The sequence below is a fragment of the Anabaena sp. CCY 9613 genome, from assembly GCF_963920895.1.
Lineage (GTDB): Bacteria > Cyanobacteriota > Cyanobacteriia > Cyanobacteriales > Nostocaceae > Cyanocohniella.
The window spans coordinates 1-115,343 of sequence record NZ_CAWUDE010000004.1 but is presented as its reverse complement, the minus strand read 5'-3'; the positions used below and the strand labels follow the sequence as shown (position 1 = coordinate 115,343).

The following is a 115,343-nucleotide window of genomic DNA, read 5'->3' as shown; positions in this document are numbered from 1 at the left end:
TAGGGATTTTGGATTAATCCAAAATTTAAAATTCAAAATCGTGTTAACTAGTTTACAAAATTCCCTAGTCAAACAAATTCGTAAACTGCACTCTACCAAGGAGCGCCATAAGCAGCAATTATGTTTACTGGAAGGAACGCATTTGTTGCAGGAAGCTTGCGCGGTAAATTACCCACTGGTAACAGTGTGTTGTACACCCCAGTGGCAAACTACACATACTTCTCTTTGGGATGAGGCTTGTAGCTGTTGCGATCGCGCGGAAATTGTTAGCGAAGATGTTTTGGCGGCCATGGCTACGACAATACAGCCAGATGGTGTAATTGCCACAGCTAAACGAGTTAATCAGCAAATTAAATTACCTACTACTGGTTTAGTCCTCGCCTTAGAAACTATCCAAGACCCTGGTAATTTAGGCACAATGATTCGTACGGCGGCGGCGGCTGGCGCTACGGGTTTATGGTTGAGTGGTGATAGTGTAGATTTAGATAGCCCAAAGGTGTTGCGGGCTTCTGCTGGACAGTGGTTTCGCTTGCCAATGGCGGTGACTGAAGATTTAACAGCCACAGTAAAACAAAGTCAACAAGCCGGAATGCAGGTAATAGCCACCTTACCGACGGCAGATTTAACTTATTGGGATGTGGACTGGCGAAAACCTAGTTTAATTTTATTGGGCAATGAAGGAGCTGGTTTGTCGGCAAATTTAGCCGCAATAGCAGACAAACAAGTGAAAATTCCTCTGAGTCCAGGAGTAGAATCATTGAATGTGGCGATCGCAGCTGCTTTAATGTTGTACGAAGCTCAACGACAATATAATTTGTAATTACTATCAACAGCGAGAAGTTAAATTGTTATTTTGTCTTTTTGTCAAGATATTCTTCAATATCAGCAACTGCATCCTCTAAAGCCGCTAAATCAATAACTGTCAAATCTTCCACAAGTTCGACTTCATTTTTACTCTCATTGCGAACTGGGGGAGTCCCTTGATCTCCTTGTGAATTTTCTTGCAAGATATCCTCTAATTGCTCAAGGGATTTCTGGAACTCTTGATCTGCGGCTTGGCGGGGTTGGTGCTGATTTTGCTCCATAATGCTAAATATTGATGTAAAAATTCTGATTTACTAGCGTAATCTTGACAGCTATTCTACAGACGCAAATTTTGTATTATGTATAACATTAAATTTGTGTTTAGCTGCAAATAGCCAATCACACTGTATCAACTCTACACATTAAACAGCTGGACGGCAAAGTCAGGCAATATTCGGTAGTAGGTTGGTATGAACACTACTGATAAAACTAGCTGTTATCGCTCTTTGACAACGAGGAAATTCATCAAAAATGTTACTACATTTAAGCACTTGGCAGGAAATAGAAACTTATCTCCAGCAGTCTCAGGGCATGATTTTTCCCATTGGTTCCACAGAGCAACATGGCCCCACAGGATTAATTGGTACTGATGCCATTTGTGCCGAAGCGATCGCTCGTGGTGTGGGTGAAGCAACTCAAGCCCTAATTGGCCCGACAATCAATGTCGGCATGGCATTACACCATACTGCCTTTCCTGGTAGCATCAGTCTGCGTCCCAGCACTATGATTCAGGTAGTGCGAGACTATATTACTTGTCTTGCCAAAGCTGGTTTTACCAAGTTCTATTTTATCAATGGACATGGTGGTAACATTGCTACCCTCAAAGCTGCCTTTTCAGAAACTTATGCTCACCTAGAAGATTTACAGATTGCTAATGCCCCAAAGGTACAATGTCAAGTTGCTAATTGGTTTATGTGCAGTTCTGTATATAAACTTGCTAAAGAATTATACGGTGATCAAGAAGGCTCCCATGCCACACCCAGTGAAGTAGCACTTACCCAGTATGTGTATCCAGAATCCATTAAGCAAGCACCCCTCTCACCAGAAGTGGCTAGTGGACACAAGATTTATAGTGCAACTAACTTCCGCATCCGTTATCCAGATGGACGGATGGGATCAAATCCTGGTTTAGCAACCCCAGAACATGGTAAGCAGTTCTATGACTTGGCAGTGAAAGAACTCAGCGATGGATATCGGGAATTTTTAACCGCAGAATAAATATTCTCCAAATACAGAGACGTAAAAATTGCGTCTCTACTTCTATTTTTTTTACCCAAAATATTCTGTAGTGAGATTCTCTAGGAATTACTTTTTGACAAAGTAGCAACAACAGTTAAAAAAGAAATTTCATCAGTATAATACTGTTGTGATATCTGCTATGTTGGCAGGATAACTATACCAGTGACTCACTTAGATAACTTGGTTTTAGATTAAGAAAAGGTTAACAATATCACTTTCTCAAGCCTATTAATTAGGGTGACAACTTAAACAATATGGCTACAAAAAGCAAGAATCGAGAAACACTCATACTGGTGCTAGCTCTATTGATCACTAGTGGAGTTCTAGGATTAGCTTTGTGGTACTTCCAACTGTTTCCGAAAGTAATCCAAAATACTGGATCTCCTAATCAAATCAATAACGAGCAATCTTCTGATTCTCAACCTCAGCCAATTCAAAGTTTTGACCTAGCAAGTTTAGACACAAGTTTGCCCAACCCCAATGTTCTCACCATAGATGGCAGTGTCACCATCGTTACTTTAGTCAAGCAACTTCAGATTGCCCATAACGTGGCGAATCCTTACTTACCCACAACCTACGGCTTACCAGATGGTAGACCTAACGGTACTAATGCCGGACTAAAAAATCTTATTGATGGCAAAGTATTAATGGCAGCTAGTTCACGTCCTCTCAATTCCAGTGAATTACAAGCCGGACTTGTGGGTGTACCCATCGCTCGTGATGCTTTAGCTGTAGCTGTAGGTATTAACAATCCCTATCAAGGGGAATTAACGATAGAACAATTGCGGGGAATTTTTCAAGGACAAATAACTGACTGGTCAGAGGTAGGGGGCCCGAAATTACCCATAAAAGTTATTAACCGTTCTCGTGACAGTGGTACACGGACATTCTTTCAAGAGGCTGTACTTTCAGGCCAACCTTTCGCACCCGATGGCGGCAACTTTAGCACGGTGGAGCAAGATGAAACCACACCCATATTACGTGCTTTAGGAAATGATGGTATCAGTTATAGCACTGTTACCCAAATCGAAAACCAAAAAACAGTGCGGATCATTCCTATTAATGGCATATCCCCCACAGATAAAATTGCCGTTGAGAATGGGACTTATCCCATTAGCCGAGTTGTTTATCTTGCAGTACCTAGAAAAACTAGTCCTGCCGTCAAGCAATTTGCTGATTTGGCTAAATCTTCTCCAGGACAACAAGCTATTCAACGAGCTGGCTTTATTCCCTTGCAATAGAAAACTTTATTTTCCAGCTTTCGATTTTATAGAGAAACATTCATCAGACATTCAACTAACACCGGAAAAAGTCAGGGAAAAATCTCCAAAATCATTCATATAGTCGATGACAATATCATAAATCAGGGAAATAATGCATCTATATTTTAATTCCATCTGCCTAGAGAGAGTTTCGCTAACTTAGCGACTATCTGTAGACTGGTTATATCGATCCAATTGAAGTAGAATCATGACTGACAATAACACACTGGCATCACGTCTTTATCCCACACGTATTGATATTCCGGCTGAAGCACGAGTACAAATCGTGGTAACTCTCAATAAAACATTGGCAGCTACCGCAGATTTGAAAACCCAGACAAAGCAAGCCCATTGGAACGTTAAGGGAACTGATTTCTTTCAGTTACACGAATTATTTGATGAAATGGCTGGTGAATTAGAAGCGTATATTGATATGGTTGCTGAACGCGTCACCGCTTTGGGTGGATATGCTTTAGGAACAGCGCGCGCTGCGGCTAGCAATTCTATCTTGCCAGAATATCCCTTTGATATTTTAGAGGGTATAGAGCATGTGACAGCTTTGGCCGATCGCTTTGCACTCTACGCTAAACATCTTAGAGAAGCCATCGACAAAACAGATAATTTAGGTGATGCTGATACCGCAGACCTTTACACCGAAATTTCCCGCACCATTGATAAGCGACTTTGGTTCCTAGAGGCCCATCTGCAAGTATCAGAAATCAAGAGTGAGAATGGTAAAACAAGTACTACAGCATCAAAATCAGCTGTTCTCAGATAAATATTTGAGTGATCCAACTGAATAGTATCTTTTTGGTAAGTACGTCACTTTTAAGTGCGTACTTTTCATTTTATGTGTATATACTTTACTATTAAAACAGTTCATAAATAAGTCTCAAAGAAATAAATTAAAAACTATGTAACCAAACCAAACGAATAAATTTTACATTGGTATCTTGCTCTGTAACGTGAGTGATTACAAACATCATGTAAGTACTAAATCCGCTTTTCATGAAAATTCAGTTAGTTGATATTTAAGTCAGCAAAAATTATAAAAATAGTATTTTTCAACTTGCAAACTTAATACTAACGAGGTAACTTTATGTCTCAAAATACAATTAACTATCTAATTCACGATCGCAATGCTCGTGGTCATGCTCAATTTGGCTGGCTCGATAGTTATCATACATTTTCCTTTGGTAGTTTTTACGATCCCAATCGCATGGGATTTCGCTCTCTGCGAGTAATCAACGATGATCGCATCGCCCCTGGAGCCGGATTTCCAACCCACAGTCATCGTGATATGGAAATTCTCACTTATGTCCTATCTGGTGCAGTAGAGCATAAAGACAGTTTGGGTACAGGGTCAGTAATTCGTCCTGGGGATGCTCAAATTATGAGTGCGGGTACGGGAATCGCTCACAGTGAATTTAATCCCTCACCAACTGAACCTTTACACTTATTGCAAATCTGGATTTTGCCAAACAAACAAGGGTTAGCGCCTAGATATGAACAAAAATCATTTTCTCCAGAAGAAAAGCGCGGTCAACTACGCTTAATTGCTGCTAAAGATGGGCGTGATGGTGCCGTGACAATTTATCAAGATGTTGATTTGTATGCATCTATTTTGGCACAGGGTGATGTTGTCAATTATCATGTCAAGCCTACTCGTTATGCGTGGTTACAAATAGCTGAAGGTGTCGCCACCTTAAATGGCGAGGAACTCAGAGCCGGTGATGGTGTGCAAATTAGTGGTGAGGAACAACTACAAATCAGCACCGACATTGGTACAGAATTTTTACTGTTTGATTTGGGTTGATCGAAATTAGGGATTAGGGATTAGAGACAAGACTAAATATCTCCCCAGTCCCTAGCCTCCCTTTAGCTAAGTAGAACGACTTGAAAAAACCAAACTATGTAAACTAATGTAAATTTACCTAAAATCAGTTCGTAGTCAGGACTTTAGTCCTGATTTGAGAACTAAAGTTCTCACTACAAACCTTTAATTATTTACCCTGTTCTACTTACACTAGAACTTGACAACAAGTAATCTAGAAGCAGCAAATATAGAATGTCTAAAAAGCGTAATTCACCAGACCCTATCGAGCTTTTTCCGTCGCACGCTTCCTATAGTTCAGAAAACTGGCAAGAAAGAGTTGCACAGGTGGGGTATCGCTTTAACCGACAGTATCAACAGCAAGACTTGGAATTACCAGCAGAATTACAAGAAATGCCCATATATCAAGAATGGGTTTCTGGTCTTTTGTCTGGGAGAATTGTTTCTCCTTTTTGGGAAATTGCTCAACCTAAAAAGAACCAGCACTGTTTGGATATTGGCTGTGGTGTTAGCTTGTTAATCTATCCTTGGCGGGATTGGCAAGCATATTTTTATGGGCAAGAAATTAGTACTGTAGCTAGAGATACCCTCAATTCCCGTGGGCCGCAGTTAAATTCTAAGCTATTTAAAGGTGTAGAGTTGGGGCCTGCTCATCAATTAAACTACTCGGCTGACCAATTTGACTTAGCGATCGCCACAGGTTTTAGTTGCTACTTTCCCCTAAAATATTGGAGTGCTGTCTTGGTAGAAGTCAAACGGGTATTGAAACCAGATGGACATTTTGTGTTTGACATCCTTAATCCCCAACAGCCTTTAGCAGAAGATTGGGCCGTGCTAGAAACATATTTGGGTGCTGAGGTGTTTCTAGAACCTTTAGCTGAGTGGGAAAAAATCATCAAAGCTAGTGGTGCCAAAATAGTAGGGCGGCAATCAGGAGAATTATTTGATTTATATAAGGTAAGGTTTTGATTGGGCGTGTTTTCCAACTTGTTGTATCCTCAAAAAATCAGCGATTGCATGGTATCGATGAACTGAGGATACTTAAGCACTTTTACATCAACCTGTATTTCTCATGCCGGCAGCAATACCGTTAATTGTTAACAGTGCGCCTCGTAATAACTCACCTTTGCTATAACGAGAGTGAATTACACCAGAGGTGGCAGTAATATTGCGGGATTGGCGCAGACGTTTAAGGAGAGAAACTTGGATAAATCCTAAAGGTACAATTGTGCCATTACGTAACTGTACAGAACGTTGTAACACAGGATCACCATCCAACAGCCGCTGATGTCCAGTGATTTTTAAGACTAAATCTCTGGTGAGATAAAATTCATTAGCAATTTGCTCAAAAACTTTTTCTAGCCGGTCTTTATCTTCAGGATTCCCTAGTTCTTCCACATAGTGATGTGCCATTTGCATGTCTACTTTGGCCAAGGTCATTTCTGCCTTGGAAATCACCATTTTGAAGAAGGGCCATTTCAAATAAAAATAGCGTAGCAATGTTAGGTGTTCTTCTGGTTCTTCATTCAAGAATCCTTGTAATGCTGTGCCGATACCATACCAAGAAGGGAGCAAAACCCGAGTTTGTGTCCAGCTAAATACCCAAGGAATGGCCCGCAGGCTGCTTAAATCTTTTTTCCCAGAAGGACGGCGTGCGGGACGGGAACTAATTTGTAGCTGGCTAATTTCTTCAATGGGGGTGACTTGGTGGAAAAAGTCGATAAAATCTGGTTGCTCATAAATCAAATTACGATAATGTTGCCGCGATCGCACGGCTAATTCTTCCATAATCTCATTCCAAGGTTCGATATCATCAAACCCTGTTCGCAGCAAACTAGCTTGAATTACAGCCGTGGTGATGGTTTCTAGATTATACAGAGCCAAATCCAGCAACGAATATTTGGAGGCTAACACTTCCCCTTGTTCAGTAATCTTGATGCGTCCATTAATACTGTGTCCTGGTTGGGCTAAGATAGCCTCGTAAGCTGGGCCGCCTCCACGTCCTACTGAACCACCGCGTCCGTGAAAAATGCGTAAACTCAAACCGTAGCTTTCGGCAATTGTCTGGAGTGATTTTTGGGCTTTATGAATTTCCCAGTTACTACTTAAAAAACCAGAGTCTTTGTTACTGTCAGAATACCCCAGCATTACTTCCTGTAAATTAGGGATGAGAGGGGAAGCTGTGGTGGGTATCAGTGGTAAGGAATTATCTTGGCTAGCGTGAATTGCTGCGTAGCCACCTGCTAACAAAGCCCGATATAAGGGTAGTTCAAACAACTGCCGCATGACGCTACGGGAGCGTTGCAAGTCTTCTACTGTCTCAAATAACGGTACAACTTGAATTGTGCCTACAGCAATAGCGGGGTCAAAAAGTCTGGCTTCTTTGGCTAATAGCAAAACTTCCAGGACATCGCTAACTTCGCGGCACATACTAATAATGTAAGTTTGGCAGATGTTAACACCAAACTCTTGCTGTAGCGATCGCAAGACGCGGAAAGTTTGCACGACATCGTTGGTTTTTTCCGAAAATGGTAATTCTGCCGGAATTAATGGTCTACGGGTTTGTAATTCCCCGGTTAACCAAGCAACTCGCTGTGCTTCGGATAGTTCGTTGTACGGTTGGGGTAATACTTGCAGATATTCGAGAATTTCATTCAATGCATCGGAATGTCTGGTTGATTCTTGGCGGATATCCAACTGAGTCAAGTTAAAGTCAAAAATTTCTACTTGACAAATTAGCGTTTCTAACTCCCGACAGCTTAAACCCGTTTCGGTCAAGTTATGTTGAATTAACCGCAGTTCTGCCAAAAACTCTGACCCCGAACGATACAGGGGCTGGTCTTCGTTTTTGGGCGTTTCTCGATTATATAAAGCGATGTTGCGATCGCGGCTATTTTCCAGTCGTCTGAGTACATATGCTAGTTTCAAACGATAGGGTTCCTGGCGATAACGCAACGCTAGGGCATCATACACATCACTCAACTGGGATTGATCGAGTTCTAAGGATTCTAGCAAGTCTGGTAAGACATCGCTCCAGTGCATCGATACACTCAATAATTCAATCAGCTGTTTCACTGAGCGAATATATCTTTCCAACACCATTTTGCGCTGATAGCAGGCTGTTTGCCAGGTGGTTTCTGGTGTGACTGAGGGGTTCCCATCTCGATCTGAACCTACCCATGAACCAAACGAGCAAAAGTTTTTTCTGGGCGGTTCTAACCAAGGAAATGTCTTACCTAAAGCGTATTTGAGACGTTTATATAGTTGGGGAATGCCATCAAATAACACTTCTTGGAAGTAATGTAAGGCATAATCTACTTCATCCAAGACCGTAGGCTTAAACTGGTGTAGTTCATCTGTCCGCCACCACAGGCGAATTTCTTCTAGCAATTGTTCGCGCAAGTCTGCTGCTTCCCAAGGATATCCGCCTAAGCTGCCATCGGCGCGATTTTCCACTTCATCCAGCTTTTGGAGGAGGCTAACTACCTGCCGTTGTTTATCGCGGATGGTATGACGGACAATTTCTGTGGGGTGTGCTGTAAATACCAACCGTACATCTAGTTGGGCAACTAAGCGTTGAATTTGCTGGGGTGGTACATTCAGCTTGAATAAATGGGGAAATAAGGTAGCAAAAGTACCTTTTTGTTTACCGATGGATTTGGTAACCCAACTTTGGGAAAACAGTTCTACTTCTATATTTTTATGAACAATGGGATCATCTTCTTTTTGGTTGGAGGAATAGGTAACATTGGAGCGAGTTTCCTCCTGAATAATCGTTTCGGCTTCTCCCTCGGAATAGCGGGTTAATTGCTGCTGTTGTTCATATTCTTGCTCTATGATGTTAATCAACTGAAAATACAGGGCAAAGGCACGAGCCGCGCGAATTGCCTCGTTAATGTTCAATTGTTCAATTAACTTCACCGCAGATGAGGCTTGGTCGTTAGTCGTTTGTCCTTCTGGTGAACATAAATCGCGTAATTGTCGCAATAAATCCACCATTTGTTGACCGCATTCTTGTCGGAGTACTAATTCCCACAATTCCTCCACCACCTGGAGCCGATGACGCAAAAATAATTCCGACGCGGGGTAAAAATTTGCCGCATGAGACACAGAGTATAAAGCAGAACCCATAATTTTTGCTCTGGTAAAGCCGATTAATGTTGACATCACATAACTTGGCATTAGCGATTGGGATTAATCATCTCAAATTCGCTAAAATTCCTGAAGTCTTTTAGGTTTTAAATATATTTGTTAAGTTAGATTGCTAAAATCGCTGTCTTCTGGAAAGGGGAGAATTGGCAGGCGATCGCCGCGAAACAATTCTTCACTAGCTTGTCCCATAGATTCTAGGGCTTTTACTGTGGCCTTTTCTGTGGTGAGCAGCAGTAGTATAGACGCTGTACCTATTTGTAAGAGGAAAGATTGGGGAATGCTAAACAAAACCAGATTTAATCCGGGGTTATGTGACGATTGTTGGGTAGTAGAAGTCATTGCTAATTTTTTGTGGTTGGCCAATGAGTAAAACGAAACGCGAAATTCAACATCTGTGAGAGTTTCCAGGGCACAAATCTATCTTGGCCGATCTTGCCAGCCCAGAAGGTAACGAAATTGTTAACAGAAAACGGCAAAGTGTGATAAACCTATGTTTCTAGTTTACAAGCCCTGAGTGCCTTTCTGAGTGCTGAAGCGTTTAGTACGGCGTGAGCCAGTTCTGATTGTTGAGTTCACATTTAAATGACCAATGACTAATGACTAATGAAAACAGTATTACTAGATAGTCAGCAATCTTTAGTGCAGTGGGTAAGCCAAGCAACAGGGATCAACTCTTTCGGGGTGAAAGTCCGGTTGCGGGGAAATGACCTACACATTTTGTGTGAAGGTTCAGAGTGTCCTCAACGCTGGCGCACTCTGTCTGACTTGCTTCATGCACTACAGCAAACAGATCTGGATCGGATTACAAGTAACGAACAACCCTCAATATACCAAGTATTTGTCTATGGGCGGAAGAAGGGGGAATATCGCCCCAAGTGGTGTCACCGGGTTTATTTAAACCAGCTAGAACGGCATCTAGAACAGGTAGAACAAGCTCTAGAAGATGCCGAAAAATCCGCTACCGTAGGTGGGGCGCTGATTGTTTCTAACGAAAGTTTGGCGCGTCGGGGGGACCCCAATGCCATCGCGCGTTATCTGAGCGAAACTCTCAGCCCTTTGGGTGTGTCTGTGCAGGTACAAACTCAGCCGCAAAGCCCCAAAGAACCTAGTCAAGCTGTAGTCAACCGCCTGTGGATATTTTGTCAGTCTAGCTATAGCCCAGATTCATCGTTATTAGCCGAACCCATAGCCCAACAGTTGCGACATTTGAAGTTGTCTGGCTATCAAGATGCAGTAATTGTTTCCCAAGTCAGTGGTGAAACCGCATCAGATTGGCGGCTGAGAATAGACTTGCGTCCCCCAGAAGTGATGCTCAAGGACTGGGCTAGGTGGGGAGATGTCCAGGCGATCGCTCGGCTATTAACTGAGTTATTGTCAGAGTTTAAGGTGGCTGTCCAAGCTTCTTTGAAAGAATCAACTTTACATATCTTTTGCACCCCAGCTTTTGATCCTTTAGAAACTGCACCAGCGCCAGATAAAGCCCAGTGTTTAAAAATAATTAGCCACCAATTAGAAAAAATCGCTCCCCAAGGCATTCTGGCTGCGACTATTTACGGACAAAAAACCGCCGATAATCAACCAGCGTGGATTGACTGGCTGACTTTACCTGCCACAGAGCATCCAGCCTTAGCACCTTTACCCTTAGAATTAGCCAGTGATGGTGATGAACCAGCCATTATTTTCTTACTAGAGCGCTTACTTAATTCTGACTTGGATTGGCGGTTAAAAACTGGTGGTCTACGGGTGCTGTTACTACGTAAAGGTGACTTGTTACACATCATGTGTGATGCACCTATTTGCCCAGCCCGTTCCCAAATAGCCAATAAAGTTACTCAGTTTTTGCGTCTGTTAAAACTTCCTGGCATTACGGGGGTACGTGTATACGGTCGTCGTGCTGGTAACAAGGAACCCTTTTGGCATCACGGTGTAGATTTGACACAACGCCAACGTTTAGTTCCCGAAGCTACCCCAGAATTTGCAGCTACTTCGGAATACGTAAGTGAGCTTTTAAGCACCGAAACCAACGATCCGGTGTTACGCCCCGATTTAACTTCCGAGGAAGTACAAAATTTTGTTACCGAAGTAGCACGCGACTGGGCGACAACTGCAACTACTACAGCTAAAAAGTGGCTCATAGGAACGCAGATATTTACAGATAGTAGTCAAGCAATACCCCAAAACCCTGATTATCAAGGGCTGAAGATAGCTTTAGTCTGGGGTACCTTGGGCTTATTACTGACCCTGCAAACCGATTGGATTTTGGGTTACATTACTAATCTTCCTGTACCGAGTGCGCCCCAGACAGCTAGTGTTGCACCTGCATCTTTGGAGGAAGAAGCTTCATTAAATGCTGAAGTAGAACAGAGTCAAACAGCAGCATTTTTTACCAGCAGGTTGCAAAAACAATCGTCTTCCAGTCAAGGTAATGCATTTAATGCTTCTGGATTTACCCAAGGCGATGATGGACAACAGACAATTTTAAGGGCTGGGCCACTCAAAGAAAAAGCCAACGCCGCAGCTATTTTATTAGCCGCGCGATCGCAAATGCCCAGTTTCAATTCCCGGCAATTAGACGAGCAACTAGCATTGTATAAACAGCGAGTTGCCAAAAACGGTAAACCCGCAGATATCTTAATTATTGGTTCCTCTCGTGCTTTGAGGGGCATTGATCCGGCTGCACTGGCTAAAGCTGTAGCCCAGCAAGGTTATCCCCATCTTGATGTATTTAACTTTGGGGTGAACGGTGCGACAGCACAAGTTGTAGACTTGATTATTCGTCAAGTGCTAGAGCCATCAGAACTACCAAAACTGATTATTTGGGCCGACGGGGCCCGGGCTTTCAATAGTAATCGTGAAGATGTCACCTTTAAGGCGATCGCAGCATCAGCAGGTTACAGACAAGCATTAACTACTGCTAGTCAAGATGAATTGCTGCCAAATTCTGACAATGCGGAGATTCAACCACAAGCAGTACCAAAAACACAAACTAATAGTTATCAAGCCGTAAATAAGTGGTTAAATCAGGCAGTAGCTAGTGTTTCTATGAGCTACAAAAACCGCGAGCAAGTGCAATCTTTGTTACATAAACAACTGCGATCGCTACCCTTATTTAACGAATCTCAGACTATGGCATCACAGCCCCAGTTAACCATAAATAATCCTGAACTAGAAACCCCCCAGCAGGCAGTTGATTTTGATGGTTTCCTGGCTTTATCTGTGCGTTTTAATCCTATACAACACTATCGAAAACACCCTAGAGTTGCCGGGAATTACGACAACGACTATAGATATTTTCAAGTAGAAGGTGAACAAAATGTTGCTTTTCAAGAAGTTTTGCAATTTACCCAATCTCGCAATATTTCTTTAGTCTTTGTCAACATGCCTCTAACTGCCGATTATTTAGATTCAGTACGTACAAACTATGAACAAGAATTTCAGCAACACATGTTATATCAAGCGACAAATCCCAACTTTATCTATAGAGACTTAAGCCAACTTTGGCCAAAAACCAATGATTATTTTTCTGACCCCAGTCACCTTAACCGTTTTGGTGCCTATGAAGTCTCGAAAAAGTTAGCTAATGACCCCATGATTGCTTGGCCGACGAAGTAAGCAATGGAGAATTTGGATTAGCGAAACTTACGCAGGTTTCTAATCCAAAAACCAAAATCTAAAATTACATGACCAATGACTAAAATATGAACTTTATTTCCATCTTCTATGGGCTGTTTTTATTGAGTGTGCTGGGAATTTACTGGTCTGTAAATCACCAGAAATTGCGGTTGTGGACTTTGCTGATTGCTAGCCTGGTTTTTTATGCATCTTTAAATGTCCAGTACATCCCATTATTGTTAGCACTGACTTTTATTAACTTTCGTGTGGGGCGAGAGATTGGCAAAAACACTTCACCAGGACAACATGCTGTTGACTGGCAAATTTCTAATGAAGAGTGGCAGTTTGCTAATGCTGACTGGAATCGTCGCCGATTGAAGGTATTGTGGTTGGGTATATTTTTAAATGTTGTATTGTTACTCGGCTTTAAATATTTACCCGCTGTTCTCAAACATGTTTTTAATTGGCAAATTAATTCGCCAGATGCAAGTTTTAATTTAATTGCGCCTTTGGGAATTTCATTTTTTACCTTTGAATGCATTGCCTATTTAGTAGATATCTATCGTGGGGCGCCGGCTACTGATGATTTTCTCAAGTTTGCTACGTATAAATTATTCTTTGCTAAACTAATTTCTGGTCCCATTACTCGATACCATAGCCTAGCAACTCAATTCAATTCACAACAATTTCCCACTGCTGACAGAGTGACACACGCCTCCTGGTTAATTGCTAAGGGCGCAGTCAAAAAAGGTATTTTGGCCGATAATTTGGGAATTTTCGTTGATTTATGCTTTGGTAACTTACAACGGGCGGGTAGTGGTGATTTATGGTTGGCGACATTTGCCTACGGTTTGCAGTTGTATTTAGATTTTAGTGGTTACGTCGATATTGCCCGTGGTAGTGCTTTACTCTTTGGCTTGGTTCTACCGGAAAATTTTGACTTTCCTTACTTCAGCACTAGCATTGCCGAATTTTGGCGGCGCTGGCACATGACTTTGGGAGATTGGTTACGCAACTATATTTATTTTCCTTTGGGTGGTTCGCGTCAAGGCTTGACTCGTACTTGCGGGAATTTGTTGATTGTCATGCTGATTGCGGGTATCTGGCACGGCTCGTCTTGGGGTTTTATTGTTTGGGGTGTGTTCCACGGTTTAGCTTTAGGGGTGCATCGCCTGACAGATGTGACGAGCGATCGCTATGAAAGTCTGGAACATTTCTGGCAAAATCCTCTAGGGATAGTTGTTGCTTGGTTCTTAACTCAACTGATGGTTTTTACCTCTTGGATTTGGTTCCGCCTTCCCAACCTCCAAGACTCTTCTTGGGTAATTCGGCATCTTTGGGGGCATACTGCTGATGCTCAGTTTGCTCAAAAGGTTTATGTAGAAGCTCTGAATATGAGCCAATATCAACTTACTTGGATTCTAGGGACTTTAGCCGCTTTTATGGGTATAGTTTATGCCTTGAATGGCAGGCTGAAGTTAGAGTTCAACTGGCCCGTCAAGCTTGTATTCGTACCCTTATGCTTTTACGCTGTGTGGTTACTCGCTCCCGAAGGCAGTTTACCTTATATCTATTTTGATTTTTAAAATCGCCACATGGTTATATAAGTAAATATAATGTTTTTGCCAAAAAGAATAAAAAAATAATACTTTGAATAACGTAAATACATGTTAAGTTTATTAGAACGGGCGTACAAAAAATGCGTCTAATTCATTACATTCATTAGCAATCATAGAAATATGACCACTACCTTACAACAGCGTCAAAGCGCTAACGTATGGGATCGCTTCTGCGAGTGGATCACCAGCACCGACAACCGGATTTACATCGGTTGGTTCGGCGTCCTCATGATCCCAACCCTACTAGCAGCTACCACCTGCTTCATCATCGCCTTCGTTGCCGCACCTCCAGTAGACATCGATGGTATCCGTGAACCAGTAGCAGGTTCATTGATCTACGGAAACAACATCATCTCTGGTGCAGTTGTTCCTTCTTCCAACGCTATTGGCTTGCACTTCTACCCCATCTGGGAAGCAGCTTCCTTAGATGAGTGGTTGTACAACGGCGGCCCTTACCAATTGGTAATTTTCCACTTCTTGATCGGTTGCGCCTGCTACCTAGGTCGTCAGTGGGAACTATCTTACCGTTTAGGTATGCGTCCTTGGATCTGTGTAGCTTACTCTGCGCCTTTGGCATCAGCTACAGCAGTATTCTTGATCTACCCCATCGGTCAAGGTTCATTCTCTGATGGTATGCCTTTGGGTATCTCCGGAACCTTCAACTTCATGATCGTGTTCCAAGCAGAACACAACATCTTGATGCACCCCTTCCACATGTTAGGTGTGGCAGGTGTCTTCGGCGGTTCTTTGTTCTCCGCGATGCACGGTTCCTTGGTAACCTCATCCTTGGTACGTGAAACCACCGAAACCGAATCACAAAACTACGGTTACAAGTTCGGACAAGAAGAAGAAACCTACAACATCGTTGCAGCCCACGGCTACTTCGGTCGGTTGATCTTCCAATACGCATCATTCAACAACAGCCGTTCCTTGCACTTCTTCTTGGCTGCATGGCCAGTAATCGGTATTTGGTTTACCGCACTGGGTATCAGCACAATGGCGTTCAACTTGAACGGTTTCAACTTCAACCAATCAGTAATTGATTCTCAAGGTCGCGTCATCGCTACTTGGGCAGACGTAATCAACCGCGCTAACTTAGGTATGGAAGTAATGCACGAGCGTAACGCTCACAACTTCCCCCTAGACTTGGCTGCTGGTGACGTTGCACCTGTTGCATTGACTGCACCTGCAATCAACGGCTAATCTTCAAAGCTTAGTTGAATAAGAAACGCCTCCTGGAAACGGGGGCGTTTTTTTATGTATGTATATTTGTGAAGATTATTTAATTCGTCGAACTCAGGAGTCTCCCAGTAACTTTTCTTAATATAAATTTTGAAACAATAAATTGAAAAATACTCATAATTTATGTACACCTGATATTAAGAGCCGGAATTAAGTTCCCTTTGTTCACACCATCTCCCTGGGGAAATTAATGAGTAGCATTTTGAGTGTGAGGCAATTCACAAAGGTTCCGGTGATTAGGGAGAAGGTATTTGGCGAAAGTATGTGAAAACAGGAATTTTCTCAATTTTTAGAACTTGAGAAACTTTGTCGTCAGCATTTATTAAACAATACAGCCATGTCCACAACTCTAAGAAGAACCGAAGGCGGTAACCTGTGGGAACGGTTTTGTCAATGGATTACTAGCACCGAAAATCGCATTTATATCGGCTGGTTCGGCGTAATCATGATTCCCGTCCTGTTGACCGCTACCATCTGTTTCATTATTGCCTTTATTGCTGCACCTCCCGTCGATATTGACGGCATTAGGGAACCAGTTTCAGGTTCTCTGTTATATGGCAACAACATCATTACTGGTGCTGTTGTACCGACATCCAACGCTATTGGTTTGCACTTCTACCCCATGTGGGAAGCTGCTTCTATAGATGAATGGCTTTACAATGGCGGCCCTTATCAGCTAATTATTTTACATTTTCTCATTGGTATTTTTTGCTGGTTGGGTCGGCAATGGGAGTTAAGCTATCGTCTGGGAATGCGTCCCTGGATTTGTGTGGCGTATTCTGCACCTGTAGCGGCTGCAACTTCTGTGTTTTTAATTTATCCCATTGGTCAAGGTAGCTTTTCTGATGGAATGCCTTTAGGCATTAGTGGTACCTTTAATTTCATGTTCGTGTTCCAAGCCGAGCATAATATTCTCATGCACCCCTTCCACATGCTGGGTGTAATTGGGGTGTTTGGTGGCGCGCTGTTTTGTGCGATGCACGGTTCTTTGGTAACTTCTTCTCTAGTCAGAGAGACTACTGAAATTGAATCACAAAACTACGGTTACAAGTTCGGGCAAGAACAAGAAACCTATAGTATCGTAGCCGCTCACGGTTATTTTGGTCGCTTAATTTGGCAATATGCCAGCTTTAATAATTCACGTTCTTTGCATTTTTTCTTAGCTGCTTGGCCTGTAGTAGGTATTTGGTTTACGGCTTTAGGTATCAGCACAATGGCGTTTAACTTGAATGGATTTAATTTCAACCATTCAGTTCTTGATTCTCACGGTCGTGTAATTAATACATGGGCCGATGTGCTAAACCGTTCCAACCTGGGTATAGAAGTTATGCATGAGCGTAATGCTCATAATTTTCCCCTAGATTTGGCTAGTGGTGAGGCTATTCCCGTGGCGTTGATTGCACCTGCAATTCATGGTTAATCAACAATTTTAGTTACATATAGCGTGTTGCAACTGAGTGAGGTACATTGATAGCTTGCGTAGCGTAGTTATAGACATTAAAAAATACGGTTAAATATCTGTACCTCATGAATATGAAAACGCTATCAAAAGGGCCTCCTGTTTTCAGGAGGCTTTGTTTATGTGGTTGAATTATGAGCAACATTTTGTAACCACAAACAATATAAACAGGTGGCTACAAAATTAATAAATATTGATTACAACTATTTGCTGCATACTTGTTTAAGTTAAGGTTGCAAATCAAAAGTTAAGGTAGTAAATTCTAAAGTTAAGGTGCTAAAGTCATTAACTTTTCTATATCGACATTTGCAGATTTAAAACTTATAAAGAAATTATCAACTCTAGGAAATACCAAACAAGGATCAAATGATGTAATTTGTATAGTTTCCAGCAAATGAAAAAAATCTAATTCATGCAACGAATTAGTAGCTGGTATTCACATTAGCTAATTACTACGATATGGCAATACACACAGATAATTTATTGACTTCGACTCTAATTTAACAATTTGTTCACTAATCAAAAATCAAAAGGACATGAAACTATGGCACGTTGTACTATCGATGCAGTAAACGATCCAATGGGAGTACCCTTATATCCTTCTATTAATTCAATGCATCCTTTTACATATTTAAAACAAGGAACTGAAGTTGGTACTCTCGGTCAACCCCAAAATAATAGACAAGAAATTTATGCAGTTCTTAAACCAGAAAATAAAGGATGGGTTAATACAGCAAATTTAATTTGTCCGGTCATGAATCAAACCCTTATTTCTGCCGTAAAAAGTGGATTAACAAATTCATCATCATTCAGTCAAACTTCACCAACTTCAGGGAATTTAACTGCTATTGACTCAAGTCTTTCATACAACAAAAGTAGTATTCCCACCGACTTAGTATTGGCACATTCCAATACCACTTTATTTGCTCAAGCTGCTACTAAAGGTGTACTCAAACAAAGGGGAGTGAATATAGATGATCCTAATTTCTACAAGACAGAAACATACTACAAAGAGTTTGTTACTCAACTTACAGAACTCGGATTTATTGTTGAGAATGTAGCTGATGATAAAGTTAACAGAAATACCTATTCTGGCGAAGTGAAGATATCGGAAATCCTCACGGATATTGTTGGTCTTTATCTGGGAGCAGAAGCCTTTGCTGAATTTAAAGATTTGATGTCAATCCTTCCGAGTGCGAATGATGACAAAGTTTCCAATTTCTTGAACTTTTGGTGGTCTAATGCCAAGTTTACTGATTCAGAAAGTCGGTTTGCTATAGGGCCATTAGAAGATGTGAATGGCATGCCAACATCAACAATAGTTCACTACTCATTCGACATATATATGCATGATTGGCGTTCTTTGTTTGTTTCGTATCATCATGAAAAGTTCGATGTGTACAGCACAGCGATTAAGCTAACACTTGATATGGATATTTATCATAGTGTGCAAGATATGATTACAAATGCACTCAAAGGGCAAATTGCCAATCATATCAAGCATATTCCTTTAGATTTTGGTAACTAGAATCCCCAAATTTACTAGTTCTCAATAGAAGGGTGCGTGAGACTAAAAATCTCACGCATTAGGCACAGAAAGTAAACATTTTTGTAGTATTGTTTTACGGGTTGTGCGAATTATCTAATGCTTTAAGTAATGCCTGGAGTTTAAGTTGTACTTCGGCAAATTCTTTATCAGGATTAGAACCGGCAACTATACCTGCACCAGCATATAGTCTAGCGCGATCGCCATCTATTAATGCCGAACGAATGCCAACTATAAACTCACAGTTACCGTTAGCATCTATCCAACCTAGAGGCGCAGCATATAAACCCCTCTCGAAGCTTTCATAACGACGAATTTCTGCACAGGCAAAATCTCTCGCTGCGCCAGCAACGGCTGGTGTGGGATGCAATTGGGAAACAATCTTTAATGGGTGTACATTCACCGGAACTATGGCGCTGATTGGTGTCCATAAATGCTGGATGTTCGATAATTGTCTCAGGCGCGGTGCTAATACCTGGGGTAACAAACCTAGCTGGGATAGGCGTTGTGTAATGAAATCAATTACTAATGCATGTTCGTGTCTTTCTTTGACACTATTTAATAAGCGATTAGCATTAGCAGCATCTTCAACCGGTGTTTTACCTCTGGGTGCGGAACCAGCTAACGCATCTGTGATTAACTTTTGGTTATTAATACTAATTAATCTTTCTGGACTAGCTCCAATAAAATTTTGTCCTTTACCATTGCTAGTAGAAAAAATATAACAATTAGGATGCATTTTGCGGAGATTATCTAATGATTTAAATAAATTAAATTGACTAGATGAATTTACATCTAAAGCATTTGCTAGGACAATTTTATTTAAATGACTAGACTGAATTTTTTCTAAAATTGATACAACAGAACGTTTAAAATCTGTAGCATTAGTTACAGATTTTTTATTGAATTTTGACTGCAAAGAATCCAGATTAGTTGAGTAATATTCTAAAGATTGAATTAGTTCAATTTTGCTATGCAAATTTTGCAATATTTTTTCTATATTCACACTGGCGTTGATCAAGATATTCTGGATTAATATGCAGCGCTGATTTTTGACAGTGATTTGCCAACGAGGTAGAAAAATGGTGGCACAGGGAAATGGGTAATCAGCTTGAGTATTTTGATCAAAAAAGCTGAAGTAACAAAAAAAGTGAGGTTTAGCAAAAGATTGATTAGTGCTACCAAAATTAATTATATTTTTTAAACAAGATTTGATAAAATATTCAGCTTGAGTAAAACGCTCTTTTCCATCAATTTCTAATTTTGCTACAGTATCAATGGCCGCGATCGCTTCCCCTTTGCCCTGGTTCTCAAAGTAAAAATTTATTTCATTTGCTTGCGTAAGTTTATCTAATACAACTAGGGGATCTACCCAGTCAATATCCAGCGAAATACTCACAATTTGCCGACAATTATTTTTGAGGCAATTTTCCTGAACGGTTAAGAGAAATTGGTATAAATCTTTGTATTTGACAAAGAAGTTGCTGCGACATGGTGAAACTGTCATGGATCTAGCAATAGTAAACTTTTTTTAAGTTAACTTCCTAAGGTGTATTTAAACGTGGTCGTATTTCTACAGGTAACATATTCAGTTACCACTTCACCAGAGTATGGTTTGCTTTGTTTATGGTGTTCCCAGACGCTGATCAGACATACTTAGTTTTGGGTTATATCCCGGTTACTGATGGGAGTTTCACCAGCCCGCACAAAAGCACTGGTTCTCTATCAGCTGTAACTTTTCACCTATGAGTAAGGTTTTGGTAATCTAATTAATTAAGACTGATGACTACAAAGCAGGTTTCACGTCCTCAGATTAAATTATGGATGGCGGCAATTAAACCGCCGATGTACAGTGTGGCAATAATGCCTATTTGGGTAGGAACAGCAGTGGCGTTTGCGGAAACCAAAATTTTTAATGTAGGAGTATTTTCTACTTTTTTTGGGGCGGCAATTTTAATTCTGGCTTGGGAAAATATCAGTAATGATGTTTTTGATTCCGAAACAGGAATTGATGCAAATAAACGCCATTCCTTAGTGAATTTAACTGGCAATAAGCTCTTAATATTTTGGTTAGGAAACTTGTGTTTGGTTTCCGGTTTGTTAGGGATACTAATGATTGCTGTTTGGCAAAAAGACCCGACTGTCATCGGTATAATTTTGCTGTGCTGTGCTTTGGGTTACACCTACCAAGGGCCTCCTTTTCGCTTGGGATATCAGGGTTTGGGCGAGATTATTTGTTTTTTTGCCTTCGGGCCTTTGGCAGTGGCAGCAGCATATTATAGTCAAACTCAAGCTTGGTCAATGACCAGTTTAGCCGCTTCAGTAATTGTGGGTATTTCCACCAGTTTAATTTTGTTTTGTTCACACTTTCACCAAGTTAAAGATGACATAACCGCAGGCAAGCGATCGCCTGTGGTGCGTCTGGGTACAACAAAAGCTGCCCAACTCTTATATTGGTTTACAGGTAGTATTTATCCCCTGACTTTACTCTTTGTGGTGTGGGGAATATTCCCAAGTTGGACTTTGCTGAGTTGGCTGAGTTTACCTTATGCTTTTCAGTTATGCCTCCACGTCCAACAAAATCATCATTTACCAGAAAAAGTTAGTAATTGTAAATTTATTGCTGTCAACATGCATTTCTGGTGTTGCTTGCTGTTGGGTGTAGGATTCATCCTGGCAGGACGTTGATGGGGTATCTGTTTGATTTTCGTCCTTATCGGCGGCAATTTTTACAACCACTGGCTACCAGTCACGGGATGTGGCATACCCGCGAAGGTATAATTATTCGTCTTGGTGATGCGACGGGTAACTACAGTTGGGGAGAAATTGCCCCCATCAGCTGGTTTGGTTCAGAAACCCTAGAACAAGCTTTAGATTTTTGCCGCCAATTACCAGGAGAAATTACACAAGAAATTATTTTCGCCATCCCAGATGATTTACCCGCCTGTCAATTTGGTTTTGAATCAGCATCCTCCCCCCCACTCCCAACTCCCAACTCCCCACTCCCCACTTCTGGTTTATTACCCACTGGAGAAGCAGCATTACATCAATGGGAAGGCTTATGGCAGCAGGGATATCACACCTTTAAATGGAAGATTGGCGTGGATGCGATCGCCAGCGAATTGGCAATTTTTGACATCCTGATTCACAGCTTACCTGCTACTAGCAAATTGCGATTAGATGCCAATGGTGGACTTAGCTATGAGGAGGCTAAACAATGGCTAGGAACTTGTGATAATTTCCCCGCAAAGATTGAATTTATGGAACAACCATTGCCCGTTGAACAATTTCATCAGATGTGGGAATTGAGTCAGTGTTTTCAGACGGCGATCGCTCTAGATGAATCTGTAGCTACACTCAAGCAATTGCAGGATTGTTGGCAACAAGGCTGGCGAGGTATTTTTGTCATCAAACCAGGGATAGTGGGTTCACCGTCTCGTCTGCGGCAGTTTTGTCAACAGCATAAAATTGATGCTGTATTTTCATCGGTATTGGAAACGGCAATTGGCAGACAGGCCGCACTGCAACTAGCAGCAGAACTATCTCTACAAAATAGGGCTGTGGGTTTTGGCATTAACCATTTATTTGCAAACGAAGAAGCAACCTGGCTGCAATGTTTATGGAAAGACCTATAGTTTATCTACAAAATCTAAATAAACATGATTTTTTGCTTGGTGACAACAATCATGAATTGCAGCACATAGCCACAGAACTATATTTAGAACTCAAACAGATATTAGCTACTGGTAAAACTCCCAAAATTATTTTATCTCAACCTGAGCCAGTACAGTTTATAGCAAGTTTCATCGCCGCTTGTGCAGCTAATTGTCATATTTTTCTCTGTAACCCCAACTGGGGAAAACAAGAATGGCAACAAGTTATAGATTTAGTCCAACCAGACATTATTTGGGGAAAAGTTGAACATTCCCCATCCCTCCTACTCCCGACTCCGGACTCCCGACTCCCTTCTCCTTACACCCTGATCATGATTCCCACTGGAGGATCATCAGGACAAATTAAGTTTGCTATCCACACATGGGAAACTCTGACGGCATCTGTTCAAGGATTTACCGAATATTTTCAAATCCAGCAAGTAAATTCTTGTTGTGTGTTACCTCTATATCATGTCAGCGGTTTAATGCAATTTATGCGTTCGTTTACCACTGGCGGCAAACTAGCGATCGCACCCTTCAAAGAATTAATATCTGGTCAAATATTCCCGATTAATCCGGCAGATTTTTTTATATCTTTAGTCCCCACTCAACTACAAATATTCCTCCAAAATCCCCAATTAACAGCATGGCTAGCCCAATTTACCACTGTACTTTTAGGAGGTGGCCCAGCTTGGCCAGAATTATTAGAAAAAGCGAAATTTCACCGCATCCGGTTAGCACCAACTTATGGCATGACAGAAACAGCCTCACAAATTGCTACCCTCAAACCTGATGATTTTTTCAGTGGTATCACAAGCAGTGGTCAAATTCTCCCCCATGCCCAGGTAACAATTCGCAATCAAAATGGTGAAATTTTACAGCCCAACCAAATAGGAAATATTACCATTCAGGCTCAATCACTAACCCTTGGCTACTATCCCCACACCTGGGAAAATCAAAATTATTTACAAATTGATGATTTAGGTTTTTTAGACACCCAAGGTTATTTAAATATTATTGGACGTAGCAGCGATAAAATTATTACAGGCGGAGAAAATATTTACCCAGCCGAAATTGAATCAGCAATCCGCGCCACTCAAATGGTTAACGATGTGTCTATCATTGGTTTACCAGATCAACACTGGGGACAAGTAGTAACAGCAATTTATATTCCCAAAAACTCAAATATTTCCAGCTGCAAAATTCAAACTCACCTCACTCATCAACTCAGCAAATTCAAAATTCCTAAATACTGGATTCCGCTACCCACCTTACCACGTAACGCCCAAGGGAAAATCAACCGCCAACAACTACAACAAATAGCCCTAAAATTTCTACAAAACCTCTCGTGATCTTCTCCTCTCCGCACCCTCTGCGTCTCTGCGGTTAGTTTCCAACCACTGCATAATCTCACCAGATAAATCTTGCTTATTTCTACTATTTACATCAATACAAACATGACGAGTAATCGTCTTAGCAACTACCACTTCAGATACCATGATTTCGTAATTAATTTCAAATTTATTAACACTTATTTCTTGAGGAATTAAATTAATTTCTAACTTGTCCCCACAGAACACAGGACGAAAAAAATCCACATTAGCGTGAACAATAGGAAAAGCTACAGATGGATTAGTAAAAAAATCTTTGAGATTAATATCCGATGCTGCTAAAGAGGCTTCATAAGCTTCATGACAAATACTCAAAACATTAGCAAAATAAACTACTCCCGCAGCATCCGTATCTTGGAAGTAAACAGTCCGGTGATAAGTAAAAGACATGTTGTTACATTTAAACCACAAATAGCAGACCTCAGCCCACTTTACCAACCAAATTTTACTTCAAAGGTTGATAGATATCTTCCGAACTAGGGTTGAGATAGGGACGCTGCAAATCAATGAAATGGTGAGCAAAATGTTGATCAATAGTTCTCATGCGCTCCTCCATTGCATTTTTACCTTTTTGCCAAGCCTCCAACAAAGCATTGGCGAGAATTTGGCAACGGTTCATCCCAAAACTTTCCTGGGCGGCGAATTTTTGGGTGGGTTCTTCAGCTAAACCTAATCCTGGGGCTAAAAACTTGGTGAACAAAGGGATTTCGGCTTGAAAATAAGACTGATTCTCTGTATAAACAGCCTGAAGAATTTTGTGAATTGCTGGATAGTCTTGGCGTTCAAAGTATAGTAACCCGGAGTCATAGCGTCCATAGGCCACAGGATTGTAGAGAACTTGAAAAGTAAACGGAATACTAGCTGCATTTAATTGCTGCGTTAGTCCATCCATACAGGCGATCGCACCAGATGAGGTGAAATTAAAATAGATTCTTCCTGTACCTAAATCCGCGTCGGGGTTATCCTGCTTTTCTTGTCCAATATTACTCACTGCTAAGTAACAGCTATTTTGCAGACGATTTTTGGGCATCCAAATCGCCACGAAATCACCAGCTTTGGCAGATTTTTGGCTGGGCTGGAGATGACAATTTGGCTCAATATATAATGTCAAGCCGCCTTTATTCACTGCCATACTACCATCTGGTTCCAGACGCAATATCTGCCAACTAGGGTCAAAATAACCTTTACCGTGATTGCTAACTTGTAGTTGTTCGTAAAATTCCCAATCCACATCCAAAATAGAATTATTTTCTAAATTTTGGGGTGACGAACAATTAGCCTTTTCGGTATTGACTGCCAAAATGCTTTGCAGGGAACCATTGTAATAGATACCGTAGAGGAAATTCCGCAGTAGCAAGGTGAGATATTTATGCTGTAAAGCCGCCGAATTGTGCCGAAATCTGTCGGCTACTTTAGTGGGCAAAGCAAAAGGTTGATAATTGGGATGGTAAATACAAAAGTTGGCCTCGATTTGAATATTACTAGCAATATCGAGCAAAGAGGTTAGCAGTGGATTGGTAGAATAATCTAGCATTAATCGATTCAACAGTATAATTAAAATTTAGAAACCTATGACCAACTTCTGATAATCAACAACCCCGCAAACGAGTTTTTTCGTAATAGAGACGAATTAATTGCGGTTCTTTTTGCGGCTGCGGCAGTTTATGATCCTTTCCCAAAGGGTTGAGAATTTCTGACTCAGAAACACCGAAGATACTCAGTACAGATTGTTCGGGTATAGTCAGGAGATTTTTAGCAACCTGTAGCTTACATATTTCCCCATTGCCAAAGAATTTACGATGATTAATTGTTGCTTGAATTTGATGAATTAATGCCAGCCCGGTAAACTGAATCACTCGCACTAAAAAATCACTGCGGTACTCCAAAATCATGGGGAAGGCATTCACATAAGCCCGAATCAAAGCCAGTAAGGAAGGTTGCAGCACCTCTAATGGTGTCATTGCCAGATGCAGCGATTCTTCTAACTCAATGGAAGGATCTACTACCAGACTCGCAAACCAAATTTCTAAATAACTGGCTAGGAGAGTTCCCAAATCAAACGCCGGATCTCCCCAAGCACAAGCTTCCCAATCAATTAGTCGCACCAGGCAATTATCTAATTGCTGCCAACGAGAATGAATTAAGATGTTATCTAATTTCAAGTCGTTGTGAGTTAAGCAGCAAGGTTGCCATTCATGGGCCAAATCTGCGATCGCAGATTCCAAACTCTCATAACGTTGATATAGAACGTAGAATTTCAGCGCCTCGGTGGGAACTGTACCAAAAATCTCCGGGCTAATTGAGTCTACCCCTTGGGCTGGATTGTAAAAGCTATAGCGAAACTGTCCTTGGGGCGCAGTCGCCATAAAGTTACGATATTCTCGGTGTTGGAAAGTGGCGCGATGTAGCCCCGCCAATGTGCTGCCAATAACAGTGGCAATCTCTGCCGGAAATTCATCGTTGTGGCGATAAACTCTGCTTAAATCCAAATATTCACTTAAGTAGTTACGGACAAGGATGGAATTTTCCTCATCAAAATGTAGTATTAATGGTGCAATCTCCGAAATGTTACCTAGTACTGGAAACTGTTGCAGCAATTGTTCAAATAGCCACTCATTAAAAAATTCATGGGGAGTGCCATCATTGTCAATATTCAGTTTTTGTTTAACTAGCAGTTGGCGATTATCTGCCAACTTCACTAGTAAATTAATATTATTCTGGCTACTTTCTAGTAACTCATATTCGTTATCAGCTCCATCGGTTGAGCCACACACACCCACCTCTTGCAGATACTGGATAACGTTGTGAGAAGACAGTGGTAATAACATGTATTATGTCCTACTTCGTAAAATTGCTGAGAAAATCACCTGAAGTTTAAGATTGATTTAGCTTTAGCAGTTTCGGTAGACAGCAACAAGGGTGTGAATATCAATCGTGATTGCTCTAATATATTAAATCTCATTTGTTAACTAAAAACCTGCCAAAATGGCAAGATAAATTTGTTTTTTAATTAGGGCTTTAATACTCAATATTAATAAATCTTTAATAACTTTGTTGAATTATATCCAGAAATTTACGATTTTATATTTCAAAAATGTCATACATTTATCTCCATGTTAGGTGATGATTGAAGAAAAATACTAATTATTTTATATCAAAATTTACAACTTTGTTTTTACTGATAGGATGCTGCCAAATACAGCAATAAGTAATAATTGATTTCATTTTTGAGAGTGATTTTCCCTTCACCAAATGTATTGACAAACCATAGACTAAACTTTCTCAGTTCACTAACACCGTAAAAATTACATACCACCCTATTTTTATTTATCATCGCCAACCGAATAAAACCGGATCTTTTAGGCAGTAAATTAATGATGTTTTTATCAATACCATCGCCAAAATCACACACCATACAAGGGTGCGGCTATCCAAACAAAGGCTATCTCCGCCGCTTGTCAGTATTTCAACCACCCAGGTGAGCTGAGTAAGGATAGCCCCAGGCTCCAAAACTGTGGGCGTTTCAGACTATTAGCGCAGGTATTGTTTTAGAGAAGAAAATAACTAATAACTAACACAGCCAGTAATTTATCATACACTGACTTCGTTCATACTTTGTAACGTGACAAAACTAACTCTGTGGTAATATAAATGTACTATAAAGACTGAAACAAAACTGGATAAAGATAATTATTAACTACCAGTAACTAGTTGCTTTACCATAAATGTTAGTGCCAGTACACCGAGAATGGTCATCAATCCCGCAGGCATAAACTTGCGTGTTTTAGCCAACCTTAGAGCAAAGAAAAACACTAAACTTGCTGTAACTAAAACTGCTAAAATCAAAGCCCATGCTTGACCTTGGATTTGCAAATAACCAGCCAAAACTAGCAGTAAACCACTAATCACACCACTGAGGAGGGAAACTTGACTATTAGCCTGCATGTAGCCAACAATGCCACCAACAATCGCTAATATACCGTAGGCAAGAGCAGCAACTATACTTGAATTCATTGTTAAAACCTATGTAGATTTTGATTTTGCTGCCAGGGTCAGCAGACAATTTACCATAGCTGTTTAGCTACATCACCCAGTTGATTGATGGATAATCAAGCGATGCCCAGAGCCAGTATTTCATCCTATAGTCAAGGACAGATTCAATTTCTCCAACGTCAAGCAGCATCACTCTTACTGTACCAATCCGTCCTGCAAAACGAAGTAGGGATAGCATTTATTGACCTGTTGCAAGCTATACGTTACACTGATGCCGATGCACGGGGCTGCCTCCAAGCTTATGGCAGTTATTTTTATGCCTTAGCTGCTAAAAATCAAACTTGGGAGGACTACCTAATTACTCAAATTCTCATATCCGAGAATCCTTTTAGCAGGTTAGCTCAACAGCAAGAGTTTGAGAATTTACCCCCGGCATTAGTAGCAGCCGCCGAGCATGATTTACAGGCGTTGCAGAGTCTTTATGAATGTAGCAGCGCTTATTTGAGTGAATGGGTGCAAACTGTCGCCCATTTACCCGTTTCTCCTGTCGTGTGGTACAAAAAACAAGACAGACTAGAGATGGAGAAACAATTAATAGAGTCTTTACCAAAGTTGGAAAATTGGGCGGATGCTGTAGAAGATTTGGCAGATCATTATCGGCAATTTGGTACGGGTTTATTCGCAGAATATCATGCCTTGCGCTGGCAAGATGGCCAGTTTATAGGTATCAAGCATTCTGATCCAGTAAAGTTGAGTACTTTGGTGGGTTACGAGTCTCAGCAAGATATCTTGATTAAGAATACAGAGTTTTTATTATCAGGAGAGTTCGCACTGCACACATTACTTTATGGTAGTCGGGGGTCAGGAAAATCTTCTTTGGTAAAAGCTTTGTTAAACGAGTATGGCCATCGCCAGCTGCGGTTGCTGGAAGTAGCCAAGTCTGACTTGCAAGATTTACCAAAAATTGTGGAACATCTGCGAGGTTTGCCACAAAAATTTATTATCTTTGTCGATGACTTGTCCTTTGAAGAAGATGATGATGCGTTTAAAGCGCTTAAAGTAGTTTTAGAAGGCAATTTAACTGCTAGACCACAAAACGTAGTTGTCTATGCTACTTCCAATCGCCGCCATCTGATTCGAGAGTTTTTTGCAGATAGACCAACTCCCAAAGATAACGAAGAAATCCATGCCTGGGATACCATGCAAGAGAAACTATCGTTTAGCGATCGCTTTGGCCTTACCTTAACTTTTGAGGCAGCCGATCAGCAAACTTATTTAACCATTGTCCGACATTTAGCAGCACAAGCCGAAATTAATATCACCCAGGAAGATTTAGAATATCAAGCATTACAGTGGGCAACTCGCCACAATGGGCGTTCTGGACGCACAGCTCAACAGTTCGTGAATTTTTTCAAAGCAAATTTATCACTATCAACCCCAAATAAACAAGCGTCCCCCACTTAGCCACCAAATTCAATGGCTAGTGATGATAATTTTTTATACTTACAGCACAAATTTTATGCACAAATAGTTACAACTAAATATTTTAGCACCAGAGCTACTTACTGCCCCTAAATCAAATATGCTCAAAATAACCAATATGCAATCAGCAATGGTAAGCAATCGATATATCCTAGGTATAGTCGCCTTTAGTGTGAGTTTTGGCATTAGTCTTGTCCCCAGCTGGGATATTAATCAAGCTTTGATTACAGGTATAATTACGGTACTAGCTACCTATGCCGCAGCATTATTTATAGATAAGCGCCGCAGAAACTATGAAATGCTAGTTCTCACTTCACTCCATCAGCGAATTAAAGAAACAGAAGGACTAAAATCGCGCATTTTTAGAGAAATTAACGAAATAGAAGAACATCGTAATTTACTATATGCAGAGTCGCAAAAATTAGAAAATCAAATATTAGATTGTCGCAACCAAAGAGATAGTCTCCATCGAGATTTAGGAGTATTTGCGGGGCAAAAAAAGCAGTTAGAATCTGAAACTAATCTTCTAAGTACCGAACTAGAAACTCTAGAAAAAAATAAGATAGAACTGAATAAGACCTGTTCTCACCTCACCGCTGAAAAACGTCGTCTGGAGTTAAATTGTCATGTACATCAATCGGAAATTGCTCAGATACAAAATCAGATTTGTCAACTTCAGCAAGAAAAACAAGAATTTGAAAGTAATTTAAGCTTGTTAGGTAGACTCAAGCCGCAGCTAGAGGAAAAAATGTATGAACTGCGGATTCAAATTCAAGAAATAGAAATAGAGGTTAACCAGCAGAATCAATTACTAATAACTACAAGAAATGAGACAGAAAAATTATCAGAAAATCTCCATGAATTGCAAAACAAAATCACAGAAAAGCAATCAGAATTAAAGCAGGTTGAAGGACAAGTTTCTTTATTACAACAAGAACGAGACTTGTTACAAAATCAAGTTTGGGAACTCCTGCAACAAACAGAAAATTTTAATCAGGATATTTCACCTGACAATCTCCCAGAAAATGAAAATGAGTTATTTCCATTTTCCGAATTGGTTGAACCTTTAGAGTCACACCATGCTCAATCTCACATTTCTGAGCTTCTACCTGAAGAATGGCAGAATTTTTTAGAACAATTGCCCAATCATGAAATTGAAGTATTAAAAGCCATAGTAGAACAAGAGAACCCCAAGCCTACTATTAAGCAGATTGCCGAAACAAATATTACTATGCCAAATCTATTAATTGATTCTATTAATCAACATGCAAATGATACTATTGGTGAATTAATCATTGAACCGAGTTTGGAAATTCCCGAAGTTTATCAAGAGCATATGATCAACGTCAGAAAAATCCTGGCCGTGTACGCAGAACTCATTGCTAAACATCCCTCCTCTAATTAAATACTGCTACTGCATCTGAAAATTATCAGTAATTAGGTGTATTATGCCTAAAATACCGACTATCTGCCTCTGTGTTGAACATCCAGTCACGTGAATTACATGGCAAAGCTCAAAATCTCGAAAAAAATTTCTACTGCTTTAATTAAATCTCTAGGTGCTGGAGTCGTACCGAGAACAGGAGTTGAATATATAGCAGTTGGTCGGGAAAAAGAACTTCAAAGCCTAGTACAAAACCTCGATGACATCGCAGAAAGTGTAGCAGCATTTCGCTTCATAATTGGTAACTATGGTTCAGGTAAAAGCTTTCTCCTGCAACTACTTCGTAACCGGGCTTTAGAACAAGGTTTTGTGGTAGCTGATGCTGATTTATCTACTGAACGCCGATTAGCAGGAACTAATAACGAAGGTTTAGCAACTTACCGCGAATTAATGAGCCATCTAGCCACAAAAACGCGTCCTGATGGTGGTGCTTTAGTTTCAATTTTAGAAGGATGGATTAATAAGATTCAACAAGAAGTTGTCAAAGACACAAACTTACGTCCTAATGATGATGGTTTTGATGACCAAGTTGAAGCAAAAATTCGGGAAGTAGTTCAATATATTGAAGATTTAGTACATGGCTTTGATTTTGGTAGTGTGATTATTGCGTATTGGCGTGGATATCGCTCAGATAATGATGATTTAAAAAATGCAGCAATGCGCTGGTTACGTGGAGAATTCAGCACTAAAATTGAAGCCAAAGCAGCTTTAGGGGTACGCGTTATCATTGATGATGATAGTTGGTATGATTACATTAAAATCTTTGCTAAATTTGTCGCGGAAATTGGCTATAAAGGGCTATTAATTTTAGTTGATGAAGCTGTAAATTTGTACCAAATATCTACGACTGTAACGCGGGATAAAAATTATCGTAGATTGCTAGCAATGTTTAATGACACCATGCAATGCAAAGCTGAACATCTGGGCATTTTCATCGGTGGAACAACCAAATTTTTAGAAGACCCCAATCGGGGACTATTTGCAGACCAAGCTTGGAGAAGACGTACAAAAGAAAGTCGTTTTGCTACACAATCAGGCGTACAGGAGTATTTGGGGCCAGTTATCCGGTTGAACCCTTTGAGTGAAACAGAAATTCTCACCCTTTTGCAACGCTTAACTGAAATCCATGCACTCAATTTCGGTTATGAACAGACTTTAAAAAATAGTCAGTTAAAAGAATTTGTCCAAGAAATTGTTACTCGCTTAGGTGCAGAAGCTTTACTCACGCCTGGGGAAATTGTCCGCGATTTTATTAGTGTACTAAATCTTCTCCATCACAATCCAGAAATTAATTTTAGTGAACTCATTCATGGTTCTAAATTTAAACCCACTGCGATGGGGCAAGATCTGGATAAGGATGATAATGCCGCAGAGTTTAATTTGTAAAAAGCTGTCTGTGGGTGGTTGCTTTTCTATTTTATTTATGTATTAAATTTCGGTGATGGTGACAAGCGGGTTTGAGGAGTAAGCAGTGATGCGATCGCTCACTGTCAAACTTGTCAAACTCAGTTTAGGAATGTGGATTTAATAAAATACAGAACCTCACCCCCAACCCCTCTCCTTGGTAAGGAGAGGGGAGACTATGACGCAAGTCAAAGGCGGGGTGAGGTCAAAAACTAGACTTGTATGTTATTTAATTCATATTCCCTAGTATATTTTCTCACTAAACAAAGAATTTCCCATAAATTTCATCTATAAAAATCCGTAATCTTCCCATTACTACTTGAATAAGTCTACAGTAATAAATACGGAAGATGGCATCATGCACGCAACATGGTTTTACGATTCAATTCCGCCAGCTAATTTGCTAGGTTGTTTGGCAATAGTTAGTTATATTTTAACTTTGCTTCCAACTTCTTTAAGAATAGCTTTTCCTGCTTTAAAGAAGGCTAAATTTCCCATCAAGCTATTGAAATATCGCCGCCAATTAGGAATTTTAGCTTTTGTTTTAGCTTTAGGACATGCCTGGCTTTTAATAGCTAAAAGAAATTTCGATTTCTTCGATTTGACTACTTATAGAGTATATGTGCATGGCTCGGCAACATTTATTATTTTCACACTGCTAACGGTCACATCTAATGATTGGTGTGTCAAAAAAATGAAGAAGAATTGGCGACAGCTACATCAATTAACCTATGTAGCAATGTTTTTACTTTTTTGGCACATTAATGACAAAATGTCTGGACATTGGAATTTTATGACTCCTTTGGTAGTCATAGGAATGGCAACAATGATCATTTTATTTTTACGAAGACGTTGGCTAGAGCGGCAAATGAAAAATCCTCCAAAAGTTAAAGAACAGAAATCAATAGAACCACTGTCTGATTAAGTAGCATATTTATTTCCATTACTTGCCATTAATTTATTTATGAAACTCCAACCAATTAACAGAAAAACCAAAATTGGTTTAGTCGGCGTTGTCTTTTCCACACTGCTTGGACTAAGTAGTATCCCCTTATTTTTAGGTAATTACACAAATAAATTAACTGTAAACAATGAATATATCCGCACTTTTAATACTCAATCAGTCTGGGTTTATTCTGTCGCAATTAGTCCCGATGGTCAAAAACTTGTAACTGGCAATTATGACAAAAGTGTCAAAATTTGGAATCTTAACACTGGCAAATTAATTCACACACTCCAAGGACATGGAAACTCTGTAGAATCCGTGGCAATTAGCCCCGATGGTAAAATTTTAGCTAGTGGTAGTTGGGATTATCAAGTTAAGTTGTGGAATTTAAACACAGGTGAACTAATCCGCACTTTATCTGGACATTCTAATGATGTTAAAGCAGTCACTTTTAGCCCCGATGGTAAAACTATTGCTAGTGCTGGATGGGACAAAAAAGTGAACTTATGGAATATAGAGAATGGGGAAATATTACAGACTTTCAACCTATCAGAACCAGTGAGAACGGTAGCTATTAGCCCTGATGGTCAAACTCTGGCTAGTGGTGATGAAGACGGCAAAATCATGCTTTGGCAAATAAACACTGGTAAATTAAGGACACCTTTAGCAGCTCATAATCAACCGATTTGGTCTATAGCTTTTAGTCCCAATGGACAAACTCTAGCTAGTGGTAGTTCTGACCGTATGATTAAGTTATGGAATTTGCAAAATGGGCAGTTGCACTGTGTTATGAAAGGGCATAATAGAGCAGTTTATTCTGTAGCTTTCAGTCCTAATGGAAAAACTTTAGCTAGCGGTAGTTATGACAGAACAATTAAGTTATGGAATACACAAACAGGAAAGTTAATTGATAATCTCAACGGACATAATAAGGCTATTTGGTCTGTAGCTTTTAGTCCCAATGGACAAACTCTAGCTAGTGGTAGTTCTGATGAAACTGCTAAAATTTGGCAAATTTCTACTGATTGATGCAGAACTGCTATCGTAGTTAAGATTTAATTGATTTAGTTTTTGTGATTTAGAAGCGTGTTTGAAAAGTTGTTAGTGATGTATCAAATATTTTTAGATCCCCTTAAATCCACGCTTGAACAGGGGGGCTAGGGGGGATATTTATATAGTCTGCTACTTTTCAAACATCGTCTAAGAAGTTTTGCGGGTTTGAGTCCCCTAACCCGCTGTTATTTTTGTACATTTGCAAATTAAGATCCGCGTATCTTGAGATAAATTATTTCTCCATAACCCAGCATATGTTTGGGAATATTGGTTGTAGTACACTACTTTTAGGTAAAAACCCTGGGTTAATTTATTTTTATTTCCTCTGTGAAAAAAATACTGATTTTATCAGCCAATCCCACCAGTACTAGTCCCTTGCGCTTAGATAAGGAAGTACGGGAAATTCAGGCAGGGTTGGAACGGGCTAAAAACCGAGATCAGTTTAAAATCATGTCTAAATGGGCGGTGCGTCCTGAAGATTTACGCCGTGGACTTTTAGATTATGAACCGCAGATAGTCCACTTTTCTGGACATGGCGCGGGTGAAGAGGGTTTAGTTTTAGAAAATGAGGCTGGAGAATGGCAACTGGTAAGTACAGAAGCGCTGGCTAATTTATTTGGGTTATGTAAAGACAAAATTGAGTGTGTCTTATTTAACGCCTGTTATAGCGAAGTGCAAGCCGAGGCGATTCACCAACACATTGACTGTGTGATGGGGATGAATCAAAAAATTGGGGATGTGGCAGCAATCGAGTTTGCCATTGGGTTTTATGATGCCTTGGGTGCCAATAAATCTTATGAAGATGCTTATAAGTTTGGGTGTAATGCCATTGACCTCAAAAGCATTCCTGAGTCTTCTACACCAGTTCTCAAAAGTCGGAAAAGTCAGAGTGAAGAAAATCTAACAATGCCAGCGATCGCCTTAGAAAATCCTGAAGGACAAGTACCTTTGGAATCTCCATTTTACATCAAGCGATCGCCTGTGGAAAATGACTGTTATGAAGAAGTTTTCAGGGATGGGGCATTAATTCGCATCAAAGCACCCCGACAGATGGGTAAAAGCTCCTTAATGTCAAGAGTTCTAGATTATGGCAGCAAACAAGGTTATGAATCTGTATATTTGAACTTGCAATCAGCCGAAGCAGAATATCTCAGCAACTTAAATATGTTTTTGCAGTGGTTCTGCGCCAGTGTCACCGATAGCTTGGGTTTACTAGAAAAGCTAGACGACTATTGGAAAGGGGTTTTGGGCAGTAAAAACAAGTGTACAAATTACTTTGGGAGGTATTTGCTCAAGGAGATAGACAAGCCGATTGTTTTGGGTTTAGATGAAGTGGATGAAATTTTTAAACATCCCATAATCGCCACAGATTTCTTTGGTTTGCTGCGGGCTTGGCATGAACGTGCTAAAAATGACCCAGATTGGCAAAAACTTAAGTTGGTGATTGTCCATTCTAAGGAAGTGTACGTACCTTTGAATATCAATCAGTCGCCCTTTAATGTGGGTTTACCTGTGGAACTACCAGAGTTAAATCAACAGCAGGTGCAAGATTTAGTCCAGCGTCATGGATTAAGTTGGTCTAATTCCCAGGTGCAACAGTTAATTATGCTTGTGGGTGGACATCCTTATTTAGTGCGAATGGCGCTTTATCAAATTGCACGGGAGAGGACGACATTAGACAAGCTAGAACAAGTCGCACCCACAGAAGCAGGCCCCTATAATGACCATTTGCGCCGCCATTTGCTGAATTTGCAGGAGGACGAAGAATTATTAGCAGCGCTGAAGCAAGTAGTCACAGCCGAGGAGGCGGTGAACGTGGGAACCACAGAAGCCTTTAAACTCCGCAGTATGGGGTTAGTCAAATTTCAAGGAAATAAAATTATGCCTTTATGTAATTTATACAGGAAATACTTTTGCGATCGCCTGGGTTGGAGTAAAAGTTCGTAGTAAGAACTTTAGTTCTTATTCTTATCTATTTTCAATTACCATTCGACTAAAAGGTCTAAAAAAATGGTTCAAGTTACTCATGAAAAAGATATCACCCTAGCCCAACTCATTGATGAATTTGGGCTACAACTTGCAGAAGATAAACAATTTTTTTCAGAATTGCAGCAAGATTTACCAGATTTAAGTGAATCAGAAAAAGAATTACTCAACGAAGTTAAAGCAGAATATTTACATCTATCGAAATATCCAGTTTTAGAACCTGTAGTCAAAATGGTGGTGCGATCGCCACTATTGCGTTTAGCAGGTTTTTATCAACCGCCTTTTTACATCGCTTCAGAACAAGAGGTGGAAATTTCGTCAGAGGATGAAGGCACAATTGTTCGAGGACGGATTGATGTTTTAGTATTTCATCCCCCGTTTTGGGTACTGGTAATTGAAGCCAAAAGAGCGCAATACTCTTTAGAGGTAGCTATTCCTCAAGCTTTGGTTTATATGCTGGGTAATTCTGACACTGTAAAACCAACGTTTGGTTTTGTATCCAACGGTCGAGAATTTCAATTTATTAAGTTGACAAAACAGGATATACCAAGATATGCCGTATCTTACACACTTTCTTTGAACCGTGAGGAAGATATTTATACTGTGGTCAAAGTTTTAAAACACTTAGCTAATTTAGTCCAACAAAATAATTCGTAAACTGTGTATAACATTCTCAAACCTAACCCCCAACCCCTTCCCTACAAGGGAAGGGGAGCAAGAATCAAAGCCTCTCTCCCTGTGGGGGAGAGGTTTGGAGAGGGGTTTCTTAAATTACACCCCTGTACCCATTTATGACCCAGTACCAGTATCAAGTCGGGGGTAGCTTACCCCAAGATGCACCAACTTATGTCAAACGCCAAGCTGATGATGACTTGTATGCAGGCTTGAAAGCTGGAAAATTTTGTTATGTCCTCAACTCGCGCCAAATGGGGAAATCTAGCTTGCGGGTGCGGGTGATGCAACAGTTGCAGGATGAAGGGTTGGCTTGTGCTGTAGTTGATATTACCTCAGTGGGGACGGCAGATATTACGGCAGAACAATGGTATGCCGGGGTGATTGATACCTTGGTGGGATATTTTAATATTTATACTGATTTTGATTTAGAAATTTGGTGGAGTCAGAACGGCTTGCTTTCACCTGTGCAGCGTTTTAGTAAGTTTATTGAAACAGTTTTATTAACAGAAATCACAGCCAATATAGTTATTTTTATTGACGAAATTGATAGTATTCTCAGCTTGACTTTTAACCTGGATGACTTTTTTGCAGTAATTCGAGACTACTATAACCGCCGGGCTGATAATCCTGAATATAACCGTCTCACTTTTGCCTTGATTGGGGTGTCTACTCCTTCCGATTTGATTCAAGATAAAGGACGCACACCTTTTAATATTGGACAGGCTATTGATTTAACGGGCTTTGAATTAGATGAAGCTGAACCTTTGGCGCAGGGTTTGGCGGCGTTGGGGAATCAGCAAGAGGTAATGGCTGCGGTGTTAGCTTGGACGGGGGGACAACCGTTTTTGACGCAGAAAGTTTGTAACTTATTAATTGAAGAGTGTCCTTCGGCTACGCTCAGTAACCAGGGGGATGAGGGAAAATCCCAAATTGAGCAGTTAGTGGAAGCAGTTGTCAGAAGGCGGATTATTGAGAATTGGGAGGGGCAGGATGAGCCGGAACATTTGAAGACGATTCGGGATAGAATCATGCGGAGTGGGGAACAGCGAACTGGGCGGTTGTTGGGGTTGTGTCAGCAAATTGTGCAGCAGGGTGAGATAGTTGCTGATGATAGTGATGACCAAAAAGCGCTGCGGTTGACTGGGTTGGTAGTTCGGCGCGATGGGAAGTTGCGAATTTATAACCGCATCTATGCAGAGGTATTTCAGCAAGAGTGGTGTGAGAAGATTTTAGCTAAGTTGCGTCCCTATTCTGATGCTTTTAATGCTTGGGTGGAGACTGATTATCAAGATGAATCGCGGTTGTTGCGGGGAAAAGCGTTACAAGAGGCTTTGGTTTGGCGCACTGGGAAAAGTTTGACTGATGTTGATGACCGATTTTTGGATGCTAGTCAGGATTTAGAAAGAAGAGAATTTGAGCGAGATTTAGAATTAGCTAAAAAAGAACAAGCAATATTAGCAGCAGCGAATCAAACGGCTAAACGGAGAGTGCAAATTGCCTCGGTGTTTTTATTGATTTCTGTGATGGCTGCGGTTGGGTTTGGAGTGTTAGCAGGGAGAAGTAATCAACAACTTGCTACTGCGAAAAACCAACTAGACGAAATTGAACAGGAGAAACAACAGGGAGAAAAAGAACTAGCAACGGCACAGCAGCGAATTGTTAACGCTAATAAAAAGGTACAGGATGCTGAGGCTAATTTAAAAAAGCAACAAGAAACTGCCAAGCAACGACTAGATGCCACAAACCAACAATTAGCACAAGCACAAGACAAAGAAAATTTGGCGCGAAAACAAGTAGAAAAGGCACAAAACAACTTAAGACAAGCCAAAGCACAACAAAGACAGGCTTTGCAGGGGTTAAAAATTGCGGCAGCAGCACAAAAACAGGCGCAAGAACAGGCGCTAACAGCTCAACAACAGCGTGATAGTGCAGAAAAACAGCGTCAAAATGCCATTGCAGGTTTAGATATAGCCAAAAGAGAGCGTGAAACTGCCCTGACGGCTACGCAACTGGAGCAAGAAGGAACACATGCCCTGCGGGAGTTTAGAACTTCTAGAGAAATTGAGGGATTACTGTTAGCAGTGCGGAGTGGGGAAGAACTCAAAACTTTAGTCAAGGATAAAAAATCTTTAGCAGATTATCCTGCTTATAGCCCATTGTTTAGTTTGCAGACTATTATGCTAGATATTCGGGAACTAAATCGCTTGGAAGGTCATGGTGAATCAGTCATTAGTGTAGTGTTCAGCCCGGACGGTAAAACCTTAGCCTCCGCCAGTCTTGACAACACCATCAAGCTGTGGAATCGGGATACAGGTAGACTCCTGTCCACCTTAGAAGGTCATAGGGATAAGGTAAGGAGTGTGGTGTTCAGTCCGGACGGCAAAACATTAGCCTCCGCCAGTCTTGACAACACCATCAAACTGTGGAATCGAGACACAGGTAAAGTCCTGTCCACCCTAGAAGGTCATGGCGATGCGGTAAGGAGTGTAGTGTTCAGTCCGGACGGTAAAACCTTAGCCTCCGCCAGTCGTGATAACACCATCAAGCTGTGGAATCGAGACACAGGGAAAGTCATCTCCACCCTAGAAGGTCATGGTGGTGAAGTCAATAGTGTAGTGTTCAGTCCGGACGGTAAAACCTTAGCCTCCGCCAGTCTTGACAACACCATCAAGCTGTGGAATCGAGACACAGGGAAAGTCATCTCCACCTTAGAAGGTCATGGTGGTGAAGTCAATAGTGTAGTGTTCAGCCCCGACGGTAAAACCTTAGCCTCCGCCAGTCGTGACAAGACTATCAAACTGTGGAACCGAGACACAGGTAAAGTCCTGTCCACCCTAGAAGGTCATGGTGATTGGGTCTTTAATGCAGTGTTCAGTCCGGACGGCAAAACCTTAGCCTCCGCCAGTCTTGACAACACCATCAATCTGTGGAATCGGGACACAGGGAAAGTCATCTCCACCTTAGAAGGTCATGGGGATTCGGTCTTTAATGCAGTGTTCAGTCCGGACGGCAAAACCTTAGCCTCCGCCAGTCGTGACAAGACTATCAAACTGTGGAATCGGGACACAGGGAAAGTCATCTCCACCTTAGAAGGTCATGGCGATTCGGTCTCTAATGCAGTGTTCAGTCCGGACGGCAAAACCTTAGCCTCCGCCAGTCGTGACAAGACTATCAAACTGTGGAATCGGGACACAGGGAATGTCATCTCCACCCTCGAAGGTCATAGCAGTGCGGTCGATAGTGTAGTGTTCAGTCCGGACGGCAAAACATTAGCCTCCGCCAGTTTTGACAACACCATTAAACTATGGAATCGAGACACAGGTAAACTCCTATCCACCTTAGAAGGTCATGGCGCTTGGGTCATGAGTGTGGCGTTCAGCCCAGACGGTAAAACCTTAGCTTCTTCCAGTTTTGACAAGACCATTAAACTGTGGAATCGGGACACAGGTAAACTCCTATCCACCTTGGAAGGTCATGGTAAATGGGTTGATAGTGTAGTATTCAGCCCAAACGGCAAAACCTTAGCCTCTGCTAGTGGTGACAAGACCATCAAGCTATGGAATCGGGACACAGGTAAACTCCTATCCACCTTGGAAGGTCATGGCGCTGGGGTCAATAGTGTGGTGTTCAGCCCCGATGGTAAAACTTTAGCCTCCGCCAGTCATGACAAGACCATCAAGCTGTGGAATCGGGACACAGGTAAAGTCCTGTCCACCTTGGAAGGTCATGGTAAATGGGTCGGTAGTGTAGTATTCAGCCCAGACGGCAAAACCTTAGCCTCTGCTAGTGGTGACAAGACCATCAAGCTGTGGAATCGGGACACAGGTAAACTCCTATCCACCTTGGAAGGTCATGGCGCTGGGGTCAATAGTGTGGTGTTCAGCCCGGACGGCAAAACCTTAGCCTCCGCCAGTGGTGACAAGACCATCAAACTCTGGAATTTGGATCTTGATGATTTACTGGTGCAGGGTTGCAGTTGGTTGAAGGGTTATTTGATTAGTCATTCTGATGCGCCGAGGGTTTGCGGGAGTGGGGAGTGGGGGAGATGAGGGGGATGGAATTTTGGGTAAAGAAGCGATAAGACTTACGCACTCGCTAGGAAAATCAAGGCTTTGAGATTGCTTCCCTACGGTCGCAATGACGAAAATACGTGGTTGGTTACGTAAGTCCTGACTCAGTTTACGTGGAGAGAGTTAGGCGATGCTGCAAAGGAGCCGCTATGACTCTGACAATTTAAAGATACTCACGTAAGAAATCAAACGGATCATCTTCCCAACACGGCTCAGGAGTCAGCCATAGCAAATTGCTCCTGATGTCAGCTTCAATGTCATCACTGTCTTCCCTGTCGAATAGTTCTGTCATAGCTTTCCAGTCACGTTCTCTCAGGGACGTAAACGGTGGCGCATATACCTGTAAGTTGGTTGGGTAATTCACACGCGAGATTTGATTGAACTGCCGCAAAAATTAATCTCACGGCTGGGAAATATTTACATTCTAGCTTTGGACACTAGAGAGAGGCTAGTGCCGCTGGAAGTGAAAAAGCAGGGGGGCAGGGGGGCAGGGGGGCAGGGGGGCAGGGGAGAAAAACCACCTACAATTCCACTCGGCTTTAAACCTTATCTTTTGGTTAAAAAGAGCCAGTGCGTTGGTTACGGTGTACACACAAGTCTTATCAAGTTGCCTAAAAGCGTTTCGATCCCCCCTAGCCCCCCTTGAAAAGGGGGGAAAAGAATCAAAGTCTCCCTTAATAACGGTAGGTTCGCCCTTGCGGTTTCCTGACTTGTAGCAAGTGGCGTGAATTTGTACGCAGCACAAAGATGTGTGTACACGGTAGCCTTCAAAGGGGGAAAATTTCTTAAAGTCCCCCTTTTTAAGCGATGCCCTGAGCTTGTCGAAGGGGGGGATTTAGGGGGATCAATCCGCAGCACAAAGATGTGTGTACACCGCAACTTATCCCCAGAGGGGGAGTTCCCCAGCCCCCAAATAACAAAGTTTTGTATATTTTTTATAACCAGATAGCTGAAAACCTGTTTAATTACAGTTATTTTCACGTAATTAGTGATTTCTTTAACACAAGGATGGCTACAATCTAGGAGAAACAAAATCCAAGAGTATGGCAGATGCTCACGCAGCTATTGCAGTGGCTTAACAAGTTTTCAAACCACCCCGTTGGTAATAAGCAGAGTCGTTCATTAAAGGCTGCAAGGGTAGAAACGGTGGCAGAAACCCCCCCAGATCTGACAAATGCAGATCTGGAAGTTTTGTTTACCCAGATGTTAGCAGGCGTGCAACAAGGCCGAGGGCAACAATGGGTACTCCAGTATCTGCAACGCATGGAAGATCGCATCAGTACTGAGCGTTGGATCGATTGGCTCCTGATATTTGGCGAAAAAATGCTGTTATCACGGACACCCAATCATGAGCTAGCAACCCAGATGGTGCAGCTAGGCGAACTGAGAATTGGCAAAGTTGGTGAACTTGCTTATGAAATTGGTTTCCGGGTGTTAACAGGTAACTTAGGCGAAGAAGACGGACACAATGAAGAGCCAGCATTTGCAACTACAGATTTCGTCACTGTTAACGGTGAAATAAACACCCCAGGACAAGATTTGATCCGTGACTTAGGCGAATTGTTATGGGAATATGACGAACCAGAATTTACCTACGCCATACCTGAAGCCATACCTGAAGCCATACGGGAAATAGCTACTCCTGAGGAAACATCGACTGAAAATGTCGAAGAAGTCATCTGGGAGTATGCAGCAGCTGAAGTGGAAATACCCCCAGAAATACCCCTGTTAAATCCGGCCGAAGAAGACGTAATCGGCAACTTGGGTGAACTGTCATTGGAGTACCGAGGGGAAAAAGCAGAAATCACCAAACCAACTATCGAAACAGTCATAGTTTCTTCCAGAGGTAATTGGGAGCAAACTTGGGCAAATTTAGAGCCAAATGTGGCATACACTTTGGATGAGTTGTTGGTCAGGTTGGATCAAAGTGCCAATTTAGTGCAACAGTTGGCGGCTAATTTAGCAGTTCCCACCAGTCAACCTGTAGTTATCACCACCGAGGAATCAAGCCAGGCGCAGACGTGGTTTTATCAAGGACTCCAGCAAGCGAAAGCAGGCGATTTAACAGGAGCGATCGCGGCTTATGATCAAGCCATCGCCATTAATCCCCAGGCCCATGAATACTGGTTTAATAAGGGCTTAAATTTATTTCACTTAGAAAATTTTACCGAAGCGATCGCTGCGTATGACCAAGCCATAGTCATCAAACCCGATTATTACAAAGCTTGGTATAACCGGGGTGGCACATTGGGTGAATTAGGACAGTTTGAAGCCGCCATCGCCGCTTTTAATCGCGCTACAGAAATTCAACCCAAAAACCCAGAAGCCTGGTCTAGCAAAGCTTTGGCGTTACTCAAATTAGGACAAATCAAAGAAGCAATTGCCAGTTATGACCAAGCATTAGTTCTGGAACCAGAAGACTCGGAAAACTGGTATTACCGAGGTATAGCTTTGGGGGTAGATGGACAATACACAGAAGCGATCGCCTCCTATGACAAAGCTATCGAAATTCAACCAGATTTCTACGAAGTGTGGATTGACCGGGGCGTAGTGCTGTTTAATTTAGGTCAGTGGGTAGAAGCGATCGCCTCCTGGGATCAAGCCCTATCAAATCAGCCAGACTTTTATTTGGCATGGTACAACCGGGGTATAGCCTTAGACAACTTAGGAAGACGAGAAGAAGCGATCGCCTCCTATGACAAAGCCATAGCTATCAAACCCGACTTTCATTTAGCTTGGTATAATCAGGCAGTAGCCCTGTTTCATTTATCACAATTTGCCGAGGCGATCGTTGCCTATGACAACGCCTTGCAAATCAAACCCGACTACTGGGAAGCTTGGATTGGTCGAGGAACCGCTGTCGGACATCTCAGTTCCCATACCTCATTAAATGTATCAACTAGCATCACTGAATTTAATTCTGCCTTACAGCAAGGCGGCTATGAAGGCAAACTAGCCAGCTACGACCAAGGATTGCAGCATATTCGCCCCGATACCCACCCAGAAGGATGGGGTAGACTGCATCTGGCAATGGGCAATACACATTACGAACAAGGGCTGCAAAATCCCACATCCCGCTATTATTGGTGCCAAGCAGTAGATGAATATTATCAGGCATTGTTAACCCTGACAACAGAAGATTTTCCCCTGTTGCATCTAGACGTTTTGCAATATCTGATTAAAGCACTGGTGGGTGTCAGAGAAACAGAGCCAGCACAAGAATTACAACAACGTGCCACAAATTTACTGGCACAAATGCTCAACGAATCAACACGTTCACCAGAAAGCAAAAAACAACTAGCACTCAAATTTGCCGGTATTGGGCAATTAGCAGTTGATTTAGCTGTAGATTGCGGTGACTTAGTAGAAGCTTGGGAAATGGCAGAACAAGGCAAAAATGCTTGTTTAACCTGGCTACTATCCCATTGGCAAGCAGAAATTGACTCGCCATACTATAGTTCAGTTCAACAGCTACTCAATCCCCACACAGCAATCATTTACTGGCATATTAGCCCGGTAGCCTTACACACTTTTATCATTAAAGACCAAGCACCATCACCCATATTATTATTTACACCCATACAAGATGTCGGCACAATCTCCGAATTACCTCTACCTGAGGCAGTCAGACGCTTAATCGAATTTGAAGATTGGTTACAAGAATGGCATCAAGTGTACCAGGAATATTGCAGCCAAGCCCAAGATCAACACAGCAAAAGCAATCATTCCTGGCGAGTAAATATGGAACCAAGGTTGTTGCAACTGCACAACATCCTGGAAATTACCACCATTAAACAGGAACTTGAAGGCATTTCCCAACTGATATTAATTCCTCACCGAGACTTGCAAACATTGCCTCTCCATCATCTGTTTCACCTGCCTACACCATCGTTGGCAGAAGCCTCGAATTTCACCATTACTTATTTGCCTAGTGTGCAAATAGGATTATCTGTGAAAGCTGAAAATCAATGGCAATGGTCACAGCAAATGTTACTCAGTGTAGAGTATCCTAGTAATACAAATTATCCTCCAGTCAAATATGCCAAACTGGAATCGGAAATTATTAGTCAGATGTTTAATAATTCCCGCCGCATCCAGGAATCACAAGCCACCAAAAATGATGTAGAAACCGCCTTAGTTGATAATTACAATATCTTTCATTTTACAGGGCGTGTCACAAATAATTATCATGAACCGCAAAAATCAGCTTTAGGATTGGCAGGTGAAGATACAATCACTTTAGAAGAAATTTGCCAAAAATCTCTTACTAGTTACAACCTAGTTACTCTTTCAGCTTGTGAAACTGCAACTTTTAGTAATCAAAATTTAACTACCGAATATGTCAGTTTAGTTAATGCTTTTCTCTGTGGGAAAATTCCTCACGTAATCAGTACCCTTTGGGCTGTAGAATCATCTGCTAGTGCTTTAGTAATGATCGAATTTTATCGACGACTACAGGAAAATAAATCACCAGTTACAGCTTTAGCAGAAGCGACAACCTGGCTTAAAGAATTAACTGCAATGGAACTAACAATTTGGTATGAAAATTTACTAAATAACTTGCATCCTGATGAATTAAAAATTCGGGCTTATTTAGCAACATATCTATATAGAAGTAGTAAAATGATTCCCGATAAAAAGCTTTATAGTCATCCTTATTATTGGGCAGCATTCATAATTGCAGGTAAGAATAATTCGTAATAGAGCCTCCGGCACGCTACGCGAACGTAATTAATAAAATGGTGCTTTACGCTCTATCTACTGGACTGATACAGCTAAAATGTTGTATTAAATTTATCTTGTAGGATGGGCGTCTCGCCCGTCCGGTACAGGCAAGATGCCCGGACTACAAAAGTTATATCTATCACACCAATTTAGGTGTTTCACTTTACTACGGTGTACACACAAGTCTTACCAAGGAGAGGGGAGACTTTGATCAAAGTGTTACAAAATCTCGTTGCTACCAAAATATTGTGAAAGCACTGGTCACAATTGCGGGAAACTAAAAACAGATCTAAAAGGAAAAGAGAACCAAATGAGCTGGACTAAAGTTCTTGCAGCAGATGCTCTGGCCCCTGGTGGGCGACAAGTGGTGAAAGTTGGTACACGCAAAATTCTACTTTTGAACCACGAAAATCAGCTTTATGCCGTAGATAACACTTGCCCACACTTAAAAATGCCCATGAAAAATGGGAAAATTACCGAAACTGGGGCCATTGTTTGCCCTGTGCATCGCAGTGCATTTGACCTCAATACTGGAGAGGTACAAGCTTGGTGTCCTTGGCCACCCGGTGTAGGTAAAGTATTGGCAATGGTTTCACAACCAAAGACACTGCCGGTATTTCCCACACGCGTAGAAGAAGGCAGTATTTGGATTGATTTACAAGAAGGATAATAGCCTTTGTATGAGTATAGCGATCGCCTAAAAAAACTCAACTCCAACTTCAGGCGATCGCTTGTCTTTTTGTCCCTCACTTCCTACTCCTCACATGTTTGAGAAACAACCAGAAACCTTACAGCAAAGGGTAAAACAGTTAGCCACTCAAGCCATCCAACAATCGAACCCAACAGCATGGTTTGATGTGTTGTACAGCGAATCTCATGGTGATGTTACACAAATTCCTTGGGCAAAGTTAACCCCACATCCTTATCTACAAGATTGGTTGACTACTCATAACCCCCAAGGGAAAGGACATTCAGCCCTAGTAATTGGTTGTGGTTTGGGAGATGATGCAGAAGCTTTGGCAAACAAAGGATTTCAAGTCACCGCCTTTGATATTTCCCCCACAGCCGTTAATTGGTGTCAGCAAAGATTTCCTGATTCTTCTGTGAACTACGTAGTCGCAGATTTATTGGCCCTACCCTCACAATGGCATCAAGCTTTTGACTTAGTTGTAGAATCTCGAAATATCCAGGCTTTACCCTTGAGTATACGCTCAACCGTTATTGCATCCGTTGCTTCTGTAGTTGCAGCCCAAGGCACCTTATTAGTCATTACTCGTTTTCGAGAAACCGAACTAGTACCTGAAGGGCCTCCCTGGCCGTTATCTAATTCTGAACTCACCCAGTTTATAGAATTGGGTTTGGACGAAGTTAGCCGTGTTCTATTTTATGAAGCTGAACGGGTTGACATTCAACAACTGCGGATTGAATATCAAAGGCAATCTTAGCCACAAGAGATACAGCGCTTTGCAAGTAAATGAGGGACAGACTTATATATTGTAAATCTTGTAGGGTGGGCATCTTGCCCGCCATTGTGTACCTCACCGCTATGAAATCTGCTGTATGTGGGTAATAAGTTACATTACTCTAGCCCCTAGTCCCAACAAAGTAAATTTGCGCGACAATAAAAGTAGATAAGTCTGCAAATGGAGGTGTAAAATGATTTACAATTTTCCATTGTCTGAACCTGCCAACTACCTGATAGTCAAACTTAGCATCCTAATCTTGGTACTGCTAGTATTTTTGGTAGTTTCTGCTGCTCCAGCCGTTTAGAAATGTCCTCAAAACGCCAGACTCCCTCATATTTGGAGGTGAGATGATGCAAAGTAGAAACAATCTTTTGCAGATAGGCGCAGTTTTTTCAGTATTACTTGTAGGGTGCCTAATTTCCTACAGTCAGGTTAAAGGTCAACAAATTTCATTATTTACCCAGCGCAACTTTTGGCTTGCAGCCAATTCCACCAATATTGCCAACTTAGCAGATGGTAACTACCAATTTTGTAGTCAAACAGATCCTCAAGATTGGCGAGATGGGGCTGGAGTGTGTCTAAATTTTAGGAAAACTGGAAATCACGTTGATGGATATTATGGTTATCCCCATTCCAGCCATTTTATCTGTCTGCGAGGAACTGTAGAGAGAAATAAGATTGCAGGTGAAGCTTTAGAAATATTGTGGGATCACAATCAGCAACATCAAATACCCAAATCTGCATTCCCGTGGGATTCAGAGGGGCGCTTAACACTCAATCAAGGAAATATCATGCCTACTTTTAATCAAGGTGAAGATGCTACTGAGATGATTTTATATCGTAGTGCTGTACTCAATATTGAGGGATTTCATCAATATAACAGTCCTCGGATGACACCTCCATCTCAATTGTGTGAGTGGAAGTTAACGTAGCCAATTAACTTGCATGATCCCAGTCACTGAGTAACTCATGTTGTTGCTGGATCTTCTTTGGCTTGCGGAGTGGCACTTTTGGACTACCAATATCCATGCGAGCAAAAGACTGTTGTTTCCTTTTAGGTGACTTTTTTTCTGGGGTTGGGGTATGAATCTGTGTAGTTGTCATCATATAAATGAATTGGTAATTAAAACTTGTGAGCATCAATTTATTACATCAATCTGCAAACGGCAAATTTCTGAAGGCAGAGATTTCTGTGTTTGAAAGTAGTTTTTTTGTCTTTAAGGTATATCCGTCTTACTATCACGCCAATGTTCTCCCTCTAAAGATTGATTATTCTTGAGAGAGTAAGTAAATATATAGTTATTTGCCGTATAGTTATTGCAATTCTCTAATCCCAAAACTAAGATAAGAAAGATCTAAAATTAATCAGTGTTAATTTATACTATTTTCAAATCATATAGTCGTTATACTTATGTTTAGGTTCTACCTGGGAATTAGGAAGTGGCTCTGCCACTTCTTTTTATTATAAGTGAGTGCTTTTTCTCATCTACTGAGGTATAAATTTATCTTTTTACCCCTACCTACATGAGGAGATCAACTCCCCCCATAGGTCACTCCCCAGAGAAAGACTATCACCCAGTCCCACCTAAATTCTTAATCATTAGACATACTATCTCGAGACATGGTATCACGCCATTTCTCCCGGGGTTCTCTGATATCGCCATTTTGCGATCGCCCTAATTGCCAAGTCCCCCACATGAGTGATTTTTGTCTTTCCAGATGGTCAATAAACTCCATAATGGGCTGATCTGCCTTGATGGGGGTTTTCACATCAAACTGAATCATTTGGGGCTGAATTTCACCCTTGAGAAAAGATGCACCAAGCATCTTAGTTAGCTGCAATATCACTCGATTGCATAAACTACCAAAAATCCCCCGACGTTTTTTAGTAATCAGCATCATCTGAACTTCAGATTTACTCCCTTCCAGCAGACGCACGGCAAATATAATGTGGACATGGAAAAAATCAGGGCCAATGGTCACCATGCCCGTGCTACCGTACCAATAGCAAATATTGTAAGTAATATTTTTGCTAAAGGGACGAATTAGCTTGAATAAAAATGAATTGCCTCCAATACGTGTAGTATTGTTGAAAATAATCGCATTTGGATTAACTTCTTGTTTTTCAAAGATAACTTCTGATGATAATTTGCGACCGATGTTGAGGTGCTGAACATCAATAGCATGAATCATCACAGAATTAGGGTGATAATTCATCACAAAGTTGGCACCAAAAGCTACATCATAGTCCTTGTGTTCCAACTCTAAAATAAAGGGTATGGGTTGTTTAGGAAGTTCTCCAGTCCACACCCAAATTAACCCGTATTTTTCAGCAGTGGGCCAAGTTTTTAACTTGATAGGCAGCGGCTCATGCAAACATGGAATATCAACACAAAATCCTTGAGAATCAAATGTCCAGTGATGGGAAAAACACCGCAGTTCATTACCTTGCACTTTTCCCTTAGCTAAGTGAGCGCCCATATGCGGACAGTAAGCATCAACGGTAACGGCTCTTTTATCTTTACCGCGGTAAATCGCTAATTCTTTACCCAAAACTGTGACAGACTTAACCTCACCTACCCGCAGATTTTTGGATGGTATTACCCAATACCATCCCTCAATAAATCGCTCTGGATTGTTGAAGATTCGAGGTTGACTATTTGAACTAACATTCTGCGAGTTAACATTCATTTTCAGAGTTTCACCTGAAGTGAAGCGGTTAATCTAGAAGTAGCATAGTGATTTGCAAAAAACAGTTACTTTCAGTACGGGAAAAAAAAGAGGCTAGAGGCTAGAGGCTAAAGTAATGTATTTCATGTAGATGAAAAGTGCTGTAATTAATTATCTTTTACTCATATATCAAATCTGTTGATAAATAATAAAATATGTAATAATAATTACTAGATTTGGGGAAAATATGCCGTGTTAACTCAGGATAAACAACTACTTTTAATTGGTCAGGTAACAAATCTGAGTGGGATTTCTATCAGAACAATTCGTTATTACGAAAGTGTCGGTTTAATAGCATCATTGGGTCGCACAGAGGGAGGATTTCGCCAATTCTCTACAAATGTGCTGACTCGCCTAGCCTTTATTAAAAGGGCGCAAAACTTAGGATTAAGTCTGGAAGAGATTCGAGATATTCTTCAGGTTTATGACCAAGGACAACCCCCTTGTGGTGACATCAAAGAAAAGTTAGAAGAAAAGCTGTTACAAATTGATCATCAAATTAACCAGCTATTTACCTTACGCTCGGAAATCGGTGAGTTGCTGTCGGGCTGGAAGAATACACATGGTAAACAAGAAGATACTATTTGCCCGATTATCCAAAAAGATTAATCTTCGGTAAGTAGGAGTTTGAAACTATATGAGGGGCGTGCCACTGCAATCTATTATCACCTGGAGGGAACTACAATGATGGTGATTGATTCCTGTGGCTAGGGATTAATCATGCGATCGCTGTACGGAACTGCGATCGCTTCTCTAACTTTCTATGGTTCTTGGCGTTGAGTTGGGGCTTTGCTAAACAGAAACCACCAGAGTTCTAGTCCAATTAACGCTAATCCACCAATAGTCACCCCAACTTTCAATTCTAAGGGTTGTTCGATAGAGCGAAATTCCTGTGTATATTCTGATGAATGTGTAGGCATTGCTACTGATTTACTTCCAGTAGCGATGATTAGTCCGCAAGCAGTCAAACTTGCCCATAGTAGTTTTTTGTTCAACATCTTTACTGGGAGAATTTCAAGAGATGATTTTGGGTTGAAATTTACGCAATCTCAGGGCATTTGTCACCACAGATACCGAAGATAAAGCCATTGCGGCCCCAGCAATAATCGGATTGAGTAACCAGCCCCAGAAGGGGAAAAGGATTCCCGCCGCTACAGGAATACCGATGATGTTGTAGATAAAGGCAAAGAAGAGATTTTGGCGAATATTGCGAATGGTAGCCCGGCTAAGTTGAATCGCTGTGACAATTCCTTGCAAATCTCCCGATATCAGCGTAATATCGCTAGCGGCGATGGCCACATCTGTTCCTGTCCCAATGGCAATTCCCACATCTGCTTGGGCTAAGGCTGGGGCATCATTAATGCCATCACCCACCATGGCCACAATATAATCATTTGAGGGTTTTTTCCCTAGTCCCTCTTGCAGAGATTGAATCATCGCCGCCTTTTGATCTGGGCGTACTTCCGCAAAAACTCGCTGGATGCCAACTTGCTGGGCGATCGCCTCCGCAGTTTTGCGATTATCTCCGGTAAGCATCACTACCTCTAACCCTAACTTTTGCAGTACTTTTACGGCTGCGGCTGAGGAAGGTTTTAGGGCATCGGCAATACCCATCACACCTTGAATTTCGCTATTTACAGCCAGAAAAACCACAGTTCTCCCCGCAGTTTCCCAGGTATCTTTATACTGCTGAAGTGAGTCAGTATGGATGCCTAGTTCTGTCATCCAGCGTTGTGTACCGATTTGTACCAGGCGATCGCCTACAACAGCTTGCACACCACTACCTGCTACAGCGGTAAAGTTATTGACTTCCGTTAAACTCACCTCTTGGGATTGGGCATATTTCACCACCGCTTCTGCCAAGGGATGTTCAGAATTACGTTCCACAGAAGCAGCCATCTGAAGAAGTTGGAGTTCATTATGATTAGCTGTACCGTTAACAGATACAAAATCTGTAACTGTGGGTTTTCCTTGAGTTAAGGTGCCGGTTTTATCGAGGACAATAATTTGGATTTTGTGTGCTAATTCTAGGCTTTGGGCATCTTTAATTAAAATGCCATTTTCTGCACCTTTGCCAGTACCCACCATAATTGATGTGGGTGTAGCTAAACCCAATGCACAAGGACAGGCGATAATCAACACACCCACCGTAGTCATAGTTGCCAGGGTAAAGTTCCCCATAAAATTAAACCAGATCACAAAGGTGGCGATCGCAATGGCAATCACAGCCGGGACAAACCATCCCGTCACTTGATCTGCTAAACGCTGAATCGGTGCTTTAGAACCTTGGGCTTGCTGCACTAATTTCACAATTTGCGCCAAAAACGTATCTTTACCAACTCGTGTCGCCCGAAACTGGAAACTACCAGTTTTGTTGATTGTCGCCCCAATCACCTCATCCCCTGGTTGCTTCTGCACTGGTAAACTTTCACCAGTCACCATCGCCTCATCTACCGTAGAAGCACCTGTAATCACCTCACCATCTACAGGAATCTTTTCCCCAGGACGCACCACAACCACATCGTTGATTTTCACTTCGGTGATGGGAATATCCATTTCCACACCATCACGAATAACTCTGGCGTTTCTAGGTTGCAGTCCAATGAGTTTATGAATAGCTTCCGAAGTTTTCCCCCTAGCACGATGTTCTAATAACCGCCCCAGCAGAATTAAAGCAATTACAGTCACCGAAACTTCATAATACACATGCGGAATCAAGCCCTGAGCCACAAAAAACCCTGGAAACAAAGTTACAAACAAAGAATATAGATATGCTGCCGTGGTACCCACAGCCATTAAAGTATCCATTGTTGCCGTGTGGTGTTTCAGGGCTTTCCAGCCATTCACATAAAAAGTCCAACCACACCAGAACTGCACAGGTGTCGTTAAAACTAGCTGCACCCAATAATTATGCAGAAATGCGGGAATAAAGGGCACATTAAGCCCAGTCATCATGGGTATGGAGCCAACAAACATGATCATGCCAATGACACCTGCAACTATGACTTTAAGAGTCAGTTCACGGTCTTCTGCTAACTTAATAGCTTTTTCGGCATCATCTTCTTCAGCCAGTAGGTCTTCTTTAATTAAAGAAGAAGAGTATCCAATCGCATCGATAGCAGCCTGGATAGTCTGCAAATCAGTTTGTTGATGGTCATAATTAATTGTGGTTTGCTCCGCACCAAAGTTAACGTTGCAGTCAATCACCCCTGGAACCGAGCGAATTGCTTGGTCGATGTTGTTTGCACAAGAGGCGCAACTCATACCTCGGAGTTTGAGTGTGAGAGTATCCATGTTAATTAAACCGCTGTGACTGATGTAAGGTAAGAATTAGAAGTTGCATCCCATTAATGAATGCAACTTGATATCAGTTTTAGGAAACTGGATAGCCAGCAGCAGCTAAAGCATCCTTAATTGCGGTTTCCGATGCTTGAGTATCTACACTCACAAGTTTGGTTTGTGGATCAGCTTGAACGTTAGCATTGGCATCAACCGTTTTTACTGCATTAGTAATATTGTTTGCACAAGCCGAACAAGCCATGTTGGGAACTGTAAGTTGGAGTGTCATAGATTTAGGGTATTGAATAAAAATGAATAGCAGCCAGCAAAGTTAGCTCGGAATTGGTATGAGCCATTTTGATGGTTGTAGGGGTACATCTTGGCTGTAATCAGCAAGATTATTGGCTGGGATTTACCTTACATTTATCCTAAACTCTCTAGCCAACTAGAGAGTCTAGCAGAGTTTACAAGTCTTTAAAATTCCAACTTTTTTTAGGGATTAGTAGTGTTAAGGGCTTACTTAAACACCATAGGTGGCAATTTGACTATTTTCAGCATGTTCAGTGACAAATAACGCCCCAGTTTATTTGTCGTGGCAGTAATTATATTTATGTAATTAAGTGCTTAGGATTACATTACTGAGATTATTTTTCTATCTCAATTGAGTCAAGAAGAAATGTATAGGCACCGCATCTCCAGCCTAGTAGCAAGACCTGTATTTGATCTCAGCCAGTCATGCTTTACGTACATGGCATTTCACTCCTAAATAAAATCCCCTAGTACTGACCAGGGGAATTAATCTGTAATATGCCATCAACTACTCTATTCCTGGACAACATGATCGCATTGATCACACTTTAGTGCATCCGCATGTATGTAATTAATGCATTAAATTAATGCTTTTTATGCAATCAAGTAGCAATAACAGGCGTATGATTCCTGATTTCTTACTCAAGAATTATCTATAACGGTAAGTTGGCCATATAAGCCAGAGAAAAAGACATGGCTGAAGGCTTCATGTCAGACCAGAAGCTAGACACATCTTGGTGAATAACTTCAGGTGGCTGACTTGTTGGTGGGTTTGTCTCCAAAGCCAACTCCATTAGACTCACCCAATGAGTTATGTCCACTTCATTAGGCTGATAGGCGATCGCTATCGATGCTGCACTATAGTTTATCCGCACACTCATAACTTGGGGATCTGTTTTAATTAACTTCTCCAGTCGTCTACCATAGGCGCGGTCTTCGGCTAACAAAGGTAAATGAAACCTAATCCTACCAGGTATAGCATGGGCAACACTATAAATAAGGTGCGGGTGAGAAGCGAGGCGATCGCTTGTTGCGATAAAAGAGGAAGTAAATTTTTCTACATCAAGCAAAGACAATTGTGGTTCTAGATAGTTAATTACCCGACGAGTTGCATCTGCGGTAATCATATAGACGGGAATGGCGGCAAAACCATGTATTCCCAGTCTTCCTGTCACCGCTAACCCTGTAAGTAAGGGAATCAAAGAAATGGACTGCTCTTGCCAAAAATCTAAGGATTTCCACTCAGCCAAAGCATCTATATTACTAACTGGAGATACTTGAACATCAAACTCTTGAAGTATCTCCAGCATCTGTGGCAATGACAGCACAGTTGCATCAAATTTAACTACCAAACTGCCTGTTTGTTGATTAGCAGTAACTGCTTGCACACCTTGATGCTGCTGTAAATTTTGGGATATAGTTTCTAGTTCCGAGTAACAGCTATCATCAGTAACGCGGATACGTATACGCCCGTTAGTTGTATGGACAATTTCTAATTTACCAGTAGCAAGTTGCTTTTGAGGCTGGTCAACTTCTTGGCTAGTATTTTGATCCACCTGGACTTCTTCATTTTGTCCTTGAGTAGAGACTTGCAACTGCGGACTCAACTCCCGACTACTGATAGTTCTTGCCATTTTATCGATGAACTGCACCAAAACTTAAGGTTAACAGTAGGTTAAATATAACTATATGCTTCAGTGTCCAATCTCTTTCTGGAGAAATACTTTCACTAATGGGATCATTTATTTCTGGGAGTTCCTTAAATAACAACAGCTTTCTTCCTCATCCCTCTGTAATTACACGTTTTTGGTACTCATCCTCAGTCATCATATCCAGGGAATTTTCTAGACGATCTACAAACACCAGACCATCTAGATGATCATATTCATGTTGAAATATCCGTGCGACAAAATCAGTTAATTCTTGCTTTTGTAACTTGCCATTACGGTCAGTATATGCAACTTCAATTTTCTGGTATCTGGGAACTAAACCGCGAATCCCCGGAACACTTAAACAACCCTCCCAACCTTTAACAGTTTCCGTCGAATGAGCAATGATCCTGGGATTAATCATGGCGGTAGGTTCTATTGTTGGGGCGTGGGGATACCTCAAATTAGGGCGGGAAGCCACAATAAATAAACGATAAGATGCAGCAACCTGAGGCGCAGCGATTCCCACACCATTAGCTTTAGCAACTGTTGCAGTCAAGTCATCAATAAGTTTTTGAATATCTTCATCTTGAATATTGTCCACCCATGCAGCTTTTTGCCGCAGTATGGGATTACCTAATTGGATAATGGGCAATTCATTCATGGTGACTCCTAGAGAAATGAGAGAGGTGAAATTACACAATCATCCTTGTTGTCGTGGTGGCAAAGGTTCAGGACTAACCGTTACTGGTACACTTTGTCCATTGCGTTCTACTTGTATTTGTAACGGTACACCTATGGTGCTATTTTCTACCAGCCTTTGCACTTCTTCAATTTTAGTTATCGGTTGGTTATTAATACTTTGAATCACATCACCAGCACGTAGCCCAGCCACGGACGCGGGAGAACGAGGCACGATACTAATTAATAAAACACCTTCATTTGCTGATAAATTAAAGCGATCGCCTATTCTATTAGCTCTGGTATTAATTCTTTCTTTCAGTTCTGGTGTTAGTGTCGCCATTTGCACACCCAAGTAAGGATGATCTACCCTACCTTTAGCACTTAATTCCTGAGAAATTCTTTGTACTGTGTTGATGGGAATGGCAAATCCTAACCCTTGGGCACCACGAATAATAGCTGTATTCATGCCAATTACCTGACCCCGGGCATTTAATAATGGCCCACCAGAATTACCAGGGTTAATGGCTGCATCAGTCTGAATATAGTCAACCCGCTTATCACTGGCCCCAATATCACTACTAGAGCGCCCTGTAGCACTGAGAATTCCCGAAGTAACAGTATTATTCAACCCCAAGGGATTACCAATGGCAATTACGGCCTCTCCCGGTTGCAAGGTATCAGAATCACCCATAGGCAAGGTGGGCAAGTTATTAGCTTCAATTTGGATTAATGCTACATCTGTAATGGGATCTTCACCCAGGACTTTACCCTCAAAGGTTCTCCCATCCTTCAGCGTCACAGTTACAGCATCAGCACCGTCGATTACATGAGAATTAGTTAAAAGTTGCCCTGAAGAATTAATAATAAATCCCGAACCACTACCTTGCTCAACTCGCTGTCTCGGCTGTAATGTTTCTGCGTCCCCAAAAAAGCGCCGAAAAAATGGATCATTAAATTCGGCTGGTACACGAGAAGTTACTGTTCTCGAAGAATCAATCCGTACTACTGCATCTCCCACCTGTTGTACAACTGAAACTACAAAGTTAGGATCTCCAGATGCGGCGATAATTGGAGGTGGAGCCATTGCCGGACTGTTACTGTTTGTATTTTGGGCGCTAACCTCAGTCTGAGGTTCGTTTGTTTGCGACTCAAAGCTTTTGCCAGGGAGGAAAGAACAGCCCCCAATAGACACCACTGCTACCCCACCTAGTAGCATCAACTTGATCCTACTGCTTGATTTTGTCCTGCGGCCCCAACTCCAGGTATAAATATTGGGGATTTCCCAGTTATGGTCTGTGATCTTCATGTGTTTTTATATCTCCGTGCGGCTCCGTGGGTGCTAGGATCTTCCCTACCGGGTATGTCCCAGAATAATCTCAGGTTTAGAACTGATCAATATTAGTGCTTACTTATATCTTCTATTGTGACGATTAGCAGCAAAGGCGGTAAATAATGGAAATTCCCATTGACAGTTTATGGAGTCAGGTGCTAGAGCGTCTACAGCTAGAGTTATCACGTCCCACCTTTGAAACTTGGATCAAAACTGCTAATGCCGAACGATTAGAAAACAATTGCTTGATAATAGTTACTCCTAACCCATTTGCACGTAATTGGTTACAAAAATATTACATCAACACCATTGCTCATGTAGTGCAAGATATTCTAGGTCATCCCGTAGAGATATACATTACGGTTGCCAAGGGTGATGAAGTGACCTCTTTGGGAGAACGCGAAGTTACTTGGGAATTACCTAACCAAAGTATGATTCCAGAAAGTATGCCCCCACAACGGCAACCCACTTCACACTTAAATTCTAAATATGTATTTTCACGATTTGTAGTTGGTGCGAATAATCGGATGGCCCACGCAGCTTCTTTGGCTGTAGCGGAATCTCCAGGAAGAGAGTTTAATCCCTTATTTTTATGTGGTGGTGTGGGCCTGGGTAAAACCCACTTAATGCAAGCTATTGGTCATTATCGTTGGGAAATCTGCCCAGATTCTAAAGTATTTTATGTCTCCACAGAGCAGTTTACCAATGATTTAATTACAGCCATCCGTAATGATAGTATGCAAAGTTTTCGGGAGCATTACCGAGCGGCTGATGTGTTGTTAGTAGATGATATTCAATTTATTGAAGGTAAAGAGTATACACAAGAAGAATTTTTTCATACTTTTAATACGTTACATGAAGCCGGCAAACAAGTTGTCATTGCTTCTGATCGTCCACCAAACCAAATTCCCCGACTACAAGAACGTCTGTGTTCCCGATTTTCTATGGGTTTAATTGCTGATGTGCAAACCCCAGATTTAGAAACGAGAATGGCAATTCTGCAAAAAAAGGCTGAATACGAAAATATTCGTCTTCCCAGGGATGTGATTGAGTATATTGCTGCTAACTATACTTCTAATATTCGGGAGTTGGAAGGAGCTTTAATTCGGGCGCTAGCTTACATTTCCATTTGGGGTTTACCTATGACTGTAGAGAATATCACCCCAGTCTTAGAGACGCAAATCGAGAAAGTAGACGCGACCCCAGAGGCAATTTTATCCGTGGTGGGGGATAATTTTGATATCTCCATTGAAGACCTCAAAAGTAACTCCCGACGACGAGAAATTAGTTGGGCGCGACAAATAGGGATGTATTTAATGCGTCAACATACTGCTCTGAGTTTACCGAGAATTGGTGAAGAGTTCGGCGGTAAAGATCATACAACGGTGATGTATAGTTGTGAGAAAATTTCCCAACTCCTAGAGAGCGATCGCACTTTAGTACAAACGCTGCGACAATTAAGCGATCGCATCAATATGACTAACACACAAAAGGGTAAATAACACTGTTTTTTATTGAATAAAAACTATATTTATAAAATATTTTCAAAATATTGGCGATACAAATTACAACGCAGTAACACACTATCGCCTTGCAACTTGATCAATCCCATACTATGTAATTTAAATTTAATTACTGTAGATAATTTAGCAGCATGATTATGAATTAAATCTTTCATGGCTGATGCTAATTCTGGTTCTTGCGTTAGCATTAAACTTTGACGGCGTAAATGTTCAATGTATATACTCGATGAGGTCATAGCATCTTGTAATATTTGTGCCAAAGTAAAGTTCATATTTGCTATATGATAAAGAGTTAGACGCACTAAAAATGGATGTCCACCTACTAACATGATTAATTGTTCAACTTCGGCTTCATCCCAATTTAGTTGATGTCTTTGAAGTAACTCTAAAATTTGTTGATAATTAAACTCATGTAATTCTACAGATAAACCTACATTAAAAGGCGACTGATTAATATCAAGAGGTACATAAACTTCCGTAGAATGTACAATTATCAATCGCAGTTTTTGCCAAATCTCTCGCCGTTTGCCTTCTTCATGTAAAGCGCGTAGTAGTCCAAAAAAATCTCTGTAAATTTCTGGATATTCAAAAGCTTTATCGACATTATCTAAACCCAAGGTTAACGGCCGATTAATTGTTGGTAGTAAATACTCCTCAAAATAGGCTTTACATGCCATACTACTGCCTACAATGTCTGCTAAATCCCAATAATTATTAACTTGATTAGGGATATTTAACGCTAAACTAACACTGGCACAAAACCAACGTAAAAACTTATCTGAATTAACAAAAATCTGCTGTGTAGCTAATTGAAAATCTAAAATGACAGCACAATCCCCTTGAGATTGCGATTTATCAATAATTCTTGCCATAAGAGAAGTTTTACCCATTTGTCTGGGCGCTTTAATTCTAATTAAAGAACCGGGTTTGTGAATATGTTCATAACATCGTTCTTCCATAGGCGATCGCTTAATATAAAATGGCGAATTTAATGGTACTTGTCCAGATGGATATTCTATAAAATATGGGTAGGGAGATATCTTTTGAGTTTCTTGATCTAATATCTTGCTGGTAATAGATGAAGTAAATATATCTTTCCCATTTTCTAATGTTAAATCAGCAATATCTTGCCATTCCAGCCCTAAAGCACGACAAATTTCTCTGAAATTCAAATAATCAACAGGTCTACCATTAAGAAAACTGCTAATGGTAGATTGAGATATTTGCAAATATTCGGCTAAATCGGTTTGACGAATATAGCCATTACGAGGTAGCGCCGACTTTACCTCTGATATAAATTCAGGACGTACTCTAACTGAACGTGGCATTTTTGATATTACAACTACTATATTGATTATTTTGGCAAAATTTTCAAATTTAAAATCTCACTACCAAGTCGATACGTACTCGATATACTCTGATGTCAACTCAAGTGCTATCCAGGTTAAATATCATTAGTAGCGACAAGGTTAAAGGTGCAATAACTGAACACTAGTCCTACTTTAACTGAAAATATTTCTGGATTATATAATAATGAAATTTTCCTGCTTACCTTCATTAATAGCTTATACATCATCTATTGTGCTACTGGGTTTGGCGATACCAATGATGACACCAATCCTAGCCTCTGATCATCCGGATACCTGCAAATCTCTTAAACCGATATCTCTCAATACAGTAGCTGACTTTATCAGCATGGGACACTTTCAAGAAGAGTGCGAAAAAGACTCACTTGCTGCGGTTTCTGCTTTCACCCAAGCAATTAAGCTAAATCCTCAAGCTGAAGAACCATACTATCATCGTGCAAATGCTTACTATAAGCTGGGGAATTATCAAGCCGCAGTAACAGATTATAGCGAAGTAATTAGGCAAAATACAGGTAGGTTGGGTTTTAGTAGTCCTGCATATTGGAATAGGGCTAGGGCTTATAAAAAATTAGGCGAAAAACACAAAGCAATTTCAGATTTGACTCAAGTAATTAGTGCAAGCGGTTCTTCTGCTGAAGCATATTTTTTTAGAGGAAATATGTACCGAGATTTAGGCAATAAAGAAAGTGCGATCGCAGATTACAAAACAGCAGAAAAACTTTTACAGCAATATTTAGATGGGGTTTTTGGAACCGGCCCTATGGATACCATAAATCAAAATATGTTAGATCAAGTCAGAGATGAATTATCTCGCTTGGGAGTAAATATTCTAGTACCGCAAATTACAACTGGTACTATTTTAAAATCCATTGCTAAAACAGAAGTCGAGAGAGCCTTAAATTTAGCAAATTTTAACCTCCAACAGCCAACGATTCAGCATTTTGATACTCAACTCCAGGCTTTATATCAACAACTGCTCAAAACACAACCGCAAGTAGAAAAAAGTGTCTTAAAAAACCTGATATCGAACGCTGCATATGAAAAAATGGAAATTTTAGAAGTAGAGCGATCGCAAATTATCAAGACAGCATCTCTACATCATCCAAGCATAGCATTAATTGATAGACAGAAAGCTCAATTAGAAGTGTTATCTCATCGCAATAAAATATAATTTTGGGAATTATATACAACCTAACAGCATGATGGCATACACAACAGTTTAATATGATAACTCTTGTAGGGTGGGCATCTTGCCCGCCCATATGTAAATCATACACAAAATCATTTCTAATCAACCCAAATAATTATAAGTAATCTGAGAAAAAATCTAATTAAAAATGAACAACAATTTCACATATAAAGTTGGTGGAAGCCTGACAGAAGATGCTCCCAGCTATGTAATTAGACAAGCAGATACAGACCTTTACAATAATATAAAAGCAGGTAAGTTTTGTTATATTTTTAATTCCCGACAAATGGGTAAAACTAGTTTGCAAGTCCGCACAATCAAACGACTACAAGCTGAAGAAATTGCCTGTACTACAATTGATATTTCTGGACGCGGGAGTAAAGATATCAATCCAGAACAATGGTATGCAGGTATTATTTACACATTAGTTGCTAACTTTGAAGTCGCTAATCCTGGTGAATTTATTAGAACATGGTGGAAAGAAAACTGTGAAATATCCCCCTTACAACGCTTAGATATCTTTATTGAACAAATTTTATTAACACACATCAAAAATAAAATTGTCATTTTTATCGATGAAATTGATAGTATTTTAAGCCTAAATTTTAAAGGTGATGATTTTTTTGCCTGGATTAGAAGCTGTTATGAAAAGCGTAATTTCAATAACGAGTTTAATAGAATTACTTTTGTCCTGCTCGGAGTCGTAACACCCAGCGATTTAATTACAGATAAAGTCAGAACCCCTTTTAATATTGGTCATGCTATTCAATTAAATGGTTTTAAAATCAATGAAATTTCACCTTTAACAACAGGATTAACAAAATTTAAAAATCCTCAAGCTGTTTTAAATGAAGTTTTAGCATGGACTGGAGGACAACCTTTTCTGACACAAAAATTATGCGATTTGTTGGTAAATTCTTCCAAACTGATTTCCGATAATTATCTGAATGTAGAGGAAGAAATCAGAGAAGCTGAATGGGTAAAACATCTTGTCGTACACCAAATACTGGAAAATTGGGAATCACAAGATGAACCACCCCATTTAAAAACTATCAAAGATAGAATTTTGATGAGCAATCATAATACGGGTATATTACTAGGTTTATATCAGAAAATTTTACAATTAGGACAAATCTCTGCTACAGATAGCCCAGAACAAATAGAATTGCGACTCTCTGGATTAGTTGTAGAACAACAAGGATATTTAAGAGTTTATAATCGTATTTATGCAACAGTTTTTGATTTAAATTGGGTAGAAAAATCTCTCGCAAATTTAAGACCTTATGCCGAGACATTATCAGGTTGGTTAGCTGCAAACTGTCAAGATGATTCTAGGTTACTGCGTGGGAAAGCATTAGAAGATGCAAAAAATTGGGCAGCGAATAAAAGCTTAACTGAACAAGATTATCAGTTTTTAGCTGCTAGCCAGGAATTAGAAAAAAAAGAAATAGCTACAGCATTATCTCTCCAAGAAGAAGAAAGTCGAATTTTAGCACAAGCTAACGATACTTTAACCACAGCCCAACATCAAGCCAAACGACAAATTTGTCTCGCTGGTGGAGTTTTGATTTGTTCTTTGATTGCCGCAACTATTGCTTTTATATCTGCAAATAACCAATTACAAAAAGTTCAAATAGGAGGAAGGCTAGAACAAGCAGGAGTTGCAGCATTAAAACAGTTTGAAACAAAACAAATTGAATCTCTAGTATCAGCATTAGATGTAGGGCAAAATTTAAAAGCAATAGTAAAAAATCAAAATTCTTTAGACAAATATCCTGCTACTAAGCCACTTTTAGCCTTGCAAACCATAGTTGATAATATCCGTGAAGTTCAACATTTTGTTGCTCATCAAGACTATATTGCAACTGTGAACTGGAGCCATGATGGAAAGTATATTATTACCGCATCTCATGATAAAACTGCTCGAATTTGGGATTTATCAGGTAAGCTAATAACTGAAATAAAAGGACATCAAGACGCAGTGTTTGTTGCCAATTTGAGCCACGATGGTCGGCATATTATTACTGCTTCTTTTGATAAAACAGTACGGATATGGGACTTTTTTGGCAAAGAATTAGCCATACTTAAACATCAAGACCATGTAACTAACGCCAGTTTGAGCCACGATGGTCAACGGATAATTACTATCACTGAAAATCCACATATAGCTACAAATATACAAGGAAATGTAGTTTATTCCTCTAATGGAAAAACCGTACGTATTTGGGATTTATCTGGTAATTTATTACTACAACTTCCAGACAAAGTTAATACTGCCAGCTTTAGTCCAGATGATCAATTTATTCTCACTACTGCCAATGATAAGACTGCCCGTATTTGGGATACATCGGGTAAATTATTACAAACACTTACAGGACATTCAATGGCCGTTAATAGTGCTTATTGGAGTCCCAATGGAAAATATATTTTAACTACCTCTAATGATGCTTATGTTTGGGATGTTTCAGGTAAGCAAATTGCACGATTTAAAGTAGATGATAAATGGGAAATAAAGGGTGCTGGATTTAGTCCTGACAGCCAGCTCATTTTCGGATCAACATCAGAAAAAACTTACGTTTGGGATTTATCTACTCAGAATTTGATTAGAGAAATAAAAAATGAGCAAGTTTTACATAGCCATGCAGATTTTAGTCCTGATAGTCAGCGAATTTTTACAATAGATAATACTATCAAAGTATGGGATATGAGAAAGGAAGCTGTAAAAGTATGGGATTTATCAAGTACAAAAATCACAGAACTTACAGGAAATCAAAGTAGCCCTCGTTGGAGTCCAGATGGTAAATACATTGTGACTTTTGGACAAGATAAAATCGTTCGTATCTGGGACTTATCTGATAAAACACCAATAACTCTTAAATCAAAAGATGCTATTACCGGAGCAACTTGGAGTCCAGATGGTAAATATATTGTTACCCCCACTTGGAAATCTGTATTAATTTGGGATAATTCTGGTAAACAACTAGCAAAATTTACAGGACATTCGGATATTGTTAATAGTGCTAATTTTAGCCCAGATGGAAAATTAATTATTACTGCTGCAAATGATAAAACTGCCCGTATTTATGATAAATCTGGAACACAATTATTATTACTTGCCGGACATGAGGATAGCGTAGAATATGCAGATTTTAGTCCAGATGGCAAGCTGATTTTAACTACAACATATAGTCAGACAACTAGGATTTGGTCGAAGTCGGGTAAGTTAATTGCTACATTCAAAGCCAGGGGGATTAAGTGGAGTCCTGATAGTAAATATATTCTGGCTATGTTTGACTATGATGGTAAAAATTATTCTAGTTTATGGAATATATTAGGTAAAAAAATAGTAGGATTTCCAGCAAGTCACAATAGTTATTTTGGTGCTAGATTTAGTCCAAATGGAGAACATATTGTTACAGCAAATGAAGCTCAAGTAAGCATTTGGAATACATCTGGTCAAAAAATATCAAAATTCACAGCAAATCAAGATATTTATAACCCTAGTTTCAGTCCAGATGGAAAACTCATTATTACTGCTTCTCCAGATAATAAAGTAATTGTTTGGAATACTTCCGGTAAGCAATTAGTTGAGTTACCGCATCCAGATATGGTGACAGATGCTAAATTTAGTCCAGATGGTAAGCGTATTGTTACTTCCGCAAATGATAAATTTTTTCGGATATGGGATACTTCAGGTAAACTGCTTGCACAATACGGATATTCATCTACATTTACATTGCCAGTTAATTTCAGTCCAGATGGTAAATATATTTTCGCCCATGTTCAGGGTCATTCTCCTGATAATAACCAAGTGATCATTTGGCGTGTTGAAGAATTAGACGAGCTTTTAATACGAGGATGCAACTGGTTAAAAAGTTACCTAACTACTAAGCCTCACATACAGGAAAGATTAAAGGTGTGTTGGCGTGAATAGGTTCAAAAAACTATAAGATAAATATACCAGATACAACATAATCATCAAGTATCTATTCGTACTAACCAAGGAAAAGCGTCACTACAATTGTTTGACTTTCACTGCGTGGCGCTAATTTATCGGTAAAATCCACGTAAACATCAAAAAATTTTGTTTTCCACAACCAGCACTACCATAATTGTTAAACAGTTAATCCACAATATTAAGCAAAGTATAAAAACCGATTAAATTTTGATTTCTCTGTGGAAAAATCATCATTGATTGTGGAAAAATTCATTAAGTATAATTACTCTGTGGAAAAGATAGGGGGTTTTTCCACAAGTTTTCCACAGATACATAACTTGTTCAACTAGCCTTTCAACTGACTTACAGAAAGTTTTCCACAATTTCCACAATTTTTGAAATATACAGCAGATAGCAAGTGAGTATAGTACATCAAAGAAAAATCAACTCAGTGACATCACTCCGACCTAAAGGTGCGGAGCTTCCAAGAATCACTTCTTAGATTTCCTAGTTGTTTCCTTACGGGTTTTCGACTTTGACCTAGATTGAGTTTCTTCAATCCCCGGCAAACCGTCTGCATAGGCGTTTTGGATTCCCAACTGTCCATTGGTACTAATGAGGGCTATACCCCTGTTTCTAATTACTTGACCACTAGCAACATCACGATCAGTTATGTATCCGCAAATCAAGCAATGATGTACTCTAACACTCAAGTCTTTTCTAACTTCTGCACCACATTCAGGACACTGTTGAGATGTGCCCCTAGCGCTAACTTCAGCGAAGAATTTACCCCGTTTCCAACACACATACTTGGTTATGGTTCGGAATTGTCCAAACCCAGCATCAAGCATCTGTAGCCCGTGCATCCCTTTAGCTAGAGTGCGGTAATCTAGGTCTTCCATGAAAACCATATCACCAGAATCACAAAGGGCATGAGCTTGTTTGAAATGAAAATCCTTGCGGGTGTTATCAATTGTGTGGTGAAGTCTAGCAACTTTGATGCGTTGTTTTTCGTAATTTTTAGAGCGCTTCTTTTTTCTAGAAAGTCTGCGTTGCAGCAATTTCAGCTGGCTTTGCATCACTTTGAGAAACTTGGGCGCAATTACTCGAACTCCGTCGCTGGTTGCCAAAAACTTTTCAAGTCCCACATCTACCCCAATGGGATGACCATGCGGCATCGGATGAGGAACATTAACATCACATTGGATATTGATAGAGGCATACCAAACATCTGCCTTGTTGATTATCCGAACTTGCTTAACTACAAATCCATTTGGAATTAGGCGATGTAAGTTAATTGGAATCAACCCCAGTTTAGGAAGTTTGATATTTAATCCAATTACTGGACTTTCTTTAAACTGCGGGAACAGCAAAGATTTAAATTGTCCATATTTCTTAAATCTGGGGAACCCATGCCCAATCTTCTGAAATCTTTCCCACGCTCTGTGCAATTGTTTGATAGCTTGCTGCAAAACCTGACTTGGTACTTCACCCAATCGGGGAAATACCTTTTTTGCTTTTGGCAGTGCATTAAGCTGCAAAACTTCGCTAGGGAAAGGAGCATCCGCCGCCATGATATATTCATGACTAATCGAGCATCTATCAACCATGCATTTCCGGCTATTGCACCAATCCTTGATTTCTCGCAGCCCATAGTTATAGGCAACGCGACAAATATCCATCCACTCAAGAAGTATCTGTTCTTGAGTGATGTTTGGATAGATTCGGTAGCGGTAATTCATGGTTAGCATTCCACTATTTTCACATATTTAGTGGAGAATCTAGCTCTAGTAAACTAAAGTCGTGCTAGTGGTCACTGAGCTTTGTCGAAGTGAAGCATGGGGTTTTAAACCCATTTTTCTGAGAAAAGAAACAACCTACTCCCCACTCCCTTATGAAATTAGTTTGCGCCCAAAGCGACCTCAGTACAAACCTTTCTCTTGTCAGCCGTGCAGTACCATCACGACCAACACATCCGGTACTGGCCAATGTGCTATTACAAGCCGATGCTGAAACCAACCAAGTCAGCTTAACCGCTTTTGACCTCAGTTTGGGTATTCGTACCAGCTTTCATGCTGAAGTTATAGAAGGAGGTGCCATCGCCTTACCTGCTAAATTACTTGTAGATATCACCTCACGTCTACCCGAAGGCGAAGTTACCCTCGATGATGAATCAGCTTTAGAAGCGGAAACCGCCACAGGAGAAGGTTTAATTGTTACCCTCACCCCCAAAAGTGGACATTATCAAGTACGCGCAATGGGCGCAGAAGAGTTTCCTGAATTGCCTATCATCGAAAATACTGAACCACTGCAACTGACTACAGCCGCCTTAATTGAAGGTTTACGGGGTTCATTATTTGCTACTAGTGGTGATGAAACCAAGCAAGTCCTCACCGGAGTGCATTTAACAGTTAAACAAGACACCTTAGAATTTGCCGCTACTGATGGACATCGCCTCGCAGTGGTGGAAAGTACTAACGAACGTCCCCTGGGCGATAGTACTCAACTAGAAGTGACAGTCCCGGCTAGAGCTTTACGCGAATTACAACGGATGCTGGCTCATAATGCATCTTCAGATGAAGCGATCGCCTTATATTTAGATCAAGGTCAAGTTGTCTTTTCCTGGCAAAATCAACGCTTAACCAGTCGCACCTTAGACGGTCAATATCCCGCTTACAGACAACTAATTCCCCGGCAATTTGAACGGCAATTAACCATTGAACGGCGACAATTTATCAGCACTTTAGAGCGCATTGCCGTGTTAGCCGACCAAAAAAACAACATTGTCAAAGTCAGCATTAACAACGCAGCCCAAGAAATTACCTTATCTTGTGAAGCTCAAGATGTCGGTAGTGGGAGAGAATCTATGTCTGCCCAAATTTCTGGAGAAGATATAGAAATAGCGTTCAACATTAAGTATTTAATGGAAGGCTTGAAAGAGTTACCATCTTCAGAAATTCAAATGCACCTGAATCAAGCCCTAACTCCAGTAATTTTCACACCATTGGGAGGTTTAAAGATGACTTATTTAGCTATGCCAGTGCAACTTAGGAATTAGGATCAATCTGGCTAATGGGAATTTCAATCCAAAATTCTGCACCGAAACCCGATTGAGAATCACATTTAAAAACACCACTGTGCTTGTCCACCACAATTTGGTAACTAATTGATAGCCCTAAACCAGTACCCTTGCCTACTGGTTTAGTTGTGAAAAAGGGGTCAAATATTCTTTTCCTCAAAGATTCAGGAATACCCCCAGCATTATCACTAATCCGAATGACTACACTGTCAACTTGGTTGGGAAGTTTACCAAGGGCAGTATGAATGGTAATTGCATGAGCATCAGATTCTCTGTGATTTTCTATGGCATCGATGGCATTACTCAAAACATTCATAAATACTTGATTCATTTGTCCGGCGTAGCAGTCTATCAGTGGCAAATCACCATATTCCTTGATTACTTGAATACTTGGACTGTCCTGTTGTGCTTTCAATCGATGCTGTAAAATCAATAAAGTGCTATCAATGCCTTCGTGAATATTCACAGCCTTCATTTCTGCCTCATCCAAGCGTGAGAAATTCCGTAAAGACATGACAATTTGCCGGATGCGGTCAACGCCGATTTTCATGGAAGCTAAAGTTTTGGGCAAGTCCTCAGTGATAAATTCTAAATCCATATCTTCTGCCCGCTCGATAATTTCTGGGTTGGGGTTGGGGCAGTAGCGCTGATACAGTGCTAGCATACTAGCTAAATCTTCAGCATATTCACTGACATGGGCTAGGTTGCCATAGATAAAATTTATCGGGTTATTAATTTCGTGGGCAACACCTGCTACCAATTGACCTAAGCTAGACATTTTTTCTGTCTGGATCAATTGAGTTTGTGTTTGTTGTAAATTTTGGATGGCTTGTACTAATTGGTCTGCTTGCTCTTGACTCTGGTTCAGCAGTTCAGCTTGTTGGAGTGCCACCCCTAGTTGATTAGCAATCTGAGCAATAAACTTAATTTCTGAAGTTTGCCAGTGGCGGGGTGCAGAGTTTTGATAAGCTGCTAATAGTCCCCATAGTTTTTGCCCAATAAAGATTGGTGCGATCGCATAGGCTTGAGCTTGGAGTTGCTCCAAAAATGCTACATGACAATCAGAGTGACCAGCCTCATATATATTATCCACTGCAAAGCTTTGATTGCAGCTATATCGCCCGCCTTGAGTTTCCTGCAAATAAGAATCTTGCCAAACTGTGTTCACATCTGCACGTACCAGCTTGACCCAGTTTTCACCAACAAATTCAGCGATAAACTCACCACTCCAATTGGGGTAAAAACGGTAGACAGCCACCCTATCTGCTTGCAGAGATTTACAAACTTCTTGTGTTGTAGTTTGAAAAATTGCCTCAAGATTCAGCGATTCACGAATTTTGGCCACAACTTCAAACAATACCCGTTGTTGTTCTGTGGCTTGGCGCAAATTTAAAGTTTGTTGCTGTGTTTGTGTAAGTAATTCAGCTTGTTGCAGTGCTACCCCAAGTTGGGCAGCAATTTGACTGAGGAAATCAACTTCCGAGGTTTTCCATTGACGAGGCCCGGAATGTTGATATGTTGCCATTAAACCCCAAAGTTTCTTTCCGAAAAATATCGGTGCTAGTACAAAAGCATGAATGTGATATTCTTCTAAATTATCAAGATGACATTGAGTAAAATTCATCTGATAAATGTCATCGACTGCAAATGTCTCATTGTAACGGTAGCGCCCGCCCTCTGTATCTTGTAAATAAGTATCATCCCAAACCAGACTCACCCCTAGTTTGGACTCATTTAACCAGTGGGAACTAGCAGATTCAAAATCGCCGACAAATTCACCACCCCAATCAGAACTAAAGCGATAAATAGAAACGCGATCAGCTTTGATTAGTTGACAAACTTCTTTAGTAGTTATTTTAAAAATAGTATCGGTGTTTAAAGAATCACGAATCTTGGCAATAACGCCAAAGACAGCTTGTTGTTGTTCAGATGTGCGTTGTAGTTCTAGTGTCCGCTTTTGTACTTGATTTTCTAAATTGGCATTGAAGGCTTGTACTTGCTGGTATAGCTCATACTGTTGAATTGATGAAGCAAAGTGTTTACCGATTTCCCTGGCTAATTCCACCTCTTCCACCGTCCATGTCCGAGCTTGGGCTGTTTTAGATTCCCGCCAAACATCAAACGATACACGTGGGTAAAGTTGTCGTTGATCCAGGTCAAATTTACCAGCCCACAAAGTTTCTGTATCTATTTCGTCACGAAAAATACTTAAATAGCCTACTAACTGCTGACGATATTGCAGTGGAATCATCAAGATGCTGCGAATTTTCGTTGCTTGGAAGGCAGATTGTAAACTTCGCAAACCTGGAGTTTGATAGATATCGTTAATTGGCCAAACTTCATAGCTACTAGACTTGTAGTGTTCCTGCCAAACACTATATTGCTCCATCAGTGGATAGATAGTTTGTGCAGGAATCAGAGGTTGCTGTCCACAGGTATAAAGTTGGACACAATGGTGGCCTGGTACCAAACATTCGCTGAAGCTGGTAACTTTGCCATTATCAAAACTTTCATTTTTCAGACAAAGCCTACCACCGCAACCATTGAAGGCGGCCACAGCTGCTTCTAAAGCTGGTTGTAAGACAATTGTGGGTAGTGAATGCAATAAGCTAGCTATGCGGTTAATGATAGTTTCCCGTTCGGCTTGGGCACGCGCTTGAGTAAGTAGGGTACTTTGAGCGATCGCTACCGCCAGCTGATCTACTACCATTTGCATCGCTTCCAATTCATATTCGGAAATCGCACGTGACTGAGAATGGTGAGATACCAATAGCCCCCACAGTTCATCTTGATAGAGAATAGGCGCTACTAAAGAAGACTTCACCCCCATAGCAGTGAGATATTCCACATGGCAAGGATCTACAGGGCGATAATGAATATCCGCTGATAAAGTTTCTCCATTTTCTAAGTCGTGGATAGGACTTTGACCAATCTCTTGTGTTTCTACATTTACAACAGAGCGCACCCTTGATTTAATAAATAATTCACGGGCATGGGGCGGAATGTCATCAGCCGGAAAGTTTAGCCCCAGCAAAGAAGGTAATCGTTTCTCGTTAATCGATTCAGCTACAACCTGACCACTGCCATCAGCATGAAATTTGTAAATCATAACTCTGTCAGTTCCCAGTAATGAACAGAGTTCTGCCGTGGTTGAGGTAATAATTTCTTCTAGTTCTAATGTTTGTCGAATCCGATTTGTAATGCGGCGCAGTACGTTATCTTGACCAATACTTGACTGCAAATCTAGTTTAGCGATCGGGAACATTGTTTTTAATTAAATAAGTTTTGGAAAAATCAATAAAGGTGAACTATAAATCTAAAAACATTCTGAAATTTATTTAATAGATTTGTCCACAGTAAAACTACTGGCAATTTTTCCCAGGAATTGGATTTTTGTTAATAAAAGTTTATTTGATTAAGTAAAGCTAAATTTATGACTAAGGTAGGATGAAATTTATTGAGACTAATTTACATAAACACTATCAAAATATGAATTTAAGGAGAAAATTAGTTTGCGTAGTATTCCTTGCTATATAGGCTTATAAAGCCAAGATAAAGATAAACAAAATTGTTTCATTAGGCGATTCACACCTGATTTTAAAATATAATATTTATAACAGTTTAATTTGTTTTTTTATCCATATTACCAAGATACAATTATTTAAAATTGGTTGCATATTCTTTCCTGTTAACTACTCCAAAAAATAAAAAGAGAGACGCGAATAAAATAATAAAATCGCGTCTTCGTTGAAAAAAAGAGAATACTTCCTGTTGAATTTTTACTGTTTTGTTGTGATTTTACTCATCAACGACATTAAACTCTCGCATTGTCAGCAAAGCGAATTTTCAGATAGTCTTCTTCCATTTTTGCCCCACCAGGTTGTAACGCTGCCAAAGCTTGCGGTAAGACTAAATTACGCCGATGGTTGCCAATGGTAATATTTAATTCATCACCATTTTTACTCAATTGAATCTGATTTTTAGGAATACCAGGTAAGTAAATTTCTAAACTATATTGGTTTTGCTCTTGCACAACCCTCATAGTGGTTTCTTTGTAATATACCTGGGTGGGGTCTTCATCTTTGTAGAGGGTATCTTTCAGACGTTCTAATGCTGCTAAACCACACATCTCCTCAGAGAACAAGGGAACTTCCTTGACAGGTAAAGGCATAAAGTCATCATGAATTTCCTGGCGATATTGCTGTTGGCTTTCCTTCCAGCGTTGGAAAAAGGGGTCTTGTACTTCGTTAGGAATAATCCGATTAGCAACAACTAAGTCTGTTGCCACATTATACAAACTCAGATAGGCATGGGCCCGGAGAGATTCTTTAATCACCATTTTTTCGGGATTGGTGACGAGGCGCACTGATGTTTGAGTGTTGTCAGTCAGGACTTTTTCTAACGCTTCTATTTGTTCGTAAAACTCGTAAGGCGCGTCCATCACCTCTTTATCTGGTAACGAAAAACCAGCAATTGGTTTAAAAATTGGTTCCACCAGAGGTCTAAGTGCTACCGAGATATTTTGAAATGGCTTGTAAAATCGGCGCATATACCAGCCACCAACTTCTGGTAAACTCAACAGACGTAAGGCTGTACCAGTAGGCGCAGAGTCAATAATTAAAACATCATACTCACCTTCATCGTAGTGACGCTTCATTCTAACCAAGCCAAAAATTTCATCCATGCCTGGTAGAATGGCTAATTCTTCTGCCTGTACCCCTTCTAAGCCTCTGGCTTGTAAAACTTGGGTAATATAACGTTTTACTGCACCCCAGTTTCCTTCTAGTTCTTGCAGTGCATCTAGTTCTGCACCCCACAAATTGGGACGAATTGCCCGCGGCGCATGACCCATTTCTAAGTCAAAACTGTCTGCTAACGAGTGGGCGGGATCTGTACTCAAAACTAATGTGCGGTAGCCTAGTTCCGCACAACGGAGTCCAGTAGCAGCAGCAACGGAGGTTTTGCCTACGCCGCCTTTGCCTGTCATTAAAATTACTCGCATGGATAATTACGTCCCGTCTCAGGATTATTTACATTTATTTACATTATCAACTGTTTAAAGAAAATAAATGCTGTTTTACAAGACTAGGCGTAAACACTACTCTGTTATATCTGGGTCAATTCCCAGCGCCTTTAGTCGATCCTTGAGTATTTTTACTTGTTGTTCTGCAATTGTGGCTCTTTCTTCTGCTGTTGCTACTAACTGCTTATCTGCACTAAAAAACCTTAACTTGGACTCATGTACACCCAAAAACAATTCTAGTTGCTGACTCCACAGCCACCCTTGGGCGTTGGGTTCTAAAGGTTGATACTTACCAGCCACTAAGCTAAATCCTTGAAACTCCAACGTATTGGGGTGAAACCAAAAATATTCTGGTGTCCGGAAAGTTTCTTGATAAAGTTCAAACTTAGTACCCTTATCAACTTTGGCAGTGCTATCAGAAAGCAATTCAATAATCACATTGGGATATTTACCTTGTTCTGCCCATAATACCCAACTTTTGCGGGGACGATTTTCACATCCTAAAACCACAAACAAATCTGGCCCTCTAAAGTCTCTTGTGGTAATCTGCTCTGGGCTGAAATAAATTGTCAAATTTCCACTAGCATAAAAGTCCGTACGGTGACGCCACCACCATTTCAGACAAGCTAGTAGCAGTTCGATTTGTTCCCGATGCAAATCACTTTCCAAAGGAGGCTCATCACTCCACAAATCACTAGGTGGAATGATAATATTTTCTGCTTCTGTCTGTATAGCTTCGGAATTTTTGGCAGCCGTCATACAAGTTACTGGCTTTCGTTGTTAATTTTAGTTTAAAGCAATCAACTAAAGCCTAATTTCCTGGTGCTTTACTCCAGAGGGAAGAAATGCTGTTTGATGACATCTAGCCGCGAACAGTGCCAATAATCGATGTGAGAAATAATCAAATTATCTGAGTTAAGACCCAATTCACTCCAGCCGGCGATGGAAATACGCGGTTTCCAAGGTACGGGGGTATTCCAACTCAGTGTCCATTCAGTTTTTATGGTGTCACCCATACGTTGAATATCATGTACATCCATGCGGGGATTGACAAACCAAGTCTCGATGAAATTAATCATCTGTTGGTAGCGTTTAACACCATGAAATTTATTTAATGGGTCTTGAAAATAAACATCCTCTGCGTAGATGCCGTATGTTTGATTGGCGGGAAATCTTTGATAGTCTGCCTTGAGGATTTCAATAATATCCATATCTGTGAATTGATGTAATATCTAGGCGAAGCGAGAATATTAATTAATTTCTACTTGATTCCATAAGCGTTCTAACTGACGCTGCCAAGCAGTTAACAATTGTTCTCGTGTTTCTGCGGTTTGGTTGATTTCACCCATCAATCCTTCTGCATAAAAACGTTCCAGATTTTGCATCGTTGCTGCAAGAGATTGCCCTTGCTGTTTTGCTGTCTGGATAATTTGGCGAATGCGACCTTCGATCAGGCGATTAAAGACGTTATCTAAACCAGCCTCGTATAAAGATACTAGTCGAGCGATCGCACTAGCAAAATCTGCGCTGACTAGAGTGCTACTGTTATGCTGAAATACTGCCCAAACCACACCGTCATACAAAGCGTAGCGGACTTCTTGAGTGTCATCAAAGTTGGCTTCTAAAAACTGTGCTAAAAACGGTTGGGCTTCTTGTAGAGGCACAATGGGCAATAAGACTCGTAACCAAGTCTGGTCTTCGGAAAGCAGTACCAATAGGCGAAAAGAAGGAGTATCTACTTGCCAAGATTCAGGCGCGATCGCCTTGACTTCTGCTGTGCTAAATAGTTTTGTCAGCGTCCCCGCAATATCTTCAGGTGTCATAGTCTATTTTGAACTTCTAGTATTAGGGTAACGCTTTATAGTTGCTTATCTTAGTGGTCGGACAAATTTCGATTAATGGGGGCAGCCAGGAAACGGAAAATAGAAAAATAATATATGTAATTATTTTTATCGAAACATTTAAGTATTTTATCTAATAAATTAGCTTTTTTATCAATTATTTTCTTGAATTTACATTTTATGAAAATCATCTAAAAGAAAGCGACAGATGAGTATCTTCAATAAGGTCAATGAATACAATATTGAAGTGTTGTATTGCATATTTTAGACCAATACACATCTGTCGCTATCGTTTCTTCAGTTGGGATATATCCTAGTTAGCTATTGCTATTAAAAGCCATTAGTATTCATAACTAAATGACTTAGCTAGGTAGGTAATATGGCCAATGGCATAAGTGGCGACAAATGCCTCAGCTAGCTTAGTTAGAAATGACATATCACTCATACTAGCGTTTCCATATTGACCAGAGCTATCTCCACCTGCAACGAAATCTACATCTTTAAGTTCATTGAGAAAACTTTCAGAATCTTGAAATAAGTCAGAACCAGCAGCGGTTAGTTCATAAACATTGATATTAGACATGGTCAGCTCCTCAATAAAATGTAGCGAATGAATTAACTTGGTTAACAATTAAGTTTTAGCTCGCTTAACTGTTATCTTTAGTTGTATTCAAAAAGTTATAAGAAATCAAGATATTCAACATTTATAATTGGACATATATTAATGACTTGAGTCTGACAATTTTGTCAAATAATTGCGATAAATAAATGTGTAATAAATTACTCCTTGAAATTCCTGATTAACTGCCACATAAAGTAAAGAATCATGGGCAGAAATACGGCAATTTAGGCGACAATCTGCTGCTTTTACCATACCTATAAAGGTTTTCAGGGCAAATTATTAATGAGCGATAAGCCCGGAGGGCATGGCTACGCCTATCGCCTGTTGTGCCATTGCTGCGATCGCTTTATCTGTGGCTTTTGGCAAGTAGTAATATATACCTTGGGCTATCTGCGCCAATTCTTTGGCTAATCCTTGAGAAATAAATTTACTTTCAGTATCAATTACCAATAATTGTATGCCCAAGCCTCGAATCCTGGCCGCAATGTTTAGTAATTCCCCTTTGATATCTGGTTTTTCATCTCCCATTTGTGGTTGACCCAGAGAGCGTGACAATGGAATATTTGCCCGTCCATCGGTAATGGCGACAATCACCACCTGGCCAATATCTTTAGATTGTCTGGCATTTAAACCAATTCTCACAGATTGGGTCAGAGCATGAGCTAAGGGCGTACCTCCACCGCATGGTAATAACTCCAACCGCTTTCGCGCTGCGGTAATCGAGCGTGTGGGTGGTAATAGTACATCGGCTCGTTCACCCCGACAGGGAATTAAGGCTACTTGGTCACGGTGGCGATATGCTTGTGCCAAGAGTTGTAGAGCCGCACCCTTGGCTGATTGCATTCTATTCAGTGCCATTGAGCCTGATGCATCTACCAAGAAAATAATTAATGCGCCAGCTTTACGAGCCAATCGCTTTGTGCGGATATCATCATCCTCGATAATTACCGGGCGACCAGGTTGTTTTTTATGTCTGGCTTTTTGGTGGGGTGCAGCCGCCCGTAATGTAGCATCCACCGCTACCCGTCGAATCGGCCCCTTGGGAAACATGGGTTTGACGTAACGCCCCCTGTCTTGGGAAAAAATCAAACCGCGACCTCCGGCTTTACCGCTTCGGCGCTTAGTTATCTGGGCAAAGTTGAGAATGGCAGGATCGAGAATTACTCCTTGTGAAGTAAAGATAAACTCTTCGGGAATGTCGGGTAATTCTTTGACTTCTTCTGGTGTTTCGCTGTCTGTTGGTTGTTGGTCTTCTGGTGGTGGTTGTTCTTCTGGAAGTTGCGGTGTAGGGGGTGGTGGCATTTCCAAAATAAGCGCCCGTGGGACAATGACTAATTCCACTGCAAGGTGCAAATCTTCGGCATTAACTAATAAACGTTGATTCCATGCAGCAGAAGCCTTGGCAACTCGCAGGGCAAATAATTCACCGCGATGGCCTTCTACGCCACCACGTATGGCTTCGTTCACCAGATAAGCAATTTGTTCTGGTTTGACTTGGACTTTGGGTAGCAATTCCCGTGCTAAGAGAATTTGCAGTTTCAGATCATCTATGTCTGCGGTATGATGCTGAAGAAAAGTTTGGGGAGAATCAGCATAACTCATTGCTTGCTCTACAGCGAAGACGCGATCGCTTAAACTTAACACCTCGTCGGCCGAGAGTGCGATCGCAAATCGATCCAGCAAGTGTTCTCGCAGTACTCCTTCCTCTGGGTTATAAGTGGCAATTAACAAAGGTTTGCAAGGATGTTGAAAACTAATACCTTCCCGCTCAATTTGGTTTTTCCCTTCGGCTAATATTGTCAACAACAAATTGACGGTATGTTCTTCTAATAAGTTAATTTCATCCACATAGAGAATACCCCGGTGGGCTTCTGCTAACAATCCTGGTTGAAATACTGGTTCTCCTTGCTTGATTGACTGGCTCACATCTAAAGAACCGAGTAATCTATCTTCAGTTACACCAAGGGGAACTTGAATAAAGGGTGTGGGGATTACTTTAGTTGGCAATTGGGAGGTATTTTGTGCCCTAGCGATGGTTTCATCATCCCATTCATCAGGTTTTTTCGGATTGCAGTTGCAGCAGGAACCTAAAATTATTTCTATGGGAGGTAGTAAAGTTCTTAATGCTCTGGCCATGACGGATTTGGCTGTACCACGGCGACCAGCAATAATTACTCCCCCTAAACCTGGATCAACTGCTGCTAATAAGAGGGCTAATTTAATTGCTTCTTGACCGACAACTGCTGTTAACGGAAATGTTGGTACGGTAGATGATACCATTTTAGGCTTTGGGCGTTGCTGAATGAGGATTTAAAATCTCACACAAAGACGCAAAGAATAAGAGTTCATCATATTTTTTACCTAAATACAGGGTATTGGAAGTGGCGTAATACCTTCATCCCTTAATTTTAGCTCGGTACTACTAAGAACGATAAAATGAAAACAAATTGACCACAGGCAGTCTTGATGGCAACCCAACTCGGTGAAATTAAATCACTCACTCAACCGGTCATCTCTTGGGAACCATTGCCCGATGATTTTAAATTAGAGGATGAACCAGTGGAAAATACGGGTCAGCCAATTTTGGCTGGGGCTTTGCGTGAAAGCTTGGAAATTAGTGGTTTTATCCAACCGCAAATGTTGATTGCTTCTAATTTTGGTCTTTGTGCGACTGTCAACGGGCAATTTATTGTGAAAGCACCAGACTGGGTTTATGTTCCTGGTGTCAATCCAGTTGTCGGAGAACGCAAAAGCTATACACCCAATTTAGAAGGGGATGTACCTGGGGTGGTGATGGAATTTTTATCGGACACCGAGGGGGAAGAATATTCGGTAAAACGAACTTATCCGCCAGGAAAATGGTTTTTTTACGAGCAGATTTTGCAGGTTCCTATCTATGTAATTTTTGACCCCAATGGCGGTTTGTTGGAATATTATCAACTGGAAAATGGACGCTACGAATTAAAGCAACCAGATGAAAATGGTCGTCATTGGATTGATGCGTTGGGTTTATTTTTGGGAACTTGGCAAGGTACAAAAGAAGCCCGGACTGGTTATTGGTTACGGTGGTGGGATCAGGTGGGAAATTTATTACCCTGGGCTGTGGAACTGATTGAACAAGAACGCCAGCAAAAAGAACAGCTCATTGCTTATTTACAATCTCAGGGGATTGACCCAAATAATTTGCCCATAAACTAACACCAGTGAAAAAGCAGGGGAGCAGGGTATTGTCGTGATTGCCGAAGGTGCCCAAATTGCCGTGGTTTAGTTTTAGCTTGGTTTTCGCTATGTATATAGTTTACCAGAATATAGAACGCCTAACTCATGACTGGAAGTCACGAGTGTGCGGCTTGAAAACATCAAATTGATGTGCGCGTCTCAGTTTTAGGATATATCCAACGCGGTGGTATTCCTTCCGCTTTTGATCGGTTGCTAGCTACGGCTGTTGGTAAGGCGGCTGTGGATTTGTTGGCTACTGGACAATCTTCCCAGATGGTAGCTTGGCAAAATGGACAAGTTGTAGCGGTGCCTTTAGATGCCGTCTTAGCTGACAGTCCATGTTTGGTAAATCCCGAAGTTTCTTGGTGCAAACAGCGCGATCGCTTGGTACTTACAAGGGCATGGAAAAACCCGCTACAGCATGACTATAGCGGGTGATTATTCAATGTTTCACTCTGAGATATTTAGTAATCTAGGAAAACCATTCAACCACAGCGTCTTCTTTGGTGTTGGTATTTCTCGATGGAGTTTCACGGTTAAATTTCATGTGAATTGACCGTGTTTGTTCACCATCAGCCGCAACAGCCAAAATAGGATAGTCGATTAAACCATCTTGGAAGGACATTTGGAAGCGGAATGTACCATCTGGATTCAGTTTAATGGGACGACCACCAATTGTGACGGTAGCATCAGGTTCGGTAGCACCGTAAACAATCAACTCAGCGTCAGCAACTAACCAGAATTGGCGGGGACGCACTGGTACGGCGGAAGCAGAGAAGCCTACACCTGACATACCTACACCAGACATGGTTAAACCAGAAGCGCTGGGAACTGCCCACATACCGACACCGGAGGGGAAAACGTAGGAACTGATGGCTTGTTCAGGAGTTTGCTGCATGGAACCGAACAGAGAACCAGCAACCCGTTGGGCTTCGGCAGATTCGGCCATGCCAAATATTTGGTCGTAGATGGGGTTACTACCGTTGACTCCTGCTGCTGATGTTGGTGCTGCTGCGACTTTTTTGGCAGGAGGAACTAATTCGTAAACGGTCTTATCACGTAAATCTTCTTCAAAGTTGACGGTGACAAAGACATCTTCAATCCAGTCGGATGGATACACAGGAGGAATATGCACTCTCGCAGAACGGGCTAATACTAACCAACGACCATCAGCAGTACGGTAGCCAATGTCAATTACATAATCGCGATCGCTCACGGGAACAGGAATATACCATTCTCTGGCTAGTTCGTCAGCAGGATATTCTTGAATACTGTGGGGGCTTTGATGATCAAGGCTGATGTCGGTCACATCGTAAATCCGCAGTGCTAGTTGCTGTCCCCCTTGTTGTCTGAGTTCGGCTTTGTGTTCGTTGGGTATATCCCAGTAGGTATAAGCCCATTGAGGATCGCGGGGTAAAAGCACAATCCGGCTTTCACCATAACCTGCTGGTAGATCTGCGAGTCCTTCATCCACATCCGCCAGAGATCCACCAGTGCGGTCTTCTTGACCTAATTCAAATTTTGCTGCTTCCACGGTTTCCTGTGCCTCCAGTGAACGAGTTGGGTTAAGTGCCACTTTACTGCGCTGAACTTCTTGAATTGATGCGAGTAATTGAGATTTACGCATCCGGCTATAGCGAGAGATACTATATTCGCTGGCAACTTTACGTAATTGCCTTAATGTCATCTCCTCTAGCGGTGGGCGTTCTTTCGCCATAATTTTGGCCTCCAGTAGTTTGAAAGGTAAACGATTTACCCGGGTTAAAGAATGCTTGATAAAATGTCATCCACCCCAGATGAATTTCTTATTCCTGACTTCTGGTTTTGCCCAGTTTTAAGTTTTTTAGTTTGTTTTTTAAATTACGGAGTACTACCTTTCGTTCCTCAGGGATGCCAAGATTAGCATTTCTTTGGGATCGGAGGAGTCCTTGTTGTTAAGTAAATATTAACCAGTAATCCTTGGTTGGGATCAAGGGGTCTGCGGGTGCTTTTTTCCCTACTCTACGAATTTATCAGCCGTTGCGGGATCATAATGTCATGAAACCCTAACATTGTAAGTTATGGTAGTCCAAACAACTAAAATCATGTCATGGCTTGATGACAATTAGGGTAGAGATCAGCCAAAAACCGCAATCCATAAAGGAAGCAGCAGCAGTAACAAAAGTATGGAGAGGATGATACTGCTAGCAACTAAATCGCGGTCAAGGTTGTATTCTTCTGCCAAAATTAGCCCAGCAAAGCCTGTAGGCATTCCCGACATCAAGACCATAGCCAAACGGCGATCGCCTGATAAACCCAACAACAAAGTGGTGAGTAAGCCTACACATAAAGGCATGATCACAACCTTGAGAACAGCAGGGATCACAGCCAGTCGAAAATTTTGCCATCCCTGGAGTTGACCTACGCGAATACCAGTTAATAAGAAGGCACAGGCAATAACAACGTTAATTGACCCTTGGAGTCCTGATTCCATAACCGTCGGCAGTGGTATATGCCGAGTCAGAATGCCAATAATAAAAGCCCATAAAGGAGGTACAGTTAGCAGATCCCGCAGTTGCATCCACCAACGATTGGCAGATTTTGCATGACTAAAGTAGCTGGCAATTAACACGCCTAAACCATAGGGCCCCACAAAGCTGTGGGTGATACTGTAAAGTAGTGCCCAATTAAGTGCATCCGGTTGAATTAAATAAGGGGCGATCGCTAACCCCACAAAACCCGTATTTCCCAACACAGCCGCCAGCACAAAACTTCCCTGAGTGCGAGCATCCCAGCAATGATTAGCACCCGAATCTGGCTGCAACTTAGATGACAAGACTTTTTGCCATCCCCACAAAGTTAGCAATGCCACCAATAAACCAATTAGCAGCGCCCCAACTGTAATCACTGATGCTAGCAAAGGCAAACTTCCCGCACCACTCAATTCCTGCTGTTGAGTTTTGCGTGCTAATGCCAAGAGTTCCAGCGGTATACCTACCCAGTAAAGACCACGACCTAACAAATGTGGTAACCACTGAGGTAACAATCTAAATAATAATAGCCCCAGACTCGTCCACAGAATCAGGGGTATATAAGCATGAATTAGAGTTTCTGCCATCAACAACGATCCGAATTGAACACTAATTACGAATTACTAAAAATTCATGCTTATTTGATTAATCACTGACATATTCTGGATGCGCCAAACATCTGCTTGTCGAATAAAGGAATATCGTACACGTAAAGTTTCATCCGTAATATTATTAATCTGACCTCTTTCGTAAAACTGTGTGACTTCCCTGACTCTAGCTACTGCTACTACTGATTGATCTGGGTTTTGGTTGACATATTCGACATTCACCGTGTGGTTATACGTCCGATAGCGGTTTTGTGACCTCTCTTGTTGGGCAATTAGCCGCCACTGAGCTAAAGTCGCACCTGTTAAAATGTCTTGTAGGCTACCAATGTCATGACTTGGGCCTAAAGCTGAGGCTTTAGTAGATAACCAAGTTTGAATGACCTTCTGTGCCATCTCCTCTGTCAAAGAACCCTCTGAAGGTAGCAACTTGCTGTTTGGCTCAGGAATAGCCAAGGGTGGTTCATTTAGCTGCACCGCTAGCTGTTCACCCTGCAACACAGGTGTAGGGTCAAGGATATTTCTCACCCATCCAAATGTCGTGGAAACGATTAGCCAAAAAACTAATATACCTGCCAAAGAAGCAAATACAGTCCAAACAAGTCGGGTTTTTCCTTCTAAAGTATGAGCAAAATTTGCTCGTGGCCCAGAAGCACCCCTACTGTTAGCTGGGTTTGCCTTGCGCCGCCGCCGCTTTTTGACTTTACGCGGGGGAGTAGCATTAGCGGTGCCATTTAAATTGTGATTGGTGGGCCTAGCTGTGTCTACAGTCCGCGAAAATGAAGGTACATTTGTTTCTGGGTTCGCACCGTTGACAACATTACCTAGTGGTATATTTCGGTTAGTTGAGGCAAAGTTTGGCTGTTGGGGTCTTTTGTTGTTGAGTGTTTCTGGTAAATCCGGGTTTAGTTTTCTTTCTTGAGGAAATTTTGGATCAACAACTGGGGAATGATTACTTGGGCGGGGAGGTTGCGAAAAAGACCGCCCGTTGATCACAGCCCAATCATTTGTCGTTTCTGCCTCTGTAGGTAAGGCTTCTAAATAAGCTTGCACCTGTGGGGTAGCAAAATAATCTTTGAGCGAGGCTGGTTGCTGGGCTAAATCACGGAAATGCGGAAAAACTTCGTTTTGTAACCACTGTTCTGCATATAAACATAACCCCGGTAACAAGTCTGGAGAATCTAAGGATCTCTCCCGAATAAAAGCTAGGGCTTCGTATTCCTGACTAAGTTCTAAAACACGAGTGGCTTCTTCGGTTTGTCCTAGTAGCAGCGCACATAGGGATTGTTCTAAATGCACATCTTGACGCTTTCCTAGACCCATCAGCATCTGCTTGGCCTGACGAATTAAAGCAGGTTGACGTTGAGTGAATCCCCGTGCCAAAGAAGCATAAACCGCCAAGTAGTTAGCAACAGCAGACGGACGTTTACTTTCCGCTTCAAATAACTTGTGCTGTTCGGCGACTGTTAAATGGTGGCGTAGTTGCTGGATAAATCGCAGAAAATCATCTATGTTTAAACCTGAGTAATCATTACCAGTGCCATCGATGCCGCCGCGATCGCTTAAAATATTATGCAAGAAAGCCAAGCCTTGCCGTCGTTCCGCAGCTTTTTCTTCCGGCAGTGCTAGTAATTCTAAAATCCGATATGGTCGCAACTTATATAAGTCAGCCTGCATTTCTGCTTGCACACTGGCAAATAGTCCTTCCCGTGACAGCAGTTCTTGTCCCGTTTCTAAGGAAATAGCCGCATTTTCATAGTGGCCTTGCTGCCATTGCTCTCGACCCAATTCTAGACAAGCCAGCGCCACAGTCAGCACAATATCTGGGTACTCCGAACTTTCGCTCAATTCGTCACTTACCAGATGATTACCCACTTTGGCAGCTGCCACACTGCTTTGATTGGTCAGGTAATTATGACCTAATTTGAGTACGAGTTCATATTCTCCTAATTCTTGCAGAATTAATAAAGCACCAACTAATTCCTGTTGAGAAATGTCAATGCTGAGACTTTGAGTATCAGGATCGCCCTTGTTGCTTTCTGTGTGGTTTCCCACTGCAACAGTAGCATTAGCATTGCCGTCAGGGCCATAGGCATGGGCAAGATAAAGCTCATTGTAACTGCTACGTTCTTTAGGATTTGATAAAACCACGTAAGCTTCTTCTATAAGTTGTTTACGAGAAGAAATTGCTGCTTGAGAATACTCTCGTCGCGGCAATTGTACAATGCGATCGCTGTATGACTGCCGCAACTGTTCATCACTTGCCGCTAACGGTAGTCCTAAAATTCGGTAGTAATCTAGCGGAATTCGCACAGTCTACTTCCCCTGCACCGTGATCAACATAATTCACCTAGAGCATTCCAGGCCTGTAAAACCGTGCCACAATAATACGGTGAATAATACCGTGTTGGACTTACACTATAAGTTTATATTGCAACAATTGATTTTGTTCCTTCCGCAAATTTGAGTCATATTCTAGTGCTAGCATTTGGCATTTGCCTAGAAAGCCCCGATACTTTGTGTTAATTCTTAGTATTGTTGCCTGTAAAAACTTATAGTTGTCAAGAGCCAGTGAATTTCCCTAACTATACAGTTAGAGAAGCTATCCTGGATAGGATAGAATTTAAGATAAAGAAATAGAACCATATCATAAATATAAATAAATAACAAGTATCTAACTATACAAAAATAATCATTGTCCATTTTTCCCAAATTGTTCATGGATATGCAGAAACCAAGCTATCCTGATTGATAGCCTATGAACAGGGGTAGGGAACGAGAAAACTCAGGGGGCGTCTGCTGCCGTTAGGATGAGATCCTCGCAGAGCGTGGGTTGAAAAATGCCAAATTCACCCATTTTTCTGATAATTGCCGACAAACCGTTGAGGCGCATAATTTTTGGTTGTTAACTCCAGCAGACCCAGCTTGCGAAAAGCAGATATTGTCTGAGAGCAACTTATTTGAGATGGTAAATTTCAGTTTTACAATAGGGATACTAAAAAAGAATGGTTCAAGAACGCACGTTACCTACATTTAATGCTGCCACTACTCAGATAACCAAAGAAGAAGGGTTGCGGTTGTATGAAGACATGGTATTAGGGCGCTTATTTGAAGACAAGTGCGCTGAAATGTACTATAGGGGCAAAATGTTTGGTTTTGTCCACTTATACAACGGACAAGAAGCCGTTTCCACAGGCGTAATTCAAGCGATGCGACCGGGTGAAGACTTTGTTTCCAGCACCTACCGCGACCACGTTCATGCTTTGAGTGCAGGCGTCCCAGCCAGAGAAGTCATGGCAGAGTTATTTGGCAAAGCCACAGGTTGCAGCAAAGGGCGCGGTGGTTCCATGCACATGTTTTCTGCCGAGCATGGTTTACTGGGTGGTTATGCTTTCGTGGCCGAAGGAATCCCTGTAGCAGCCGGAGCCGCTTTCCAAAGCAAATACCGCCGAGAAGTCTTGAAAGACCAAAACGCCGACCAAGTAACAGCTTGTTTCTTTGGTGATGGTGCGGCTAACAACGGGCAATTTTTTGAAACTTTGAACATGGCGGCCCTCTGGAAACTGCCAATTATTTTCGTAGTAGAAAATAATAAATGGGCAATTGGCATGTCTCACGAACGGGCCACGTCCCAGCCAGAAATTTATAAAAAAGCCAGTGTATTTAACATGGTGGGCGTAGAAGTAGATGGTATGGATGTACTGGCAGTCCGAGCCGTCGCTCAAGAAGCCGTAGCCCGTGCCCGTGCAGGAGAAGGCCCCACCTTAATCGAAGCCCTTACCTACCGCTTCCGGGGTCACTCCTTGGCAGATCCCGATGAAATGCGGAGCAAAGCCGAGAAAGAATTTTGGTTTTCCCGCGACCCCATTAAAAAGCTAACGGCTTATCTAATTGAGCAAAACCTAGCAAACGAGGCAGAACTCAAAGCTATTGATCGTAAAATTCAAGAAGTAATCGATGAAGCTGTGAAGTTCGCCGAAAGTAGCCCCGAACCAGACCCCAGCGAGTTATATCGCTTTATATTTGCGGAAGACGAGTAGTTTGGAGACTAGGGACTGGATGGATGGTCATTTCCCCTACTCCCTAGCCTCTAGCCTCTAGCCCCTAGCCTCTACATAGGACTAAAACTTGTGTTTACCATTGCCCTGCAACAGCAACAATACAAAACTTACATCCTTTCAGATGAAAGTGCTGGCTCTCAAGTCGAAGTAGTACCAGAAAGAGGGGGTATCATCACCCGTTGGCGCATTCAGGGGCAAGAAATTTTCTACCTGGATGCTGAACGTTTTACTCATCCTGATTTGAGCGTCAGGGGTGGAAATCCGATTTTATTTCCTATCTGTGGTAACTTGCCGGATAATGCTTACTCCCACAATGGGCAGCAATACACCTTAAAACAACATGGTTTCGCCCGTGACCTACCTTGGGAAGTATCTGAACAACAAACTCAAGGGAAAGCTAGCTTGACTCTGGTACTCAATAGCAACGAGCAAACGCAGGCGGTTTATCCCTTTGATTTTCAACTAGTTTTCACTTACGAATTGCAAGGTAATACTTTATCAATTCGGCAGCAGTACAAAAATTTGTCATCTACATCTTTGCCATTTTCGGCGGGTTTTCATCCTTACTTTCTCACGGGTGGTGATAAAACTCAGCTAGAGTTTCACATTCCCTCCCAGCAGTATCAAGACCAGAAAACCAAGGAAATTCATGCGTTTGATGGTAACTTTGATTTCAACCGGGATGAAATTGATGTTGCCTTTGGCGATTTAACTAGTCAATCTGCCACAGTCACAGATAGTAGCCGTAAATTAAAACTGACCTTGGATTACGACCCCATCTATTCCAAGTTGGTATTTTGGACTCTCAAAGGCAAAGACTTCTACTGTCTAGAACCGTGGACTGCTCCTCGTAATGCCTTAAATACATCTGAAAACCTAACTGTATTGGAACCAGGCAACGAATTGCTGACAACTTTCCGCCTCACAGCAAATTTTTTCTAACCCCCTTTACAAATCCCTAACTATTCATGCTATAATTGCAAAGTTGCAGAAAAAGCAAAAGGGTCGCTAACTCAACGGTAGAGTACTCGGCTTTTAACCGATTAGTTCCGGGTTCGAATCCCGGGCGACCCATATAGAAAAACAAAAAGTCTGATTTATAGGTCACTAAGAGTAGCTAGGGATTTGTTTATGTTTGACAGATAGCGGTCACCATTCCCTTATAATCAGGCTTAAAGGCGTAAAGTTTTTCAACATAAACACCCGTCACTAGTTATAATTTCCTATAAGTTGAAAAAAGTCTTAAGATTAGCGTAATAGTTACGCTTCTCTCACACCGACTAGCTGAAAATACATTTAGGAGGACTATCTATGGCGCTCGTACCAATGCGGCTGCTTCTGGATCACGCGGCTGAAAACGGTTACGGCATTCCAGCTTTTAACGTTAACAACTTGGAGCAGATTCAGGCAATTCTGAAGGCGGCAGCAGAGACAGATAGCCCCGTAATTTTACAAGCTTCTCGTGGCGCTCGTGCTTATGCAGGCGAAAATTTTCTACGCCATCTGATTTTGGCAGCAGTAGAAACCTATCCTCATATCCCCATTGTCATGCACCAAGATCATGGTAATGCGCCTTCTACTTGCTACTCAGCAATTAAAAATGGCTTTACCAGTGTGATGATGGATGGTTCGCTGGAAGCTGATGCTAAGACTCCTGCTAGCTATGAGTACAACGTTAATGTTACCCGCGAAGTGGTAAACGTAGCTCATTCTTTGGGTGTCAGCGTTGAAGGTGAACTTGGTTGTTTGGGTTCTCTGGAAACTGGTGCTGGTGAAGCTGAAGATGGTCACGGATTTGAAGGTACTTTGGATCGTGAGCAGCTGCTGACTGACCCTGACCAAGCAGTAGATTTTGTAGAACAAACCCAAGTAGATGCTCTGGCTGTTGCTATCGGTACTAGCCACGGTGCTTACAAGTTTACCCGCAAACCAACCGGGGAAATTTTGGCTATCAGCCGCATCGAAGAAATTAACCGCCGTCTGCCTAACACCCACTTGGTAATGCACGGTTCTTCTTCTGTGCCAGAAGATTTACTGGCACTAATTAACCAGTATGGTGGAGCAATCCCCGAAACCTACGGTGTACCTGTAGAAGAAATTCAAAAAGGCATCAAGTGTGGTGTGCGTAAGGTTAACATTGACACCGATAACCGTCTAGCTATCACCGCCGCCGTTCGTGAAGCTTTGGCAGCAAATCCCAAGGAATTTGACCCCCGTCACTTCCTCAAGCCTTCTATTAAATACATGCAGAAGGTCTGTGCTGACCGCTATGAGCAATTTGGCACTGCCGGCAATGCTAGCAAGATCAAGCAAATTTCTCTGGAAGATTTTGCTGCTAAGTATGCTAAGGGTGAACTCAAAGTTGTGACCAAGGCATCTGCTAAAGTTTAATTTTGTCAAAAAATAAATAGGAGCATGAGATGATTACTCGGTTCCTTAAAGAATAAAGTTTTGATGTTGGTATAGATAAACCGGGCGACGTAGAAGTTTCCCGGTTTTTTGTTGGTCTATATTAGTAATTAGTCATATTTCCTGCGGAAATTCTGCACTTACTGCACAGTTATGCCAGCAAAGGCTTTACGTAATAGAGCCTACGGCACGCTTCCGCGAACGCCATTTGTAATTTGTAATTATTAATCAATAGGGTAGTCAAATACACTAAATATTCGCTATATTCCCGTAAGTATTCATTGGTAAAGTTTTCATGAAAAGAAACTGGAAAAAGCTGAAGATAGTTGCAAGTTTCTTTTGCGCGATCGCCTTGACACAATTGTTGGGGGCAAAAACCCCTGTACAAGCTGCCCAAAAGGTTGTCGTGCGTTTCGGCCCATTTGCAGAAACTCTCTCACTGGCTGAATTACAACAGGCTGCGGAAACTGGTGAATTTCCTCAAGGGTTGGAACTTTATACCGGGGGATTATCTCAAGAACAACGTCGCTTTTTTGTGGGAGCGCTAAGAATGAGAGTGCCGATTAATATTGTTACTCTCAGTAGTTTACTCAATACTCAAATTGGCACAACTATTCTCAGTAATATTTCTGAAGCTTTAGTCCGCAAAGATCAAGCTGGTGTCCAAGCACTGAGAGCTGCATTAGTATTAGGTGCTACTGAACCACAAGGGCTTTCTCTACTCAATTTTATTGCTGCTTATCCTAGTCAACGCCTGGAAATTGATTTGTTCAAGGCTGTTCAAGTTGCAGGACGTTTAAACACATCTTTTTGGCGTACTCAACAATTTATGCTGGGGATTTCGCCCTTACTCGATTCCAGAACCCCACAGGTGGCGATAGAATTTGACCCCACCCAACCGGGAATAGGCCAAGTACAAGTACTCAACTTCAACTGGAATGACCAAAAGCGGAGTCGAGAAATTCCTGTTGATGTCTACTGGTCAACAGCAAGCAATTCCGAAAAACCTGTAATTGTCTTTAGTCACGGCTTGGGGTCAGTTCGCCATGAATTGCGTTACCTCGCCAATCATCTAGCATCCCACGGTTATGTGGTTGCAGCCTTAGAACATCCCGGTAGTAATGAAACAAATACTAACTTAGCCGCACAAGGTAAAACCAGGGTTGTCCAGCCTCAGGAATTTTTGCAGCGTCCCCAAGATGTGAGTTTTGTTCTCGATGAACTCGAAAGGCTTAACCAAACAGCTAATAACCCATTACAAGGGAAACTGGCGACTAATAACGCGATGATTGTTGGTTATTCTTTTGGTGGCGGTACAGCTTTAGCCACGGCTGGCGCCCAATTGCAACTAGAACACCTCAAACAACGCTGTCAAGGTAACTTAGCTGGGTTCAGTTTAGGGGAAACTATCCAATGTGTCGCTCAAGAATTGCCAGAAAATAGCTATCGACTACGAGATGAAAGAATCAAACAGGCGATCGCTCTCAATCCTACCAGTTCGCTCATCTTTGGTAACACTGGTTTAACTCAAGTAGCAGTACCAACCCTAGTTTTGGCGAGTTCCGCAGATAAAACTACCCCAGCGTTAACTGAACAAATTGTGGGATTTAATCAAATACCATCTCCCAAATGGCTGGCCGGTGTGGTGGGCGGTACTCATCTAAGTGTGAAAGACCCTAGTACCACTATGGATCAGGTAGGACGACCAAATACACCTTTTAGTGGTGGTGAAGTTGTGGGTGAACAAGCAGCAGATGTCCGGAAATTTGTGAAAGCTATATCTTTGGCGATGGCTGCACAACTGACTTCAGAAGCTGAGAAATATGCTGTCTTTCTGACATCAGATTATGCTCAGATAGCTTCGACTCCAGCATTTCCATTACGTTTGGTGATGGAGATTCCACCTGATGCTTTGTCAATGTTGAAAGAATTGGACGCTCACTAAGGGACTTCCAAAGGGGGACTAGGGGAAAACAATTCGCCTTGAGTACAAATAATCATTGATTTTCTGGAGTTCCCCTGTTCTCAATTTCCCTTGTGAATGCATAAGCATTTTTTATGAAGGGTATTGATTCTTTTGTATCAATTTATGTTGACTACTATGAATAATATTGTTACAGTTGTTTACATAAATTAACAAGATAAATAAATAACCATTAATTTTGATTTCTTGTACAGTTAGCGAAAAAAACTGATTTCGGTATTGGTACCTCCCATCAACATTTGGACTTCTCCTAATCGCCTCGGTGTTATAACTGAGGTTTTTTGTTGCTCAAAAATATCATGTGACTTTACTTTGAAGCGATCGCTCATATCCTAGTGTAATTAGCATCTTGACTATAATGTTTGCCAGGGATCTGACTTGTCGGCACTGGGGCGATCGCCTGAGCAGTCAATACTAGTTGATTTTTGATGGTGACGGCATTAGTTACCATTTTCCATTGTTTGACTATTTTTGCTCCGATGATCTATCCTAGAGTCAGAATAAAAAGACAAAGATAGCTCTAATAGCCATATATTTTGCTAGCTAGTTGGTTATTGTTGCTGGTATGTACAGCGGTTTAGGACTACTAGCAGCAAAAAACAGCTTGGGTGAAAAGCTAGTCAATAATTAGGCAAGTATAATTTATCACCGCTGTTCAGCCGCTTAACTCACCAGATTTGAGGTTAGGCAAAAGTTTGTATTTATTTGCAAATTTAGTTTTGGAATAAATAACCTTTGGGATTAGCTATCACTAAATTGTCCCCAGGTTTGCCGTTTCATCTATTTAGGGATCTAATTAATTTTGTTGAATTTAAATTACTGCATCCCCTTATCTGGATGTCAACGACAAAGGTTACAAACTTGCATTTGCTTGCATTTGTCATATTCTTGTACATTTTTACCTTGAATAAAGTACCATGAATGATTGTGATTTTATATTAAATATCTGCATTCTATCGATAGCTTATCTATCTAGTATTTACTTTTGGATAGCTTTTTCTCAACACTCCAATGAGTGACTGAACACTGGCATATTGATTGCCAGTTATTGCCCATTTTTACTAGACTTTAGAGAGCAGGTGACCAAAAATACATCTGTCAGAGTAGCCAGTGTAAAATCTTATGAAAAGTTTAGCTAAATACATAATGGCATTATTAATCTCAGAATGTTAGTTTTTTTACCAGAAGTGCTTACAACTAGAGATATACAAATTGGCTTACTGGGATTCATCGCTGGATTTTTAGTTTTTGTCTTTATTCGTTTATTTTATACATGGATAAATTTACTCTTGAAAAAGCTCCAGGTTTTACCAATTAGTGATATTTACCAAAACGTAATTAAGTCTAATAATTCCTTAGTTATGTCCGTATTGGTAATTTCTTGTATTGAGTTAATTTCATTTTTTCTACCTAGCAATAAATGGTCTAACTCATTAGAGATTATTATTAGTTTAACTTTAGCCATTACTGGGAGTTGGTTAGCATCTAGATTATTTAAAAACTTTTTTGATTTTTATTTATTAAATGTTGCTTTTCAAACAGGACAAAAAATCAGCAGTGAGTTATTAATTCTTTTTAAATGGATAGCTAATATTATTATTATTTTTGCAGCTATTCTGATCTATGCCCAAACCCATAAAATTAATCTTTTAGGATTGCTAGCTAGTTTAGGAATCGGCGGATTAGCCGTAGCTTTTGCTGCTCAAAAAACTTTAGAACAAGTTTTGGGTGGGATAGTTCTCTATCTTGATCGTCCCTTCGTAATTGATGATTATATTGGTCTACCCGATGGTACTTTCGGGAGAGTCGAATCTATCGGATTGAGATCGACGCGTATCCGGACATCTGGTAAAGGAACTTTAGTGATAGTCCCTAATAGTTCTCTAACTCAACTCAATATTGAAAACTTTACCGGTGCGAAGAAAGTCATGTCTATTCTTTATTTAATTTTCTATAGATCTATCAGTAGCGAAGAAAAAGCGTTAATTCGCCAGGTAATCTTAGAAAGTACAAATGGTATTTTTGGCATTGACTCGCGTAATACGGATGTAACTTTTCAAAATTCCAGCACTTCGGTAGATCCAGATAAAACCCAAGCGCAAGTTTCTTTCTTTATTTTGGGTTCTGGAGATGTTTCAATGGAATTACGTCGTCAACTTCTAGATTTAGCCACTCAAAGTATTACTCAATATTTGAAAGAATATGGTATTGCATTTGAGATAGAAGAACCAACAATATATGTTGATTCACCGATTACAATTTAGCCAGAATGACCAACATTTCACAGATTATTCTAGAATTCTTCCAGCAGGACACCACAAGATTAGCTCTATTTAGATTTGGCATATTTCTAATTTTTATTCTACTGTCTTTACTAGTTGGACGATATACACCTACATTTGTACGAATTGTAATTCGACGTTTTGCACCACAACAGGTTGCCAGTATTTATAATAATTTAATTGAACCTATCAGAAACTTATTTAGAATCACTGGTACTTTAATTCTTATTTCATTATCTTTAGCCTGGATTATTGAATACCAATATATTTATAGATTTATTTCACCCATTGTAGACTTAGCTGTTATTACTAGTCTCGCTTGGCTAGCCTCTCGCCTATTTCGTCAATTTATTCGATTTTATGGCATTGAACTAGTAGGTAGATTAGGACGAGAAGTAGATGAACTGCTTTTAGTATTTGAAACTTTAGCGAATGTAATTATTGGCTTTATTGCCGTTCTTGCTTTTGCCCAAAGTCAACAATTTAATTTAGTGGGTTTATTAACTGGTTTGGGAATCGGTGGATTAGCTGTGGCGTTTGCTGCTCAAAAAACACTAGAACAGTTAATAGGAACAATTGTGTTGTATTTAGATAGACCCTTTATTCCTGGAGAATACATTCGTTTACAAAAATCTCCACAAATCCCAGAAGGTTTATTCGGACGAGTTGAATCAATTGGCATCCGTTCCAGTAAAATTCGTACTGCGGCTAAGAGTACGTTGTTCATTATTCCTAATTCAATATTGGCAAACTTAGAAATTGAAAATATTACTCGAGGTAAAAAAGTTATGGTTCTACTCTACCTCGATTTTTTTAAAGTACTGCAAGACCAAGAAAAAGCTTTAGTTCAGCAGGTAATTATCGAGAGTACTAACTCCCTTTTCGGTATAGATCCAGGAAGTACCAGTATTACTTTTTTAAATCAAAATGCTGCAATACAAACAACTCGAACAAGAGTCACGTTCTTTATTTTGGGTTCTAATGATAACTCTTTACAATTACGTAAACGTTTATTGGAGTTAGCAAATGAAAAAATTTCTAAAAAACTATTTTCTTCGGGAATTGAGTTTAAAATGCAAGAACCAACCATTTATGTAGACTCACCAGTCACGCTTTGAGAATTGAGGTGGAATTTTCATTTGCTAGTGATTCTTCCTTTCTCCCACGCAGCAATGTGAGATGCTAATAGGATAGTGTATCTAGGTTCATCAGCTAACCTTTGTAGAGCTGCTGCTATGGGGATTTCTGTATCTTGTGAAGTAAAAAGAGTGACAATTTTTTCTAATGCCACAGTTTTTCCAGGAAAGCATTGGAAGCTAGTAACTAAACTGGGGCTACCAGAAGTACTCTGTACCCATACAGGCAAAGTTTCGTCGCCATCTACCACCAATTTAGCTGCCATACCGAGTTGAATGCCAGAGTGAATAGTTTGACTCTGTAGCCAGATAATCTGTTCTATACCACCTTGATTTAAAGTTCGCCAATGTTGCTCTGCAATTTTTGGGTTAGGATCGAATCCCACTTCAACTGTGACATCACCTGTAAAATTTATAGATGTAATTTGACAACGGATTGCCAAAACATGTTGATCGGCCAAACTAGCAAACCGTTCAAAGTAGAAATCCAGGGTATGACCTGCTGGACTACGCCACTGCACACAACGACTAACTAAACCCAAACGCAGATCAAGTTGACGTTCATATTTGATAATTTCACCACTGTCCATACTAAAACGTTCACCTGCAACTGTCACCACTAAAGGCAGCCAATTGGGACAGTTCACAAGTTTAGTATGGGGTATTTTTTCATCATAAACACCATCAATCATTGTCACTGGCCAATCCTGGGGATAACCTTCCTCGAAAGTTCCCCGTGTGCCTAAATAACCATTGCCAAGGGTGAAGACAGTTTCTTGATAATGTAGCTCTGTGGGATTAAACTCTCTTTCAATCACCTGGAAAACGGTACTATTAACTATTGACTGATTGTGTGGAGAATTGTCCACAGATACATCAAGCATGGTAAATAAACCTATATCTGGAAACAGAATATAATTCAATCAATCTGATTTAAATAACTAATCTAATTACTGCCTCCATTGCTGAGACTTGAATGTAGTTTTTACAGACAGAGTTGAGTTTTTTGTTATTCAGGAAGTTTTTGAATTCATCCTTCTCTAGTTAGGTTCCATATATAACTCATGTGGGAACGCATAAATGCAAAAATCGATACAAATTTATATATTTATACATGTAGAATTAGAGACTTGCAATTTCTTGTGACTTTTATAACCCTTAGACCTGTTAATACAGGATGGAATACAGTAAAAATCATCCTCAAGACTGATCACAAAAATACAGAATAGTCGTTATCAATTTATTGGCTAAAAAAGCTGAGTGTTCTGTTTCTCATATTTATGCGTCGCCAAATAGCCTATGTTTTAATTTTGCTGTTTTCGCTGATTATTGTGATACTTTGGTGGCCCATAAACGATGCCGATTGCAACTCAAAAGCGTTTTTGGCATCAAAAACCCCAAAATTTTCTATCCAAGCGAGTCAAATTGTAGTGCAGCCGTGGCATGGAGAACACCAGGTATATGGAATCTTTATGGTTCCCAATGAATACAAGCGATCGCCCTTTTTTGTTTTATCAGTCAAAGGTATTGGTAGTCACTGTTCTAGACCATTTGGCTACAACCAAAACTATGATGATGTGGTTGCTAAACCTGGAACTCATTTAATCAGGTACTACATGAGAAGTCGTATTGCTTTACGCGGCATACTTCAGGGTTTGTACTTGCAGATAAATAATCCCCAAAACTGGACACTGACCTATCCGTTAATTAACCTCAACCAAGTCAGTGGGAATTTCATTATGTAACAACGTATTAGTAGCATTGATAACAACCTGCGCCGCACCTGTAAAAAATGATTTCTCAATATTGGCTGGGAGATCACTTGGTAGGTGGTAGTGGGGAGTACGGAGATTAGCGGTATCTGTTACCAGCACAGCACCCACACCCTGATACCAAAATGGTGCATGGTCACTACGTAGGGTATCAGGTGTCGGCAATCCTTTCAGGGGAATAGGTAACCGCAGCACTGATGGGACATGAGGTTGATCAGATTGTTGAAAGGCGTTCAGCAAAGACAAATGTTCTGTATCTCCAACCGCTACCAAAAAGTCGCCTTTATCGCTGGGTGGGTTCACAGGTAAACCCGCCGGATACCGCTGACAACCCGCTGTGTAGCAGGCATAACCCACCATATCCATGACAATGACACCGCTAAGGTTTTGCAGGCGTTGTGTCTGGGTAACGAAGGCTTTACTACCTAACAGTCCCGTTTCTTCCTGGTCAAAAAAAGCTAACTGCAAAGTCCGTGGTGACGGTTTTGAACCCAGAATTCGGGCAACCTCCAACACCACCGCCACACCACTAGCATTATCATCAGCACCAGGGGAAGCGTTCACAGTGTCGTAATGTGCAGCTACAAGAATTGCACCAGCTGCTTGATTAGTCCCCAAGCGTTCAGCAAAAATATTCACACCGGCGGAAAACTCTTCTAACTTTGGTTCCCAGCCTAACTTTCTCAATTCAGTTGTAATATAACTGCGAGTACGCGATCGCTCTGTTGGTGAGTAGCGCTGAAAATCTAAATTTTGAATGTGTTGGAAAAGCTTGTCAGTCGATACCGCCGGGCCAAATTTCACTGACTGTAACTTTGGTTGTGGTTGTGGCTGTTCTACAGGTATCTCAACTACTTTTGAACTAGAAGACTGCTGCCAAAATGCTCTAATAACAGTATCTCTACTACCCACGACCATCACCACCACCAGCACCAACAGCCAAATCCATTTTTTCATGTAAATGTATCCTCTGCATACCCACGGCATTCAAAAAACTGTATTTAGAATAACGCGGCTAAGTTTGACAACTCGTCTGTTGACACAGGCAAAAACTTAAGGTAAATTTCCGCACTAGAAACGTGCCTCAGGAATTTATTAGAATGTTAGATTTGTCGCTAATTACCATCTTGGGGTTCCTGGGCAGTTTTGGACATTGCTTTGGCATGTGTGGCCCCCTGACAGTGGCGTTTTCCCTGTCACATCAGCAAAAAAAACCAGAAACATCACCCTTAAAGATTTCCTCTACCTGGCAACAGCAGTTAAAATTTCATATTCTCCTGAATTTAGGGCGGATGTTGAGCTATGCCCTAGTTGGTGCTGGCATCGGGGCCATAGGTTCAGTATTACTACAAGGTGGGCAGTTTGCGGGTGTAGGTAGCGATTTCCGCCGGGGGATGGCAATTGTCACAGGCGTTATGCTGATTTGGTTTGGCTTAGGGCAAGTAACACCAGAACTACTACCACGGATTCCCTTATTACATCCCATACTCAAAGGTAATTTACACGATCGCCTGAGTGCAGCGATGGTGAAACTTTCCTTTCAAAACCGCTGGTGGACACCTTTGCTTTTAGGCATGACTTGGGGTTTAATGCCCTGTGGTTTTTTATATGCTGCCCAAATTAAAGCCGCAGAAACTGGTAATTTATGGATGGGTACAGCCACCATGCTGGCTTTTGGACTAGGAACCCTACCCACCATGTTAGGTGTGGGTGTCTCCTCCGCCTTAGTTAGTAAAGATAGGCGCAGTCAATTATTTCGCTTAGGTGGTTGGGTAACACTGACCATTGGCATACTTACCCTATTGCGAACTGGTGACACAATGGTAGATTACAGCGGACATGCTGCCTTAATCTGCTTAATATTGGCACTGATTGCCCGTCCTCTTAGCCGAATTTGGGCTTTTCCCCTACGTTACCGTCGTGCTTTGGGAGTGGGTGCTTTTGTCTTAGCAGTGGTTCACACCATCCACATGATCGAACATTCATTGCAGTGGCAATTCGCGGCTTTCTTCTTCCTCCCACCAGATTTTCAGTGGAGCATGGCTGCTGGTGCTGTAGCATTAGTATTAATCACCCCCGCAGCTCTCACAAGTTTTGAATCACTGCAAAAATCTTTGGGTAAACGCTGGCGACAGATTCATCTGTTGAGTGTGCCTGCTTTGCTATTGAGTGCCATTCATGCTGTGTTGATTGGTTCTCATTACCTGGGTTCCTTGCAATTAAGCTGGGGCAATCAATTAGCTACACTGCTGATGGGAATTATCATCCTCGGTGTTTTGTTAGTGCGTTCACGCTGGTTTTGGTCAAAGTTAGCTGTAGAAAAGTTTTATGTCCCTCCCACTAAACATAATTCGTAATATTTCCTATGGCTCTAAGCGCAGCTATGCCGTTAGGCTTTACGCCACGCTGCGCTATCGGAAATGCTGCGCGAACGTAATTCGTAATTCGTAATTTTTAATTATGAGACACTCTAAGAGGCTTGGCATCTATTGTTTATTATTTTTGAGTTGCTTAGTTATCTTAATAACTACGGCTCACCCCATTTCTGCTCATCAGGTGCAAATAGCAGCAGATGTCGGTGCTACTTTACACATTGAACCCAATGATAATCCCCGATCTGGGGAACCCACCCAAGCTTGGTTTGCTCTTACCCGTAAAGGTGGTCAGGCGATTCCATTAACACAGTGCGATTGTCAATTGGTTGTTTTTGCCCAACCCCATACACCAGGAGAGCCAGCTTTACTAGAGCCGTCTTTAGAACCTGTATCAGCTGAACGTTATCAAGGCATTCCCGGTGCAGAAATTACCTTCCCCAAGCCAGGAATTTATCAATTACAGCTAAGTGGTAAACCAGTCACCGGAGCAAATTTCAAACCGTTTCAATTCGAGTTTGATGTCACCGTAGCAGCAGGAACGACAAGCAGCTTTCCCAATGTCCCAGATGGCAATAATGCACCTGCACAACAAGACATAAATATCAGGTCAGGTTTGACCATGCCAGTACTAGCTGGAGCAATATTAATTACTTTGGGCATTGTATTATTTATTGTCCGAGGAACGAAGAAGAGGTAGGGAGTACAGGCTAGTACCGCTGCGCGGAAGTCAAAAGTCAAAAGTCGAAAAGCTTATTTTATAGGCTTTTCATTGATTTCAACTGGTCTGTTTATTTACGCCGACTTGTACTAGCCTCTAGCCTCTAGCCCCTAATATGCCGCCGTTGATGCCACTGCCAGGCATGAGTAACAATATCTTTAATGGATGGGTAATTGGGTTGCCAACCTAAAATTTTTCTGGCTTTTTCGCCACTACCAATGAGAGAGGGGGGGTCACCTGGGCGGCGATCGCACTCTTGAACTTGTATGGTGCGTCCAGTAACTTCTGCGGCGGCGGCTATTACTTCTCTGACGGAAAAGCCATTGCCATTACCTAAATTAAATACTTCGCTGTTGCCATCTTTTAATAAATATTCCAAGCCCAATACATGGGCATCTGCTAAGTCGTTTACATGAATGTAATCACGAATACAAGTACCATCAGGTGTAGGATAATCTGTGCCAAATATTGAGATAAATTCTCTTTTGCCTAAGGCTGTCAGCAGAATTAAAGGGATTAAGTGAGTTTCTGGTTGGTGGTCTTCGCCCAATAAGCCATCAGGATTGGCACCAGCAGCATTAAAGTAACGAAAACGGACTGATTTTAAACCGTAAGCCATATCAAAATCAGCCAGAATGCGCTCTACCATGAGCTTGGTAGCGCCATAAGGATTGATGGGGTTTTGGGGGTGGTTTTCGGGAATAGGTACAACTTCTGGTACTCCGTAGGTGGCACATGTGGAAGAAAAAACAAATTTCTTAATAGATGCCGCCAGCATGGCTTCTAGTAGCGTTAGGGTACCTACGACGTTGTTACGGTAGTATTTAGCAGGGTCAGTCACAGATTCACCTACGTAAGCGTATGCAGAAAAGTGCATCACGGCGGTAATATTACGGGTTTTAAATAAGTCATCTAGTAAAGGGCGATCGCCTGTATCTCCAACTACCAGTTCTACCTGTAAAACTTTTTCTACTAAGTCTTGATGTCCATAAACCAGATTATCGAGGATTATCACTTCATAACCTGCTTGCTTAAGAGCAAGTACAGTATGGGAGCCAATATATCCAGCGCCCCCCGTAACTAAAATGCTGGGCTTTCCAGAAGACATAGTTTTTCCTTTAGAGTTGACAACTACTCAATTAATTTAGTTTACTGGTGCCACATTACTCATCGAGAAAATTCAAAATAATAGACTCACTGGGAAAAAATTGCACTAAAATCACTACGACGGTAGTCTTTGGTATGGAACTAGAGGTATTTGCTCTCAAGTAACAGTAGGATTACAATTTGACGAGCAAATACATCGAATATCCCAAACCTCTAGGCTAACCCTTAAGGGTTCGGTAGTCGCTCATGAGGAAAACTAGTTACCTACGTTGGGCAATATGCCTCCCATTTTTCTGTCAAATACACGGTATGACTTTGCTTTCTCAGCAGCTGGCGCCCGCAAAAAATTGACGGAAAAGGCCTTGCTACATAGGACTAGACTCACAGCGCTGCCTCACCGCACCAGAAAATTAGAGAGTTAATCTATGTTTCTATTGCTAACTCGCGTACTTGTGTGGCTGCTGCTTGGCACTATCGTTTATTCTCTGTTCCAAAGATTTTATCCTTCCGGAACTTTTGTTGGACGATTAGTCTTAGTCATTGTTTTGGTTGTGATAGCTTTGTCGTTTATTAACCCTAACGAACCAGCTGTAGCATCCATGTGGAGAGTGATATCATTTCCGCTCAAACCACTAGGAGCCTCTATTTTGTTGATGATGTTTGCTGCTCAGAGGATTAAGGGAGGCGGGATAGAGCAACCAGGTGGTTATTTAATAGGTTGGGCGCTGACAATTTTACTGTTGTCCAGTACACCTGCGATCGCTTATTTTCTTGTCAGAATACCCATAGCAACGGTAGGTGATACCAACCTCGCATCTCAGGAAATTGTTCAGAATTATCGGCTGATGTCCTCTATCCGACCTGATAATTCTTCACCTGAGGCACTTGTGGCATTGGGGCCCGCAAATACCCCAATGATAATTTCCGATATTGTCGGAGATTCTATTTTCATGCAGGGAGGACAGGATCAGGCAACAATAGCATTCAACTCTTTGGGTGCAAAAGTTCCACCTTACCTGTTACAAACTCCTCCAACAGTAGGTGAACGGGGGTTGCGGATTGAAGACTTTGTACCCAATACAGAAACTCTGCAAATCACAACCCGGGTATGGGAAAGTTATCTCAACCAGATTTACTTTTTCTTGCGTGGCAACCAAACAACTAACTAAAACAGTAATTAAACAGGCCATAATGCTACGCTCTAGTGGCTGGCCTGATTTAAAATCTGCACAACTTAATTGCTTCAATGGCAGAATCTCGACGACTTGCTAAACTCGGTGCTTACCTTCGTCCCCATTGGCGGGAAGCGACATTAGGCATTATTGCTTTATTGTCTGTCAATGGATTAGGCGTTTATATACCCTGGTTAATTCGCTCGGCAGTTGACCAACTCTCAGCCAGCTTTAATTTCAACCAAATACTACGTTATGTAGTGCCAATCATTTTGCTCAGTTCGGCCATGTGGCTCATTCGCATGGCTTCACGCATCTGGCTGTTCGGAGTCGGTCGTCAGGTAGAATTTGACCTGAAACAACAGATTTTTGAACACTTACTAAAACTGGAACCATCTTATTTTGCTACTAATACAGCTGGGGATTTAATCAACCGGGCTACTAGCGATGTAGATAATATTCGGCGGTTGGTGGGCTTTGCTGTCTTGAGTTTGGCAAATACTGTGTTTGCCTACATACTCACCCTGCCAGTAATGCTCACAATTAGTGTGGATCTCACATTAGCTTCCTTGGCTGTGTATCCCTTTATGTTCTGGTTAGTACATTTGTTCAGCAATCGCTTACGGAAACAACAAGCTGTAGTCCAAGAAGAACTCTCCGATATCAGTGAACTGATTCAAGAGGATATTAGCGGCATTGCTCTGATCAAAATTTACGCCCAAGAAGAAAATGAGCGGCGAGCTTTTGCCCAGAAGAATCAGCAATTATTGGCAGCGAACCTACAACTGGCAAAAAGCCGCAATATACTGTTCCCATTAATTGGTGGTTTAGCTAATCTTAGTTCACTAGTAATTATCTGGCTCGGTGCAACACGCATCTCCACTGGTACCCTGGCTGTAGGAGACTTTTTAGCACTACTGATTTATGTAGAACGACTGGTTTTCCCCACTGCCTTATTAGGATTTACTATTACCGCTTACCAACGCGGTGAAGTGAGTATTGACCGTCTGGAGTCTATTTTGGCTGTCACCCCGAAAATTCAAGATACAGAGGATACTGTACATTTACCCCTAGCTGAAGTTAAAGGGGAACTAACAGCTACAAATCTCAGCTTCTCTTACCCTAATGCCAATACTCCGGCGTTAGAAAATATCAACTTCACTATTTTTCCTGGGGAAACGGTGTCAATTGTGGGCGCAATTGGTTCTGGAAAGTCAACTTTGGCCAATGCATTACCACGGTTGTTGGATATTGAACCAGGGCAGTTATTTTTGGATGGTGTGGATATTACCACTATAGCTTTGGCAGATTTACGCAATGCGATCGCCTATGTGCCTCAAGATAGCTTTTTATTTAGCACCACAATTAAAAATAATATTCGTTACGGCGACCCAGTGAGCGAACAACAAGATGTTGAGTCTGTGGCCAAGCAAGCCCAAATTCATCCAGAAATTAGTCATTAAACCGTGATCTTTATCACTCACCAGTTATCCGCCGCCGCCGCAGCTGACCGCATTTTCGTCATGGATAAAGGAAAAATTGTCCAGACCGGCAATCACTTAGAACTTGTACAACAAGATGGTCTTTATAAAAATTTGTGGAGTCAGCATCAAGTAGAAGAACTACTGCATTAGTTGTTTGGGGACTGGGGACTGGGCAAAATAAAACCTCCCTTACTGTTTAGATGAGGGAGGTAAGAAGGCATAGATTGGTTACAATCAGCATTTAGAAAGCTCCAATGCGCCTAAAGATGACGTAGAGAGTTTTCCCAATCAACATTAAGTCATACAGTTGGTGCCAATTGTTTTGATATTGCAAATCTAAATCAACTATTTGTTCAAAATCTTTGACGTGAGAACGACCGTTAACCTGCCACTCACCAGTTATTCCCGGTTTGACATTTAAACGTTGCCAGTGCCTTTGAGTGTAGTTCATCACTTCATCTCCTGTAGGTGGACGAGTTCCCACTAAACTCATTTCCCCCATGAGGACATTCCAAAACTGAGGCAGTTCATCTAAACTCGTACTCCGCAAAAAACGTCCCACTTTCGTGACTCGAAAATCATTCTTGTTTTTAAAGATCAGACCTTCAGCTTCATTATTCACCAAAGATTTTAGTTGTTCCGCATCATGAACCATTGAGCGAAATTTTCGCATCAGAAAAGGACGTCCTTGCAGTCCATAACGTTCTTGGGTGAAGAAAATTGGCCCTGGACTATCAATCTTAATGGCGATCGCTATCGGTACAAAAACTATGGATAGGATTAACAGTCCTACCAAGCTCCCCATAATGTCCAAGCTACGTTTAAATTTAGATTGTACAGAGGAGTGAGGAGTGAAATGCAACTCCCACCCTGTATGAGTAGTACTTAGCAAAACGCTGTTTAAGTGTGTATGGTACATTTTCTAGCCGAATACTAAGGGACTAAAGTAGAATTACTTAGCGTTGACTTGACTATAAACTTTGCTTCATGAAAAACAACATATTTATCAATCATATTTACTTGATCTTTATATTTTTTCTGGGGATCGCCCAGTTTCATGAAGTTTAGATGAAGTATATAAATCTACCGTCAGGAAGATGGCTAATTATAAAGTTTATGTGTAGAACAATGCATACATCTGAGGATTGCCTGTCAAGTCAATTAGGCTCTATCACACATTTTTCCGGCTGACAACTTAAAGTCACCAGAGCCATCAAAATTTGGCTATCAAAAATGCCTCTATCTAGCGATAGAAGCACGAAGCAGCAAAATTACAAATAGTTGTTATCTAGATGTGACATACTCCAACACTGATGCAAGCATAGCGACACTAGATTAGGGGATGAAAAAGAAATGCTTTTATCTGGCATCGAAGTGAAAATTAGTCGCTTAGAATCCATTGTTGAGCAAATAGGGGAAGCTGTACTAACTACTAGTGAAACAATCGAACACCTTGCTGAAAGATTAGAAAATCTCAGTGTACAAATTGAAGCACAGGGAAAACAGGTACAGCAACAAGGGTATCAAATTTTTGCATTGTGTGATGCTGTACAAACCCTGGCTCAATCTCAGGATAATTCATTGCAAAGACTAACTCAGGTGACACAATCCCTAGATAGACTAACATTATTGATTCAACAATTAGATGACACTAGATAAAGTTGATACTTGCAATAACGAATCAAACCCTTAACTGAGTCACAGCGATATTACCGGAAAAACAGACATCAACATCACTGCCAGGAGTGCGATCGCGTTTGCTATACTCCCCGACATAATAGAAATCATCGCCGTCAATCCGATAATTAATCGGTAACGGTTTGGTACAAGGTTGGCAAAATATCACCTGAGGATCTGGTTCGCTTGGTTGTAAATGTGGTAAATTCACATTCCAGAAACTTCCCGGTTCTAAGGGACGTAGGAGTAAGTCAGCTAAAACTTTAGCAGTCCACTTAGTAGCTAGATCCCAATCGAAATTTTGTTTAGCTTTGCGGTAATGGGAAATGGCAATTCCCGGAATACCATGCATTGCGGCTTCTCGGACAGCTGCAACAGTACCGGAAATATAAGCATCTACTCCCAAATTGCCCCCTGCATTGATACCTGAAAGTACAAACTTGATATCTTGGCAAATTTGGCTAGTAGCAATTCTCACACAATCGGCGGGAGTGCCTGCGATCGCATATGCATATTCAGAACGCCGATCAAGCTGAATGGGGCGAGTTGTTGTAACTTGATGACCACAGCCAGATTGATGGTCTTTAGGCGCAGCAATAATCACATGTTTACCATTAATAGCCTGAAATAAAGCTTGAATACCAGGAGCATCAATACCGTCATCGTTAGTTAAAACTATGGTCATACGTTTGTTTATCAGGTAAAACATCCAAGATGTAGTTTTAGCGCAGATTAAAATCTGCGCTAAGGTAATAAAATTACAATATCGGCTAGATTTTGTTAGCTACTCAACGCCTTGAAAAATCTTTGTAAACTCTTGAACATATTGGGTTTTTTCGTGGGTGTAGCATCGCCGGTAGATTGTGGTTGTCCTTGCATGAGAATCACATCTAACTCATCGCCAGAGGGCTTTTTGGGTAATTCAGCAATTTTTTCATACTCGCCCTTAGTTTCCACCCATACTTCCCATAAGCCGGGATAGCAGCGAAATACGGCAGTTTCATCATCTACAGGACGTAGGTAGTAGCAAGATTCAATAGTACTAATAAAACGCTGGCGGGTTTGTCTGGCTGTATAACCAATACCCACAACCCCAGAATCTTCCAAACGAGGATTTAACATCACAAAAGGGCGATCGCCTATGGTTTCACATAGCTTTTCTACCTGGGGTACTTCTACAGATGTGGGGGCAATAAATAAGAAAATTTCATCTTCTGGCTGAATTTTAGACTGTAGTGAGGCAGCCCTACCTGTACCAATATCCAAAATTTTAAATGCTGCATCAGCCCAATCACGACCAGCTAAAGCCGCAGCACCAGCATCGGCAAAAAAAACCTTGAGGCGAGAATCATATTCTGCAAATGCTGGTAAAAATTGTTCCGCCACTGGCATCAACTTGAGTTCGGGGAACAGAAAATCAACTTGTAAACGAGTATAGCCATCTGCCAGGGCTGCTTGGGTGGCTATGCGAGATTGGGCGATCGCTTCTTCAAGACTCTTGGGAAGTTCAGACATAGTTTTGCATATGAATCTAGCATCTACATCCCATTGTTTCAGGATTAGTTCTGATTTAGCTAACAAGACGATCTTCCCCAGAAGAAATGATTCAGGACTTACGTAACCAACCACGTATTTTCGGGAAGCAATCTCAAAGCCTTGATTTTCGTAGCGAGTGCGTAAGTCCTATGGTTGTCCCATTGGCTTCCTGTAATGTGTAAAAAATAGTTTAAGAGGAAGAATAGCACCTGCGATCCTCTTCTTCCCCAAAAATCAGCATAATTTAACAGCCACAGCCATTATGATTACAGCCTTGGATGGTTTTATGTCCTTCAGCACAGCCTTCAGAGCAGTAGTATTTACCATCTTTATTAATAGCGTCCTCAATGGAAACTATACATAGACACTTCGTACAGGCACATTTCATTTGAGTTACAGTCGTCATCTCTAAATCTCCTAGAAACTACATGATGTATTTACTCTATCATATATGAACATATATTCATGTATTTTTAACAAAACTTAAACATCGCTTGTAAAAGAAGAGTTAAACCCAACCGCATGATTGTGAACTCGCTTGGCAAATTTAATGGGAGGGAAAAATGTTTATAAAAGTGCTTAAAGGAATGCTTATTTCAGTAAAAATACTGTCGAAAAGATGCAAAAGTAAAGAGTTTTAACACTGATAATTCATCTAAAAAATAGCCTAGAGACTATCTAGAAGCACAAGTATAATAAATTGTCATATTATCCCCATTCTCCTACGTAACTCGGAGTTAACTTTAGAAACTCTTCAAAGGTTTTCCAGCAAAAATTACCTGGCGAGAGTTAATTATTATCTAAATAATGAAACAAGAGTGCAACGCTCCCTATTATTCTTCGTGCAGCGAGTTGACAGTGCATGAGCTATTGCTTAAATCCTACATGTCCCAATCCAGAAAATGTGGCATATAGCCAAAGGTGTCAGTCTTGTGGCTCACGACTACTATTGCGCGATCGCTATCGAGTAGTCAAACCATTAGGTCAGGGTGGCTTCGGTGCCACATTTTTAGCTAACGATGAAGCCTTACCAGGAGAGCCAAGTTGTGTCATCAAGCAACTACGCCCTTCAGGAAATGCACCACATGTATTACAGATGGCGCGAGAACTGTTTGAGAGAGAAGCTAAAACCCTGGGTAAAATTGGCAATCATCCCCAAATACCGAGGTTACTAGACTATTTTGAAGAACAGGAACAATTTTATTTAGTTCAAGAATATATCAGTGGTGCGACACTGCAACAAGAGGTCAAACTGAATGGTGTCCTTAGCGAAGCAGGAGTCAAACAATTTTTAAGTGAAATTCTGCCGTTATTGCAATATATTCACGAGCAAAAAGTTATCCATCGTGATATCAAACCAGCCAACTTAATTCGCCGCACCCAAGATACCAGAATGGTACTCATCGACTTTGGTGCTGTGAAGAATCAAGTCACCCAAACTGCTGTCAGCCAATCGGAACAGACAGCTTTAACTGCATATGCCATAGGAACACCTGGTTTTGCACCCCCAGAACAAATGGCGATGCGTCCAGTTTACGCCAGTGATATCTACGCACTAGGAGTGACATGTATTTATTTACTGAGTGCTAAAACTCCTAAAGATTTGGATTACAATCCCAAAACAGGTGAGATCATGTGGGAGCATATGGTGCAAGCCAGTGACCACTTGACCAATGTCCTGCGGAAAATGTTAGACGTATCAGTACGCCATCGCTATCAGTCAGCAGAAGAAGTACTGAGAGCTTTAGAGATGGAACCATATCTGGAAAGTTTGGCTCAGGGTTTGCTAGTTAAATCTGAGACGGGAATTAAAGATTCAACATACAACAGTCGAGAAAATTCTGCTGTTTTATGCAATAACCCTTTAGCTACTTCTACTAGTGCAGGAGGAGTGGCGCAAGTAGCCGCCGCAATTCGTGCTAGAAGACGAGCCAAGACAGCAGAAGTTGGCGGTATCCGCCAGGTATCTTCGGTAGGCAAATCAACAATGTTGGCTAGTAGTCAAAGTAATGGTTCACGCCCTCAAAATTCTCAAGAGCGCAAATTAGATTCCCAGGGTTTATTAACAGCATATCTCAAGGGACGACGGGATTTTGCTCTACACAATTTAAATTGTCTCAACTTGCAAGGTGCTGACTTATCAGAAACAAATTTTCATTCCACTCAATTACAAAACACTAATCTCCAAGGAGCGAATCTTTACAATAGTGACTTTGGTAGAGCTAGTCTCACTCGAGCTAATCTTAGAGATGCTAATGTCAGCAAAGCCTACTTCAATCATGCTGATTTAGAAGGAGCAGATATGCGAGGTGCAGACCTTAGCCATGCCTATCTCAGTAATGCTAATCTGCGGGCCGCTAATCTATGTGGCGCTAATCTTACTGGTGCCAAGATTTCTGATGAACAGTTATCATTAGCAAAGACCAATTGGATGACAATACGCCCCAATGGTAAACGAGGCTTATTGTGATTGATAGTAAAGGTTTAAACTGAAGATTAAATACATCCTACTACTGGAAACATTCATACAGCAGATTTCGTAGCGGTGAGGTACACAATGGCGGGCAAGATGCCCACCCTACAAGATTTACAATATATTAAGTCTGTACCTCATTTACTTGCAAAGCGCTGTCAGTTAAGATTTTTGCATTGAGATATTGCTATGGAAATAGGTGCCGATTGCACTCCCACGGCTTGTCATGAAACTATAGCTTTTGCTAAATTTCATGAAAATCTGTGGGATTATTATTGCAATCAGCAGACCCTATTTAGACATTAACTTCATGAGTTTTTACTTATTTAGGATTTACCCACAAGGATTTATCCACAGTTCGAGAAGCGTCTCGTTGGCGTTAGCGTTGCGTAGCAATAGAGATAGGAAAGAGGGTTTAAGAGAGTTTTGCTTAAGTCCTGTTATTATATCTTTTGCACAATGGCGTTAAATTATTCTTAACGCTTAATATCTGTTAAAAACTTGAAATGATACCTTACAATTACAAACAAAGTGTCATAATAATTGTTTTATCAATAATATTTATGAGGCTATTAAATTAAGGAAAGCTGAGAGAAAATTTATAAATTTTTCAACTTTAATAGCTATCTACTTATCACAAGATAGCGGCAAATGAAAAGGTAATTATTACTGATATTAGCTGAAATAAAATATTTATGATAGAAATCAGTAAATCACATTTATTGGCAGCAAACGGTTCAGCTATGATGGCTGATTTGCAAGCAAAGGAACTCGAAAGGCGATTAAGTCTATATCAGCTATTTCTCAAACTTTATGAACACCATAGCGGGTTTTTAGATGAAATTCTGCGGTTAGAAAATTTATATCAGCCTTCGTTAACTAAGGTGAATTTGCATTATATACATGGCGTAGTAAATACTACTACTGTGTATGTGATGACTAACTTGTGTGATCATCAGACACAAACTTTGCAACAACCTCAGCAGATATGGACAGTAGGTCGCGATCGCAGCAGTGGTATTTGTTTGACAGATACATATTTATCTCGTCGTCATGGTGCTATTCAATACATTGAAAAGCAGGGTTTTTATTTAATAGACTTTAATAGTACTAACGGTTCCTTCGTCAATGGTGAACGCGTCTATCATCCAACCAAACTCAAAGATGGCGATCGCCTGCGTCTAGGTAGTATAACTTGTGATTTTTTCTTGAATCAGAGTAGCCGAGTTCTACCAAGTGTGGCCATGGAATTACTGATGCAACTTGTACCGCGCACTCCCAGTAGTCAAGATAATATTCAAGACACAGAAAAATACAGGATTGAAAAGCCAATTAGTGCGAGCTTAATAGAAAATTTAGAACACTGGCATAGTGGCTTAAGTGCAGAGCAACAATCGGAAATTTTAGACCGCTTTTTTAGTAGATATACATCCAATAAACCAATACAGTTAAGTTAAAAAAATGCCCCATATTGGGGCATTTGCTTTTTACTAATTACTAAAAATGAGATAAATGCTATTCTTCTGCATCTAAATCAACATCATCGTCGTCTTCTTCTTCCTCATTGGCCTTAGCCACAGAGTTAGCAGAAACAACAGCCCCCATATCTAGCTTTTGACGCACTAATTCCTTAATTTGTTCAGCAAATTCGGGCTTTTCTTCTAGATACTTGATGGCGTTATCTCTACCTTGAGAGATATTATCACCGTTGTAACTGTACCAAGCTCCTTTGCGAACAATTACGTTGGTTTCTTCTGCTAAGTCAACAATGCAACCTAAGGTAGAAATTCCCTTACCAAAAATAATGTCAAATTCCGCGATTCTAAATGGCGGTGCAACTTTATTTTTGGCAACTTTGACTTTCACACGGTTACCAAATTCATCAGTGCCTTTTTTCAAGGTTTGAATCCGACGAATATCCAAGCGCACTGAAGCATAAAACTTCAATGCGTTACCACCAGTTGTGGTTTCTGGACTACCGTAAGTAACACCAATTTTTTGTCTCAATTGGTTGATGAAAATGACTGTGCAACCAGATTTACCTATGTTACCAGTAATTTTACGTAAGGCTTGACTCATCAACCGGGCTTGCAGACCAACGTGAATATCACCCATATCACCTTCAATTTCGGCCCGGGGAACCAGTGCTGCTACAGAGTCAATGACAACAATGTCAACAGCAGCAGACCGAACCAGCTGATCGACAATTTCCAAAGCTGCTTCCCCGGTATCAGGTTGGGAAACTAACAAATTTTCAATATCTACACCCAAAGCGGCGGCGTAGGTGGGGTCAAGGGCGTGTTCAGCATCGACAAACGCTGCGATGCCTCCTTCTCTTTGCACCTCAGCGATCGCATGTAATGCGACTGTGGTCTTACCAGAACTTTCTGGCCCATAAATTTCAATTACTCGTCCTTTGGGTAAACCTCCACCCAATGCCAGATCCAAGGTGAGCGCCCCAGAGGAAATTGTCTCTACTCGCATCCGGGTAGCATCACCCAGGCGCATGATTGCTCCCTTACCGAAGCTGCGCTCAATCTGGTTGAGTACTATATTTAATGCCTTTTGCTTGCCAGAAGTATCGGTGTTGGTAGCCATTATTGCCTCTAAAATATACGGATTATATGGATTTGGTAGAGTGTTGGGCTGGAAGTCTGAGTAGAACAGATATACTATTTTAACTAGAAAATTCTCTGATGGGACTTTTCAAATGAAAAAGGATAGGTGACAAGATCCTAACCCAATCCCTAGCAGATGTGGATAGTTCTGCACAATCTAGTGATTCCCCGCCGACTTTGTGAAGGCGACACTTCCAACTAGCCTGTTACTACAAACATTGATTCACAGCAATTGCATATTCTCAAGGTTGTTTGTTATTTTTGTAACTATCAACCGCTGCTCTGAGATTACCTTGATGTTCTGTGAGCAATTGATGACCTGCATCTTTTTCTAACCCAGTCCAGTGCATCAATAACGCTAGTTTCACCCACTTACCACTACGTTCTAATAAAAAACCCGCAGCTTCACGACTTAAACCTGTGAGGTCTTGCAACATCCGCAGAGCGCGATCGCGTAACTTTTGATTAGTCACGGCGACATCTACCATGCGGTTACCATAAACTTTACCTAGCTTGACCATCACCCCAGTAGAAAGGATATTTAAAGCTAGTTTTGTAGCTGTACCAGCTTTCAAGCGAGTGGAGCCGGCGAGAATTTCGGGCCCAGTTAGTAAACGAATATCCACATCAGCCTCAAAGCTAACTTGTGACGCAGGCACACAAGCAATAAAAATAGTACTAGCTCCCCGTTGACGAGCGGCATTGAGCGCACCATGTACAAAAGGCGTTGTCCCGCCTGCGGTAATTCCCACAACTACATCTAATTGGGTAACATGTCGTTGAGCGATCGCCGCTTCACCATCTTCACTCCGGTCTTCTAAATCTTCAGAACTGCGTACTAATGCACCCGCACCCCCAGCGATAATTCCCTGTACCAACTCTGGTGGTGTACAAAAAGTCGGTGGACATTCAGCCGCGTCTAACACCCCTAACCTACCACTTGTCCCCGCACCCACATAAAATAAACGTCCTCCCTGGCGCAAACGCTCTGCTGCACAATCAATAGCTGCTGCTAACTGGATTTTTGCCGCCGCCACAGCCGCCACGGCTTTTTGGTCTTCACTATTAAATAAATCCACCAACTCTACAGAATTAAGCTGGTCTAAATTCAGACTATGAGGATTTACCTGCTCGGTTAAAAGATAGCCACGTTCCTGCAAATTTTGCATTGTCTACATCCGTTACATGGGTTTCAAAGGGACTAGGGACTGGGGAACTCGGGGCCCCCTCTGGGGATCAGGGGTAAAAGAGGTAAATGGGAACTAGTATGTTTTACTCAGCCGCCTTACTCAAAGCATTCAGCAATTTCAAGTCAGCTAATCATCAAGAACATCCCACAACCAAACTGGAAAACACTCTTCTCTAGCCTCTAGCCCCTAGCCCCTAGCCTCTATTTGTCAAATAGGTATCTGATTTTACAATAATCCTTCAAGTTTGCGCCGAATGTTTTCTAGCTCAGAATCAGACATTTCTGGCGCAGCTGGTGGCACTTGGTCAGAGCGGAAGCTATCATCTTCGGGAGCATCAACTTGCCAGTCAGTTTCATCCACATTCATTTCTGGCGGCAAAACTAAATCACTGTTTGTGGGGACAATTTCCCATTCATAACCAGCACTTACGCAAAACTCTTTAATTTCCTCCGCATCGAGCATTTCTACTGTGGGAGTTGGGAAATCTTGAGCTTCCAGCAACAAAGCAAAGCGCAGAGCATCGTCTTCTGACTCGAACATGAGAATTTTATTTTGATCGCCCACCCGAATCGAGTGAATCCCCTCATTTTCCGTATTGGCATTGAAAATTAACACAAAAACACGCATTGGTGTAATCATCTGTCCTTTTGTTTGGCAATTTATTTATATTAAAGTTTTAGTCTATTGAGATTTTGTACCACCACTAAATAATATTTGCCTCATCCTCCCCCAGAATGGAATTTTTTATTTGTCGGTCTCTTAACTAGAAAATAGTAGAAAATCGAACTCTGAGCCACTATTTCCCTAATCATTCAGTGAATCTAATATCCCAAAATATAAAATAGGTTTGTATCCTGGAATAAGCATCATGATGATATGTGCTAGTTATTGCTTGTAGTATGCCAGCTACACCCAGCGGAAAGGGAACCCACATGACTAAATCTCCTCAAAAAGAGCATCGATCAAATTTTTCCTCTGCCCGCAAACGGTTGTGGTTGGTGGTGTTGAATCGCGGTGGTATGGCCTTGGGCGGACTTTTGCTCTTGGGAATGATGGGTGGTGTTTGGCGGTTATGGACTTTTGTGCAAGAGGAATTAACGCCGTTAGCAGAAAGCGGTATTATTAACACCCTTAACCGCCCAGTCAACTTGGGACAAGTCACAGGCTTCTCTCTAACAGGAGTAAAGTTTGGGGCTTCAGACATTCCCGCCACAGCGACAGACCCAGACCGGGCAGTAGTTGATGCTGTAGAAGTGGGTTTTGACCCGTTGCAATTAATTTTTAGTCGTCGATTAAAGCTGGATGTAACCTTAGTTAACCCAGATATTTACATTGAACAAGATAATCAAGGAAGCTGGATTACTACTGAAATTGCCCCACCAGGTGAACCTGGACTAATTGAAACTGACCTAGATAAATTGCGGTTTCGTAACGGCAATCTGGTCTTGCTACCGCAAAGAGAAGATGTAGAAGCAAACGAAGTTACATCCCCCGTTGCCTTTTCGCAGCTAAATGGCACTGCTCAATTGTTAGAAGACAACAAACTAATTAAATTTGAGGTGGGTGGTGAAGCAGAAAGTGGCGGAAATATTGCAATTCAGGGAGAAGTACGTCCCCGGACATTAGCAAGCAACTTACAACTGCGATCGCAAAATTTACTTGCTTCTAAAATTACCCGCTTGATCAAGTTACCCTTCGACTTACAGGCAGGTAGAGTTAATGGCAACTTGCAGATTCAACTTACACCAGGACAGGAAACTTTATTATTTGGCAATGCTGACTTACAAGGGGTAACTTTGCAAGTTGCCAACGTACCCCAACCTTTGCTCAATACCCAAGGTAATATTCGCTTCCAAGGAACAGAGGTACAGCTAGATAATATTGCGACTAATTACGGACAAATTCCCTTAGTGGCTACAGGCATTATCGACACAAAAGCCGGCTTTAAGGTGGCAGGGCGAATTAATGCCGTGAGTGTGGCTAATGCTCAAGCAGCACTGAATATTAAGGCACCTGTACCCGTAACTGGGCAATTACAAGCTGATTTACAGCTGGTTGGCCCTGTGACGAAACCAGTGCTTTCAGGCACTGTTGCCACTATCAAAACTGCCCAAATTGATCAGCTTAATTTTAATAATATAACTAGTAAGTTTGAATTTGCTCCCGATGCTGATTTAATTACCTTGAGAGATATTCGCGGCCAAGCCGCAGTTGGGGGAGAAATCACGGGTGCGGGCAAAATTAATTTGGGGACAACCCCGCGACTAAATTTGAATTTTGCCGCCAAAAATATTCCTGGAGATGCGATCGCGAAAATTTACGAGACAACACCCCCGATTCAAATTGGCACTGTTTCCGCTACGGCTCAAGTGACTGGTGCTGCGGATAATGTGCAAACTGTGGTTAAATGGCAAGCCCCAGGGGCAACTTATCCTGGTACTGGTGAAACTATCATTGCCGCAGACCGTACCCTCGCGTTCCGTAATGTGGCGCTAAATGTTGGCGGTGGTACGGTGCGAGGATCGGGTACTTTTGCTAATCAACGTTGGCAAGCTGTAGCCCAAGCCTCTGGTATCGGCTTAGAACCTTTTGTAGACCAAAGTCAACTGCAAAATGTTTCTTTGGCAGGGGCGCAGTTCAATGGGCGTGTAATTGTGGAAGGAACCGCCGAACCATTTCAAGTGGCTAATATTCGCACTGAAGGGGCAGGTGTTAATATTGGTGGCGGCACAATTGCGGTTTCTAATGTTCAGTTGCGAGATCAAAGTTTTGCGGCTCAATTGGTAGCTAATAATGTCAGACTAGGGCGCATCTTGAGAGAAGCACCCCCAGCTTTGGCTGGCCCCTTGGCGGGGACATTTCAAATAGCAGGCAATACTGAAAATGTCAGCCTCAATACTTTACGTGGTACTGGTGAAGCACGGTTGAATGTAGCTGGTGGGACTGTCACAGCCAGAAATATCCAGTTGGCTGATGGTGTATATCAGGCACAAGTCCAGGCGAATAATGTGGCTGTGCAGCAGTTGGCAGCAGTACCGCCACAGTTTCAAGGTGCGTTGACTGGTCAGTTTAATGTGGCTGGGTCGGTGGAATCATTCAGTCCTGACGCTATCCAAGCTAGTGGTCAAGCACGGGTAAATGTGGGTAGAGGGACAATTACTGCCTCCGATATTCAAGTGGCGAATGGTCGTTATCAAGCGCAAGTCCAAGCCAATAATGTCCCTGTGCAACAGTTGGCAGCCGTACCACCACAATTTCAAGGTGCGTTGACTGGTCAATTAAATGTGGCTGGGTCGGTGGAATCATTCAGTCCTGACGCTATCCAAGCTAGTGGTC

General features: G+C 41.3%; 85 protein-coding genes, 1 tRNA gene and 3 pseudogenes. 49 read left to right on the top strand and 40 right to left on the bottom strand.

What is annotated here, in order from left to right; all coding sequences use genetic code 11:
- Nucleotides 1–40 precede the first annotated feature (40 nt).
- Nucleotides 41–820 carry a TrmH family RNA methyltransferase gene (locus ACM0OT_RS06020; RefSeq protein ID WP_414563502.1) on the top strand — a complete coding sequence of 260 codons (780 nt, stop codon included), beginning with the start codon at nt 41–43 and terminating at the stop codon, nt 818–820.
- A gap of 28 nt (nt 821–848) precedes the next feature.
- Here the strand turns inward: ACM0OT_RS06020 and ACM0OT_RS06015 are convergent, their stop codons facing one another.
- Complete coding sequence (locus ACM0OT_RS06015) at nt 849–1,085, bottom strand: hypothetical protein (protein ID WP_414563501.1); 237 nt, start codon at nt 1,083–1,085, stop codon at nt 849–851.
- Nucleotides 1,086–1,335: 250 nt separating this feature from the next.
- Between ACM0OT_RS06015 and ACM0OT_RS06010 the strand changes: the two genes are divergently transcribed.
- The 5 genes from ACM0OT_RS06010 to ACM0OT_RS05990 all read left to right on the top strand — a co-directional run bounded on the left by ACM0OT_RS06010 (nt 1,336) and on the right by ACM0OT_RS05990 (nt 6,168).
- Nucleotides 1,336–2,082: a creatininase family protein gene (locus ACM0OT_RS06010; RefSeq protein WP_414563500.1), complete on the top strand. Its 747-nt coding sequence runs from the start codon at nt 1,336–1,338 to the stop codon at nt 2,080–2,082.
- A gap of 275 nt (nt 2,083–2,357) precedes the next feature.
- On the top strand, nt 2,358–3,344 hold the full coding sequence (locus tag ACM0OT_RS06005; protein ID WP_414563499.1) for a phosphate ABC transporter substrate-binding protein: 987 nt from the start codon (nt 2,358–2,360) through the stop codon (nt 3,342–3,344).
- Between the two features lie 229 nt (nt 3,345–3,573).
- A complete protein-coding gene (dps, locus tag ACM0OT_RS06000; protein WP_414563498.1) occupies nt 3,574–4,143 on the top strand; it encodes a DNA starvation/stationary phase protection protein Dps in 570 nt (189 codons plus the stop codon).
- 321 nt (nt 4,144–4,464) lie between these two features.
- Nucleotides 4,465–5,181, top strand: coding sequence for a pirin family protein (locus tag ACM0OT_RS05995; RefSeq protein WP_414563497.1), 717 nt, complete (start codon nt 4,465–4,467; stop codon nt 5,179–5,181).
- Between the two features lie 252 nt (nt 5,182–5,433).
- On the top strand, nt 5,434–6,168 hold the full coding sequence (locus ACM0OT_RS05990; protein ID WP_414563496.1) for a class I SAM-dependent methyltransferase: 735 nt from the start codon (nt 5,434–5,436) through the stop codon (nt 6,166–6,168).
- Nucleotides 6,169–6,255: 87 nt separating this feature from the next.
- On the opposite strand, the gene ppc is transcribed toward ACM0OT_RS05990, so the two are convergent.
- Both ppc and ACM0OT_RS05980 read right to left on the bottom strand, forming a co-directional pair.
- A complete protein-coding gene (ppc, locus tag ACM0OT_RS05985; RefSeq protein ID WP_414563695.1) occupies nt 6,256–9,330 on the bottom strand; it encodes a phosphoenolpyruvate carboxylase in 3,075 nt (1,024 codons plus the stop codon).
- A 120-nt stretch (nt 9,331–9,450) separates the two neighbouring features.
- Nucleotides 9,451–9,690, bottom strand: a complete 240-nt coding sequence (locus tag ACM0OT_RS05980; protein ID WP_414563495.1) for a hypothetical protein — start codon at nt 9,688–9,690, stop codon at nt 9,451–9,453.
- A 264-nt stretch (nt 9,691–9,954) separates the two neighbouring features.
- Between ACM0OT_RS05980 and ACM0OT_RS05975 the strand changes: the two genes are divergently transcribed.
- From ACM0OT_RS05975 to ACM0OT_RS05955, 5 genes are all read left to right on the top strand, one after another.
- Entirely contained in the window at nt 9,955–12,963 is a 3,009-nt protein-coding gene (locus ACM0OT_RS05975) for a DUF1574 domain-containing protein (RefSeq protein ID WP_414563494.1), read from the top strand.
- 86 nt (nt 12,964–13,049) lie between these two features.
- On the top strand, nt 13,050–14,549 hold the full coding sequence (locus ACM0OT_RS05970) for an MBOAT family O-acyltransferase (RefSeq protein WP_414563493.1): 1,500 nt from the start codon (nt 13,050–13,052) through the stop codon (nt 14,547–14,549).
- Nucleotides 14,550–14,702: 153 nt separating this feature from the next.
- Complete coding sequence (gene psbA, locus ACM0OT_RS05965; RefSeq protein WP_414562678.1) at nt 14,703–15,785, top strand: photosystem II q(b) protein; 1,083 nt, start codon at nt 14,703–14,705, stop codon at nt 15,783–15,785.
- Between the two features lie 376 nt (nt 15,786–16,161).
- Nucleotides 16,162–17,244: a photosystem II q(b) protein gene (psbA, locus tag ACM0OT_RS05960; protein ID WP_414563492.1), complete on the top strand. Its 1,083-nt coding sequence runs from the start codon at nt 16,162–16,164 to the stop codon at nt 17,242–17,244.
- Nucleotides 17,245–17,827: 583 nt separating this feature from the next.
- Nucleotides 17,828–18,811 carry a hypothetical protein gene (locus ACM0OT_RS05955; protein WP_414563491.1) on the top strand — a complete coding sequence of 328 codons (984 nt, stop codon included), beginning with the start codon at nt 17,828–17,830 and terminating at the stop codon, nt 18,809–18,811.
- A gap of 94 nt (nt 18,812–18,905) precedes the next feature.
- On the opposite strand, the gene ACM0OT_RS05950 is transcribed toward ACM0OT_RS05955, so the two are convergent.
- Nucleotides 18,906–20,336, bottom strand: a complete 1,431-nt coding sequence (locus tag ACM0OT_RS05950) for an isochorismate synthase (protein ID WP_414563490.1) — start codon at nt 20,334–20,336, stop codon at nt 18,906–18,908.
- A gap of 275 nt (nt 20,337–20,611) precedes the next feature.
- Between ACM0OT_RS05950 and menA the strand changes: the two genes are divergently transcribed.
- The 3 genes from menA to ACM0OT_RS05935 are packed head-to-tail and all read left to right on the top strand — an operon-like array spanning nt 20,612 to nt 23,834.
- Entirely contained in the window at nt 20,612–21,517 is a 906-nt protein-coding gene (gene menA / locus ACM0OT_RS05945) for a 2-carboxy-1,4-naphthoquinone phytyltransferase (protein WP_414563489.1), read from the top strand.
- The gene (locus ACM0OT_RS05940) at nt 21,517–22,464 is read left to right on the top strand and encodes an o-succinylbenzoate synthase (protein ID WP_414563488.1); all 948 of its coding nucleotides are present in this window, start codon (nt 21,517–21,519) and stop codon (nt 22,462–22,464) included. The genes menA and ACM0OT_RS05940 overlap by 1 nt, the downstream gene beginning before the upstream one ends.
- Nucleotides 22,449–23,834, top strand: a complete 1,386-nt coding sequence (locus tag ACM0OT_RS05935) for a 2-succinylbenzoate--CoA ligase (protein ID WP_414563487.1) — start codon at nt 22,449–22,451, stop codon at nt 23,832–23,834. The genes ACM0OT_RS05940 and ACM0OT_RS05935 overlap by 16 nt, the downstream gene beginning before the upstream one ends.
- Here the strand turns inward: ACM0OT_RS05935 and ACM0OT_RS05930 are convergent.
- The 4 genes from ACM0OT_RS05930 to ACM0OT_RS05915 all read right to left on the bottom strand — a co-directional run bounded on the left by ACM0OT_RS05930 (nt 23,817) and on the right by ACM0OT_RS05915 (nt 27,887).
- Nucleotides 23,817–24,263 carry an acyl-CoA thioesterase gene (locus ACM0OT_RS05930; RefSeq protein ID WP_414563486.1) on the bottom strand — a complete coding sequence of 149 codons (447 nt, stop codon included), beginning with the start codon at nt 24,261–24,263 and terminating at the stop codon, nt 23,817–23,819. The two genes, ACM0OT_RS05935 and ACM0OT_RS05930, sit on opposite strands and share 18 nt — an antisense overlap.
- A gap of 55 nt (nt 24,264–24,318) precedes the next feature.
- A complete protein-coding gene (locus tag ACM0OT_RS05925; RefSeq protein WP_414563485.1) occupies nt 24,319–25,407 on the bottom strand; it encodes a T3SS effector HopA1 family protein in 1,089 nt (362 codons plus the stop codon).
- A gap of 55 nt (nt 25,408–25,462) precedes the next feature.
- Nucleotides 25,463–26,701 (bottom strand): phosphotransferase family protein, encoded by a 1,239-nt coding sequence (locus tag ACM0OT_RS05920; protein ID WP_414563484.1) that lies wholly within the window; start codon nt 26,699–26,701, stop codon nt 25,463–25,465.
- An 865-nt stretch (nt 26,702–27,566) separates the two neighbouring features.
- The gene (locus ACM0OT_RS05915) at nt 27,567–27,887 is read right to left on the bottom strand and encodes a TMEM14 family protein (protein ID WP_414563483.1); all 321 of its coding nucleotides are present in this window, start codon (nt 27,885–27,887) and stop codon (nt 27,567–27,569) included.
- A gap of 87 nt (nt 27,888–27,974) precedes the next feature.
- Between ACM0OT_RS05915 and ACM0OT_RS05910 the strand changes: the two genes are divergently transcribed.
- The 8 genes from ACM0OT_RS05910 to ACM0OT_RS05875 all read left to right on the top strand — a co-directional run bounded on the left by ACM0OT_RS05910 (nt 27,975) and on the right by ACM0OT_RS05875 (nt 40,905).
- Nucleotides 27,975–29,330, top strand: coding sequence for an ATP-binding protein (locus ACM0OT_RS05910; protein WP_414563482.1), 1,356 nt, complete (start codon nt 27,975–27,977; stop codon nt 29,328–29,330).
- Nucleotides 29,331–29,466: 136 nt separating this feature from the next.
- The gene (locus ACM0OT_RS05905) at nt 29,467–30,753 is read left to right on the top strand and encodes a tellurite resistance TerB C-terminal domain-containing protein (RefSeq protein WP_414563694.1); all 1,287 of its coding nucleotides are present in this window, start codon (nt 29,467–29,469) and stop codon (nt 30,751–30,753) included.
- A gap of 99 nt (nt 30,754–30,852) precedes the next feature.
- The gene (locus tag ACM0OT_RS05900; protein WP_414563481.1) at nt 30,853–32,178 is read left to right on the top strand and encodes an ATP-binding protein; all 1,326 of its coding nucleotides are present in this window, start codon (nt 30,853–30,855) and stop codon (nt 32,176–32,178) included.
- Nucleotides 32,179–32,515: 337 nt separating this feature from the next.
- A complete protein-coding gene (locus tag ACM0OT_RS05895) occupies nt 32,516–33,121 on the top strand; it encodes a ferric reductase-like transmembrane domain-containing protein (protein ID WP_414563480.1) in 606 nt (201 codons plus the stop codon).
- A gap of 39 nt (nt 33,122–33,160) precedes the next feature.
- Nucleotides 33,161–34,171, top strand: a complete 1,011-nt coding sequence (locus ACM0OT_RS05890) for a WD40 repeat domain-containing protein (RefSeq protein ID WP_414563479.1) — start codon at nt 33,161–33,163, stop codon at nt 34,169–34,171.
- Between the two features lie 351 nt (nt 34,172–34,522).
- Nucleotides 34,523–36,142, top strand: a complete 1,620-nt coding sequence (locus ACM0OT_RS05885) for an AAA-like domain-containing protein (protein ID WP_414563478.1) — start codon at nt 34,523–34,525, stop codon at nt 36,140–36,142.
- 63 nt (nt 36,143–36,205) lie between these two features.
- Entirely contained in the window at nt 36,206–36,838 is a 633-nt protein-coding gene (locus ACM0OT_RS05880) for a type I restriction endonuclease (RefSeq protein ID WP_414563477.1), read from the top strand.
- A 134-nt stretch (nt 36,839–36,972) separates the two neighbouring features.
- Nucleotides 36,973–40,905: an AAA-like domain-containing protein gene (locus ACM0OT_RS05875; protein WP_414563476.1), complete on the top strand. Its 3,933-nt coding sequence runs from the start codon at nt 36,973–36,975 to the stop codon at nt 40,903–40,905.
- Nucleotides 40,906–41,089: 184 nt separating this feature from the next.
- Here ACM0OT_RS05875 and ACM0OT_RS05870 read toward each other — a convergent pair whose 3' ends face one another.
- Entirely contained in the window at nt 41,090–41,290 is a 201-nt protein-coding gene (locus ACM0OT_RS05870; RefSeq protein WP_414542815.1) for a hypothetical protein, read from the bottom strand.
- A 686-nt stretch (nt 41,291–41,976) separates the two neighbouring features.
- Here ACM0OT_RS05870 and ACM0OT_RS05865 point away from each other — a divergent pair.
- From ACM0OT_RS05865 to ACM0OT_RS05850, 4 genes are all read left to right on the top strand, one after another.
- On the top strand, nt 41,977–45,627 hold the full coding sequence (locus tag ACM0OT_RS05865) for a tetratricopeptide repeat protein (RefSeq protein WP_414563475.1): 3,651 nt from the start codon (nt 41,977–41,979) through the stop codon (nt 45,625–45,627).
- A gap of 334 nt (nt 45,628–45,961) precedes the next feature.
- Nucleotides 45,962–46,321 carry a Rieske (2Fe-2S) protein gene (locus tag ACM0OT_RS05860; RefSeq protein WP_414563474.1) on the top strand — a complete coding sequence of 120 codons (360 nt, stop codon included), beginning with the start codon at nt 45,962–45,964 and terminating at the stop codon, nt 46,319–46,321.
- 94 nt (nt 46,322–46,415) lie between these two features.
- Complete coding sequence (locus tag ACM0OT_RS05855; RefSeq protein WP_414563473.1) at nt 46,416–47,096, top strand: class I SAM-dependent methyltransferase; 681 nt, start codon at nt 46,416–46,418, stop codon at nt 47,094–47,096.
- Nucleotides 47,097–47,464: 368 nt separating this feature from the next.
- Complete coding sequence (locus ACM0OT_RS05850; protein WP_414563472.1) at nt 47,465–48,049, top strand: hypothetical protein; 585 nt, start codon at nt 47,465–47,467, stop codon at nt 48,047–48,049.
- A gap of 4 nt (nt 48,050–48,053) precedes the next feature.
- On the opposite strand, the gene ACM0OT_RS05845 is transcribed toward ACM0OT_RS05850, so the two are convergent.
- Both ACM0OT_RS05845 and ACM0OT_RS05840 read right to left on the bottom strand, forming a co-directional pair.
- Complete coding sequence (locus tag ACM0OT_RS05845) at nt 48,054–48,224, bottom strand: hypothetical protein (protein ID WP_414563708.1); 171 nt, start codon at nt 48,222–48,224, stop codon at nt 48,054–48,056.
- Nucleotides 48,225–48,710: 486 nt separating this feature from the next.
- Nucleotides 48,711–49,808, bottom strand: a complete 1,098-nt coding sequence (locus ACM0OT_RS05840; protein WP_414563471.1) for a Rieske 2Fe-2S domain-containing protein — start codon at nt 49,806–49,808, stop codon at nt 48,711–48,713.
- A gap of 231 nt (nt 49,809–50,039) precedes the next feature.
- Here ACM0OT_RS05840 and ACM0OT_RS05835 point away from each other — a divergent pair, with 231 nt between their 5' ends.
- Complete coding sequence (locus tag ACM0OT_RS05835) at nt 50,040–50,456, top strand: heavy metal-responsive transcriptional regulator (protein WP_414563470.1); 417 nt, start codon at nt 50,040–50,042, stop codon at nt 50,454–50,456.
- 152 nt (nt 50,457–50,608) lie between these two features.
- Here the strand turns inward: ACM0OT_RS05835 and ACM0OT_RS05830 are convergent, their stop codons facing one another.
- The 6 genes from ACM0OT_RS05830 to ACM0OT_RS05805 all read right to left on the bottom strand — a co-directional run bounded on the left by ACM0OT_RS05830 (nt 50,609) and on the right by ACM0OT_RS05805 (nt 57,074).
- Nucleotides 50,609–50,845 (bottom strand): hypothetical protein, encoded by a 237-nt coding sequence (locus tag ACM0OT_RS05830; RefSeq protein ID WP_414563469.1) that lies wholly within the window; start codon nt 50,843–50,845, stop codon nt 50,609–50,611.
- 16 nt (nt 50,846–50,861) lie between these two features.
- Nucleotides 50,862–53,141: a heavy metal translocating P-type ATPase gene (locus ACM0OT_RS05825; RefSeq protein ID WP_414563468.1), complete on the bottom strand. Its 2,280-nt coding sequence runs from the start codon at nt 53,139–53,141 to the stop codon at nt 50,862–50,864.
- 79 nt (nt 53,142–53,220) lie between these two features.
- Complete coding sequence (locus ACM0OT_RS05820; protein WP_414563467.1) at nt 53,221–53,415, bottom strand: heavy-metal-associated domain-containing protein; 195 nt, start codon at nt 53,413–53,415, stop codon at nt 53,221–53,223.
- A 673-nt stretch (nt 53,416–54,088) separates the two neighbouring features.
- Entirely contained in the window at nt 54,089–55,069 is a 981-nt protein-coding gene (locus ACM0OT_RS05815; protein ID WP_414563466.1) for an HMA2 domain-containing protein, read from the bottom strand.
- Between the two features lie 148 nt (nt 55,070–55,217).
- Nucleotides 55,218–55,748: a peptide deformylase gene (gene def, locus ACM0OT_RS05810; protein WP_414563465.1), complete on the bottom strand. Its 531-nt coding sequence runs from the start codon at nt 55,746–55,748 to the stop codon at nt 55,218–55,220.
- Between the two features lie 39 nt (nt 55,749–55,787).
- Entirely contained in the window at nt 55,788–57,074 is a 1,287-nt protein-coding gene (locus tag ACM0OT_RS05805) for an HhoA/HhoB/HtrA family serine endopeptidase (RefSeq protein WP_414563464.1), read from the bottom strand.
- 146 nt (nt 57,075–57,220) lie between these two features.
- On the opposite strand from ACM0OT_RS05805, the gene dnaA reads away from it, so the two are divergent.
- Nucleotides 57,221–58,600, top strand: a complete 1,380-nt coding sequence (dnaA, locus tag ACM0OT_RS05800; RefSeq protein WP_414563463.1) for a chromosomal replication initiator protein DnaA — start codon at nt 57,221–57,223, stop codon at nt 58,598–58,600.
- 29 nt (nt 58,601–58,629) lie between these two features.
- On the opposite strand, the gene ACM0OT_RS05795 is transcribed toward dnaA, so the two are convergent.
- Nucleotides 58,630–59,949: an AAA-like domain-containing protein gene (locus ACM0OT_RS05795; protein WP_414563462.1), complete on the bottom strand. Its 1,320-nt coding sequence runs from the start codon at nt 59,947–59,949 to the stop codon at nt 58,630–58,632.
- A 277-nt stretch (nt 59,950–60,226) separates the two neighbouring features.
- On the opposite strand from ACM0OT_RS05795, the gene ACM0OT_RS05790 reads away from it, so the two are divergent.
- Both ACM0OT_RS05790 and ACM0OT_RS05785 read left to right on the top strand, forming a co-directional pair.
- Nucleotides 60,227–61,159 carry a tetratricopeptide repeat protein gene (locus ACM0OT_RS05790; protein WP_414563461.1) on the top strand — a complete coding sequence of 311 codons (933 nt, stop codon included), beginning with the start codon at nt 60,227–60,229 and terminating at the stop codon, nt 61,157–61,159.
- Between the two features lie 166 nt (nt 61,160–61,325).
- Entirely contained in the window at nt 61,326–65,111 is a 3,786-nt protein-coding gene (locus ACM0OT_RS05785) for an eIF2A-related protein (protein ID WP_414563460.1), read from the top strand.
- 494 nt (nt 65,112–65,605) lie between these two features.
- Here ACM0OT_RS05785 and ACM0OT_RS05780 read toward each other — a convergent pair whose 3' ends face one another.
- Nucleotides 65,606–66,856, bottom strand: coding sequence for an RNA-guided endonuclease InsQ/TnpB family protein (locus ACM0OT_RS05780; protein WP_414563459.1), 1,251 nt, complete (start codon nt 66,854–66,856; stop codon nt 65,606–65,608).
- 152 nt (nt 66,857–67,008) lie between these two features.
- On the opposite strand from ACM0OT_RS05780, the gene dnaN reads away from it, so the two are divergent.
- Nucleotides 67,009–68,172 carry a DNA polymerase III subunit beta gene (dnaN, locus tag ACM0OT_RS05775; RefSeq protein ID WP_414563458.1) on the top strand — a complete coding sequence of 388 codons (1,164 nt, stop codon included), beginning with the start codon at nt 67,009–67,011 and terminating at the stop codon, nt 68,170–68,172.
- Here dnaN and ACM0OT_RS05770 read toward each other — a convergent pair.
- From ACM0OT_RS05770 to bchD, 7 genes are all read right to left on the bottom strand, one after another.
- On the bottom strand, nt 68,162–71,458 hold the full coding sequence (locus ACM0OT_RS05770) for a GAF domain-containing protein (RefSeq protein WP_414563457.1): 3,297 nt from the start codon (nt 71,456–71,458) through the stop codon (nt 68,162–68,164). The two genes, dnaN and ACM0OT_RS05770, sit on opposite strands and share 11 nt — an antisense overlap.
- 549 nt (nt 71,459–72,007) lie before the next feature.
- Nucleotides 72,008–73,195 (bottom strand): TRC40/GET3/ArsA family transport-energizing ATPase, encoded by a 1,188-nt coding sequence (locus tag ACM0OT_RS05765; protein WP_414563456.1) that lies wholly within the window; start codon nt 73,193–73,195, stop codon nt 72,008–72,010.
- Between the two features lie 96 nt (nt 73,196–73,291).
- Nucleotides 73,292–73,975: a Uma2 family endonuclease gene (locus tag ACM0OT_RS05760; protein ID WP_414563455.1), complete on the bottom strand. Its 684-nt coding sequence runs from the start codon at nt 73,973–73,975 to the stop codon at nt 73,292–73,294.
- A 68-nt stretch (nt 73,976–74,043) separates the two neighbouring features.
- Nucleotides 74,044–74,427 (bottom strand): DUF2358 domain-containing protein, encoded by a 384-nt coding sequence (locus tag ACM0OT_RS05755; protein WP_414563454.1) that lies wholly within the window; start codon nt 74,425–74,427, stop codon nt 74,044–74,046.
- Nucleotides 74,428–74,466: 39 nt separating this feature from the next.
- Entirely contained in the window at nt 74,467–75,039 is a 573-nt protein-coding gene (locus ACM0OT_RS05750) for a hypothetical protein (protein WP_414563453.1), read from the bottom strand.
- A 358-nt stretch (nt 75,040–75,397) separates the two neighbouring features.
- Complete coding sequence (locus tag ACM0OT_RS05745; protein WP_414563452.1) at nt 75,398–75,640, bottom strand: hypothetical protein; 243 nt, start codon at nt 75,638–75,640, stop codon at nt 75,398–75,400.
- A gap of 318 nt (nt 75,641–75,958) precedes the next feature.
- Nucleotides 75,959–77,959 (bottom strand): magnesium chelatase ATPase subunit D, encoded by a 2,001-nt coding sequence (bchD, locus tag ACM0OT_RS05740; RefSeq protein WP_414563451.1) that lies wholly within the window; start codon nt 77,957–77,959, stop codon nt 75,959–75,961.
- 186 nt (nt 77,960–78,145) lie between these two features.
- Here bchD and ACM0OT_RS05735 point away from each other — a divergent pair, with 186 nt between their 5' ends.
- Nucleotides 78,146–78,877, top strand: a complete 732-nt coding sequence (locus ACM0OT_RS05735; RefSeq protein WP_414563450.1) for a Uma2 family endonuclease — start codon at nt 78,146–78,148, stop codon at nt 78,875–78,877.
- Nucleotides 78,878–79,033: 156 nt separating this feature from the next.
- A pseudogene (locus ACM0OT_RS05730) lies at nt 79,034–79,323 on the top strand (6-phosphofructokinase); the annotation flags it as partial.
- A 47-nt stretch (nt 79,324–79,370) separates the two neighbouring features.
- Here the strand turns inward: ACM0OT_RS05730 and ACM0OT_RS05725 are convergent.
- The 3 genes from ACM0OT_RS05725 to ACM0OT_RS05715 form a co-directional block, all read right to left on the bottom strand.
- Entirely contained in the window at nt 79,371–80,615 is a 1,245-nt protein-coding gene (locus tag ACM0OT_RS05725) for a DUF4912 domain-containing protein (RefSeq protein WP_414563449.1), read from the bottom strand.
- A 399-nt stretch (nt 80,616–81,014) separates the two neighbouring features.
- Entirely contained in the window at nt 81,015–81,995 is a 981-nt protein-coding gene (locus tag ACM0OT_RS05720; RefSeq protein WP_414563448.1) for an AEC family transporter, read from the bottom strand.
- 36 nt (nt 81,996–82,031) lie between these two features.
- Nucleotides 82,032–84,326: an IMS domain-containing protein gene (locus tag ACM0OT_RS05715; protein WP_414563447.1), complete on the bottom strand. Its 2,295-nt coding sequence runs from the start codon at nt 84,324–84,326 to the stop codon at nt 82,032–82,034.
- Between the two features lie 692 nt (nt 84,327–85,018).
- On the opposite strand from ACM0OT_RS05715, the gene pdhA reads away from it, so the two are divergent.
- The 5 genes from pdhA to ACM0OT_RS05690 all read left to right on the top strand — a co-directional run bounded on the left by pdhA (nt 85,019) and on the right by ACM0OT_RS05690 (nt 90,428).
- Nucleotides 85,019–86,053 (top strand): pyruvate dehydrogenase (acetyl-transferring) E1 component subunit alpha, encoded by a 1,035-nt coding sequence (pdhA, locus tag ACM0OT_RS05710; RefSeq protein ID WP_414563446.1) that lies wholly within the window; start codon nt 85,019–85,021, stop codon nt 86,051–86,053.
- A gap of 90 nt (nt 86,054–86,143) precedes the next feature.
- A complete protein-coding gene (locus tag ACM0OT_RS05705) occupies nt 86,144–87,016 on the top strand; it encodes an aldose epimerase (RefSeq protein WP_414563445.1) in 873 nt (290 codons plus the stop codon).
- 60 nt (nt 87,017–87,076) lie between these two features.
- Nucleotides 87,077–87,148 (top strand) — tRNA-Lys (locus ACM0OT_RS05700).
- A 237-nt stretch (nt 87,149–87,385) separates the two neighbouring features.
- Nucleotides 87,386–88,465, top strand: coding sequence for a class II fructose-bisphosphate aldolase (fba, locus tag ACM0OT_RS05695; RefSeq protein WP_414541558.1), 1,080 nt, complete (start codon nt 87,386–87,388; stop codon nt 88,463–88,465).
- A gap of 313 nt (nt 88,466–88,778) precedes the next feature.
- Complete coding sequence (locus ACM0OT_RS05690; protein WP_414563444.1) at nt 88,779–90,428, top strand: alpha/beta hydrolase; 1,650 nt, start codon at nt 88,779–88,781, stop codon at nt 90,426–90,428.
- Nucleotides 90,429–90,792: 364 nt separating this feature from the next.
- On the opposite strand, the gene ACM0OT_RS05685 is transcribed toward ACM0OT_RS05690, so the two are convergent.
- On the bottom strand, nt 90,793–90,918 hold the full coding sequence (locus ACM0OT_RS05685) for a hypothetical protein (protein WP_414563443.1): 126 nt from the start codon (nt 90,916–90,918) through the stop codon (nt 90,793–90,795).
- A 715-nt stretch (nt 90,919–91,633) separates the two neighbouring features.
- Between ACM0OT_RS05685 and ACM0OT_RS05680 the strand changes: the two genes are divergently transcribed.
- Both ACM0OT_RS05680 and ACM0OT_RS05675 read left to right on the top strand, forming a co-directional pair.
- Entirely contained in the window at nt 91,634–92,731 is a 1,098-nt protein-coding gene (locus tag ACM0OT_RS05680) for a mechanosensitive ion channel family protein (protein WP_414563442.1), read from the top strand.
- A gap of 5 nt (nt 92,732–92,736) precedes the next feature.
- A complete protein-coding gene (locus ACM0OT_RS05675; protein WP_414563441.1) occupies nt 92,737–93,867 on the top strand; it encodes a mechanosensitive ion channel family protein in 1,131 nt (376 codons plus the stop codon).
- A 38-nt stretch (nt 93,868–93,905) separates the two neighbouring features.
- Here ACM0OT_RS05675 and ACM0OT_RS05670 read toward each other — a convergent pair.
- Nucleotides 93,906–94,769: pseudogene (locus ACM0OT_RS05670) on the bottom strand (glycoside hydrolase family 65 protein); the annotation flags it as partial.
- Between the two features lie 396 nt (nt 94,770–95,165).
- On the opposite strand from ACM0OT_RS05670, the gene ACM0OT_RS05665 reads away from it, so the two are divergent.
- Nucleotides 95,166–95,630: a hypothetical protein gene (locus tag ACM0OT_RS05665; protein ID WP_414563440.1), complete on the top strand. Its 465-nt coding sequence runs from the start codon at nt 95,166–95,168 to the stop codon at nt 95,628–95,630.
- On the opposite strand, the gene ACM0OT_RS05660 is transcribed toward ACM0OT_RS05665, so the two are convergent.
- The gene (locus tag ACM0OT_RS05660) at nt 95,589–96,614 is read right to left on the bottom strand and encodes a M20/M25/M40 family metallo-hydrolase (protein WP_414563439.1); all 1,026 of its coding nucleotides are present in this window, start codon (nt 96,612–96,614) and stop codon (nt 95,589–95,591) included. The two genes, ACM0OT_RS05665 and ACM0OT_RS05660, sit on opposite strands and share 42 nt — an antisense overlap.
- A gap of 143 nt (nt 96,615–96,757) precedes the next feature.
- On the opposite strand from ACM0OT_RS05660, the gene ACM0OT_RS05655 reads away from it, so the two are divergent.
- On the top strand, nt 96,758–98,014 hold the full coding sequence (locus ACM0OT_RS05655; RefSeq protein ID WP_414563438.1) for a sulfite exporter TauE/SafE family protein: 1,257 nt from the start codon (nt 96,758–96,760) through the stop codon (nt 98,012–98,014).
- Nucleotides 98,015–98,117: 103 nt separating this feature from the next.
- Nucleotides 98,118–98,729 (top strand): hypothetical protein, encoded by a 612-nt coding sequence (locus ACM0OT_RS05650; protein WP_414563437.1) that lies wholly within the window; start codon nt 98,118–98,120, stop codon nt 98,727–98,729.
- Between the two features lie 124 nt (nt 98,730–98,853).
- On the opposite strand, the gene galE is transcribed toward ACM0OT_RS05650, so the two are convergent.
- Entirely contained in the window at nt 98,854–99,858 is a 1,005-nt protein-coding gene (galE, locus tag ACM0OT_RS05645; protein WP_414563436.1) for a UDP-glucose 4-epimerase GalE, read from the bottom strand.
- A 424-nt stretch (nt 99,859–100,282) separates the two neighbouring features.
- Between galE and ACM0OT_RS05640 the strand changes: the two genes are divergently transcribed.
- Both ACM0OT_RS05640 and ACM0OT_RS05635 read left to right on the top strand, forming a co-directional pair.
- A complete protein-coding gene (locus tag ACM0OT_RS05640; RefSeq protein WP_414563435.1) occupies nt 100,283–101,026 on the top strand; it encodes a hypothetical protein in 744 nt (247 codons plus the stop codon).
- 77 nt (nt 101,027–101,103) lie between these two features.
- Nucleotides 101,104–102,663 (top strand): annotated as a pseudogene (locus ACM0OT_RS05635) (ABC transporter ATP-binding protein).
- 91 nt (nt 102,664–102,754) lie between these two features.
- Here the strand turns inward: ACM0OT_RS05635 and ACM0OT_RS05630 are convergent.
- Nucleotides 102,755–103,432: a sugar transferase gene (locus tag ACM0OT_RS05630; protein ID WP_414563434.1), complete on the bottom strand. Its 678-nt coding sequence runs from the start codon at nt 103,430–103,432 to the stop codon at nt 102,755–102,757.
- A gap of 434 nt (nt 103,433–103,866) precedes the next feature.
- Here ACM0OT_RS05630 and ACM0OT_RS05625 point away from each other — a divergent pair, with 434 nt between their 5' ends.
- Entirely contained in the window at nt 103,867–104,172 is a 306-nt protein-coding gene (locus ACM0OT_RS05625; protein ID WP_414563433.1) for a hypothetical protein, read from the top strand.
- Nucleotides 104,173–104,194: 22 nt separating this feature from the next.
- Here ACM0OT_RS05625 and surE read toward each other — a convergent pair whose 3' ends face one another.
- From surE to ACM0OT_RS05610, 3 genes are all read right to left on the bottom strand, one after another.
- Nucleotides 104,195–104,875 (bottom strand): 5'/3'-nucleotidase SurE, encoded by a 681-nt coding sequence (gene surE, locus ACM0OT_RS05620; RefSeq protein WP_414563432.1) that lies wholly within the window; start codon nt 104,873–104,875, stop codon nt 104,195–104,197.
- 95 nt (nt 104,876–104,970) lie between these two features.
- Complete coding sequence (locus ACM0OT_RS05615) at nt 104,971–105,705, bottom strand: DUF1995 family protein (protein WP_414563431.1); 735 nt, start codon at nt 105,703–105,705, stop codon at nt 104,971–104,973.
- 265 nt (nt 105,706–105,970) lie between these two features.
- Entirely contained in the window at nt 105,971–106,132 is a 162-nt protein-coding gene (locus tag ACM0OT_RS05610) for a metallothionein (protein ID WP_414563430.1), read from the bottom strand.
- Between the two features lie 456 nt (nt 106,133–106,588).
- Here ACM0OT_RS05610 and ACM0OT_RS05605 point away from each other — a divergent pair, with 456 nt between their 5' ends.
- Nucleotides 106,589–108,196 (top strand): protein kinase domain-containing protein, encoded by a 1,608-nt coding sequence (locus ACM0OT_RS05605; protein WP_414563429.1) that lies wholly within the window; start codon nt 106,589–106,591, stop codon nt 108,194–108,196.
- A 698-nt stretch (nt 108,197–108,894) separates the two neighbouring features.
- Nucleotides 108,895–109,656 (top strand): FHA domain-containing protein, encoded by a 762-nt coding sequence (locus ACM0OT_RS05600; RefSeq protein ID WP_414563428.1) that lies wholly within the window; start codon nt 108,895–108,897, stop codon nt 109,654–109,656.
- Between the two features lie 58 nt (nt 109,657–109,714).
- Here ACM0OT_RS05600 and recA read toward each other — a convergent pair whose 3' ends face one another.
- The 3 genes from recA to ACM0OT_RS05585 all read right to left on the bottom strand — a co-directional run bounded on the left by recA (nt 109,715) and on the right by ACM0OT_RS05585 (nt 112,646).
- The gene (gene recA, locus ACM0OT_RS05595; protein WP_414541959.1) at nt 109,715–110,797 is read right to left on the bottom strand and encodes a recombinase RecA; all 1,083 of its coding nucleotides are present in this window, start codon (nt 110,795–110,797) and stop codon (nt 109,715–109,717) included.
- Nucleotides 110,798–111,059: 262 nt separating this feature from the next.
- Nucleotides 111,060–111,986 (bottom strand): N-acetylmuramic acid 6-phosphate etherase, encoded by a 927-nt coding sequence (murQ, locus tag ACM0OT_RS05590; protein WP_414563427.1) that lies wholly within the window; start codon nt 111,984–111,986, stop codon nt 111,060–111,062.
- A 246-nt stretch (nt 111,987–112,232) separates the two neighbouring features.
- Nucleotides 112,233–112,646, bottom strand: a complete 414-nt coding sequence (locus ACM0OT_RS05585) for a DUF3110 domain-containing protein (RefSeq protein ID WP_414541957.1) — start codon at nt 112,644–112,646, stop codon at nt 112,233–112,235.
- A gap of 293 nt (nt 112,647–112,939) precedes the next feature.
- On the opposite strand from ACM0OT_RS05585, the gene ACM0OT_RS05580 reads away from it, so the two are divergent.
- The coding region (locus ACM0OT_RS05580; protein ID WP_414563426.1) for a DUF748 domain-containing protein at nt 112,940–115,343 on the top strand (2,404 nt) is incomplete at its 3' end.

Coding starts and splice junctions, on each gene's coding strand:
- ACM0OT_RS05995 (WP_414563497.1), top strand. CDS start 4,465: ATGTCTCAAAATACAATTAACTATCTAATTCACGATCGCAATGCTCGT.
- ACM0OT_RS05795 (WP_414563462.1), bottom strand. CDS start 59,949: ATGCCACGTTCAGTTAGAGTACGTCCTGAATTTATATCAGAGGTAAAG.
- ACM0OT_RS05905 (WP_414563694.1), top strand. CDS start 29,467: ATGCAATCAGCAATGGTAAGCAATCGATATATCCTAGGTATAGTCGCC.
- psbA (WP_414563492.1), top strand. CDS start 16,162: ATGTCCACAACTCTAAGAAGAACCGAAGGCGGTAACCTGTGGGAACGG.
- dnaA (WP_414563463.1), top strand. CDS start 57,221: ATGGAAATTCCCATTGACAGTTTATGGAGTCAGGTGCTAGAGCGTCTA.
- ACM0OT_RS05765 (WP_414563456.1), bottom strand. CDS start 73,195: ATGCGAGTAATTTTAATGACAGGCAAAGGCGGCGTAGGCAAAACCTCC.
- ACM0OT_RS05615 (WP_414563431.1), bottom strand. CDS start 105,705: ATGTCTGAACTTCCCAAGAGTCTTGAAGAAGCGATCGCCCAATCTCGC.
- pdhA (WP_414563446.1), top strand. CDS start 85,019: ATGGTTCAAGAACGCACGTTACCTACATTTAATGCTGCCACTACTCAG.
- ACM0OT_RS05910 (WP_414563482.1), top strand. CDS start 27,975: ATGGATAATCAAGCGATGCCCAGAGCCAGTATTTCATCCTATAGTCAA.
- ACM0OT_RS05940 (WP_414563488.1), top strand. CDS start 21,517: ATGGGGTATCTGTTTGATTTTCGTCCTTATCGGCGGCAATTTTTACAA.
- ACM0OT_RS05625 (WP_414563433.1), top strand. CDS start 103,867: ATGCTTTTATCTGGCATCGAAGTGAAAATTAGTCGCTTAGAATCCATT.
- ACM0OT_RS05640 (WP_414563435.1), top strand. CDS start 100,283: ATGTTTCTATTGCTAACTCGCGTACTTGTGTGGCTGCTGCTTGGCACT.
- ACM0OT_RS05745 (WP_414563452.1), bottom strand. CDS start 75,640: ATGTCTAATATCAATGTTTATGAACTAACCGCTGCTGGTTCTGACTTA.
- ACM0OT_RS05600 (WP_414563428.1), top strand. CDS start 108,895: ATGATAGAAATCAGTAAATCACATTTATTGGCAGCAAACGGTTCAGCT.
- ACM0OT_RS05770 (WP_414563457.1), bottom strand. CDS start 71,458: ATGTTCCCGATCGCTAAACTAGATTTGCAGTCAAGTATTGGTCAAGAT.
- ACM0OT_RS05880 (WP_414563477.1), top strand. CDS start 36,206: ATGGTTCAAGTTACTCATGAAAAAGATATCACCCTAGCCCAACTCATT.
- ACM0OT_RS05855 (WP_414563473.1), top strand. CDS start 46,416: ATGTTTGAGAAACAACCAGAAACCTTACAGCAAAGGGTAAAACAGTTA.
- ACM0OT_RS05920 (WP_414563484.1), bottom strand. CDS start 26,701: ATGTTATTACCACTGTCTTCTCACAACGTTATCCAGTATCTGCAAGAG.
- murQ (WP_414563427.1), bottom strand. CDS start 111,986: ATGCAAAATTTGCAGGAACGTGGCTATCTTTTAACCGAGCAGGTAAAT.
- ACM0OT_RS05900 (WP_414563481.1), top strand. CDS start 30,853: ATGGCAAAGCTCAAAATCTCGAAAAAAATTTCTACTGCTTTAATTAAA.
- ACM0OT_RS05675 (WP_414563441.1), top strand. CDS start 92,737: ATGACCAACATTTCACAGATTATTCTAGAATTCTTCCAGCAGGACACC.
- ACM0OT_RS05990 (WP_414563496.1), top strand. CDS start 5,434: ATGTCTAAAAAGCGTAATTCACCAGACCCTATCGAGCTTTTTCCGTCG.
- ACM0OT_RS05970 (WP_414563493.1), top strand. CDS start 13,050: ATGAACTTTATTTCCATCTTCTATGGGCTGTTTTTATTGAGTGTGCTG.
- ACM0OT_RS05630 (WP_414563434.1), bottom strand. CDS start 103,432: ATGTACCATACACACTTAAACAGCGTTTTGCTAAGTACTACTCATACA.
- ACM0OT_RS06005 (WP_414563499.1), top strand. CDS start 2,358: ATGGCTACAAAAAGCAAGAATCGAGAAACACTCATACTGGTGCTAGCT.
- ACM0OT_RS05980 (WP_414563495.1), bottom strand. CDS start 9,690: ATGACTTCTACTACCCAACAATCGTCACATAACCCCGGATTAAATCTG.
- ACM0OT_RS05655 (WP_414563438.1), top strand. CDS start 96,758: ATGTTAGATTTGTCGCTAATTACCATCTTGGGGTTCCTGGGCAGTTTT.
- ACM0OT_RS05805 (WP_414563464.1), bottom strand. CDS start 57,074: ATGAAGATCACAGACCATAACTGGGAAATCCCCAATATTTATACCTGG.
- fba (WP_414541558.1), top strand. CDS start 87,386: ATGGCGCTCGTACCAATGCGGCTGCTTCTGGATCACGCGGCTGAAAAC.
- menA (WP_414563489.1), top strand. CDS start 20,612: ATGACTACAAAGCAGGTTTCACGTCCTCAGATTAAATTATGGATGGCG.
- ACM0OT_RS05685 (WP_414563443.1), bottom strand. CDS start 90,918: ATGGTAACTAATGCCGTCACCATCAAAAATCAACTAGTATTGACTGCT.
- ACM0OT_RS05665 (WP_414563440.1), top strand. CDS start 95,166: ATGCGTCGCCAAATAGCCTATGTTTTAATTTTGCTGTTTTCGCTGATT.
- ACM0OT_RS05780 (WP_414563459.1), bottom strand. CDS start 66,856: ATGAATTACCGCTACCGAATCTATCCAAACATCACTCAAGAACAGATA.
- ACM0OT_RS05825 (WP_414563468.1), bottom strand. CDS start 53,141: ATGGATACTCTCACACTCAAACTCCGAGGTATGAGTTGCGCCTCTTGT.
- dps (WP_414563498.1), top strand. CDS start 3,574: ATGACTGACAATAACACACTGGCATCACGTCTTTATCCCACACGTATT.
- ACM0OT_RS05750 (WP_414563453.1), bottom strand. CDS start 75,039: ATGACACCTGAAGATATTGCGGGGACGCTGACAAAACTATTTAGCACA.
- ACM0OT_RS05840 (WP_414563471.1), bottom strand. CDS start 49,808: ATGAATGTTAACTCGCAGAATGTTAGTTCAAATAGTCAACCTCGAATC.
- ACM0OT_RS05690 (WP_414563444.1), top strand. CDS start 88,779: ATGAAAAGAAACTGGAAAAAGCTGAAGATAGTTGCAAGTTTCTTTTGC.
- galE (WP_414563436.1), bottom strand. CDS start 99,858: ATGTCTTCTGGAAAGCCCAGCATTTTAGTTACGGGGGGCGCTGGATAT.
- ACM0OT_RS05610 (WP_414563430.1), bottom strand. CDS start 106,132: ATGACGACTGTAACTCAAATGAAATGTGCCTGTACGAAGTGTCTATGT.
- ACM0OT_RS05790 (WP_414563461.1), top strand. CDS start 60,227: ATGATGACACCAATCCTAGCCTCTGATCATCCGGATACCTGCAAATCT.
- ACM0OT_RS05950 (WP_414563490.1), bottom strand. CDS start 20,336: ATGACAGTTTCACCATGTCGCAGCAACTTCTTTGTCAAATACAAAGAT.
- ACM0OT_RS05735 (WP_414563450.1), top strand. CDS start 78,146: ATGGCAACCCAACTCGGTGAAATTAAATCACTCACTCAACCGGTCATC.
- ACM0OT_RS05845 (WP_414563708.1), bottom strand. CDS start 48,224: ATGATGACAACTACACAGATTCATACCCCAACCCCAGAAAAAAAGTCA.
- ACM0OT_RS05830 (WP_414563469.1), bottom strand. CDS start 50,845: ATGTTGAACAAAAAACTACTATGGGCAAGTTTGACTGCTTGCGGACTA.
- ACM0OT_RS05860 (WP_414563474.1), top strand. CDS start 45,962: ATGAGCTGGACTAAAGTTCTTGCAGCAGATGCTCTGGCCCCTGGTGGG.
- ACM0OT_RS05585 (WP_414541957.1), bottom strand. CDS start 112,646: ATGATTACACCAATGCGTGTTTTTGTGTTAATTTTCAATGCCAATACG.
- def (WP_414563465.1), bottom strand. CDS start 55,748: ATGAATGAATTGCCCATTATCCAATTAGGTAATCCCATACTGCGGCAA.
- ACM0OT_RS05755 (WP_414563454.1), bottom strand. CDS start 74,427: ATGGATATTATTGAAATCCTCAAGGCAGACTATCAAAGATTTCCCGCC.
- ACM0OT_RS05935 (WP_414563487.1), top strand. CDS start 22,449: ATGGAAAGACCTATAGTTTATCTACAAAATCTAAATAAACATGATTTT.
- ACM0OT_RS05875 (WP_414563476.1), top strand. CDS start 36,973: ATGACCCAGTACCAGTATCAAGTCGGGGGTAGCTTACCCCAAGATGCA.
- dnaN (WP_414563458.1), top strand. CDS start 67,009: ATGAAATTAGTTTGCGCCCAAAGCGACCTCAGTACAAACCTTTCTCTT.
- ACM0OT_RS05975 (WP_414563494.1), top strand. CDS start 9,955: ATGAAAACAGTATTACTAGATAGTCAGCAATCTTTAGTGCAGTGGGTA.
- ACM0OT_RS05650 (WP_414563437.1), top strand. CDS start 98,118: ATGAGACACTCTAAGAGGCTTGGCATCTATTGTTTATTATTTTTGAGT.
- ACM0OT_RS05890 (WP_414563479.1), top strand. CDS start 33,161: ATGAAACTCCAACCAATTAACAGAAAAACCAAAATTGGTTTAGTCGGC.
- psbA (WP_414562678.1), top strand. CDS start 14,703: ATGACCACTACCTTACAACAGCGTCAAAGCGCTAACGTATGGGATCGC.
- ACM0OT_RS05720 (WP_414563448.1), bottom strand. CDS start 81,995: ATGGCAGAAACTCTAATTCATGCTTATATACCCCTGATTCTGTGGACG.
- ACM0OT_RS05930 (WP_414563486.1), bottom strand. CDS start 24,263: ATGTCTTTTACTTATCACCGGACTGTTTACTTCCAAGATACGGATGCT.
- ACM0OT_RS05955 (WP_414563491.1), top strand. CDS start 17,828: ATGGCACGTTGTACTATCGATGCAGTAAACGATCCAATGGGAGTACCC.
- ACM0OT_RS05865 (WP_414563475.1), top strand. CDS start 41,977: ATGCTCACGCAGCTATTGCAGTGGCTTAACAAGTTTTCAAACCACCCC.
- ACM0OT_RS05820 (WP_414563467.1), bottom strand. CDS start 53,415: ATGACACTCCAACTTACAGTTCCCAACATGGCTTGTTCGGCTTGTGCA.
- ACM0OT_RS05850 (WP_414563472.1), top strand. CDS start 47,465: ATGATGCAAAGTAGAAACAATCTTTTGCAGATAGGCGCAGTTTTTTCA.
- ACM0OT_RS06010 (WP_414563500.1), top strand. CDS start 1,336: ATGTTACTACATTTAAGCACTTGGCAGGAAATAGAAACTTATCTCCAG.
- bchD (WP_414563451.1), bottom strand. CDS start 77,959: ATGGTATCATCTACCGTACCAACATTTCCGTTAACAGCAGTTGTCGGT.
- ACM0OT_RS05785 (WP_414563460.1), top strand. CDS start 61,326: ATGAACAACAATTTCACATATAAAGTTGGTGGAAGCCTGACAGAAGAT.
- ACM0OT_RS05815 (WP_414563466.1), bottom strand. CDS start 55,069: ATGGCAAGAACTATCAGTAGTCGGGAGTTGAGTCCGCAGTTGCAAGTC.
- ACM0OT_RS05660 (WP_414563439.1), bottom strand. CDS start 96,614: ATGAAAAAATGGATTTGGCTGTTGGTGCTGGTGGTGGTGATGGTCGTG.
- ACM0OT_RS05725 (WP_414563449.1), bottom strand. CDS start 80,615: ATGGCGAAAGAACGCCCACCGCTAGAGGAGATGACATTAAGGCAATTA.
- ACM0OT_RS05925 (WP_414563485.1), bottom strand. CDS start 25,407: ATGCTAGATTATTCTACCAATCCACTGCTAACCTCTTTGCTCGATATT.
- ACM0OT_RS05760 (WP_414563455.1), bottom strand. CDS start 73,975: ATGACGGCTGCCAAAAATTCCGAAGCTATACAGACAGAAGCAGAAAAT.
- ACM0OT_RS05680 (WP_414563442.1), top strand. CDS start 91,634: ATGTTAGTTTTTTTACCAGAAGTGCTTACAACTAGAGATATACAAATT.
- ACM0OT_RS06015 (WP_414563501.1), bottom strand. CDS start 1,085: ATGGAGCAAAATCAGCACCAACCCCGCCAAGCCGCAGATCAAGAGTTC.
- ACM0OT_RS05605 (WP_414563429.1), top strand. CDS start 106,589: ATGAGCTATTGCTTAAATCCTACATGTCCCAATCCAGAAAATGTGGCA.
- recA (WP_414541959.1), bottom strand. CDS start 110,797: ATGGCTACCAACACCGATACTTCTGGCAAGCAAAAGGCATTAAATATA.
- ACM0OT_RS05915 (WP_414563483.1), bottom strand. CDS start 27,887: ATGAATTCAAGTATAGTTGCTGCTCTTGCCTACGGTATATTAGCGATT.
- ppc (WP_414563695.1), bottom strand. CDS start 9,330: ATGGGTTCTGCTTTATACTCTGTGTCTCATGCGGCAAATTTTTACCCC.
- surE (WP_414563432.1), bottom strand. CDS start 104,875: ATGACCATAGTTTTAACTAACGATGACGGTATTGATGCTCCTGGTATT.